Genomic DNA, 115343 nt, shown 5'->3' with positions numbered 1-115343 from the left:
CGCACGAATTTTATCCAAACCTTTAATGTCTTCTTCACCAATATTAAGTAATGCAACACGAGGATATTCAATATTAAGCACTGTTTTAGCTAAAATTTCACCCATTATCGCAAACTGAACTAACATATCACTATCACACTCAGCATTAGCTCCTAAATCCAATACTACTGTATTTTGATTGTTTAATGCTGGAACTATAGCAACGAGTGCAGGACGATCTATACCCGTCAATGAATGCAAAAGTAGTTTTGACAGCCCCATTAACGCACCAGTATTACCAGCACTTACACATGCTTGAGCTTTATTATCTTTAACTAGTTCAAGCGCAATTCTCATAGAAGATCCTTGACTATGACGAATTGCATAAGAAGGTTTCATATCATTAGCTATTACTGATGTCGATTCTATCAACATTAATCGACCTTCTTGTTGGTATTGAGTAATTAACTTTGCTTTTTCTTTAGGCAAAAAAAGATTGATTTCTGTTAGACACCCTACCAGAAAAATTGAAAGAGTTGGATAATTATTTAGTGCTTGTATTGCAGCAGGAACAACAATACGAGGACCGAAGTCCCCGCTCATAGCATCTAACGCAATGGTTAGATTATCCAAAATGTCACCTGAGGATTTCTAATTACTAAATAATTATTTAGAAATCACTTTACGACCACGATAATAACCATCAGCGGTTACGTGATGACGCAAATGTGTTTTACCTGATTCATCAACTGAGATATTAGCAACAGTTAATGCATCATGAGAACGACGCATACCACGTTTTGCACGAGTTTTACGATTCTGTTGAACAGCCATGGATTTACCCCTTATTCTTTAAACTAACTAAAATTGCAAATGGATTTGTTTTTTCATTCTCAGTAGGAATTTCACCAAATACCATATCTGCCTCTGACACTTCGCAGTGTTTACTATCATGTACCGGCGCAATTGGTAACGAGAGAATAATTTCGTCCTCAAGTAACGCTAATATATCTACTTCACCAAACTCGTTCATCAAAACGGGTTCATAATGTTCCGGTAGCGTCTCTGCTTGAGCATCGCTCTTAACAGGACTAAATTTATTCGTCACATGAACTTCAGTGACAAAAGGTTTAAAACAACGTTGACAAGTTTGTTCTAACGTTAATTTTGCATCAATATTGATAATGCAGAGTTTTTGTTCATCATAATAAAAAGACAAACTACACTCAATATCACTTTTTGGGCTATCAACCCTATTTACCGCTTGAAGTGGATAATATCCAATATAATCAAGTCGTTTTTGTGCCGATTTAATCGGGTCAATAGTAAATGGTAATTTATTTTGCATAAGATATGCATACTACCTTAAAAAATTTTTTTAGTGTAGTTAAAAACCACACAATGCCATAAGGCGCGCATATTACCTTTAAATCAAGGTTTCGTCAATGGGATCACACAATATAATTTGTTTGAGTTATTGATTATTACTTTAATATTCATTTTGTTAATGATTATTTTTTTCTTGTAAAGTTTTTTCAGAAAACACCCATATTTCAGTATAAAAGTAGTTATTTTGGTCTTTTCATTTATTATGATAATCGACACAAACTATCTTTCATAATCGCTCGAAAATCATCAAAAGTTCTGCTATCTAATAAACGTTTGGTAGACTTTTCTTTGACAAAATTTACAAACAAATTATATATTCGCATAGCATCTTCATATTCATCTTTGCTAATTGCTAATAAAAAAATAACATGTGCAACTTCATTTTTATCCCAAACAATACCTTGTGGTGCTAAAATAGTCGTAACTACAGTTTTTCTTGCCAACAATCCAACTGAATGAGGAATAGCAATATTTTCACCTAATAATGTAGAGACTATTTTTTCACGCTCAACAACTGATGGATAAAAATCGCTACCAACATATCCTGATTGTTCAAGCCTTACACAAATACTTTTAAAAATCTCTTTTTGTGTCACTGGTTTATCAATAATAATAAAAAACTTTTCATCAAAAAAACGTTCAATAATATAAGGCATTTTTCTATCAACCATTGCCAATCGCCCTAATTGTTCAAGCTGATAAGCTGTCGGAAATGGTGCTATTTTGACAATTTGTTTGTCTTTTTCGGTTAAGCGAACAGTTGATACAACAAAATCCTCTTCTATCTGTGTTAATTGCTCATACTCTCGATAGGAAAGTGTACGGTTAATTTGGATATGTGGAAAATCTCTCTTAATTTTTGATTCAACCATACGCAAAGTTGAGTTACTGAGCTCACTAACTAATAGAATTTGTGCAAATCTTTCATGCCCTGCACTATAATTTCGCTCCAATGCAACACCAATATGTAAGGCTAAATAACTGATTTCATCCTCTGTCATTTTTGATTCAGTGTACTTTTCTGTATTAGTTAATGCAGAAAGCGTAATATCATAAGCAAATGGATAATATTGTTTAATTTCATGCAATAAAGGATTGGTTGTTCTTATTTGATATTTTATCCTAGATAACATTGATGACGTATGAATCAGCATATCTTGGCGTAATTTAGTATCATCCCATAAATTATAGTGATATGTATCATTAATATAAGATAATATATGCTCAACTAACGCCAAACTTTTTGCTTGATTTGGGGATTCTGTTATTATTCGAGAAATAATTTGTACACACAGATAATTAAATTCCGCATCACAAAGTACACTGCCTAAAAAATATGAAAACTCTTCTGAAATTTCACGTGCAGCACTAATAACTGTTGTATTAATTTGATCAACTTGATATTCAAACAGCTCATAACCTTGAGTAATACGAGTGATAGATACAGCGCAACTGTAAAGCAAATATCCCTGTCCTTCAGCATTTAACTTTAGTTCAAAACGTTCAAGTTGGTTTTGTAAAATCTTTTCAAGATAATCTAAATCAATATCATTTAATATCGTCTGACGAAGCCTGTTTACGTTTATAGTATCTTCTGCCATATGACGTTGCCACAATATATCAGTTAAACACGCTCGAATTGATGACTCCTCGCCAACTAAGTACATCCCATAATAAGGGCGATTTTCAAGAGATAAATTGTACTTATCTAAATATTGTTTAACCTCGATAACATCATTTTGTAAAGTACTGCGACTTAAAAACCACTCATCAGCGATATCATCCAATTTCACAGAATTGGACTGTGTTAAAAAAGCAATCAATAAAGCCGAAATCCTTTCTTTACTAGTTCTTGGCACTTGCTCAAGTGCTTGAGTAATAGGCAATTGAGCATAACTGACAGGATCGGTTACTACAAGTTGATATCCTACATTTTTAGTATAATCAACCTGAGCACCATAACTACGTAGAACATCGTTAAGTGCTGAAACATCAGTACGAATTGTGCGAGTAGATACTGAAAAGCGATTAGCTAACTCTTGCTGAGGTAGTATCTCCTTTTTTATAGTATCAAATAAATACGCTAATCGCTGATAAGAGAAAAGCACTTTAGATGACATCATTTATCCTACTAGTTTTTGTGTGATAGCTAAAAGTTGTTTGACATCATTGGTTCGCGTTGCACCAGTCGCTTTGTCAATAATAGAACTATAGATGTGTGGAATAATTTTTTTTACACCTGCATCTAAGGCAATTTTTAAAATTGCTTCATAATTATCTAAATCAATTCCACCTGTCGGCTCAAGATAGAAATCGTACTCAGCACAACACTTAGCCACATACTCAAATTCATCTTTATGTTTTAGACCTCCCATAGGAAAATATTTTATTGAACTGCCGCCCATATCTTTCAGTAAAGCGATAGCTGTTTCCACTGGAATAACTCCTGCTGGCGAATTTGAGCTTAAAGGTCCAGTTGCAATATTAACTAAACCAACTTTACCTGTCGGCGAAACTAAACCATTAATAACAGTTTGTTTTTGCCCTAATAATGCTCTGCTAGTTGCAACACCAGTGAAAACTTGGTTAATATGCTGTGGTTGAAGTACCGCTGAAATTTCAGACACCATAATTGACTGATTTGGATCACCTGCACCAAGCCCCACAGAAATGGCATTATCGATAGCTGCTGCGTATTTTTGCATATCCGCAATCGCCGAATCATTATCTGGATAGTTTTTAGATAAGATACCAACAACTACATGATTTTGTGCCGCTTCATAAATCTCTTTTGCATTATCGATTGAATTTGCTAAAACATTTAAACAAACACGATCATTATAATAATTTGGAGTCAGTTGCATTATTTTGCTCCTTGAATAATATTTTTGATTTTGTTGTAAATAATATCGAGTTGGGCTGATGTTACACTACGCACATCGGCATCAACTTTACCTTCATTGGCTTTATATTCTCTGAAATACACTGCTATTTCGCCTTTTTTCATCAGGTCAACTATCTCAATTGCAGATTTACCTATTACACTTGCATCAAACGTTATTTCTGCACGCGCAATATCACGTCCTGCGCCATCCCAAACGACTCTGGCTGATACTCCATTAAGTGTATTTAGGCTTTCAATAAATGGCGTCATTTTAGTCACCATTTGCTGTCCTGTTTCAGTCTTTTTATCAGTAATATAAAGTTCAATAGCTTTTGTTAATCCTAAAATACCTTCTTTTCCTACTTTCATTGGTCGGCCAATACCTTGTGATTGTAGTTTTAACCATTCCACCGCCTGATGACGACCAATAACCAAACCACTAGTTGGCCCTTCGATTGCTTTAGCACCACTATAAACAACCAAATCTGCGCCTTGCTGATAATAAGTTTGTAAATCTTCTTCTGCCGCTGCATCAACAATTAATGGGACATTATGTTTTTTTGCAATTGCTGCTGTTTGTGCAACCGACAACATACTTTTTTGTACACAATGATGTGACTTAATATATAAAATTGCGGCAGTATCTGGATTAATTAGTGATTCAATATGCTCAGCCTTACACTCGTTGGCATAACCAGCTTCAACAATAATCCCTCCACCTAAAGAAACCATTGTGCCAATTGGTGCACCAAAATTAACATTATGACCTTTAGGAACAATGATTTCACGGGGGACATATTTGTCAGATGAATGTAAATTAAATAATAAATCGTGATCATCCTTAATAATTAATCCAGCAACAGCTTGGGCAATACCAGCAGAAGCACATGATACTACCACCGCATTTTCAACATTAAGCAATTTAGCAATATATTGGCCTGTTTTATCAACCAAATCTTTAATTTCAAAATATTCATTTAGCCCATGGGATACAGTATCGACCACTTCAGGCCTTGGCGTTGAAACACCTAAAATTGTCATTCGTCCTGATGCATTAATTACCTTTTTTAGGTTATATTTACTGTAAACATCTTTTTCAGTTTGAGATTCTGAGCTCATTTTTACTACCTTCTTCTGTTATTTCAATTCGTATCAAATGGTTTTTCTCATCAGCAACAATAGAGGCTAGAGGAACAAATTGCTCATCACTTTGTCTAACTTCACCTTCTGAATCTAATAATGAAACTGTTTGCTGTCTAATATCAAAAATAGTCAAATCTGCATCATAACCAACCGATAAAACACCTTTATTTTTAAGCCGCAAAACTTGTGCCACATTTTTCGTCACACTATCAATGATTCTTTTTCGACTATAACCAAGACAGATAAACTTTGTCATCACATTAGCCAGACTAAAAACTGGTCCCTGTAAACGGTTTTTAGAATAAATATCAGAGCTAATAGTATTAGGATAAATATCTAAGCATTTAGCTCGTTCTGCTACTGAAAAACTAAAACTTTCACCACCATGACCGACATCCAATATCACACCACGTTCAATTGCTCGTTTAATTGAACCACGCAGTTTATTTTGTTTATCAAAGATTTGATTGGGTTTACCATTAAAACAATGTGTAATAATGTCACCTTTTGTTAACAAATCAGCAATTTCATCAAGCTCTGGAGGATTATTGCCAACATGGATCATTAAAGGTAAACCACTCTTTTTTTGCATTTCTTTAGCTTTAATTAAGGGTAAAATGCCATTTCCACCTACTACACTACGGCTCATTCGCACTTTGATCCCAATAATAAAATCGGGATACTTAGCTAATGCCGCATCAAATAATGATAAATCAATATCTTGTAAATCGGCCAGTTCACTTTGCCTTAATAACCCGATTTTAGAAATATTTAAGAAAGAGTAAACATGTGTACTTGCTTGCTGAGCTAATTGATAAAACTCATCTACATCGATAGCTCCAATGCTACCAGCATCAACAACCGCGGTAACACCAGCTTTAACGCCGATCAAATCAGGCTCATCATGATAAATAGGTGAACGAGCAAAACAATGGGTGTGTGAATCAATCCATCCGGCACTGACATAGTGCTTATTTTGTAGATCTAAGACACGCTCAGATTGGTCTGTAATAGAACTAGCAATCGCAACAATCTTTCCATGATGAATAGCAATATCTGTTACTGATTCATCAATTTGTTTGGCATTTTTTATAATTAAATCATACATAATTTATTCCGAATCCCCTCTTTGCAATTTAATAAATTACAGAGGGGAATAACTAATATTATAAAATTGGAAATATACCACCAAAAATCATAGCACCTAAAATAGCTCCACCTGTGATTGGTTTTTTCCATACATAAAAAAGTAGCGCCCCCAATAATGAACCGGTACCAATAGGAATTGAAGCAACCATCGCAGATAAAATAATCATAGGACCAAGAAATCGTCCTGATGCATTACCTGCCCCCATCATGACATCAGCACCAAAAGTCGAACCACCACCACTATTGACAGTGAATTTACGGATAATAATAATAATTAAGCCTATAAGCACACCTAATATCAATCCAGTTGCTAACGCTGCAAAAAAATTTTCAACAGGTAAAGTATAGCCGCCAGCTAGCAGTAACGCAGGTACACCAAGCCCAATACCTGTTTGCAATGCACCACCGATATCTAAAATGCCGACCAAGGAACCTTCAATAACACGAGCAAATAAAAAACTAGCACCAAAAGCCGCAACAGCGCCATAATCGCCAGTGGTCATTCCTGATTTGAGCATAGCAACAAATGCAATTTCATTAAATGCACCAATACCGTACACATAGAATGTATGCGTTCCAGCAAAAATACCGGCAGATAATAGCCCACAAATGATAGGGAAAGACCAATCGGCATACCAAAAACTTTTATTGACCATTGTTTGTGTATTCATAATGTGTCCCTATATTATTTAAACCAATAAGATAAACCATCTCTAAACGAGTTAATCATCTTCAAATCAAAACCACGGAAATATCCACTCATAACAAATAAAATAATGACAGCAACTAACATGATTTTCATCACACGGTTCCAGCCACTATCATCTACACCTTTACCAATCAATATACCTAACACCAACCCAGGTACTGCATTGCCCATAATTAATTGTGCAAGCCCACCAAATAACGTTCCCCAAAATCCACTACGACGCCCTGCATCTAGAGCGGCTAACCAGAAAATAACGGGCATAACAGTTGCAACTAGCAAGTTAGCGGCAGGAACAAGAACCTTCGTTGCAGTAATTTTTAGCGAATCAGGAATAACCGAAGTAGTTGTATTTAAAAATAGCACCACAATCATCCCAATAAATGCACAAGCAAATGCCATTTTTTTAGGATCATGTAAGGTTTCTGCAAGATTACGATTTTTTATCATCAATAAAGCTCCACCCCAGTTAGGGATGATGCGATGATCGACGTCTTGAGTAAAAGAACCAGCAGCAACCGATGAAGCCCACGCATTAAAAAAGAACCCTAAACCAAATGAAAAGTGCGCTGCAGGATCACCTTCACAAGAATTAAGTTCACCTAATGTCCGAAACGCTCCCATCCCTTGATAAGTTGGTGCATGAAACATTCGAGCAGCTCCCGCACCAACCCCAAAACCACAAAGTCCACCGATAATAATAGACTTGAATGCAATAATTAAAATTTCCATAACTTCCCTTTTACGTTATGTTATTTTGATGTACATTTAATATCATTTAAATCAATAAAAATTAAGTTAACAGATACATCAAGCGTGATTTCATAAAATGTCTTTTTCCTTGGTAAAAAGATAAACAAAAAACGTTCTGTTGTTATCTTTTCTATTGCTGATACAACTTGAATGTCAATTGGTTCTATTCGCAACATAATATTATTAGTGTTTTTGAGTACTTCTTTCTGAACCTGACTTAAAGCTATAGCAAAAGCTCGCTGCTTAGAATCACCATGACCTTTTACTCTAACAAGTATCTGTTCTGTTTTTTTCATTCTTATTTACCGTTTATGAACGTGGATATTTTTTAAGAAATGCTTTTGCTACACGTTGTCCTAATTCTTCCGTGTCCATAAAACCAAAACCAAGAACTTTACAGCCGTCATTGATAGCTGTTTCACCTTCTTCAATTGATCGCATACCATGGCGTTGTGAATAGCCATATTTATTTTGTGCAGTAATAGCACCAGCTCCACCACTACCACAAAATGAAAGACCCAAATCGGCATTTTCTTTATTCATTACATCACCTAATTTCATATCTGCAGCCATACCAGGAATGACGATTGCACGACAACCTTCTACTGAATTAATTCCCTCCGCAATTTTTTGCCCTTTTCCCATTCTATCGCCGATAACAATGACTACTTCTGCCATAATATTTCTCCTATTAATTATTGTTTTTTACTTGTCTAGTAATCGTTTAATTTGCTTTAGCTACTTCATAATGAACTGCCAATAAATATGCTTCTTCTATCGGTAAATTATCAAATAAGTTTATTGTTTTTCTTGCCAGTTCTAAAGATTCTTCTGAAAGTTCATCAAATAACCCAGGGTCGACTTCAGGTAATGTTTCTAATGTTTTGGCCCTTTCAACCATAGCTTTTACATGTGAAAATAACATCGCTTTTTGAACATCATTTTGTATGATTTGATGCTGTACTAACCAACTATTAATGATCGTAATGGTTTGTTCAGTAACTAACTCTGGTTCTAAATTATCCTCGATCATTCGAAATTTTATTGGGTTCATAGCTAATACATATCTCTTATTGTTTTTTGAATTGGATAGAATAAGCGTAAATCAATCAAGGCTTAATGTGGATAGAGAATTTTTCCGTCTGCAAGAGGAAATTTATTATAAAGTTTGCTAAATACAGCAATAAGCAAGAATTGTTACTCTTGATACAACTATTTATTGATTAAATCTATGTTCAATTTTGTGATTTAGATCATAAAACCCGACCTTCACAAATACATTTAAAAATCCTGGATTCAAACATGAAGTGCAATTTTAAACACGGTGGAGTGAAGAAAGTAGAAAGGTGATTTATACTAGCACCTTCGCACCACCACAGTTAGGAGATTGCTATGTATTATAATCACCTTTCTAGGAAGGAAAGATACCAGATTTTCGTATTATTACAAGCCGGAAAGAATAAAAAAGAGATAGCCCAGCTACTCAATAGACATCTTTCGACAATAAGTCGAGAGATAAAAAGAAACTCAAAACCTAATCAAGCCTATCAAGCACATGATGCGGCAACCCTAGCTAGGAAAAGGCGAAAAAACAGCGGTAATGGTAAGCCAATAGCGTCTTCAGTATGGCGCCAAGTTGAAAAATACCTCATGCTTTATTACAGCCCAGAGCAGATTGCTGCACGTTTAAAGAAAGTCAGCGTCCAATCAATCTATAACTATCTTTATCAAAATAAAGCGCGCTATGAACAATTCAAACCTTATCTAAGGCGAAAAGGCAAAGCTTATCGGCATTGCAAGGCGCCGAGTATTAAAGAAGGAGACCGCCGATATAAACGGTCAATTAAACAACGTCCAAGTTATGTAGAAAGCCGGAAAACACGAGGACATTGGGAGGGAGATACGATTATTAGCCGTAAAGACAAGCAAGCATTGGTGACATTAGTTGAACGCAAAACAGGGCTAGTATTAATTGGGCGCCTCAATCAACGTACCGCCTCCGAAACGAGAGATATGATAATAAAATTGCTAACGCCGTTTAAAAAAATGGTTAAAAGCATCACCTTTGATAATGGAACCGAATTTAATTATCATCATGCTATTGAGCATTATTTAAATACTACCGTGTACTTTGCGGAGCCTTATAAAAGCTGGCAAAGAGGCACAAATGAAAACACCAATGGCTTAATACGTCAGTTTATACCTAAGTCAGCGGCCATTTCATTAGTTGACGACAAACAGATAAAGAAAATACAATATCTATTGAACACACGCCCAAGAAAACGGCATAAGTTTAAAAGCCCTGCCGATTTTTATTCTAAGGAGTTAAGAAGAATTGCACTTCATGGTGTAATCTAGGAATACAATTTCTATAATTTGATTAATTAGATAATACTGTCATTTATACATTGAGGATAATATTCAAACATTGTAAAAAATAGGTAAAAATTAAAAAATTAGTTTATTTTTCCAAAAACGCTCAGGTGTGCTATTGATTTTATTTGATTTTTTTAATATTTAAAAAATTAATCTTTTTATACTTAGCTATTTATATTATGAAGACTATGAGCAAATTGTGCAAAATTAACTTAAGCTTTAAAATCCACTTTAGACATCCACTCTGTAGAAAACAGCGCATAGCTTTCTTCTATTTTCTCTTGTGAAAGGTAAAGACGATTCATTACAACATACATGCCTATACTTTTTATATTTATGACTTTTAGTCATCATATAAAAAAATAGCACGCTATGCGTGCTATTTATGAATCAAATCTAATGAGACTATTGATTTTCTTCAGCTGAATTTAGTAACTCAGCTAAATTAGCTGTAGCTTCTTCAGCTGAAATTGTTGTTTGAATCTCATCAGTCGATGGCATTGCTCGTTTACGTAAACGTTCCTTATGGTAAGCATAACCTGTACCAGCTGGAATTAATCGACCAACAATTACGTTTTCTTTTAAGCCACGTAATTCGTCATTTTTACCAGCTACCGCTGCCTCTGTTAAGACGCGAGTCGTTTCTTGGAACGAAGCTGCAGAAATAAACGATTCAGTCGTTAATGATGCTTTGGTAATACCAAGTAGATCGTGTAAATAAACAATTGGTTCTTTACCTTGAGCCTCAAGTTCACGGTTGATAATCTTCAAGCGTGAAACTTCAAGTTGTTCGCCTTCAAGCAAGCGAGAGCCGCCAGGATGGATAACTGTTGCTTTACGTAACATCTGACGCACGATAACTTCAATGTGTTTATCGTTAATTTTTACACCTTGTAGACGATAAACTTCTTGAACCTCGTTTACAATATAGCGTGTTACAGCATTAACACCACGTAGACGTAAAATGTCATGAGCCGATTCAGGTCCATCAGAAATTACATCTCCACGACCAACTTGTTCACCTTCAAACACGTTAAGTTGACGCCATTTTGGAATCATTTCTTCATATGGTTCACTACCATCTAACGGAGTGATAATTAAACGACGTTTACCTTTTGTTTCTTTACCAAATGAAATGATACCATCAATTTCAGCTAAAATAGCAGGCTCTTTTGGTTTACGTGCTTCAAATAGGTCAGCAACGCGAGGTAAACCACCGGTGATATCTTTGGTACCAACAGATGCTTGTGGAATACGAGCAAGTGTGTCACCAATATTGATTTCTGCACCGTCCTCTAACTGTACTAGCGCTTTACCTGGTAAAAAGTATTGTGCAAGCATTTCTGTACCAGCAAGATAGATATCTTTGCCTTTAGCATCAACAATTTTAATTGCTGGACGTAAATCTTTACCCACACCAGTACGTTCTGCCACATCTAATATCACAATAGATGATAAACCAGTTAATTCGTCAGTTTGGCGAGTAATAGTTTGCCCATCAACCATATCAACAAAACGAACAAAACCTTTTGCTTCAGAAATAACTGGCATTGTATGCGGATCCCAGTTAGCAACAGTTTCACCCGCATCAACTGTTACACCATTACCTTTACTTAAAATCGAACCGTAAGGAACTTTATAGGTTTCTTTCATTCGACCTAATTCATCAATAATAGTTAATTCAGCATTACGCGAAGTAATAACCAATTTCTTATCTGGGTTAGTTACAAATTTAGCATTAGTTAATTTAATACTACCTTTGTTTTTAACTTGCACACTTGATTCAGCAGCAGCTCGCGATGCCGCACCACCAATATGGAACGTACGCATGGTTAACTGAGTACCTGGTTCACCAATTGATTGCGCAGCAATAACACCGATGGCTTCACCTTTATTAACCAAGTGACCTCGAGCCAAATCTCGTCCATAACATTTTGCACAAACACCAAAATCAGTATCACACGAAACGACTGAACGTACTTTAACACTATCTACCGATTCAGCTTCAAGTAAGTCACATTTAATTTCATCAAGTAAAGTATTACGTGGAATTAAGATATCTGCACTACCAGGTTTTAATACATCTTCAGCTGTGACTCGACCTAATACACGCTCACGAAGTGGTTCTTTAACATCACCACCTTCAATAACTGGTGTCATGACCACACCTTCTAAGGTGCCACAGTCGTCTTCGATTACCACTAGATCTTGTGCAACGTCAACTAAACGTCGAGTTAAGTAACCTGAGTTTGCTGTTTTTAATGCAGTATCGGCAAGACCTTTACGCGCACCATGAGTAGAAATAAAGTACTGAAGTACGTTTAATCCTTCACGGAAGTTCGCTGTGATAGGTGTTTCGATAATCGAACCATCTGGTTTTGCCATCAAACCACGCATACCAGCAAGCTGACGAATCTGTGCAGCAGAACCACGTGCACCTGAGTCGGCCATCATGTAAATACTATTGAAAGAAGATTGAACTTCTTCCTCACCTTCACGGTTAATGACTTTTTCAGTTGATAAGTTATCCATCATGGCTTTAGCAACACGTTCATTAGCTGCAGCCCAAATATCGATAACTTTATTATAACGTTCACCAGCAGTTACTAAACCTGATTGGAATTGCTCTTGGATTTCAGCAACTTCAATTTCAGCTTCATTGATGATTTGTGATTTTTTAGCTGGAATCTCCATATCATCAATACCAACAGATACCCCTGAACGTGCTGCATAAGCAAATCCAGTGTACATAATTTGGTCGGCTAAAATTACCGTATCTTTCATACCTAATTGGCGATAACAAATATTTAAAATCTTAGAGATCGCTTTTTTACCAAGAGGCTGATTAATAACAGAGAAATTCATTCCTTTTGGCATAATTAACCATAAAATTGCACGACCGACAGTTGTATCAACAATCGAAGTAGTATCTTCCCACTCACCTACACTATTTCGTTGACTTTCAGTAATACGAACTTTAACCTTAGCATGCAATTCAACTAGGCCTAAACGGTATAGCTTTTCAGCTTCTTTAGGACCAGTTAATACCATGCCTTCACCTTTGGCATTAACTTTATCACGAGTCATATAGTAAAGGCCTAAAACCACATCCTGAGAAGGAACGATAATAGGTTCTCCACTTGCCGGTGAAAGAATATTGTTGGTTGACATCATTAACGCACGTGCTTCTAACTGAGCTTCTAACGTTAATGGAACGTGAACCGCCATTTGGTCACCATCAAAGTCAGCATTAAATGCCGCACAAACTAGTGGGTGTAATTGAATCGCTTTACCTTCAATTAGGATAGGTTCAAATGCCTGAATACCTAATCTATGTAACGTTGGAGCACGGTTTAATAATACTGGATGTTCACGAATAACTTCATCTAAGATATCCCAAACAATTGCATCTTCACGCTCAACCATTTTCTTCGCAGCTTTAATGGTTGTTGCATAACCGCGACGTTCTAATTTCCCGTAAATAAATGGTTTGAATAATTCAAGTGCCATTTTCTTAGGTAAACCACACTGATGCAAATGCAAGTATGGACCTACAGTAATTACAGAACGACCCGAATAGTCAACACGTTTACCTAACAAGTTTTGACGGAAACGGCCTTGCTTACCTTTTATCATATCGGCAAGGGATTTTAATGGGCGTTTGTTAGAACCTGTAATCGCACGACCTCGGCGACCATTATCTAATAATGCGTCAACAGATTCTTGTAACATACGTTTTTCATTACGGACAATAATATCTGGTGCAGCTAAATCCAATAAACGTTTTAAACGGTTATTACGGTTAATAACTCTACGGTAAAGATCATTTAGATCTGATGTTGCAAAACGCCCACCATCTAGTGGAACCAATGGACGTAAATCTGGTGGCAACACAGGTAATACATTTAAGATCATCCATTCAGGTTTGTTTTCTGATTGAATAAATGCTTCAATAATCTTAATACGTTTAGTTAGTTTTTTACGCTTAGTTTCAGAATTAGTAGTTGCTAGCTCATCGCGTAGAGCTTCACATTCTGCTTGCACATCAATATTACGCAATAATTCTTGGATAGCTTCAGCACCCATACGAGCATCAAACTCATCACCAAACTCTTCTAACGCGTCAAGATATTGCTCTTCAGTTAAAATCTGACCTCGCTCTAAATTAGTCATGCCACCATCAAGAACCATAAATGACTCAAAATAAAGCACTCGTTCAATATCGCGAAGTGGCATATCAAGTAATAAGCCGATGCGAGAAGGTAATGATTTTAAAAACCAGATATGAGCAGTTGGAGATGCAAGTTCAATGTGCCCCATACGTTCACGACGTACTTTAGCTTGAGTTACTTCAACTCCACATTTTTCACAAATAACACCACGGTGTTTTAGACGTTTATATTTTCCACATAAACATTCATAATCTTTTACTGGTCCGAAAATACGTGCACAAAACAATCCATCACGTTCAGGTTTGAACGTACGATAATTGATTGTTTCAGGTTTTTTGACTTCACCAAAAGACCATGAGCGAATCATATCAGGAGAAGCAAGGCCTATCTTGATAGCATCAAAGTCTTCAGTTTTTGTTTGTGCTTTTAGAAACTTTAATAAGTCTTTCACAATTGACTCCTATGGAGTTAAACCAATTAGATAACTTATTATTACTAATAAGTTATCCCTATAAATAGAAATCATTTAAGTTAGCAAAAATTACTCTTCATCTAACTCTATATTTATACCTAGCGAACGAATCTCTTTTAATAGTACATTAAATGATTCTGGGATCGCAGGTTCCATACGATGATCACCATCTACAATATTTTTATACATCTTAGTTCGACCGTTTACGTCATCTGATTTAACAGTTAACATTTCTTGTAAGGTATAAGCTGCACCATATGCTTCAAGTGCCCACACTTCCATCTCACCAAAACGTTGACCACCAAATTGAGCTTTACCACCCAATGGTTGTTGAGTAACCAGACTGTATGAACCTGTAGAACGGGCATGCATTTTGTCATCAACTAAGTGATTCAATTTGAGCATATACATATAACCTACAGTAACTGGACGTTCAAATTTTTCACCAGTACGACCATCATACAAAGTAATTTGACCAGAAGTTGGTAAGTCACCCAGTTCAAGTAATGCCTTAATTTCTTGCTCTTTAGCACCATCAAATACAGGTGTTGCTAATGGCATACCATTACGTAAATTTTGTGCTAAAGTCATCACTTCTTGATCAGTGAATTGTGCAACATTAACTTTTTGCGCAGCACCTAAACCAAGATCATACGCTTTCTGAATAAACTCACGTAATTTAGCTAATTCCTGCTGCTCTTTTAGCATAGCATCGATCTTCTGACCAATACCTTTAGCAGCCATACCTAAATGAGTTTCTAAGATCTGTCCAATATTCATACGGGATGGAACACCTAGCGGATTCAATACGATATCAACTGGACGACCTTTTTCATCATATGGCATATCTTCAATTGGGTTAATTTTTGAAATAACCCCTTTGTTACCATGACGACCAGCCATCTTATCACCTGGCTGAATTTGACGTTTAACTGCCAAGTAAACTTTAACGATTTTAAGAACGCCAGGCTGTAGATCATCGCCTTGAGTAATCTTCATACGTTTAGCTTCAAGTTTTTTGTTAAACTCTGTTTTTATTTCGTCGTACTGTTCAGCCAACTGTTCTAATTGAGCTTGTTTATCTTCGTCTGCAATACCAATTGTTAGCCATTTTTGATGTGGTAAAGCATCTAATTTATCCGCTTTGATTCCACCTGAAATTAATACATCACGAATTCGAGCAAACAATGCAGCTTCTAAGATTTTAAGTTCTTCAGTTAAATCTTTTCTCGCCTGCTTGAGTTGCATCTCTTCGATTTCAATCGCACGCTTATCTTTTTCTACGCCATCGCGAGTAAATACTTGAACATCAATAACTGTACCCGAAACACCATTTGGCACACGCAATGAGGTATCTTTAACATCGGATGCCTTTTCACCAAAAATAGCTCGTAGTAATTTTTCTTCTGGTGTTAATTGAGTTTCACCTTTAGGTGTCACTTTACCAACCAGAATATCGCCACCTTTTACTTCAGCACCGATATATACAATACCTGACTCATCAAGTTTAGACAGTGCTGCTTCACCTACGTTTGGAATATCCGCCGTAATTTCTTCTGCACCTAATTTTGTATCACGAGAAATACAAGATAACTCTTGAATATGAATCGAGGTAAAACGGTCGTCTTGTACCACTTTTTCAGAAACTAAAATAGAATCCTCAAAGTTATAACCATTCCATGGCATAAATGCCACTCGCATATTTTGACCTAATGCTAATTCACCTAAATCAGTAGATGGTCCATCTGCCAGTACATCGCCACGTTCAACTTTTTCTCCCAATTCCACACATGGAATTTGGTTAATACAAGTATTTTGGTTAGACCGGGTATATTTAGTTAAGTTATAAATATCAATACCTGTTTCACCGGCGTATATTTCATCTGAATTAACATTAACCACAATACGTGATGCATCAACATATTGAACTATACCACCACGACGAGCAACCGCTGTTACACCCGAGTCAACAGCTACTGCACGTTCCATACCTGTCCCAACAAACGGCTTTTCAGCTTTTAAGGTTGGTACTGCTTGACGTTGCATGTTCGCACCCATTAAGGCACGGTTCGCATCATCATGTTCAAGGAACGGAATTAATGAAGCACCAACTGATACGATTTGTTGAGTTGATACATCCATATAATGAATTTGTTCAGGACTATATAAACCCGATTCACCACTTAAACGACAAGTTACTAAATCTTCTTTAAAACGACCATTTTCATCAAGATTTGAGTTTGCCTGAGCAATTACAAATTCACTTTCATCAATCGCTGATAAATAGTTAATTTCATCAGTTACAATACCATCAATAACACGACGATATGGTGTTTCTAAAAATCCATACTCATTGGTACGAGCATAAACTGCTAATGAATTAATCAAACCAATGTTTGGACCTTCAGGCGTTTCGATTGGACATACACGCCCATAGTGCGTTGGATGTACGTCACGCACTTCGAATCCTGCTCGTTCACGCGTTAAACCACCTGGTCCTAAAGCTGAAATACGACGTTTATGCGTAATTTCGGATAATGGGTTGTTTTGATCCATAAACTGAGATAACTGACTTGAACCAAAGAATTCACGAATCGCTGCTGAAATTGGTTTAGCATTAATCATATCTTGTGGCATTAGTGAATCAAGATCACCTAGAGATAAGCGTTCTTTCACTGCTCGTTCAACACGAACTAAACCAATACGGAATTGGTTTTCTGCCATTTCGCCAACACTACGAATACGTCTATTACCTAAATGGTCGATATCATCAACTTCACCGTGACCATTACGAATAGCGATTAATTTCTTCATTACGTCAACGATATCATCTTTCGTTAAAACGCTTTCGCCTTCAATGTCATCACGCCCTAATGAACGGTTAAACTTCATTCGACCAACAGCAGATAAATCATAGCGTTCGTCAGAGAAGAATAAATTATCAAATAACGCTTCAGCTGCTTCTTTTGTAGGTGGCTCACCCGGACGCATCATGCGATAAATTTCAACTAATGCTCCAAGACGGTCACGAGTTGAATCAACATTTAAGGTTTCAGAAATAAATGCACCATGATCTAAATCATTAGTGAATAATGTTTCTATCTTTTTATATCCAGCATTCGTTAATTGAAGTAATAGCTCTAATGAAATCGGTGTATTGGCAAAAGCAATTACCTCACCTGTTTCTTCATCAACATAATTTTTAGCAAGAACTTTATTAACAATATATTCAACTGGTACATCAATTTTGCTAACTTTATCTTTTTCTAACTCACGAATGTGACGAGCTGTAATACGTCGACCTTTTTCAGCGTAAACTTTACCTTTTGACTCAATATCAAATAGCGCTGTATCACCACGTAAACGCTCTGGAATAAGATCCATTTTTAACTTAGATTTGCTAACTTCAAAAATAGTTTTTTCGAAGAAAATATCTAAAATTTCTTCTGTTTCATAACCTAATGCACGTAAAATAATTGTTGCTGGAAGTTTACGACGACGGTCAATACGAGCAAAAAGATTATCTTTTGGATCAAATTCAAAATCAAGCCAAGAACCACGATAAGGAATAATCCGAGCATTATATAAAACTTTACCAGAAGAGTGCGTTTTACCTTTATCACTATCAAAGAACACACCTGGACTACGATGTAATTGCGATACGATTACACGCTCTGTACCGTTTATCACAAATGTACCATTGTCTGTCATTAAAGGAATTTCGCCCATATAGACGTCTTGCTCTTTAATATCTTTAACTGTTCCCTCTGGCGCATCTTTATCATAAATAACTAAACGTAATTTTACGCGCAACGGTGCTGAGTAAGTGATCCCTCTAATTTGACATTCTTTAACATCAAACACAGGTTCGCCCATCATAAAGCTCACGTACTGTAACTCAGCGTTACCACTATAACTTTTTATCGGAAATATTGAACGGAATGCAGCTTCTAAGCCATATTGTCCTTCTGGATCTTGCTCAATAAATTTCTGGAACGAATCAAGTTGAATAGAAAGAAGATACGGTATATCCAAGACTTGTGGACGCTTACCAAAATTCTTACGAATTCGTTTTTTCTCGGTATAAGAGTAAACCATTAGTTCCTCAACTTGCTTATCTGCTATTTTAGCATGATTAAATATTCATCAGGGTGTTATCGCCAACTGATACACCTGACACCTCATCGAAAATATCTATAAATATCAATTGATTAGGCTTAATAAATATACTATTTCTTTATTATTTTTTATTGATAATCTTCAAATAAAATTCTTTAACTTATTATAGCGCAAAAAGGCTGGAGGTATAAAACCCCCAGCCATTTATCGGAATATCGATAAACTTATTTAAGTTCGACAACTGCACCAGATTCTTCAAGTGCTTTCTTAAGTTCATCAGCATCGGCTTTGCTAACGCCTTCTTTAACTGTTGCTGGAGCTGATTCAACAAGGTCTTTAGCTTCTTTTAAGCCTAAACCAGTTGCACCACGAACTGCTTTGATAACAGCTACTTTATTAGCACCAACATCTTTTAAGATTACATCAAATTCAGTTTTCTCTTCTGCTGCTTCAGCTGGACCTGCTGCGGCTACGGCTACAGCTGCTGCTGCAGAAACGCCAAATTTTTCTTCCATCATTGATACAAGTTCAACAACATCCATAACAGACATTTCAGCAACTGCATCTAAAATTTGTTCTTTAGTGATAGACATAATATAGTTTCCCAAATTTACATTTTTTAATTAATAAAATTCACAATCAAACCGCCAATTAAGCAGCTTCTTTTTGATCGCGAACCGCTGCAAGAGTACGAACCAATTTGCCAGCTGCGGCTTCTTTCATGGTTGACATCAAGCGAGCTAATGCTTCTTCATATGTAGGTAATGTTGCTAAGCGATCAATATTCGCTGCAGTAATCAACTCACCTTCAAAGGCTGCGGCTTTAATCTCAAATTTTTCATTTTCTTTCGCAAACGCCTTAAAAAGGCGCGCTGCAGCACCTGGGTGCTCATTTGAAAATGCAATTAGAGTTGGACCAACAAACGTATCTTTTAAACACTCATATTGAGTGCCCTCAACAACACGGCGTAATAGCGTATTACGAACAACACGCATATAAACACCAGCTTCACGAGCAGATTTACGTAATGCAGTCATTTTTTCTACAGTTATGCCTCGAGAATCAGCAACAACTGCAGATAGCGCACCTTTGGCGATTTCATTGACTTCAGCAACAATTTCTTGTTTATTTTGAAGATTTAGTGCCATTGGTATTGCTCCTGGATTATACTAGGCAAAAGCCTAGACTTATTCAAGCTAGCTACAAATATAGCTAGCACAACCACGATGAGCAGAATCCTTCTATTATATCTTATCAGGTTCTGTCACCGTCTACGTAGGAAAATTAAGTAGTCACACAACAACCACACCTACGGTCTTGGACGGGGTCTGGTTAAGGCCAGACACCAACCGATTTCTCTATTTAATTATAAATAATAATTAAACAGTTGCATTTAATGTTGCTTGATCAATAGCAACACCAGCACCCATTGTAGTAGAAAGGCTAACTTTCTTAATAAATACACCTTTAGAAGAGGCTGGTTTTGCACGTTTCAACGCAACAAGTAATGCTTCTAAATTTTCTTTAAGCTTATCTGCATCAAAATCAGCTTTACCAATAGTAGTATGGATAATACCATTCTTATCATTACGGTAACGGATCTGACCAGCTTTAGCGTTTTTTACAGCTTCTGCAACGTTAGGAGTTACAGTTCCAACTTTAGGATTTGGCATTAAACCACGTGGTCCTAAAATTTGACCTAATTGACCAACAACGCGCATAGCGTCAGGTGATGCAATTACGACATCAAAATCCATTTCGCCCTTTTTGATTTGATCTGCAAGATCGTCCATACCCACTAATTCAGCACCAGCTTCTTTTGCAGCCTCTGCATTTGCCCCCTGAGTAAAGACAGCAACACGCACGCTACGTCCAGTACCATGAGGAAGAACGATTGCACCACGAACATTTTGATCTGATTTACGTGAATCAATACCTAAATTAACAGCGACATCAACACTTTCTGTAAATTTAGCTGTAGCTAATTCTTTTAATAAAGTAATTGCTTCATTGATTTCATATTGTTTAGTTGCGTTTACTTTTTCGCGGATAAGTTTAGCCTTCTTAGATAATTTAGCCATGAATTAACCCTCCACTTCCAAGCCCATTGAACGAGCTGTTCCCTCAATAGAACGCATCATCGTTTCAATGGTAGCACCATTCATATCTGCAGCTTTCAATTCAGCGATTTCGCGAATTTGTGCGCTCGTTACTTTACCTACTTTTTTCTTATTAGGTTCACCTGAACCAGATTTGATTTTAGCCGCTTTCTTTAACAAAACAGCAGCTGGAGGTGTTTTAGTTACGAATGTAAATGAACGGTCAGAATAGACTGTAATTACTACAGGAATTGGTAATCCTTTTTCCATGCTTTCTGTTTTTGCATTAAATGCTTTACAGAATTCCATGATATTCACACCATGTTGACCAAGTGCTGGACCAACTGGTGGGCTAGGATTTGCTGCACCAGCTGCAACTTGCAACTTGATGTAAGCTTGTACTTTTTTTGCCATTTTTAGTTTCCTTTGCTCGGGTGCAAACGCCTCTATTAATAATAATTATTAATAAATAGACAGCTCCCCTAAGTTAAATGAGGGCAGAATTATCCTATAACTTAAATGAAAATGCAAGATTTAATTTAAGAATAGATAAATCAAAAGCAAGGCAAATACCTTGCTTTAATCCTAAATAACATAAAAATTAAAGAACATCTACAGCGTTAAGCTCTTTAAATGCAAGTTCTAAACGGGCAACTAAAGAATCTTGTCCCTTACGTAACCATACGCGAGGATCGTAGTATTTTTTATTTGGAGCATCAACGCCTTCAGGGTTACCTAATTGCCCCTGTAAGTAAGCTTCATTTGCTTTGTAGTAATCTAAGATACCAGACCAGTTAGCCCATTGCGTATCTGTGTCAATATTCATTTTAATTACACCATAACTAACTGCTTCAGCTATTTCTTCTGGTGTAGAGCCTGATCCACCATGGAATACAAAGTTTAATGATTTAGCTGGTAGATTATATTTTTCAGATACATATTTTTGTGAGTTATCTAAAATTTTTGGCGTTAATTTAACATTACCTGGTTTATAAACTCCATGCACATTACCAAATGAAGCTGCAATAGTAAAACGAGGACTGATAGCACTTAAACGCTCATAAGCATAAGCTACATCTTCTGGTTGAGTATAAAGTGCTGAGCTATCCATATGACTATTATCAACACCATCTTCTTCACCACCAGTACATCCTAGCTCTAACTCTAAAGTCATTTTCATTGCTGACATACGAGCAAGATATTGACAACAAATATCAATATTATCTTTTAATGACTCTTCTGAAAGATCAATCATATGAGATGAAAATAATGGTTTACCTGTTTTAGCAAAATGAGTTTCACCTGCATCCAGTAAGCCATCAACCCATGGAAGTAATTTTTTAGCGCAGTGATCAGTATGAACAATAACAGGGACTCCATATTTTTCAGCCATAAGATGAACATGTTTTGCGCCAGAAATAGCACCCAACACAGCACATTCTTGACCTTCTAATTTTAGGCCTTTACCAGCAATAAATTGAGCTCCACCGTTAGAAAACTGAACAATAACAGGAGAACCTACTTTTGCGGCTGTTTCAATAACGGCATTGATAGTATTTGTGTCAACACAGTTAACCGCAGGTAATGCAAAGTTATTTTCGCGAGCGATTTGAAATACTTTTTGAACATCATCACCAGTGACAACACCAGGTTTAACAACATCAGAAATCTTAGTAACCATTTTATTACCTATAAATTTATTTATAAAAATCAAAGGATTAGTAATTATCTCATCCTTTTACTGAACTCAAATACTAGGCCTTTGCTCTAGCTTCTAGCATCGCAACAGCGGGGAGTTTTTTACCTTCAACAAACTCAAGAAAAGCTCCACCACCAGTTGAAATATAAGAGATTTTATCTTCAATACCAAATAGATCGATTGCAGCTAATGTATCTCCACCACCAGCAATTGAAAAACCCTCGCTATCGGCAATTGCTTTTGCTACAATTTCAGTACCACGGCGGAAATTAGGAAATTCAAAAACACCCACTGGACCATTCCATAAAATGGTTTTAGCATTTTTAATAATACTTGCTAATACTTCTGCTGATTTATCACCTAAATCAAGAATTTGTTCATTTTCTTTAACATCTTTAACTGATTTTTCAGTCGCTGTTGCTGTTTCACTAAATTCTGTTGCAACACGAACATCAGTTGGAACTGGGATTTCACAGTTAGCCATTAATTTTTTAGCTTCTGAAATTAAGTCTGCTTCATAAAGAGACTTACCTACATTATAACCTTCAGCGGCAATAAAAGTATTAGCAATACCGCCACCAACAATAATTTGGTCAGCAATTTTTGATAAAGAATCAAGTACGGTTAATTTTGTTGATACTTTAGAACCAGCAACGATAGCAACCATTGGTCTTTCTGGATTATCTAATGCTTTACCTAACGCATCAAGTTCAGCTGCTAACAATGGACCAGCACAAGCCACTGGAGCAAATTTACCAGCACCATGAGTCGAAGCTTGAGCTCGGTGAGCTGTACCAAATGCATCCATTACATAAATATCACAAAGAGCAGCGTATTTTTTAGACAAAGTTTCATCATCTTTACCTTCGCCTACATTGAAACGAACGTTTTCAAGTACAACTAACTCGCCTTCTTTTACATCTACACCATTAAGGTAATCTTTTACTAAACGAACAGGGAATGACACGTGTTCTTTTAAATAATCAACAACAGGTTGTAAAGAGAACTCTGGATTATATTCACCTTCTGTTGGACGGCCAATATGAGAGGTAACCATTACTTTAGCACCTTTTTTGATGGCTTCTTCAATAGTAGGTAGTGATGCTTTAATACGCGCATCGGAAGTTACCTTACCATTTTTGACCGGCACATTAAGATCTGAGCGAATAAATAAGCGTTTTCCTTTTAGATCAAGATCTTGCATTCTAATAATAGACATGATACTTCCCCTTGTAAAATATAAATAAAATAAAACTTACGCTATTCTAACATAAAAATTCTTTTTAGGTTATAGGGATTGCTGTGCAAATAATAAACATTAATAATAAATACAAAAACTACCAACATATTTTTTTATGTAACGCCATTGACAATAGGAAGAAATTAAGGCATATTTTGCCACCTTATTAATATGTAATTTTTATCTAAACTTGGGAGTTGACTTTGGCTAATATCAAATCAGCTAAGAAGCGTGCGGTTCAATCCGAAAAACGCCGTAAACATAATGCTAGTAACCGTTCAATGATGCGTACTTATATTAAGAAAGTTTACGCAGCTGTCGCAGCTGGTGATAAACAAACAGCTGAAGTGGCATACAAAGACATGCAAGCAGTTGTTGACCGTCAAGCGGCTCGTGGCTTAATTCACAAAAATAAAGCTGCACGTCATAAAGCAAATCTAATCAAACAAATTAAAGCGTTGGCTTAATACATTAATTTTTTGACTAACATAGTTAAAGAAATACGAAAAAAGTGGTGTAAGCCACTTTTTTTATTTATATACTAGTTTTATTTTATACAATATTATTAAAAAGAGAGTTTATTGTGGTTCAGCGTGATTATGTCAGAAAAAAGAGCCAATCAAAAAAAAATAAGTCACGAAGTAAGCCTAATTTTATGATATTTTTGGCTATTATAATTATTATTTTATTTTCTGCTATTCTCTATTTTGTTGCAAATAATACACCTAAAAAATCTGTTGAACAACCAAAAGCAAAAACTCAACCTCCTTCAATAACTTTACCTGAACAACCTCAAGAGCGTTGGACATACCTTAAAGAATTAGAAGCCCCTAATGCTAATTATGGCTCAACATCAAGTTCAATTGCTAGTGAAAGAGAGCAAATCTTAAATAGCTTTGTCAATAATGCACGCACTGTAACGCCTTCTCAAAAAGAAGCAACAACGAAAAACCAAACATCAAATGTAACATCACAATCACAGCCAACACAAGCTATTACAAACAAATGGCTATTACAATGTGGTGCATTTAAAGATAAATCTAATGCTGATAAACTAAAAGCTAAGCTCGCAATGACGGGGGTTAGTGGCAATATTTCTTCAGGCCAATTATATCGAGTCACAGTAGGACCTTATACCAGTAAAAAAGAAGCCGATATCACATTAAACTTATTAAATAGTAATGGGATTAATAACTGTGTTATTTCTAACTAGAATATAAAAAGCCGATGAGATCAATGACGCAAATACAGATTTTTATGAAAATGTTATGGAATCGTATCAACCATGACCGACTAACAACTTCTTCTGCGGGACTCGCTTATACCACCATCCTAGCACTAGTTCCACTTATTACCGTTATTTTTTCTTTACTCTCAGCTTTTCCTATGTTTGATGAAATTAGCCATTTATTGAAACAATTAATCTATAACAATCTTGTTCCAACGGCGAGTGACACCATTCAAAATTATTTAGAACAATTCATCTCCAATACAAAAAAAATGACCTTTGTTGGTATAATTGGTCTGATTGTCACATCACTGTTGCTTATCAACTCAATTAATACAGCACTTAATCATATTTGGCAAACTAAACGCAAACGTTCCTTTATATACAATCTAACCATGTATTGGACAATACTAACCTTAGGCCCAATTTTAATCGGCTCTAGTATAGCGGTTAGCTCTTATATTTTTTCATTGAAATGGCTATCTACAGCAACAACGGGTAATATACTACTTAATTGCTTACCGTTTATTATTTCTGTAGTTGGATTTTGGCTACTTTATAGCATTATCCCGACAGAGTCTGTACCTTTAAAAGAATCGATGATTGGAGCGTTTGTCGCTGCAGCATTATTTGAAATAGGTAAACGCGCATTTGCACTATATGTTACTTCGTTTCCAACATATCAACTCATTTACGGAGTAGTATCATCAATCCCCATTATGTTAGTTTGGATCTATTTTTCTTGGTGCATTGTCTTGTTTGGGGCCGAATTTGCAGCAACCTTAACTGACTATAACCGACAAAAAAAACATATTGTTAACAACCCTTCTTTACCAGAGTAATTAAATTATGATCGCCTTAATCCAACGAGTAAAAAAAGCTAGTGTGACAGTAGACAATAATATCATTGGACAAATTAATCAGGGATTACTGATTTTACTCGGAATTGAGCAAGACGATGACGAACAAAAAGCAATTCGTTTATGTGACAAAGTTTTAGGTTATCGTATTTTCAGCGATAATGAAGGAAAAATGAATTTAAATGTTAACCAAGCTAATGGCGAAGTATTAGTTGTTTCTCAATTTACCCTAGCTGCAGACACTAAAAAAGGAATGCGACCAAGCTTTACAAAAGGCGCTAAACCCGATGAAGCAAATAGGCTTTACCAGTTTTTTGTAGAACAATGCCAACAAAAAATAACAACTCAAACTGGCCAATTTGCAGCCGATATGCAAGTATCATTGATTAATGATGGTCCTGTAACATTTTGGTTACAAGTCTAGTTATATAACTAAAATTACATTCAGATCATATTTCACAAGTTTAACCAATTATTATTTAATATTTGGCATTGTAAGATCCAATTTAAATAGGTTATTGTTAAATAAATCTAGCAACAACCTAACAAAATTTGATTATAAGATGCGGCTAACCTTTATTAGTCATCAATCGTTAAATTTCGAGTAGTTAAATCAAATGGAGTTAACTGGTAAACATAATAGTTGAGCCAGTTACTGAATAATAGGTAAGCGTGGCTACGCCATGTGGCTTTTGGTGTTAAATGAGGATTATTATCAGGAAAATAGTTATATGGCATATCAGGATGAATGCCTGCATTTAAGTCTCGATAATATTCATTTGCCAACGTTGAAGAATCATATTCAGGATGACCTGTTACAAACACCATCCGCTTATCAGCTGTAGCCATTAAATAAGGACCAGTAATATCAGACTCAGCTAAAATAGTTAAATCGGTATATGTTTTTATTTTATCAATTGGAAAATCAGCATAACGAGAATGGGGAGCCCAAAAGGTATCATCAAAACCGCGTGTTAAAATCGCATTAGATTGCACAATATGATGCTGAAAAACACCCGATAACTTTTGCGTGCGAGTAAATTTTGGTAAATCATATAAGACATTCAAAGCAGCTTGAACACCCCAACAAACAAACATAGTTGAAGTAACATGATCCTTTGCCCAAGTAATAATTTCAGCTAACTTAGACCAATACACAACATCGGAAAAAGCCACTTTCCCTAGTGGGGCACCTGTTATAATTAACCCATCAAAATTTTGCTCACAAATATCATCAAAATCACAATAAAAACTATTTAAATGTTCAATAGGCGTATTTTTAGACTCTCGCTGATCAATACGTAATAACTGAATATCAACTTGTAAAGACGAATTAGAAAGTAAGCGTAAAAATTGGTTTTCTGTTTCAATTTTTTTAGGCATTAAATTTAAAAAAAGAAGCTTAAGAGGTCGAATTTCTTGGGTATTAGCACGAGATGAAGTCATAACAAATACATTCTCATTACGTAATACATCAACCGCAGGTAATGAGTCAGGAATACAAATAGGCATAACAAAAACTCCTAAATCGGTAAGTCATTTTTAAACATCAAATAGACGTCTAGAAATCCATATAGCTAAATATAGTATCTTTTAATTTATTTGTCGAGATTTTTTATCTAACAAAATCATCAGAATAATCAAATTACAAATTGACGAACATTCTAAAGAAATGTGTATTGCTTCATGCAAAAATCAAAATAACTCGAATAGAATTGTTGATTAAAAAGTACGAGTATCGGTACGCCAAGTATCTGCGGTAAGCGCTTCACCAAAATAGCTATTGATTAATTTTTGGGTAATATCACTCAGCGGTGAAGCTAATACTTCAGCGGTATTACCATATTCAACCAATTCGCCATTATGCATAACTAAAATTTCATCGCTGATATGTTTCATCATTCCAATATCTTGGGTAACATATACATAAGAGATATTTTGTTCAGCTTGTAACGTCAGCATTAAATTAACAATTTGCGAACGCATCGAAATATCAAGTGCAGCTAATGCTTCATCTAAAATTATTACTTTGGGTTTTAAAATCAATGCTCGAGCTAATGCCACACGCTGTTTTTGCCCCGCAGCCATCACTGAAGGATAATAAGAGGCATGTTCAGGTAACAATCCAACTTGCTTCAATACATCTCTAATTAACTTTTCACGTTCATGAGCATCATAATTAGCATTACACTTTAATGGTATTTCAAGCAATTGCCCAATACGTAATCTTGGATCAAATGAACTTTCTACATGCTGAAATATCATACGAATTAGTTGACAACGATAGCTATAATCGCCGTATTGAACTTTATTACCATCAATCCAGATATTTCCACTATCGGGCTTTATCATACCAACTAACATTTTTGCAAGTGTCGATTTGCCAGAACCATTTTGCCCGATAATTGCAAGTGTTTTACCTTCATTAAGAGAAAACGATAATGGCTTCACCGCATTAATGTATAAATGTCCCAGAAATCCTTTAGGAATTTTAAATTGCTTAGATAAGTTACGCACTCTTAATATTGGATTCATCGTATATTCCTATTATTTATGGCTACTCATCAGTATTTAACGGAAAATGACAGGCTACGAAATGATCTTTTATCGGTATCAATTCTGGCACCAAAATACATTTTTTCTGAGCATATGGACAACGAGGCCCTAATCGACAACCTATTGGTAGGTGTTCTAATGATGGGATCACTCCAGGCAAAGTATTTAAAGGACTTTTATGCGGCATCGCTTTACCAAAATCAGGAATTGCATAAATTAGCGCCTGAGTATAAGGATGATAAGGCGATTTAATTAAATCTTTACTATCAGCAACTTCAACTGTCTGTCCACAATATAAAACATTGATACGATCAGTCCATCTGGTAACCATTTGCAGATCATGACTAATAAATAAGATAGTGGTACCCACATTTTGATTCATACTAGCTAGCAACCTAAAAATTTGTGCTTCAGTAGTTGCTTCCATCGCATTTGTCGGCTCATCAGCAATAAGTAGCTTAGGCTGATTAGCTAACGCAATTGCAATCATGACTTTTTGACATTCACCTTCAGTCAATTCAAACGGATAAGATTTTAATATCTCCTTATGATTCTTAATTCCTACCCGATGCAATAACTCAATCGCTCGATGTTTACGCCAAAATAACCTTTGCCACCAATGCCCCTTAAATGTCCTTCTTGGAATTGCACTAATTAATTGTTGTCCTACTTTCATGGAAGGATCTAAGCAAGATTGTGGTTCTTGGAATATCATCGATATATTGGCACTAATGACTTTTCGGCGCTGTCTAGGAGTAAGTTTAAGTAAATCAATGCCATTAAAATAAAATCGATCAGCTGAAATCTTCCAATTATGATTAGTTACGCCTAAAATAGCTTTAGCGATAAGGCTTTTTCCAGATCCTGACTCACCAACTAAACCTCGAATTTCACCTTCTGACAACTTTAAATTTACACGATCAATTGCGCGCAAAAGACCATCTGGCGTAATAAACTCAATGGTTAAATTCCGAATATCTAATAATGCCATAATTAAGTTCCTGCTCGACGGCCATATAATCCAAAATTGAATAAATAAACCAAAATAATTGTAGCAGAAACCGCAATTCCCGGAGATAAAAAGGCTAAATAATTAGTTGCAATGATATCTTTCATCTGAAACATCATCATACCTAAATCTGGTCGAGAAACATCATTGGCAAAACCTAAAAAAGTTATGGTAGTAATAGTTAAAATAATCGAACCAAATAGCGAAACAATTTCAGTCAAATAAATAGGTAAAATATTAGGTAAAATATAATGATTAAAAATTGTAAAGGAAGATAATCCATCAAGTCTATAGGCCGTAATATACGTTTTATTCCATTCATTGATGGCACGCTGATGAATATTATAAATAAAGCGTGGCGTATAAGATAACCCTATTACCAATAAAACATTAGTAATGTCATCTTCTAATAATAAGCTAATCACAATCACACCAAGTAACGGTGGTACTACCATACAAAATTTAAAAACAAATAATATAAAAGGGCGTATAAATGATATAAAAAACATTAAGTAATTAATTAACCCACCAATGACAGCCACATAAAAAACCGCCTTTAATGTCATTGACATAGTTGAACGATAACCAATTAACAAATAATCAAAAATATCTTGTCCTTTAGCATTTGTACCTAATATATGATTAATATCACCATTAGACCACCAAGCAGGTGGTAATGAAGTTGGGTAAATAGGGGTTAAATGAGCATGAAAAAACCATTTGGTTGATAATGCCACAAATGAGATCGCTAATATGCCATAAAAGCCAACAATTAAGTAAAGATTGCTATGCAACCGATTAAAGCTTAAATTAACATTTTTAAGCAATCTTGCTTGCCTAGACATAATGTTCCTTATGACGTAAAGGATAAATAACTACCGCCGAAATTTCGCCCAATAACGTTAACAAACTGATGACAGTGCCACAGGCTAAAATGGCAATAGAAATAACAAAATAATTATGATGATGATAAGCAAGCATCACCCATTGTCCTAATCCTACTCGATTAAATAAAATTTCAATTACCATAGTTGAAAAAAGTAGTGTTGTCGTATTATAAGTCAGCTGTGGAATAGTTGCAGGAATGGAATTAGGTAATAAATGGCGGCGTAAAATTTTAAACGGTGATCGTTCACGAATAATCGCCATTTTAATAAAATTCTGTCGTGATGTATTTCTTACATTCTGGCTAACGAGTTGAATAGTCATAATGCTTGGTTGAATAGCTAAAATAATGATCGGCAAAAACAAATAGTGAAGTTGGCCCAATATCATATGCCATTTATCTGTTTTTGATGAAATTAAAAGATCCAATAACGAAGTTCCAGCTACTGATGGCGATACATTAAAATTCATCGTTATCGACCAAGTTGGCGATAACCAATACATAACAATAATAACAACCATAACTATAGGACAAGAATACAATAATAAAGATCCTAAACGGATAATATCATTTAACCAATTAATATTACTAAGCCCAAGAAAAATTCCCAATGGCAATCCAATCAGTAAAGCAACGAATAAAGCGAGAATACACAGTTCAAATGTAGCCAATAATGTATGAAGAAACGGCACCGTTTCTCCAGTTAACAATCTGAATTGACCTTGCAGCAACTGTTTAAAAAAATCACTGTATGCATCCAAAAAACTTAAATTATTAATGTTAAATGTTGAGTGAGGGCTAAAATAAACTAAACAAAAACTAATCTGAGCTAATACGCAGATAATAAACAAAAACGTTACTATTTTCTTAAAAATATAGATAATCATTATTTATCTTTATCGCTATTATAATTAATTAAAACACGGCGACATAACCACGCCACCGTGTATTAATCTATTTATTGATTATCCAGTATTACTGGTTTACTTGCTGCAGCATAAGCATGATCCTGAGCACTTAAACCGCCAGCATTACCTTTACCTTCAAAATGATAATCTGATTCTTCACGCGATTTTATTTCAACATCATAAGTCACATATTCTGGTGCAGGTGCTTTAGTCATTGCTGATGAGGAATAACCTATCGAGTGTGAATCATTAATTACAAGATCATTATTATTTTTCTCACTAACATTAAAATCCTCTTGAACACTTACAAATAACGGAGCTTTTGATACCTCATCAACACTAGCAGTTCTATTTACATCTTCCTCATTTTTAACAATAACAGGAAGTAAAAGCGATGGAATGACAGGTACCACATTATGTGGTTCATAATTAGCTATTTGACTGTAATCAACAACAACACGACCTAAAGCTAATTCCAATGATGCTGCAGCAAACGGCAATGGTATTGGAGACTGTTTTAGTTCTACATTACGAACACGGCGTTTATTACGTTGGCCATTCATTCGTAAATGTCTTGAAGTACGGCGCTGACGTTTCGGTTGAATTTCCGATACAATATTGCCCTCAGCCGATTCTGAGACAATAACAGGCAATAGTAAAGAAGGAATAATTACCCGTTCTTGTTCAGTCTGCACCGTGGCAGTAGCATTACTATTTTTCACACGAACACTTTTAGTTAATGCTCGTTGTTGACGTCTTGGCTTAGCCTCACGCAGTTTGGGTTGTACTACTTCCTCGACAACTTTATCTGCCTTAAAATTATTCTCAGAGTTTGCTAAATTAGTATTTGAATTACTATTTTGTTTAGCTCTGCGATTATTATTTCGACTTGATTCTTTAACCTCGTCAATATTACCTGCTGCAACAAAATTACCATTATTAGCAGCATTGTTGTTTCGGTGATTACGTTGACGTCGATTGTTTGAACGTTGATTATCCCGTCTTTTAGTTGGTCTTGTTTTAACTTCTGGCTGAGGTTCTACTTTTTCAGTAACAAACAGTTTACGTAATTTACCAAATAACCCACTAAACAGACCGCCTGATTTTTTAGTTTTTGACTCTACCTTTTCTTTTGGTGCTACACATGCTTCAACTTTAGGGCCTGATAATACAGCTTGTTCAACAATAACTTCAACAGCTTGTTGCTCTTCTTCCTCTTCCTCAAGTTCACGAATCAATTTTGGAAGATTATAACTCAGTACATCTGTTTCTTCGCCTCTACGCTTACGAATCACCTTATACAATGGGGTTTCCATCTCTTCATCGCCAGCAATCACAATTTTGACATCAGGATGCATACTTTCAATATTGGTGATAGCACGACGTTTTTCGTTGAGTAAGTAGCTTGCTATTGGCACAGGAACAATAACATCGATTTGTACTGTATTATCTTTCATTGCTTCTTCTTGAATCAATCGAAGAATAGATAAAGACAATGAGTTATTGTCCCGAACTGTACCTGTACCTTGACAACGAGGACAAATATGATGCGTTGCTTCACGTAATGAAGGACTTAAACGTTGGCGCGACATTTCAAGTAAACCAAAGCGTGAAATTCGCGTAGTTTGAATTCGTGCACGATCGGTTTTCATCGCTTCTTTTAAGCGATTTTCTACCTCACGCTGATTACGGACTGGTGTCATATCAATAAAATCGATAACAATCAAACCACCTAAATCACGTAAGCGTAGTTGACGAGCTATTTCTTCGGCTGCTTCAAGGTTAGTATTAAATGCTGTTTCTTCAATATCACTACCACGAATGGATTTAGCCGAGTTAATATCAATTGCTGTAAGCGCTTCTGTAGCATCAATAACGATTGAACCACCAGAAGGTAAGCGAACTTCTCGCTGGAATGCCGATTCAATCTGCCCCTCAATTTGGAAATGATTAAATAATGGCACATCACCCTCATAAAGCTTTAAGCGACTAATATACTCAACACGTCCCAAATCAGCTAAACGTTTTTTAGCAATCTCAAGTACTTTAGGATTATCAATTAAAATATCACCAACATCATCACGCAAATAATCACGAAACGCACGAGTAATGATATCACTTTCTTTATGAATCAAGCTTGGTGCAGGATGTTTTTTGGCTTCGTTTTGAATTGCTGTCCAATAGTTAACTAATGCATCTAAATCTTGTTGCAACTCCTCCTGGCTTTTACCAACACCCGCCGTTCGAGCTATAACACCCATGCCTCTTGGCTTTTCAATTGCATCAATAATACGCTTAAGATCTGCTCTTTCTTCACCTTCTATACGGCGCGAAACACCGCCAGCACGAGGATCATTAGGCATCAACACCAAATAGCTACCAGCTAAACTAATATAGGTGGTTAAAGCCGCACCTTTTTTGCCACGAATCTCTTTTTCTATTTGGATAAGGACTTCTTGACCTTCCTGCAGATGTTTAATACTACGACGACCAGAAATATTAGATGGGAAATAGCTTTCAGCAATCTCTTTTAAAGGTAAAAAACCATCACGCTCACCACCATACGAAACAAAAGCGGCTTCTAAACTTGGATTGATTTTAGTGATTTTACCTTTATAAATATTCGCTTTTTTTTGTTCATGTCCAAGGCTTTCGATATCTAAATCATACAATCGTTGACCATCAACAAGCGCAACTCGCAGCTCTTCTTGCTGGGTTGCATTGATTAGCATTCTTTTCATTATTCTACACTCTTGATTAATCTTAATTAACAGTAGGTAGAATCTTATTATTGATAAGTGATTATTTTAACAATGATGAATAATGGTACTTAACTAAATTTGGTATACAGCATTCATTATTTTATTTATGTTATTTTTGTTATTATTTTATGTGAACCTGATACCGCTTACACAACATCAATATCATACATTAAGTAACATGCTAAATTAAAAAGCACTAAATATTTAAAAAAACCTAATTGTATAATTTATTGACACTATTAATATGGCTAATTTGCAAACCTATGTTTCTTAACGGCTTTAGCAAATAAACTAAATCTTTATGCAATTGTTTAAAATAAACATATTATCTAATTATAATGATTCTACTTACGCTATTTTATTTTGAAAAACTGTAATGTCTAACGCCATTGCTGCATTACAAGGATAAAATTATCCGCCACTATTATTAACGTTTCAGTCAAGGATAGCAAGCAAATTAAACTGGCTATTTTACAAACAGTTAAGAATTCATTTTTAGTTATATTCAACTTGCTTTAACCACACAATAAATAACTTATTTAATTTGCTTAAATTTTTACTGAAACACATAGTTACCTGAAACTTTTTTACAAAATTTTTTCTTACTAATTATCCCATTAACTAAAAATAAAACACTGATGCAATTATGCATAACAAAACTTAATCAGTATAATTAAGATAAAATAACATTATAATTTAAATATGAGATATATCTGTTTATGAACTCTGCCAATAAAATTGCCTTACTTAATTTTACTACTCGTTGGATTGAGCAATTCAAATACGCACCACAAAGCGAAGAACTACATGCCATCCCCTCGCCTTGTATTTTAAAAACTGACCATCTCACGGTATTTTGGCATCCATTCTTATTAGAGCCGCCAAGAGATCTATCGATTGTTGAACAAGTTATTGGTATCATTTTACATCCCTCTGCTCACATTTTTTATGGTACACAATATGCTGGTAATATGACGGCTAAATTTACCGACACAGATTTAACCTTAATTCAAGCATGGAACGATGATGACTTTTCAACTTTAGAACAAAATTTAATAGCTCATTTATCCCAACAAAAAAGATTAAAACGAACACCAACCATTTTTATAGCTACGACGGATGACAGCACAAAAATAATTTCATTAAACAATTTAACGGGCGAAATAGTAAAAGAGAACTTAATAACAGGAGAACTAACGACATTAACTAATGATTTGATTTCATTTTTTAATCAACTTACAGTTTTTCAGTAACTATAAGAACGTTAAAAATGTTTACAAAAATCTATTTTATCGTATACCTATTTGAAATTGTAACTTACAAAATAATGTGTATATAATGCAGTAATAATAATCAATTAAATAGGTGGATTATGTTTGAAAATTTGACAGCGGCACCAGCCGATCCCATTTTAGGGCTAGCAGACCTTTATAATAAAGATGAACGCACCAATAAAATTAATTTAAGTGTCGGTATTTATAAAGATGAAACGACCAAAACCCCTATTTTAGAAAGTGTCAGAAAAGCAGGGCATTTGTTACTAAATGACGAAACCACAAAAAGTTACTTTCCTATTGACGGTCTCAAATCCTTCAATATTGCAACGCAAACTTTGCTTTTTGGTAGTGAAAATGAACGAGCAAGAACTGCACAAGCACCTGGAGGAACAGGGGCTTTACGCATTATGGCAGACTTTTTAGCTCGCAAAACCAAAATAAAACGAGTTTGGGTTAGTAATCCAACTTGGCCAAATCATCGTAGTGTATTCCAAATGGCAGGCCTTGAAGTACGCGAATACCATTATTACAGTGCACAAACGTACACTCTTGATTTTGATGCCATGATGAGTAGCTTAAACCAAGTTACTGCTGGCGAAGCGGTATTATTCCATGGATGCTGTCATAACCCAACGGGTATCGATCCAACCCCAGAACAATGGCAAGCTATATCGAATCTTGCCTTAAAAAATGGTTGGTTACCACTGTTTGATTTAGCTTATCAAGGCTTTGGACAAGGTATAGAAGAAGACGTTTATGGGTTACGGTTATTTGCCAATAATCATCCAGAACTACTTATTGCAAGTTCATATTCTAAAAATTTTGGTTTATATAACGAACGAGTGGGAGCATTTACATTAATTGCGGCAAATGCTGAAATTGCCGATCGAGCCTTTAGTCAAGTCAAAACAATTATTCGAGCTAATTACTCAAACCCTCCTGCCCATGGCGCTAAAATCGTCTCTTATATATTAAACAATGAAGAATTAAAAGAAGAGTGGATCGATGAATTAACAAGTATGCGTCAACGCATTCACCGCATGCGACAACTATTTGTAAAAACCTTACAAGACAAAGGTGCAAATCAAGATTTTAGTTTTATTGCCAAACAAAATGGCATGTTTTCGTTCAGTGGTTTGAACGAAGAACAAGTACTAAAATTACGTAATGATTATGGCATTTACATCGTAAACTCAGGACGTATCAACGTGGCTGGTATGACATTAGATAACATGTCCAGACTTTGCGAATCAATTGTTGAAGTACTATAGAAATTTTAATAATAAACAGTCATAACAATAGAAACGCTCAAATAAAGGGTGTTTCTATTTACTTCCCCCTTTAAATTAATATGTTTTTTACTATAAAAAACAGGTTTAGATTTGGCATACATATCCTTATTAATCAAAAATTATTCTAATGATTACTTACACCTCCTCCTTCTTATTAGTATTTTATTCCATTTGGTTATATCAATAGAAAAACAGATTATTAGACGATACTCCAATAATTACTAATAATTATTGAGTAAGATAGTAACAATTATTGAGGATAGTTTGGTGGCGTCACATATTTTAGATTTTTTAATTTTGGGCAATAACTTTGGTACTAACGAAATGAGAGCAATTTGGTCAGAGACAAATCGCTTGCAAAAACAGGTGGATGTCGAAGTTGCTTTAGCTAAAGCGGAAGGCGAGTTAGGCGTTATTCCAATTGAAGCAGCCAATTCAATCATATCCAAAGCCGATGCATCTAAATTATCAATTGAACAAATTGCCGAAGAAGCAGCTAAAGCCAAACATTCGTTAATGTCAACAATTAATGCACTGCAAAAACAAGTCGGTGATGCGGGTCAATATATTCATTACGGCGCAACCACACAAGATATCGTCGATACTGCAACTGTTTTACAATTAAAACAATCTTTTACTGTAATTGAACGCGATAGCAAACTAGTGGCACTAGAACTAAAACGTTTAGCTAAAAAGTATCGGTATTTACCCATGGTTGGACGAACCCATGGCATGCAAGCACTCCCCACAACCTTTGGTTTTAAACTTGCCGTATGGTTAGATGAATTTATTCGGCACTTACAACGTTTAAGTGAAATCAAACAGCGAGTATTAGTCGGTAATATTAGTGGTGCAATTTGTACTTATGCCTCAATGGGCAAGTTAGGACCACAAGTTGAAACGCGTGCTTTAACAATACTGGGACTAAATACCCCTAATATCGGTTGGCAAGCAGCTCGTGACCGTTTTTCTGAATATGCATCAGTCATTGCGCTAATTAGTGGCACATTAGGTAAAATGGGCAATGAATTTTACAACTTAATGCGTACCGAAATTAACGAAGTTGAAGAACCGTTCTCGGAAGGAAAAATAGGTTCAACTACCATGCCGCATAAACGCAACCCAGCGGCATTAGAAGGTTTAGCCAGTTTGACAGCTCCACTTTTAAAAAGTGTCGCATTAATTCACGAATCAATGAAAGTTGAACATGAACGCGATGCCATGAGTTGGCGAGCCGAATGGATCGCACTACCAGAAATTAACCTTTATATTTCAGCACAATTACAGACAGCCCTTGCCGTACTTAAAGGACTTAAAATCAATGCAGAAAAAATGTTGATCAATTTATCACTACAAAATGGTTTACTACTATCTGAAAAAGTGATGTTTGAAATCGGCAAACGATTAGGCAAACAAACTGCACATAATTTAGTTTACCAAAGCGCCATGAAAGCATTTGAACAAAATCGACCATTTAAAGATATATTATTAGAAGATCCACATTTAAATAAAGAATTCACCGAATCCGAACTTGATGCTTGGTTAGATCCAATTAGCTATATTGGCTCTGCACCTGAAAAAGTAGCACAAGTTATTCAATATGCTGAACAGTGTGGAGTATTAGCATGAGCTTTCGCTTAATCACTCATAAAGACATTCCTGCTTATCAGGCTCTATTGCATAATGCTTATCAATCCACCACTCAATTAGGCATTCATTTTGCCGCAGCAACAATCACGCAATCGCAAATTGCTGACCATATTAATTCCAATGCCGTGTATCTATTTGAAAAAGAAGGTGATCTACTATCAACCTTAAGTATTCGCTTTCCATGGGGTAATAACCCAGGACCTTATGGGTTACCGCATTTAGGTTGGTTTGCAACAGCGCCACAATATAAAGGCAAAGGTTATGGTAATGCATTATGGAATTTTGTTGAACAGCAAATTCTAATTAACCAACTAAAATTACCTGCTGTCACGTTAGGCACTGCTGCAAATCATCCATGGCTTGCCCAAACTTATATTAATAGAGGCTATAAAAAAATAGGGCAAGCTAATTTAACACTCGATCATACCACACTTTATTTTGAAAAAATCTTAAATCATAAAAACTATACCGAATGGAAAAAAAGGAGTAATAAACAATGAAAAAAATAAGCAAGTTACTGTCCGCTCTTTTATTAACTAGCCTAGCCTTAATTGGTTGTGATAATAAATCCAATCACCAAGTAACAGAGCAAAATGTCATTAAAGTGGGCTCCACAGGACAAAGCTATCCAAACGGTTATAAACAAGATGGCAATTTAGTCGGATTTGATGTTGAAGTTACTGAAGCAATTGCTAACGAATTAGGCTATAAAGTCGAATGGATCATTGCTGAATTTGGTGGCTTAATGGGGCAATTTGATTCAGGGCGTTTAGATACTATTGCCAATGCAGTTGCGGTTACAGATGCTCGTCAAGCCAAATATGATTTTTCCAATACCTATAGCCTTTACGGTAGCCAAGTTGTTACCCACAAAGATAACAACGATATTAAGCAATTATCTGATTTTAAAGGTAAAACCATTGCCGGTGTGCTAGGCTCAAATCATATAAATAATCTAAAAAAAGCCTTTCCTAACAACGAAATAACAATCAAGACCTATGAAACACGAGATGGTGCAATGTATGACACGGAGTATCGACGAGTTGATGGTTATGTCAATTCTAAGCCAATATTACTGGCTGAAATTAAGCGTAAAAACCTACCGTTTAAATTAGTGGGTGAGCCAATTACTATTGAGCAAGTTGCTTTTCCATTTAGTAAAGATGAAAAAGGCCAAGCACTACGTGAAAAATTCAATCAAGCCATCGAAAAGTTACGCACCAATGGCACATTGAAAAACCTTGCAATTAAATATTTTGGTGAAGATATTACCCTATGAATTTTAATGTAAACTATTTTTTAAGTGTGTTTCCGCAGATATTACCTTATCTGCCAGTTACACTTTTTATTACCATCATATCGATTATGTTTGCCATTATATTTGGACTTGCGATTGCACTATTACGTAGCAATAAAATAATCATTATCGATTCGTTTTTTGCACTGTTTATTTCACTGTTTCGAGGTATACCTTCTGTTGTTTTACTGTTTATTATTTATTACGGATTACCACAAATTTTTCCTGTTCTAAAACAAATGGGCGCTACAACAGCAGCTATTATCTGCTTCAGTTTAAAATATTCGTCCTATTTAGCTGAAATTTTCCGGGCAAGTTTAAAGTCCGTTGATCAAGGTCAGAAAGAGGCAGGAATAACCGTTGGTTTAAGTAAAATACAAGTTTATCGAGGTATTATACTACCACAAGCTATGGTCAATGCCCTACCAAACGCTGGTAATATGTTCATTTCATTACTTAAAGATTCGTCTGTTGCCTTTTTTGTTGGCGTACAAGAACTATTAGCATCGGGGAAAATGTTAACCGCTAACTCATTTCTCTACTTCGAAACCTATCTAGCTGTAGGTATTGATTACTGGCTAACTGTTGTTGCCTATTCTTGGATACAAAAACAATTAGAGCGAAAGCTCAATGTACCTTATCATCGTTAAGGAGTAAGGTTATGATTTCTGTTTCGCATTTATCTAAACGTTTTGCAAATAATGAAGTATTAAAAGACATCAACTTAAATATAAAACAAGGTGAAGTTGTTGCCATTATTGGCCCATCAGGCTCAGGAAAATCAACTCTGTTACGTTGTTTAAATTTACTAGAAAAACCAAATACAGGCACTATCAAAATAGGAACTGTATCACTTAATAGTAAGCATTATAGTATTAAAGAAGAAAGCAACTTACGAAAACAGTCCGCTATGGTTTTCCAACACTATAATTTATTTAAAAATAAAACAGCATTAGAAAATATAACTTATCCATTAATTGTTGGTCAAAAAATGGATAAAACCAAAGCAAAACAACAAGGATTATCATTATTAGAACGAGTCGGTATGTTGCCATACGCAACACAATATCCCATCACTTTATCGGGTGGTCAACAACAACGTGTTGCAATTGCAAGAGCTTTAGCTGTTAAACCAAATGTATTATTATTTGATGAACCGACTTCTGCACTCGATCCTGAGCGAGTACACGAAGTATTGCAAGTCATGCTACAGCTAGCAAAAGAACATATTACTATGATTATAGTAACGCATGAAATGGAGTTTGCTAAGTACGTTGCAGATCGAATTATCTTTATGGCAGAAGGAATGATTATCGAAGAGGGACCAGCAAAATCAGTCATCGATAATCCTCAAAATGAAATTACGCAACGATTTTTACGCCAGCTAACTGACGAAATTGATTTTGAAATTTAGTTAAAAACTATACCAACTAATGATAATAATTTAACATTTAAAGAGTAAATAAATAAGATAATAGAAATTGACGAAAATCTAAACCTTTTGCTAGTTTATGAATATCTGTTAATAATTGCTCTGTTTTAGCTTGATCTTTAATCGCTGAATACAATTTTAACGACATTTCAGTTTGGCTATATGGGTTTTTAGGAGAACCTTTGGGAATATCAATACGCTGACTTATCTTTTTACCATTTTTAAGAAAAATATCAATAATTACATAACGCCCATTATAAGCTTCTGGATGTGGCGTAAGATGCGTTTGATAACTTCGTTTCATCTTCTGCATTAATTGTTTTATTGCATTTGAAATAGGTTGTGATGAAAACTGCTCAAAACCAAGTGGCAATCCTAAAAGAGTTAATGCTAAAACATATTCAGCCGAAAAACGTCCTTGCTGCGCCAATGAAGGGGTTTTATATATCAATGCAGCATCACTATTTGGCGGTGCAAAATAAATAACAATATTATTAATATTATCAAATTCAAAGCTAAGATTTTGGTAAAGTAATTGACCCGCATCAGCAATATAAGCAGCAGCTGAACAATAAGAATAATTTTTAAACCATAATCCGGGATCCACAATCTTCCAAGTTTTACCCCAATGACTTAAATCAAAATGTGTATTACCTTGCCCATAAATAGCCAAAAAACCTAATTTATCATCTAAAAAATCCTGATCGGCATGTATACCAGCTCTTAACCATTCAACGGATTGTACAGCATGCTGTGCTGCTAATCCTGCATGTAAAAATTTGATCGGAGTACCCATTAACAAACGCATTCCTGATGCTTGTGTAGCTGCTAATGTTAATGCCTGTGATAAAAAAGGTTCATCATAGAGATAACAAATAGCAGCAGTGGCAGCAATTCCACCCAAAGTAATAGTTGCATGCCAACCTTTTTCATAATGCTGTGGATTAACACTTTTACCCAACAAAGCCATCACTTCAATACCAATAACATAAGCCGTTAAAAAACGTCGACTATCAATCTTTTGTTCAATACTATCTAATCGAACACTAGCAATAAGAGCGGATAAAATAACGGCTGAGGGGTGGCCTCTAACATCTGAATGTACATCATCATAATCTAAACAATGCGCTTGAAAGCCATTAAAAAGTGCTGCTTGCCTTGCCGTAGCTAACTTTTTTTGACCAATCAGCAAAGCTCTAGTATTTCCACCCTCATCTGCTATCCATGCTAGTAATTTATGAACATCATCTTCCTGACAAGCTTGTAAACTACAGGCAAAATAATCGGTTATCCCCTTGATAGCACAATCAATAACTTGAGGATCACTGATTATTGAAGTATTTTTTATTAAAATGCTTAATTGTTGACCTAAATTCATTTTATATTCTCAATAAATACAATAATTAATAAAAATAACCATTTAATAAAATAATTTGCTTTACCATAAGTAACATAGTAAAAAATAAATAAAAAGTTAAAGATTATATGGTTATATTTTTATAACACAAAGTCATAAGCATGAATCTATTTATATAATCATTCTTGGCAATTGTTTTATGTGCTAAGATATTGCCATCAATTGTATTTAACATCACAAAAAATAAGTCTAATTATGTCAATTTGTTATGTTGCTTTAGGGAGCAACCTTGAAGATCCGTTTGCACAAGCTAATCGTGCTATTGAATCATTACGCTGTTTGCCTAGCACAAAAGTGGTAGATATTTCACCATTTTACCGAAGTAAGCCCTTAGGGCCACAAGATCAAAATGATTATCTTAATGCAGTAATTAAACTGACGACAAGCTTATCACCTATAGCATTGCTTGATGAACTACAAGCAATTGAAAAAGCACAAGGACGCGTACGCAAAGATAATCGTTGGGGTGCTAGAACCCTAGATTTAGATATTTTACTTTATGATGACTTAGTCATTAATAATGAAAGACTTACTATCCCTCATTATCATATGAAAAATAGAGAATTTGTACTCTATCCACTATTTGATATCAGTCCTGAACTTATTTTCCCCGATAACGACAAATTGTACGATTTAGTAGCTAAATGCCCTGAAAATGGATTAAAAAAGTGGAATAATTAATTATCTTTATTAATAACATATAGTTGTATTATTTTTCCTATTTTTTAACTATAAAAATGATAAAAAAAATTTGCCAAAGGCTGAATTATTGCTATAGTTTAGCGCTTTCAAATAATCTTTACTTAAGGGGATTGCAGTGAAAAAGGAACAAAAAGTAAATACATCTTCTCTTAGCCTGCTTTCAATTGCTGGGCTTGAGCCTTATAAAGAGGCAAAAGACGAGGAGTACATGAACCCTAAGCAATTGAAACATTTCAAACTTATTTTAGAAGCTTGGCTAACTCAGCTACAAGGTGAAATGGGAAAAACAGTTACGCATATGCAAGATGAAGCAGCGAACTTTCCAGATCCGGCTGACCGAGCAACACAAGAAGAAGAATTCAGCCTTGAATTACGCGCTCGAGATAGAGAAAGAAGGCTCATCAAAAAAATTGAAAAAACGTTAAAGAAAATCGAATCAGACGATTTTGGTTATTGTGAATCTTGTGGTGTTGAAATTGGAATCCGCCGTTTAGAAGCAAGACCGACAGCCGATTTATGTATCGATTGTAAAACGCTTGCAGAACTTCGCGAAAAACAAATGGGTATGTGATCCCAGTTTTATCTATCATTCCAAATCAGACCTATGCATTATATCGGTCGTTTTGCCCCTTCGCCATCTGGACCATTACATTTCGGTTCGTTGGTAACGGCTCTTGGTAGTTATCTCCAAGCTAAATCTTGTCGTGGTAAATGGCTTGTCCGTATCGAAGATATCGACCCACCACGAGAAGTCAAAGGGGCATCATCACTTATATTAAAAACGCTTGAAGCGCTTAATTTATATTGGGATGATACAGTCTTGTATCAATCATCTTGCAGTGAGCGTTACCGCACTGTTTTAAAAACACTAATAGATAAACAACAAGCCTATTATTGTGACTGTACTAGACAACGAATTCAAAACCTAACAAATGGTATTTACGATAACTTTTGTCGTGAACGACATTTATCTATCAATAATAAGCAACAAGTTGCTATACGTTTAAAACAAAATCATCCTATTTTTCAATTTAAAGATCAGATTCGTGGCTTACAAACAGTTGAAAAAGCAAGTGCGCAAGAAGATTTTATTATTCACCGCAAAGACGGCTTATTTGCCTATAACTTAGTGGTAGTTTTAGACGATCATGAACAAGGAATTACCGAAATTGTTCGTGGCGCGGATCTTTTACCTGTTACTGCAAAACAAATCTCACTATATCAACTGCTTGGTTTTTCTGTGCCAAGTTACAGCCATTTACCACTAGTATTAGATAAAAATGGCAATAAACTATCAAAACAAAATCATGCTAGCCCGATTGATTTAAACAATTTTAAAGCGTTAACCGTCCAGGCTTTACAGTTTCTAGGGCAATGTGTGCCAGAAGATTGGCAAGACGCCACTCAAAAACAGTTACTAGATTGGGCTATACAACATTGGCAAATTGACAATGTCCCAAAACAAAACAGCCAATTATCCACCGATATAAGATAAATTAGGGGTGAGCCCTACACGATGATTATGTAACAAATGCTTTTCTGGTTTAATCATTAATGAAGCAAGAATTCTTGCTTTTAATTGTTGTTTCTGTTCTGAGCTTTCCAACAAATCACGTAAATCAACCGCCGCATCACCAAATAAGCAGTAATGTAATTTACCGATAGATGATACACGTAATCGATTGCAACTTTTACAAAAATCTTTTGAATAGGGCATAATCAAACCAATTTTTCCTTGATAGTCGCTGTGCACATAAATCTTAGCAGGACCTGATAATGTTTTTTTGGGTTGTAACTCCCAACCCTGCGCAATTAGTTGTTTTTCAATAAAACTACCAGACAAGTGATAACGATTGAATGTATCGTTGCTTTCGCCTGTTTCCATAAGTTCAATAAAGCGCAACTCTACTGGAATATCTTTAATCCATAACAAATAATTATTTAAATTATCATTCATATTTTTCATCAAAACAGTGTTAATTTTGACTTTTTTTATACCTACTTCTAACGATTTATCAACACACTGCAGTAATTCTTTAAGCTTATCTTGACCAGTAATTAATTTAAATAAATGGGGAGTAAAACTATCGATACTAATATTAATCGCATTTAAACCAGCTTGATGCCAATGGTGAATATTTTTTAATAAACGCGAACCATTGGTCGTAATAGCGAGTTCTTTCACGCTGGGATAGGAAGATATGAGCGATAAGATATCAATAAAATCGCGACGCAAAGTGGGCTCACCACCCGTTAACCGAATTTTACGCACACCAAGTTCAGTAAATGTTGCAACAACATGATTAATTTCATTGAGCGACAAAAATTTATGTTTCTTGTTAGGCTGATAACCACTTGGTAAACAGTACTGACACTGAAAATTACACAGCTCGGTAATCGACAAACGTAGATATTGAAATCGACGCTGATAATTATCAACTAATTGCATATATACATTAAACACCTTATCCAAATCGGGAAGCATAACCATTTCTGCGTTATACCGCGGCTAATCCACCATATGAAAATATCACTTAGGTAAAAAAGCTTCAGAGTTTGATTCAGTCTAGCATAGGCTTTATTTTTTGACTATGAGCAAAGTGATTTTTATAACGTGTCTTCTTATTGAACAATTAAAACAGTAACGCTTTCCTAAAATAACACCGCCAAAACAAGAAAATTTTTATAAAAAATCCTCAGATAGATAATTGATTTTATTTTTTCGTTTTAAATTAAAATGAAACACTTATTGGGCGGTGTTTCATTTTGTTAGTAGCGAATTTTGTTCTTTATTTTAGAAAAAAGCGCTTTTACTATCTAACTGCAATAGTGCGTATTTGCGATCTCCCTAGGCTTAGAGTCACATTATACTATGAACTGTTAATCGTATTTTATGCTTATATTAAACTCTTTTACACATTAAAAAGGCTCCATTAAAATATGGACAGATCAAACTTTTAGCACCCACTAACACTCAGAAAACCAATTTAGTTTTTCTCGTAATGCAACAACAGGCCCAATAATAATTAAACTAGGACTACAGGCTTGCAAAGATAATTGTGCTAAATCACATAACTGGCCTGATATTACTTTTTGTTTCGTTGTTGTGCCTTCTTCAACAATTACAATTGGCGTATTTGCATTCATACCGTATTTAATTAATTGTTTTTCGATGTTACTGGCTTGAGATAATCCCATATAAAAAACTAATGTTTGCTTTTCAGCGGCTAAACTCTTCCAGTCAAGGTGACTACCATCTTTCAAATGACCAGTAATTAAACGTACGCTATGAGCATAATCCCGATGCGTTAATGGGATCCCACTATATGCAGAACAACCTGAAGCTGCTGTAATTCCTGGTACTACAGAAAATGGAATATCGGCGTTAAATAATGTTTCGAGCTCTTCACCACCTCGACCAAAAATAAAAGGATCTCCACCTTTTAAACGTACAACACGCTTACCTTTTTTAGCTTGTTGTAAAAGAATCTGATTTATTTGTTCTTGAGGTACACAATGAAAACCTGCTCGTTTACCAACAAAAATACGTTGAGCATCGCGACGGGTTAGATTCATAATTTCATCCGATACTAATCTATCATAGACAATAATATCTGCTTGTTGGATTTGCTGTAATCCCTTTAAAGTCAACAAGCCCGCATCACCTGGACCAGCACCAACTAACACAACCTCACCACGGGAATCAAGTGATGTATCAAATAGCTCATTGGTGAGTTTTTCAACATGATCTGAATCGCTATTAGCAATCGCTTGAGCTAACCTATCATGAGAAAATAGCCTTTCCCAAAAACGACGACGTTCCGTCACTGTTTGATAGGTTGTTTTAACTTTATTACGTAAATAACCGGCATATTTAGCTAATTTGCCTAAATGTTGAGGTAAAATGGACTCTAGTTTTTCACGCAATAATCGAGCCAAAACAGGAGCATGCCCTTCTGAAGAGACAGCAACCATAATAGGGGAACGATCAATAATTGAGGGCATAATAAAACTCGCATCTTTTGGAGAATCAACCACATTACAAAAAATACGCCTTTTTTCCGTCTCAATACTCACTCTTTGATTAGTTTCCTGACAGTCTGTTGCCGCAATAACTAACCATTTATCATCCAGTAATTCAGCATTAAACTCCCCTTGAACTAAAACTAGTTGTTTTTGTTCATTCCAGCATATGAATTGCTCGTTAAATTCATGCGCATTGACAGTTAAGCGGGCACCAGCTTCAAGTAATAATCGAGCTTTACGTTCAGCAACTTCACCGCCACCGACTAATAAGCAATCACGGTTTTCTAGCTTACAAAATAAGGGGAAATAATCCATAACACCTCAAAATAAAACATTATCTGTTTAAAAATTTATTAACAACTAACCTTTAATAATAGAAATTTATTAATTATCCTATTGTTAATTGCTTTGTTATTTTTTTATCACTAATTATGATTAAAACCAAATGTAATCCTAATTAATTTAACGTCTTTGGGGGATTGCTTACCATGCTTTCCCCCTTATATTGGTTATTTTAACCACATTTCCTGAATTAAACAGTTATTAAGGTCGATCTTCTTTGGGTGTTGAATACCAGTATCCCAGTCCCATAAATAATGCGCCAGAAACAAGATTTCCTAATGAAACCCATAATAGATTATGACCAATTCCAGCTAATGTGTAAGCATCGCTATGATGACCAAACCACGAAAGTGAAAAAAGTGTCATGTTCGCAACGGAGTGTTCATAGCCACAAGCAATAAATGCTAACAAACACCACCAAATAGCGATAAACTTTGCCGAACCTTCAACTCGATTAGCCATCCAAATCGCTAAACAAACTAACCAGTTACATAAAATACCCCTAAAAAATAATGCCGAAGCTGAAGCAGATGTTTTTGCTAAAGCCGCTGCATGAACCAAACTAGTATCCGTCGATAATAGGGGTGTTGCAGCATAAAAATACAATGCAGCAACAAAAATTGAGCCTAATAAATTTCCTAACCATGTTTGTGGCAATACTGTCCACATTTGAGTATTAGTAATTTTTTTGCATTTTACTCCTAGGGTTAAAAACATGGTATGCCCTGTAAATAATTCAGAGCCTGCAATTACAACCAACGTTAAAGCAATACCAAACGTTGCCCCCATAAGTAAAGGTCTTATTGATGGATCAACAAGGTTTCCTAAAGTAAAAATCAAAATAATACCTATTCCTACATAAGCCCCAGCCATAGCAGAACTTAGCCAAAAACCAAATGGGTTCGTTTTTGCCAAACGAACAATACGCGCAGCATTTGCTGCACATTTATTAATTGTCTCTGTATACATAATTAATTTATCCTTTTAAAAATACATTTAGCGCGACTTTACTTGTACGATCCCATCGTCATTAACATCTACTTCATAATGAGGGATTGAATATTGTTCATCTTCCAAACAATAACCATCTTTTAAACGAAAGCGTTGCTTTTTAAGCGGACTTGCCACCCATAACTCATTTTCATGTTCTGCTATAATGCCTCGGGATAAAACACTTGCCTTAGCAAATGGATCAATATTACTAATCGCATAAAGCTCAGTATTATTATAAGGGCGAAAAATAGCCACATGATCATTACCAACAAGTGCACAAACTCCTGTGCCAGGTAAAATCTCATCAAGTTTACAAATAGTTATCCATTGACTCATATTATTCCCCTAACATTACTTTACGTTCTTCTGCTGTTGCTGGGCGATGCTGATCACGCTCAGGTACGATTTGGACATTCTCATCACGTTTGTTACTATTAATAAAATGAGAAAATCGAATTTGACCTTCTGTATTTTCAACAGCTTCCTTCCATTCACATACCATTAATTTACGTAAGCGTGTCATTTCACTTTCTAACTCAGCATTTATGCCTAATTTATCGTCAATAATAACACTACGTAAATAATCAATACCGCCATCTAAATTTTCAAGCCAGACTGACGTCCGTTGTAATTTATCTGCGGTACGAATATAAAACATAAGGAAACGATCAATATATCGGATTAGTGTATTTTTATCGAGATCAGCGGCAAGTAAATCAGCATGACGAGGCTTCATACCACCATTACCACACACATAAAGATTCCATCCTTTTTCAGTAGCAATAACACCGATATCTTTTCCTTGCGCTTCGGCACATTCACGTGTACAACCTGATACGCCTAGTTTAAATTTATGTGGTGCACGAATGCCTTTATAGCGGTTTTCTAGCTCAACACCCAAACCAACACTATCTCCGACACCGAATCGACACCAAGTACTACCTACACAGGTTTTTGCCATTCTTAATGCTTTGGCATAAGCATGACCACTCTCAAAACCAGCCTCAATAAGCTCCTTCCAAATAGCTGGAAGATCGTCTTTTTGAGCTCCAAATAAGCCAATGCGCTGTGAACCTGTAATTTTAGAATAGAGCTGATATTTTTTAGCTATTTGGCCAACAGCAATTAATCCTTCTGGAGTAATTTCACCACCAGCACTACGTGGAATTATCGAATAAGTACCATTTTTTTGAATATTACCTAAGAAAATATCATTACTATCTTGTAGAGGAATCAAATTATCTTTAAGAATATAATCATTCCAACATGAAGCTAATAAAGATCCGACGGTAGGTTTACAAATTTCACAGCCATAACCTTTACCATGTTTTTTAATCACTTGCTCAAAAGACGTTAAGCCCTCAACACGGATAAGATGATATAACTCCTGACGAGAGTATTTAAAATGTCCGCATAATGCATGGCTGACCTCAATGCCTTGTTTAGCTAACTCTAAATTAAGAATTTGTGTAACAAGTGGAATGCAGCCTCCACACCCAGTCCCAGCTTTAGTTTCAGCTTTTATTGCTGCAACCGTATGACAACCAGCATTAATGGCATTAACAATTTTTTCTTTAGTCACATCAAAACAAGAGCAGATTTGTGCTGAATCGGGAAGCGCATCAACCCCCATAGCTGGTTTTGCTCCTGCATGTGCAGGCAGTATCAGCGTATCTGGATGTTCAGGTAGATCCATATCATTAAGCATTAATTGCAATAAATTACTATAATCTGACGTATCGCCAACCAATACCGCACCCAAGAGTTTTTTATTATCATTCGAAACAACCAATTTTTTATAAACTGGCGTTGTTTCATCTAAATAAACATAACTATGACACCCTATTGTTTTTGCTTTAGCATCGCCAATGCTACCGACATCGACTCCCATCAGCTTTAGCTTAGCGCTCATATCGGCGCCTTCAAATTTATCTGTTTGTCCCATTAAATGCGCTAAGGCTATCTGAGCCATTTTGTAGCCCGGTGCAACTAAACCAAAAACCTTGTTTTGCCAACAAGCACATTCACCAATAGCATAAATATCAGGATCCGAAGTTTGGCAATAATCATTAATAACAATTCCCCCACGAGGACCAATTTCTAACTCGCATTCTTGAGCTAATTTATCATTTGCTCTAATGCCAGTTGAAAAAACAATAAAATCGACTTCAAGTGCAGAGCCATCCGCAAATTGCATGATTTTCCCAGCAGGTGTATGAATAATTTCTTGAGTATTTTTACTGGTGTGAACACCTACCCCCATCTCCTCAATTTTACGACGCAGTTGTTCTCCACCCTGAACATCCAACTGTTCGGCCATAAGCACTGGAGCAAACTCAACCACATGCGTTTCCATACCTAAGTTTTTTAAAGCTCCAGCTGCCTCAAGTCCAAGCAATCCACCACCCACAACAGCGCCTTTTTGACAACGCTTTGCACATTCTTGAATAGCATCAAGATCTTCAATCGTACGATAAACAAAACAATCCGAACCATCAGCACCTTTAATCGGTGGTACCCAAGGATAAGATCCTGTCGCAATAATCAATTTATCATAAGCAACAATTCGCCCTTGTTGAGAATGAATCTCCTTACGCTGACGATTAATTAAAATAGCCCGTTCATTAAGTAAGACTTTAATATTATTCTCTTCGTATAAACCTTCACGAACTAGAGAAAGCGCTTCTGCTGTGTGACCAGAAAAATAAGAAGAAAGATGTACCCGATCATAGGCAAGACGAGGTTCTTCACAAAAAATAGTAATATTGAATTGATTGGGCTGCATTTTATCAATTAACTCTTCAATAAAACGATGCCCAACCATCCCATTACCAATAATAACGAGGTTGGTTTTACTCATACATAACTCCAATTTTAATTTAATTAAATTGCTAAAAAATTTTAATTTAATAACATTGTATGAAACTGTGCATAGAATATAACTACCCTCAAGGATTACTACTTTAGTAGTACTTAAATATCAAACTTGCAAAAACGTACTTAAAATAATTGCTAATTTTAGCTAAATTAGTATAATTAGCCGACTAAATAAATTGAGTAATGATAATTGAATTACAATTCAAGAAAGCTGCCTTCACGTGAAACCTTAGCTCGAGCACAAAGATTTAATAATGACATCGTTGATGTTTCTGGTGTTGATCTGGTTTTGAGCTTAATAACAACGGCCGATCTAATTCGTGCTAATATCTATGCGCAATTAGATAAAGATTACGGCGTTTCTGAAGGTAAGTTTGCCTTATTGATGTCATTGTTTTCAGAAGGTGAAACCTGTGCCAGTGATCTTGCTTTGCGCATTGGCGTAACACCAGCGACAGTATCAGTAATGGTTAAACGAATGCTGGCAGCGCCAGAGCCTTTAATCTCGATGTCAAAAAGTGGTGATGATGGTCGTTCTCGATTAATCACTTTAACACATACAGGCGAAAAGCTGATTCAAAATGCATTACCCAATCACCTAAAATCAATTCGCGCTTTTGCACAAGTACTCAATTCGCAAGAACAAGAGTCTTTAATATTGATGTTACGTAAATTATTACGAAAATAACGGACTTTAATCATTAAAGTTCTTCATTTCACTTAAATAGTTAGCTGACTAAATAAATGGAAAATAAGCTATATATGAAAAAAAATGTCAAAATTCCTGTTATCTTTTTACTCCTGCTAATCTTTGGCTCATTTTTAATCTTTTTAGGATCAAGAAATGATGCGGTCTCGGTTGCCAAAAGCATCAAATCTGGTGTATTAACTGCCGATGAGATTAATATTGCCTTTCAAAATGTCGGAGGAAAAGTCACCAAGCGATTTGTAGAAGAATCACAAATAGTAAAAAAAGGTGATCCTTTAATGCAATTAGAAGATATTGATACCAAACTAGCTATCGATCGACTACAAGCTTTAGTTGATAGCCAAAAGGCGGCAGTAAACCAAGAACAAAAAAATATTGAAATCACTGAAAGTGAAACCAACCTTTCAGAATTATCAACTTGGCGAAAAATAGAAGAAGTGCAAGCCAATTTAGAAGCAGCAAAATCGACTCGAAACCTAGCTAATACTGAATTTGATCGCCAAACCCAATTACGTAAGTCGGGGGGAAACTCGCAGTCACAACTTGATAATGCTCGTAATGTTTTTATTAATGCAAAAATGCAAGTTATTCAAATTGAAAGTCAACTTTCTACCTTAATGATTGGTGCGACGCCTGAACAAATTAGCCAATTTGAGCAAACAAAAAATGCAACAGGAATGACAATACAATCAATCTTAATTGCACGACAAAAACTGCTAAACCGCCAAAATCAATTAACACAGCTTCAATCACAACTCGCGCAAGGCGAAGCTGAATTAAAACAACTACAGCTTAATTATGATCGACTAACATTAAGAGCACCCGAAGATGGAAAAGTATTAAAACTTATGTTTGAAGATGGCGAAATGGTACCAAACGGTGCGCCAGCAGTCTTATTAGAAACCGATCGTAAATATATCGACATTTATGTGAATGAAAAAATGGTTAATGATTATCAACCAGGCACAACGGTTACAGCAAATGTAATTGCACTTAACAAAGAAGTAAAAGGAAAAGTTCGCTTTGCCACCGCTGCACCATCATTTGCTGATTTACGCATGACACGAGAACGAGGTCAAGCTGATTTAACCTCTTATCAAGTTAGAATTTACATAGAATCAATTCCTAAACTATTAACTGGAATGACACTTGAGGTTGAAAAATGATGCAAAACATCATTAAATCCATGCTTGAAGAGCTTGACGCCATGTTGTCTGGCCATTTTATACCTTATTATAAAGTTTCGCTTGGCTTAGCTGCTATTGTTTCGCTTGTTTTTTCAATTGTATTAAGTCATGGAGCTGTGTTTGAAGGAAAAATTGCAGTTATTGATCTTGATGGTTCTCATTATTCGACTGAATTAATTAGCAAAGTCAATACATCGCCTTATATTGAAGTGACAGAAGTAATAAGATCGCCAGTAAATCCAATAACATTGGTTTCACACGACCGTAATTTAGGTGTTTTATATATTCCTAAAGGTCTAGAAAAAAGCTTAAAAAAAGGCGATCAAACAGTACGCCTAGGCTATTTTGCTGATGATACAAACGATGCACAAAATGCCAAAGTACTACAAAGCCTTAATGAATATATTCCAGAATTGGGGGCTGAACTTAGTGTTGGTAAAGTTGCAGCATTAGGACTTGGTAAAGAAGGCATTGAAGCAACTTTATCACCAATGCAACTTAAAACACGATATATGTTTAATCCAGCAAGCTCGTCCACCATATCGACGATTATATATTTTGTCTACTTTTTCTCGTCACTGACTTACGGCCTAACCTCATTAATGATTATTGGCCGCTTGAAAGTAACTGGCATGTGGGAACAAACAATAGAAAGAGGACTCTTACCTTTATTAGCAAAAACAATCCCTTATGCACTATTTTTTACAACAGCATTAACGCTTATCACAGCCATACTTGTTATATTTGGACAACTGCGTTTTGACGGTAACTATTTTGCTTTTGTACCGAGCATATTTATGACCGGATTAGCATTTGGTTGGCTAGGATTGTTACTGTCTTGGAAAACTAACAACCCAGGAGAAGGCGCTGGTCGAATGATTTTCTTAGTACCTCCAGGGTTTATCATGGGCGGTTCAACAATGGCTGTGGGAATAATGCCAATTTGGACTTACTATGTCAGCCATGCTTTCCCATTAGTTTGGTTATTTAAATTTTTCCGCGATTTTGCCATGCGAGGGCGTTCACTGATTGATATGTTAGCAACTTATGGGGCTTTCATCATCTATTTAACGATTATTGCTTTTGTCGTGATGATATTTGTTGAGCGAGCAAAAAAGACAGAAAAGAACTAATTTTTGTCAAAAACTTTCAGGTAACACCTACGTTTAAGTAAAAATTTGATACAACATCACATCTTTTTTACCCCCCTAGGTGAATTTTCACCTAGGGTGAAATTTATTATTGATACCTCCTTTTGTTTTGGAGTATCACAACAATAACTTTATAAAGCTGATGCTCACTAAAGCAACTTTTCCAATCACAAAATTTAGATAACAGTGCCCAATAAAATACTATTCACACAATAACTCAAATCACTTCCCCTATAAAAACTACCTTTAAGTTATCATCTAAACGATTCAAACCAAATTTCATCAAACTCTTCTTGATAACGCTGTAGTTTAAAATAAAGCGGAATACAAACTGCAATCACCGATAAAAAAGTACTCAAAACAATTATTGATAATATTTCCTTTAATTCAATATAATTAACAGCCAATAAAGCAACAATAGAATACAGGCAAAAAACAAGACTAAAAAAATAAACCGTTGGGAAAATCAATAATTCATCATTTTCTTCGATACGTTGGATGGTTCTATCCGATAATTGCATAATATAAATTTCATTACTTCCTTGCGCAGCAATCATTTGCCCCTTTTGTCCCTGATTTACCCCATCAGCAGCCAGTGCTAATGCAAGCCATGCATGGCTTTCGCTTAATTTACCTAAATTAAGATCTAATGGATAAACTTTATTTGGCGCAATTATAATTTCGCCATTAATATCAAAAAATGTCTCCTTTAAAATATTTAATGCAGAAGAAGATAAAGATGTCGTCCATAATTGATTAACTCGTTTCTTTTCAACCTGCTCGGCTTTAATTAAATAACCAATATCATCACTTAAATCAGTAAGTTCAGTTTTAAGAGGTCGAAACACTCTTAATTTGGATAGATTTAATGCTTTCTTAACATTAGAAAATAATAATGCACAGCAATATTCACTAAAAGATAATTGGTTCTTAACATCGTATACCAAATTAATCATTAAAATAGATTCATCATATTTTGTATCTATCCATTCATGGATGATTTCAGGCGAAGGTATGCAATCGGATAACACAATATCAGACTCGTTAATATTAATATGATTTGAATGACAATAATTGGCTAAAGTCATAACCGCAGCATCTGAACTTTGAGTCATATTTAATAGCACTTTGATTTTTGACAAGCTATTAATTTTAGCTTTCATTGGCATAATAATTTTCTCAAACACATAAAATAGTGGTGAGCTGCTCATTTCATGTATAACTGAAATCGGCATTACTTTATCGGGATTCATTGGTTGACTGCCTTCTAGCCCCATAACTTTTAAAGCAAGATTATCGATTTCTGTTAAATAACAATAATCAACTAACCCAATTGATTTTCTTGCCCATATCTGCCATCTTGCTAGTTTATTTTTAATATTTAAATTAAAAAATAGAGCTTTAATTAATTGTGAATGGTAATAACTATAAATAAACCCCGTTATAGATAAACTAAAAAATAGCGGTACGATAACAAGATAAAAGCCCCCTAATAATAAATTAGATAGCACACTATTTTCATTAATGAGTAACACTATAAATTCAAAAAAAATGGCGCTCAACACAAAAACCAATAAATAAACCCAGATAGAAAAATTCTTAGGTAGTGCTTTTTCTGGTATGTTAGGTACTCTCCATTTCATGCTTCACTCCCTACAACAGATAATGTTGAAATAAGCTCACAGCCGCAAGCGGCTTTACAACCATTAATGGCAACAGATCGATTATACATTTTCCAAGTCGGATGCCCGTCAACAATATTATTTACACCATGCCCCTTTATCGGACACGATACCTGATCGCCAACTAATGCAACTGGCTTACCGTCAAAAATAGCACCAGATGCACTTATCACACATCCTCCATGGGTATGCGGATCGCCTAATCGAATTACACCTTTCATAAAGTCATTCCTAAAATTAGCCTAAAATATTTTTACCTTTCCGCCCCAACCTCACAACGTATTTTGTCCCAACCTTGATAAGGTTCGGGTTTTAGATTTTTTATTGAATTTACCCGTAATTGATATTCTTTATTATCAATAAGGCTATCATAGGCACCAAATCTAGAGCTATCCCTAACCCTTTCATCAAAAAATGCCGCTGATGGGTAAAAAATTTGATAGTTGCTTAATCCATGTTCATAATCAATTCGATTATATCTATAAGAAGCCCCAAATATCACCTCATGATTTTTTAAGACAAAATAGCCGGTATTACCCGAAATAGTAATCGGTGTATTTGGTTTTCCCGGTTCATAATAAGTATCCTCAATTGGCGAATCATCCACCCCAATAAAATAATCAACTTCTTCTCCTGGTACTGCTGCCATTGGGGAAACCATCGCTTTTATAAAATGTCTGCCACCATCGACTGAAAAAACAAAATCGGACAGATCATTGGTGGGAATAGCAATATACTGTTTGCCAGGGTTATAGTAGTTAAATTTCGGTAAATGATAAGCTGTATAAAATCGTTTGGTAATTAAGGTATGAATATTATTTTTATCATCATGATACCAAATCAATCCACTGCAATTTTCGCCTTGTAACTCTAAATAACGATCGGCGTCATAACGATAAATCACCTGCCGCTTTTTACTGACATAATAAAAGGAATAATCTAGCAAATCACCATTTCTGGCAATACTATGGAATAATTGATAACCTTCTTTGGGTAATGGTTTAGGCCACATAAGTGGCATTGGCTCGGTGGAGGGGAATGGCGCAAAAGTCGATAAAATCACGACCAAAACCACGGGTACAACAAATAACATTATCAACAATTTGGTTATTTTCTGTTTCATGCCTTAATTCCTTATTTAGCTGTGCCTAACAAGTGTTGATAGACCTCTAACACGGTATGGTTATCGGGCAATTGAGTTCCTTTGGCATTATAATCGCAGCGCATTTTATCCCAACCAGTATAGTCACTTGGAATTGGGGGAATACTTTCAGGGATAATTTGGCTTCTGCCTAAAATAGCTTCTTGTTCAAGCTGTTCTTTTTTCGATAACATATACCAACCTTTGGTGCCAAATGGCGCTTCTGATGCATAAAGCTGACCATCTTTGCCTAAAATAAAAGCCTGATCATTCACCACATCGTATTGCGGTGAATCATGATTACCTAAATAATGCCCAACCCCTAAACGGATACTTCTAAATGAACGCCCTCCATCAATGGAAGTATATATTGCCGACACATCCGACAATGGGATTGAAAGATAGTTTTTTGCTGGATGCCGATAAGGCTCTGTATATAGATCCCAAGAATGAGCGTCTAAAAGGTAATAAACTTGTTCTTTATCATCAATAAAATAAGCTTGCCCTTCACATCGATAGCCTGTCAATAAAATATAACGGTTTTCATCAAAACGGTACACAATTTGCGAGGGAGGAACAATGGTGGGCTTTCGTATATTATTAACTGGCGAAAGTGCCAATATTCCCAAGATAAAGAACAGATAACTCACCAGTTGCCATCGCTCACGATATTGCTTAATTAGCATAATAATAAATAATGCTCCCCCTATAAGGGTCGATAGTACTGCTAACATCATTGGTTAACTTCTCCTTTCTGTATCTGGCACTGGCAGTGGCCATTGTTGTTCTGGATTAATATAGAAACCAAAAACTTTACCGCCCACCGTGACCGCTAGTTTAGCGACTTGTTTGGCAGCGACTTTCGTTATAATACTTCCGCCACCCACAAGCAAAGCCCTTTGGTAAATAGTTTCAACCTGCTTAAATTCATTTATTACACCATCTGGGACTTTTCCCTGTAAAAAGTTCATACTGTTTTTAATTTCTTTCGGTAAAATACCATCATTTTTATACTTTATTGTGTCTGAGTCTTCATTTTCTGGTGAGCGCCAATCGGCAAGATGAATTAATTGTTGCCACGTTCGGCGGTTTTCTTTACTGCAAATATTGACTTCGCCTAACGCAAGATCAAATGCCATGATATGAGAAGGGACTTGCTCGTTTAAGGTAATACCTGAATGATGGGAACTGTCTTCGGCTTGCTCTGTCTGTTTTTGGACATATTTATAAACCTTTTGTTTTAGTTCTTCACCAGACGGAAAACACCATACCTCGAATTTATGCGGATCATCTGTAAAACGAAAATGGGCAAATCCTGGCAACCATTCGGGATGCTCTTTTAATCTGTCTCGAGGCCATGGATAATAATAAACGCTATCAAGTGAATGATTAGAACTACCGATGCGTTTTTTGGGTCTATCTGGATAAGGATAATAAAATTCATATTTAGGATAAGGTTTATACTCGTCAGATTCTTTATACCACCTTTCATGTTCATCATATTTATTTTTATCTAAAAACAGATCATTATAATAAATCGCTTTAGCTAATTTTGTTTTCGCACTTTTTCCACATCCGGTATAAATAATTGGTTCAGGAACTTGTTCACCATTAATATTTAACTTTTCTCTAACTCGATATCTTGCATTACTCACCGATCCCGTTTCAGTCGGCGAATAAACACCATGCTCCTTATCTTTTTCTAATTGCGCAATAATTTTGTCATCTACTTTATAATAAATAATAATTTTATCTTTAATATTATCGTAATAGCCATAAACAAAGCTGCCGTTCTCAATGGGGTTATGTTGATTGACTAACGCGATTTCATCTTTAGTTAAATAAATATACATTTTATACATAAAAGAAAAGCTTTCTTGTTCGGCATCGTATTTTTTTATAATATCGATCTGTCTATCCTTTAACGCCTTTTTATCAAGGTATTCAGGCACGGCTATTTCAAAGGCTCCTTTTGGTCTAAAACAGATAAATTTAGTGGGATCTTCACCCACAGTCATACGATGACCAAATGCGCGTTGTTTTAAATTGTTACCACATTGATTAAATACGTGATTAGGTATACCTTGCCAGCCCATGCCCTCAACACTACGCAATGAAACCACTTGATCATTAGGACTAAAGTAGTTATACACTTTGCCAAAGTTATTTCGACAATAAAGCGGATTGGTAAAATCATAATCCTGCTTTGAAGTATTGAGCATACCGCCTTTAATAGTTTTAGCAGCAACTCCTTTTTCAATTAACGTTTCGGGATCTTCATATTTGATTTTTCTTAAATCTTGCCCATCTTTTATGGCTTGCACAAAATTAATAAAGGTTTGCTTACGCGCTTTGTTAGTTTGCACCCCCATGCCAGATTCTTTCGAATGTGATTCTAAAAAAGTGTAATCAAAAGCATACGGTGAGTGTGCAAGTATCACACAATCAGCCGGTAAATAACCTTTCTCAGCTAGCATCATATTAGCTAGCATGGTAATAATTGTCCCTTGACTATGCGCCACAATATTGATTGGTGCTTCCTTCAACTTTTTATCTTTTCTAATTTTAATAATTAAATCGGCTAAGCGACGAGCGGCAAACACCATATAGATGCGATGTGGGTTGTAATAAGCTTTAGCCCCTTTCTGCGATCCCAATCGGGCAACTAAATTCGTAAACGAGGTAAACCCTGGACCATACATATCGGGAATGCAGGTGGTTGCATCCGAAAAAGGACCACCATTGCGAGTAAAATGGTAATCAATCCAATTACCAAAATGATCATGATTTAATTTTGAAAAACCATAAATTTCAGCCAGTTCTTTAGTCTCTTGTTCAATCCAATAGGCATCATAAGGTAGTTCATCTGGCTTGCCCTTTTCTAATCTGGCTTTATAGGCTTCTTGTTCACTATAGTAAGTATCAACATCGACTGGTTTATAACCCCAATAAAATGGAATAACAGGCGAATTACCTTTATGTTTTTCTACTTTAGGTTTTAGTGGTGGTTTAATTTTTTCTGTTTCTTCCCACTCAGTTAGCATCTGCATTCTGGGTGAAAAGTCGTCATCATCAACTTTAGCCCATTGCCACTTGTTAGGCTTTAAATCACAACGCCCTAAGCGCTTATTTAATCCCTCACAAATCCCTTTATCTAAATTTGGGAATGCTTCGCCAACATCATTTACGCCATGAATCAAAATCACAATACATGGCAATGGCGCAGGCACGCAAACATTTTGGGTTAGCATGGCATCAGTAGAGTTTGAGGGTAAACCAATCACACCGTCAACCTCGGTGATACTATCATCTGAAGTATGTGTATTAGACATCGGTTAATCCTTGGTTAATATTTCTATTTTCAGTTGTTCTAATTCTGTCATTGGTAACATTTGTGTTTCACCATTTTCATCAGTCATCCCGTCTTGTGTGCTACCATCGCTAAAATGAATTCGATAAGGATGGTTTTTTAATACTTGCGATGATGAACCATTGAAATGTAATTTAAACTTACGTGAAAAGTCGCCTTTATTAAATGAAGGGGTCACTTCTTTAATACTTTCGGCACCAGAATAAGAGAGTAAAGCTGTTTTTTGTAAGATGCTAGTTGGTGCAATTAACTCTATCGTGCCATTTTTAATACGAATGCCAGCGCCACCACTAAGTAGTAATAACTCTTGTTGAGCATTGATTGTTACTTTACCGCCACTACTGGTTATAAACATATTTTTTTGTGCAGTGAGTTCTAATTCATCTGACTGCGCTTGAATTTCAACCCTGCCCGATGCGGCAATCAGCTTAATCCCCAATTTGTGCGCAAAAATAGAGACCATTTCACCAGCTGCCATTGATAGCTTTTTGAAAATATTCACGCTAGCGTTTTTACCAGCAGTAACAATAATATTTTCACTGGCTGCACTTTGGATGCTTTTTGATGAAGTTTGCGCTATGCCTTGATCACCATGAATAACAACCGTTGGTTGCTGTAATTGATTGGTTGCTGATTGCAATGCTTGTTGTTGGCTGATTTCGGCAGGTTCGGCACCGCTTGATTTTCCACACTCAATTAGCGCATAAGAAATATTTAAAGATTTTTCGATTTGTTTTATTGAATCTTGCATTTCAAGCTGTTGGCCAGCGGCTTTTTCTTGCTCTGTGGTGGTAACATAAACTCCTTTACCCGCTCGTATTGCCCCCCACTCATCGGTGCGCAGTTCAAAGCCTTCACCCCGATTAATTTTTTTATTATCAACTAAATGCCCTAGATTGAGTTGTGTTTTACCGTATTCGGTGGCAAGTTTGATATGCTCTTGCCCGCGCTTATCATCCATTCGCAACTTGTTATTGGCGGGTGTTCGAATTACATTACGGTGTTTGTTGATGAGCGAAACATGGTCTGGATGGGCACTGTCATGCATTGCATGGGCAATATAGGGACGGTCAGGATTGCCATTCGTAAAAGCAACGGCAACTTCGGTACCCTCAATAAGGGGAAAATGAAAGCCATAAGTATTTCCTGAATAAGGCTTGGCAAGCCTAACCCATAAACTTTCTTCGCCTTTTTTCCAGTTTTTTAAATCAAAGTTAAACTTAATACGATAGCGCCCTTGAGGGTCAATATAGCCATAGGTATCGTGATTAGGACTGGTCACTCTTGCCGGTAGTGTACCGCTTACTTGTGGCCACGGTAATGGCGCAGGACGATAAGGTTTAAGTACATTAAACGGTATGGCGGTAAAGTGGGTTTGGTATGATTCGGTTCGGTCACCATGACTACGGGTTGCAACAATAATAATGCCGTCTTTGATATCGTTAATTGGGCAGCCATCAATAATAAGAAGTTGCCCCGGCACTAACTGATAATCATTACATTTTCCATAAATGGTTAATTGTTCGGTAATATGTTGTTGATGGCGGATGTGGGCATACCATTTGCCACTTTCAACAATTTGAATATCTCCCTCTGTTTTATGATGCTCTTCATAACGATAGTCATCGCCTCGGGTTGTGATATCTTTTTGTTGACTATTGTCGGTGATGTGAAGGTTGTTATTTGCCGTGCGGTAGTTGTAATCATTAATACGCACCTGATTGGGTTTGGTTTTACTGCTAAACTGCAAATCCCATACGCTATGACGGCGACTATCATTTAAACCACTGGGCTGCTTAATTGCAATATTACCCGCCTTTTTTAATCCTTGTTCATAATCACTCATGACCATGACATCACAGCGATGTTTTGGATGCGTTTCAAAATAAAACCAGATACCAACATCAGCTAATAAACGCTGAATAAAGCTTAAATCACTTTCTTGCCACTGGGTAATAAACTCACGAGCAGGGTAAGTTTCATTTAACTCCATTCGAAAATCAATCCCGATAAAACCGTGATTACGCAACACCTCTTCAACGACTTCAACGACGCTTCTATTTTGAAAAATAGCACTTTGATGATGGTTAGCTAGCAATGCCACTTTAGATTCAAACACCACCCGATAGTGAGCTTGGTCTTCACTCATTGAGACAAAACTAAATTCAGTAATCACCCCATAGAGTGTGCGGGGTTTATCTTCAATATCCAGTGAGCTTATTTGGGTGAGTGTAAGTGGTAAGGGGTTGGGATGAAAAGTCAGTGATGCGGTTTGGCTGAGTACTGAATCGATGGATATCTGACGATTTGTGCTGGTAAAATCAATGCAATATTGCCAAGGCTGATTTAGCTGCTCTTTGCCTTCGAGTGATAAGACCGAAATTTCGGTTGTCATCTCAAGTCCATCTATCGAAAACGAATAACGATTCAACGGGGTGATTCTGGCAAGTGAATCAAGATGACTGGCTAATTGATCTATTATGCCCATAGCTTAATCCTTGTTTTATATTTATAATTTTGGTTATATAAAATAAATCATAAGGTAATCTATACCATTAAAATACGTATTTTTTTTGAACAGTCAAGAACTTTTTTATGCCATTAATAGAATGAGTTACTCAATTAAGTAATAGATTTAAAAGGTAATTTGTTGTGTTAATATGACGTATTAACCCTTTTAGATAAAAATATAAAATTTGGAGTAAAAATTAAGATACACAATTTAGCTACCGCAAGTGAATCTATTCCTGTACGTTCGACATACTCTTTTGCCGCATTGGGATCTGTAAAAGCACTATCTTTGTTATCGACAATAAGATCGTCTTCTTGCCCGCCAAGCCGCCCTAATTCGGCTTCAACACTGGCATTATATTTATGACTAAAAACAACCATTTTACTAACTATGTCAATGTTTTCTTCAAATGGGTGATACAAGGCATCAATCATAATCGAGCGAATTCCTGCCTCTATTTTTGTTTGAATATCACTGATATTTTTATGATGATCCAAATGTAACGCAAAAGGAAAATAGTGAATGCTTGCTGCTGTTTCACAAATACTGATTAAATATTGTATTCCTGCGTAACTATAAGTTGCTGGCTTTGCAGCAAGTATCACGGGAGATTGCATCTGTTTAGCGGTATCAATAACAACTTGGATGAAAAGCAAATAAGATTTTATATTTTTGTGATCGGAATCTATTTTTCAATAGTAACGCTCAACTAATAGATAATTTTCTATTTATTAATAATTAAAAGTAAAACCTGATCCAGATCACAAATAAACTTTTTTTATATTGCAAATAGAGGTTAGCATGTCAAAATGTTACCCGTAACTAGTTGGATGTACGAAGGATCAATAATGACTAAAAAAAATAAACAAGTTTTTGTATTAATGGGAGTATCTGGTTGTGGTAAATCAGCTGTTGCCAAACAAGTTGCTTACAATCTGGATGCTGCTTTTTTAGATGGTGATTTTTTACATCCAAAGGCTAATATTTTAAAAATGCGGAGCGGTACGCCATTAAACGATGAAGATCGAATGCCTTGGCTTAGCTTAATCAGTAATGCTGCCTTTGCCATGAGTAATGTCAACGATGTTTCAATTATTATTTGCTCGGCATTAAAACGAAAATATCGAGATATTATTCGCGGTGAGAATGAAAACGTACATTTTATTTATTTGAAAGGAAGTTTCGATGTAATCGCTGAAAGACTAGCTAAACGTAAAGGACACTACCAAAAAACAGGGATGCTTCAATCTCAATTCGATACTCTAGAAGAACCAACTACTGATGAAAAAGATGTCTACAACATCAATATTGAACAACCATTAGAAAAGGTTGTGCACGATACTGAAAAAGTAATACGCACAATATGTCATTGTTAAAAAAATAGAAAAAAAATAAGACGAGGTCAATGTGAATCCGACTATTCAGGCTATAACTCAACGAATTATTGAGCGTTCTAGGGTATCTCGTACCAATTATCTGCAAAAAATAGAACGTGCTATGCATAATAAAGTAACTCGATCTAGTTTACCATGTAGTAATTTAGCCCATGGTTTTGCTGCTTGTTGTAGCGATGATAAAAGTGATCTAAAAAACATTTTAAAAAGTAACATAGGGATTATTAGTTCTTATAATGACATGTTATCAGCTCATAAACCGTATGAGTTTTATCCTGAACAAATTCGAAAAGCACTTCACGAAGTTGGCGCAGTTGGGCAAATGGCTGGTGGAGTACCTGCCATGTGCGACGGTGTAACTCAAGGCGAGCCTGGAATGGAGCTATCATTAATGAGCCGTGATGTGATTGCAATGTCGGTTGCTGTCGGGCTTTCACATAATATGTTTGATGGTGCTCTATATCTTGGAATATGCGATAAAATTGTACCAGGTCTATTTATTGGCGCATTAACGTTTGGTCACTTACCTGCTATTTTTGTACCTGCAGGGCCAATGCCATCGGGCTTACCTAATAAAGAAAAAGTGCGTATCCGCCAGCTTTACTCAGAAGGTAAAGCTTCGCGTGAAGACTTACTTGAATCAGAATCGGCATCTTATCACACTAGTGGTACTTGTACTTTTTATGGTACAGCAAATAGTAACCAAATGGTTATTGAATTAATGGGACTACATTTGCCAGGGACGGCCTTTGTTCATCCTGAAACAGCATTACGTTATGAATTAACCAATGCTGCTGCTAAACAAATTACTCGCCTAACCAACCAATCAGGCAACTATATGCCTATTGGTAAAATGGTAGATGAAAAGGTGATTGTCAATGGTCTAGTTGCACTACTCGCAACTGGCGGTTCAACTAATTTAACAATGCATATTGTGGCAATGGCTAAAGCAGCCGGCATAATTATTAATTGGAATGATATTTCAGATCTATCAACAGCAGTACCACTACTTTGCCGAATTTACCCGAATGGTCCAGCCGATATAAACTACTTTCAAGCAGCTGGGGGGACATCTTTATTGGTTCGCGAACTATTATCTGGTGGTTTATTACATGAAGATGTTGAAACTGTAGTAGGACGTGGACTTAGTCGTTATACTCAAGAACCTATTTTAGAAAATGGAAAACTTACTTTCCGTGAAGGTCCAACAAAATCATTAGATGACAGCGTCATTGCGTCAATCAAAAAACCATTTAATTCTCATGGTGGATTAAAAGTGATGTCAGGAAATCTTGGTCGTGCAATTATGAAAACATCAGCCGTTGCACCTGAACATCAAATTATTGAAGCACCAGCAGTCATCTTTAATAGCCAATATGATTTAGATGCCGAATATAAAGCTGGCAAACTAGATAAAGACTGCGTAGTTGTTGTCCGTTATCAAGGACCAAAAGCAATTGGCATGCCAGAATTGCATAAACTAATAACACCGCTAGGTGTTCTGCAAGATAAAGGTTATAAAGTTGCGTTATTAACTGATGGTCGATTATCGGGGGCTTCAGGCAAAGTGCCCGCCGCAATTCATGTCACCCCTGAAGCTTATGATGGAGGTTTACTCAGTAAAGTTCAAGAAGGCGACATGATCCGTGTTAATGGTCAAACTGGCGAAATAACATTATTAGTAAGCGAGGCAGAATTAGCCAAACGTGAACCTTATTCTTTCGACTTAACGGATTCACATCTAGGTTATGGGCGTGAACTATTTACCGTTATCCGAGAAAATTTAACTTCCGCAGAAGAAGGCGCCGTTAGTTTTTAATTCATTTATTCTGCCGCAAATCAGCGGCAGCTCCCCCCAAATTATACTGAAACACCCCTATTTCCTGAAAGTTTTTAACAAAAACTCTCTGTAAACTTGTCATTTAAAATAAATATAGAAAATAATATAAACTATTTCTTGATAAAATTATCCACCAATAGATTTACTACATCGCCCATTTTCCCTTGCAAAGAAGCTTTTACACTGTAAAGCGCCATCCCCATAACCTGCGATGCTTGAATTTCAGGCGGCATAACTAATTCATTAGAGCTGGTTTTAACATCTAATAATGCAGGACCTTGATGTGATAAAAATGATTGCATTGCTTCATCAAGAGAATCAGAATTATCGACTCTTATCGCAAATAATCCCATCGACTCAGCAACTTTTGCAAAATTAGGATTCTGTAAATCGGTATAGTGATCAACTAAACCTTCTGATTTTTGTTCCAATTCAACAAAATTAAGTGAACTATTATTAAGCACAATAATTTTAATTGGCAAATTTTCTTGAATTGTAGTTAACAAATCGCCTAATAACATACTAATACCACCATCACCTGATAAAGTAATTACCTGACGATTAGGAAATGCTTTTTGCACACCTAACGCTTGCGGCATTGCATTTGCCATTGTGCCATGTTTCAAACTAATTACCGTACGTCTTTTTCCATTGGTATTAAAATGCCTACAAGCCCAAACCATAGCTGAGCCAACATCAGCACAAAGCACAGCATCTTGTGTCGCATATTTATCAACAAGCTCGGTTAAATATTGAGGATGAATCATTGTTTGAGAAGGTACAGCTTTCTTATTCAATTTATCCATTGCTTTTATATACAATTGGCGACATTTTTCTAAAAACTTAGAATCTTGTTTTTCATCAACTAAAGGAATTAAAGCGGCTAACGTTGGCTTACTACTACCAACAACCCCCACACTCACTGGATGACGCCGTCCAAGATGAGTTGCATCAATATCAACTTGAATAATAATCGCTTTATCAGGATAAAATTGTGACCACGCAAAATCAGCACCTAACATAATTAACACATCACACTCTTTAATCGCTGTTGTTCCTGACTCCATACCAAACATACCAGTCATACCAACGTTATAAGGATTATCATACTCAACAAAATCTTTACCCCTTGAGGTATGCACAATAGGTGATTTTAATTTTTCAGCAAAGGCAATAAGCTCATCGTGAGCCTCACACACTCCTTGCCCAGCAAAGATAGCTATTTTATGATTATTATTAAGTATTTCTGCGATTTGGTTCAGTTCTTCATTTGACGGACGAATAATAGGTTTAGGGTGATAAATCTTATGCCCACTATTATCTTCAACCTTAATTAAACTAATATTATAAGGTATCACTAAAACAGCTACACCTCGTTGATTAATTGCTGCTTGAACGGCTGCGGTTGTTATTTGTCTTGCTTGGGTTGGATCATTGATTTGCTGACAAAATACAGAACAATTTTTATAAATAGATTCAAAGTCAACTTCTTGCGGAAAATCGGTACCTTGTTGCGAAGTCACCAATTGGCTTGCCAATAAAACAACAGGTACTTTATTACGGTGTGCTTCATAAATACCGTTAATAAAATGCAAACTTCCTGGACCACAAGATCCAGCACAAGCTGTAATTTGGTCTGTTAAATAAGCTTCTGCCCCTGCAGCAAAAGCACCGACTTCCTCATGACGAACATGTACCCATTCAATATTACTTTTTTTGATAGAAGAAGTAATATGATTTAAAGTATCGCCAACAATACCATAACAATGTTTAACACCCGCTTCAGACAAAACATCAACTATAATTTGTGCAACAGATTTCTTTGATGACATATTCTCTCCTAAAGAGTTAACGATTAAATAGGTTTAGTTGCTTAAATTACACCTACTTTTCAATAATGCGAATATGTCATAAAGAAAATAGCAGAAAATGTTAAAAAACGAAAAATAACGTAAAAAAAATTAACAATAAAGTAATTATAGCCATATAAACTTTATTTAGAGATATTCCCTATTACAATAAATCAAGGTATTATGTACAAAATGTAATCTGTATCATAGAGCTACTTTTTGTGGAACATTTGTCATCTGAGGATGGTTTAGTATCATCAATCGCTAAATTCTTACCTAATTATTTTATTGAATATTACTCACTTATTACTGTCTGCATATTATTATTAATAGCAATTTTAATGTTTTCGTTTAGCAAACTAAGAATGGACATTATTGCATTGCTCACAATCACAGCAATCACCATCACAGGCGTATTAACACCAGCTGAAGCCCTCGCTGGATTTAGCGATCCTAATATTATCTTAATTGCCCTTCTATTTATTATTGGTGAAAGCTTGGTTAGAACAGGCATTTCATACAAAATGAGCGAATACATATTAAAAGTTGCAGGCAAAAACGATATTCGCATTATCACCTGTATCATGTTAGGCGTTGCTTTGCTTGGCTCAGTGATGAGCTCAACTGGCGTAGTTGCAATTTTTATACCCGTTGCCATTAGCATTGCTAACCATACCGGTATTCATGTAAAAAAATTAATGATGCCACTTTGTATTGCGGCATTAATAAGTGGCATGATGACACTGGTTGCCACCGCACCAAACCTTGTGGTAAACAGTGAATTAAACCGTGCCGCTTTGACTGAATTCAGTTTTTTCTCGATCACCCCAATTGGTATTGGTGTTTTAATTGTCGGGGTTATATATTGCATATTAACACGCAATTGGTTACTCACAGCAGAACAAGTTACCCCAACTAATACCCAACCACAAAGACGAAAAATCACCGATTTAATTCGAGACTATAAATTAATTGGCCGAGCCCATCGAGCACAAATACTAGCTGGCTCACCTTTTGTTGGGCGCACAATTGATGGCTTACATTTGCGTAGTGAACATGGTGTAAATGTTATTGGTATTGAACGTTGGCGCAAATTCCACAAAGTACTAATCCCCGTTAATGGCTCAACCGAATTTCGTGAAAATGATATTTTATTACTCGATATGTCACACTCCGAAGCCGATTATCGAACCTTTTTAAACACCAACAACCTTGAACCGAAAGTATTACGAGGTGAATATTTTTCAGAACAGGTTAAACAAGTCGGCATGGCCGAAGTTGCCCTGCTCCCAGAATCGACACTGTGTGGAAAAACACTTAATGAAATTGATTTTAGAGGAAAATATTTCCTGACTGTAATTGGTATTTGGCGTAATCATGCACCGGTTGAAACAAACAACTTATTCCAAGAACGTTTAGAAATGAGTGATACATTATTAGTTTGTGGTGACTGGGGTTCGATCCAAAAACTACAAACTCGAACCAATGACTTTGTTGTATTAGACTTTCCGGCAGATATCGACGACATTGCACCAGCAAGCTCACAAGCACCAGCGGCTTTAATTAACCTAGCCATTATGATTATTTTAATGGTGACAGGTATTGTGCCTAATGTGGTTGCGGCATTAGTCGCCTGCTTACTGATGGGGGCAACACGATGCATTGACATGGCCAATGCCTATAAATCCATACATTGGCCAACCTTAATTCTAATTATAGGTATGATGCCTTTTGCACTAGCACTCAATAAAACGGGGGGGATTTCGCTCATATCAGCTTGGCTTGAAGTCCACTTACGCTCTTTCGGCCCATACATGGTGCTAACATTTATTTTCTTATTATGCTCAACAATTGGATTATTTATATCCAATACTGCAACAGCAATTTTAATTGCGCCAATCGCTATTGATTTAGGACTAAAATTCGGTTACTCACCTTATCCATTTGCCATGACGGTGGCAATTGCCACATCAGCGTCATTTATTACGCCCGTATCCTCACCGATTAAAACCATGGTGGTGGCACCGGGAGGATACAGCTTTAGCGATTTTGTCAAAATTGGTGTACCATTAACGTTTTTAGTAATGGCGGTAGATATTGCTTTAGTACCGGTGTTTTTTCCGTTTTAAAGCCTAACTATGGTAATGATTGAAAATAATACTAATATAAAAGCATATTTTATTAAATTGAGAAACAGGGGAATTTAAAAATGATGAATTTTTTACAAACCATTATGGGACTTGCAGTTTTTGCTGCATTAATTATCGGACTGTTGACTTTCCTAGGCATATTTATTCTATTGCTATGCTACACAATTATAAAGCAAGTAAAATCAGATAAAAAAAGTGATAAAATAAGTGACGAAATATTAATACAACACTATAATATGTTTAAAAAATACAAAGATAGTGTTGCTCTTGCAGTTTTGTGCTACGGCATTCTTTATATGTATGGCATGAAATTAAATCAAAAAGCTTTTGATGCTTATAAACAATGTATGATTAAACGTAATTTACCTTTATAATTTTCACTCACCAATTTAAACTATAGTAATGGCAACAACAAAATAATCCGCCAAACCTCCTGTTTGGCGTGCTGCTCTTACTTATAATTGTCATTACATTCTGACACCATAAAGAAGATTCCCATATTTACTTTACGGTGTTGTGAGCATTTATTTTGATTTAAAACCATCAAGATATAGAATTCGATTGTATTGAAATTTTTGTTTTGCTTTTTTAAATTAAATCTGTTGGTTACAGCGTGCTAAGATTTTGTTTGGTGTAGTGGTTTTAGTCGTTTTAGCCTTTTGGTGGAATAAATAACAATAGTGGCAAGCAAGCTATGTGAATTGCCAGATCCCATTTAACAATCTCATGCTTAGCTGTGCAGAATGAAGCCTACTTATATTTACTCATATTATCCTGATACTCGCCTTTTCGAGATAATCTTCACTTTGCTCAGATATTCAAATTTGTTACAGAAAATATATCCGCCAGCGCTCGGTTTTAACTCATCCGCTATAATCCGTTCTTGACTAGCAGCCAAACATTCCTGTTGGCTTGGCCTTATGGAATTTCGCATAAAATTCGCCAAATCGGACGTTAGTACGAATGTTATTTATTCTATAAAAAAGTCCGAAACATTGTCGAGCTCAAATAACTGTATAGCTGTATAATTGAATTAAAAAACTCAATAAAATTAGTTAATATAATTTTTTGTTATTTATTGGCACACAGGCCTATCAACTTTCAAATTTGAAACCGCTTTATTCATTTGCTTAATCATATCCTTAGGGCTTTGAGCAATATAAACTTTTCCACCTGTTGCATTAGCAATACAGTCAATTTTGTGTTCACCAGCAATATCCACAATATTAATCTTTAATCGTGGTTTTTGTGCAGCTATATAATTTGCTAATGTACAAATATTTTTCCTTGTACAATTATCTTCACCATCGCTAATAATAAGAATATAATCCTCACGGTTTATGCCATCAAGCATTTTACTAGCTTTTTCTAAACCATTATATAAAGGTGTTCCTCCTCCTCCAGCTGCAGTCGGTGTTAAGTTTCTAATTCTATGCTTTAGTGATGGGCGATTTTTGTAATTATAAAACGGCGTAACATCTGCTGCAGGGCAATTAGTCAATGTTACCAGTGAAATACCAATATTCGGTTGTATCTTATCAATACTCGATGTAGCCACACTCTTACTACTTGATAAACGAGTTGGTAAACGGGTCATACGCTTTTCGTATTTGATTCTTTCTTCTTCTGACATATTACTACCATACGTCAAATATCGAAAATATTGCTCAACCGCTGATGGCGATTCATTTAATGTTACTGTCATCGATAATGAATTATCAAACACTATTGCCATTTTAGATGGATTAGGATCTTTATTCATCTCTTCTTTGGTTATACAGTTCGGTGGATTTTTTACCTTTGGCTTTAACGGTGGCTCAGGTACCGATGCTGTTTTAGGCTCTGATGTTGCAATTGGCTTAGATTCTTCAGGCACGGTATCTTTTGGCTCAGGAACAGGCTCAGGTGCCGGTTTAGGTTCAGGTTTCTTCACTATAACAGCTGGTGCAACAATAGCTATTGGCTCAGGAACAACCGGTTTAGGTTTACCAAAAGGACAAAATAAATACCACAGAATACCAAGTAAACCAACAAGTAATAAGGCTAATAGTAAAAAATGCCACCAACGCCAAAATGGTTTTGGTGGAATAACTGGGGCTATTACAGGTAAAACTGGTTCTTCAAAGGTGTTAATAATAACGGGCTCATCATTAATAACATAAATTAGATTACCTAAACTTTTAATTCTTGGAAGCCATGCTGAAACTAAATTTCGTTCTTCATCGTTTAATGGCATTAGTTTAATAGCATTTTCAATATCATTAATACGTGTTTGTAATGTCTTGGCTATTTTGTTTTTATGCGATTCATCGACAAGACTATCAAGTAATATAGGTTGCCCTTCAAGATCAGTGTACCATCCAATATATTCATTGTTATCAATCAATTTTGGTATTGCTAAAACCGAAAAAGTACGATCAGTTAAATGTGATTTTAATAATAATATTAAGGAATTATATTGTTCTAATAGAGAAATTTTCTCTAGATTATTATAATCAAAGACTATCCGCGTTATTCGTTGCATTATTGATTTAATTCCTTACATTCTCATATTATTACTCTAAATAATGTGCTAAATCTAACTTTTATAGATAAAAATATAAAAAACGATACATTCGATTTATTTAATTGTATCGTTTTATTTAAAATTGATTATTCACATATAGGTTTACTAATATTCATACTCGAAATAGCTTTATCCATTTGGTTAATTATCTGTTTTGGACTTTGAGCTATATAAACCTTACCTCCAGTTTTGTTTGCTACACAGTCAATTTTATGCTGCCCAGCGATATCAACAATATTTATTTTTAAACGAGGTTGTTGAGCGGCAATTTTGTTCGCTAAAGCACAAATATTAGCTTTAGTACAGTTATCTTCACCATCACTAATAACTAATATGTAATCATCACGGTTTACACCATCAAGCATTTTACTTGCTTGTTTTATGCCACTATATAAAGGTGTTGCGCTTTTATTTTCTAATGGTTGTAACCTACTTATTTTATTTTTTAACTTGCTTCTATTTTCATAATGATAAAATGGTGTAGTTTGTGCAACAGGACAAGCAGAAAGAGTTACTAGCGCAATATTAACGTCTGCTTGTATTTTATCAATGCTCGACAATGCTACTTTTTTACTTGTTGATAACCGATTTGGTAAGCGAGTCATTCGTTTTTCATATTCATCTATTTCTTGTTGTGTCATTGAATAAAAATCAGCATGCAAGTATTGATTTATGGATGCCTGAGTTTCCATTAAAGTCAATGACATCGATGCTGAATTGTCAAATATCATAACCATTTTTGGTGTATCTGTATTATTCGCAATTTCTTCACGAGTAATACAACTTTTAGGTGCTGGTATCGGTTCAGGCTCCGATTTTACAATAGGTTGTTGCTCTTCTTTTGGTGGGTCTGATTTCTTTTCTTCAACTGGCTGAGTAATTACAGGTTTTGTATCAGAAACCGTAGGTTTTGCTTTTCCATATGGGCAAAATAAATACCAAAGAATACCAAGCAAAGAAAGTAATAATAGAGCCAGAAGTAAAAAATGCCACCAACGCCAAAATGATTTTGGAAGAATAACTGGTGCTGGAGCAGGTAAAACAGGGTCTTCAAAGGTATTAACAATAACCGGTTCATCATTAATAACATAAATATGATTGCCTAAACTTTTAATTCTAGGTAACCATGATGAAATAAATGTCTGCTGCTCAGCTGTTATGGGTATTAGCTTAACAGTTTTTTCGATATCGTTAATACGATCTTGTAGCGTTTTTTCTATCTTAGCTTTAAGTGACTGATTACTAATTTCGTTCAATAAAACAGGTTGTCCTTCTAACTCGGTGTACCAACCAATATATTGATTGTCGTCAATCAATCTTGCTATTGCTAAGATAGAAAAAGTACGATCAGTTAAATATGGTTTAATCAATGCTAACAATGAATTATATTGATCTAATAAAGATATCTTTTCAGAATTATTACGATCACACATAACTCTTGTTATTCGTTGCATTGCCTATTTATTCCCTTTTATTTAACTTCAGTTTTTGTTTGAATATTGATTAAACAAGAATATATTTATATATTCAGTGCCTTTTGCAATTGTTGAAGTTTTTTATTTAACTTTTCTAACTCAACTTGTTTTTCAAGTTCAGAACTACCTGAATTGTTAACTTTTTTCAGTTGCTGTTCTATATCTCTGACTTGAGACTGTAGATCGTCACGGCCTTGAGCTTTTTGTTTAACTTCATCAGTTAGTTTAGTTAAATCAGTTTTTAATTTTTGCTGCTGTGCCTGTTTTTGTTTAATGCTTAATGAAGTGTCATTTTTTTGTTTTTCAATTACGGCATAAATTTCTTTAAACTGCTGATTAGCTCTTACTTCATTCTCTAGAATTTGCTTTTTTTGATCAATTCGAGTTTGGTAATTCCCTGAATAATTACAGCTGATTTTGTCCATAATACCAATGTTAGTATTAGTTGGATCACACTGTTCGGGCGTTGTTGAACAACCAACTAAAAAAATAAACGGGCTGAGTAATAGAAGATATTTTTTTTTCATAATTAGCTAACCTTAACCGCTGAACGTTGTTTTGTAACAAGATTAATTTGATTTTCAAGTACTGAAATTTGTTTATGTAATTGGCTTATTTGTTTATCAAGTTTTGATATATTCATACCTGATTGTCGTTCCTGAGATGATATTGAAATCCAATCATTTTCAACTTCTCTCATACGTTGTAATTTATCTTGTAAATAAGCAATATTAGCATCAATTTGAACTAAATCTTTTTGAGCCTGTTTTTTATTTAAGGTTTCTTTTTTAATTTGATTATTTAATACATTAAGTGTCGCTAAATTCTTATCTAATACAGCTTTAGCTGTTTCAGTTACAGCTTGTACTTCGTAAGTGTTTTGTTGAATATCTTGGATGTAAACATCGAGGCGCATTTCAGCATCCGCATATTCTGCTCGTTTGTTGTCAAGATAATAGTTTGCTCCCATCATAACACCACAGCCTACGGCTGCAGACGCAATACATACGCCTGTTTTCCCTCCTGCTAGCATACAGCCAATACCGCCCAAACCAGCACCAATAGCACAGGATTGCCACGCTGATTTACTAAAAAATTTAGCTGTATTACTTTTGGCCAATGCAGGATCGACATTTCTGGAGCTCACTCCGCCAGAACCTTGGCATCCTGTTAGAATAAGCGATACACACAAGGCAAGTGTTAGGATAATTTTATTCATCATTTATTTCCTTTTATTTCGGTACATGTTTGTAGCCAAACCGTTCGTTCGATTTTTCCCGATTCAATATATTGATTAATATGTTTGAAGTAAAGTTTTAAATAATCACTCATATTAGCTTTGCCACTATTTTCTAAAATAAATTGAGTTGATTTGGCTTGATCATTAATCGTATTTTTTTCGTAATTTGACGCAGTATTAACTATTGTGTCGGAATAATATTTCAATATAAAATCCCGTGCACTTTTAGATTCATCAACAACTTTTTTTAAATTATCTAGCTTCGCTTTTGAGCACATATTGTCATCTTCCAATGCGTCTGTTTCTTTTGGATCACAAACCTCATTGGTCATTGTTTTATATAAATTGTCATTATACTCAAATTTGCTGTTTAAATCTGAAACATTAGCGCACAAAAATGCGCCTAGCTGTAATGCCGATTGAATGGAACGATCCCGTTGTTCATCTCGAGCTTGATTAGCACTTCTTAAAAGCGTATTTAGTTTATTTAATTCTTTTTTTGTTTTTTCATCTTCAACTTGTTTGGTAATTTTTTCAAGCTCATTAACGACATTACCATTTTTTGTGCTGTCTGTTTCGTTACCTAACTGACTCCATTCTTTATCTAACTCTTTGATTTTGTCATTCGAATTCATCACTTCGGTTGTATAAACTAAACGAAATCCAACATCTTTACTTTTATACGCACCTTTATCATCATAAAAAGGTTTTTCGGTACGAAAAGCACTGGTAGTTGATGATTCTGGTGTTAAATAACTCCCACCACGGACAATCACTCCACCTTGTTGACCATGGTAGCGATCTAGTTTATTCATTCGAAACGAATCAAACATCATTTCGCTTGCATTACCTAAAATATCATAAAGATCTAGCGGGTTAGGTTCTAACCTACCAATCAGTTGTAATTTACCATTAGCAGATTTTGCGCCAGAAAACCATGCATAGCTTTCGAGATTACCTTTCATCGGAAATAGGGATTCACGAAACTCCGATTCTGTCACTTTTGACCCACCGCGAGCGGCATACTCCCATTCGGTATTATTAGGTAAACGAACATAACCATTAGGTAAATTACTTGATTTTATTTTTGATTGGTTTTCAATTAACCAACGATTATATTTATCCGTAAAGGCGATGACATCAAACCAGCTAATATCAGTAATGGGAAAAGAAAGATTTACTTTAGGAGTTGGACAAGTCTCGTTCATTACTGATTGATATTGCAATGCGGTAATCTCATATTTACCTATCAGGTAATACCGTTCTTTACCTTCATCAGAAAAACTACCAGCAATATAATTAGGTGTTGCATACTCGGCAAAACCGAGTTCTTTTTGGTTACTGCCTAAAATGATTTTAATATCATCTAACGGTTTATTAGTCGGGGTAAAAACCTTTTTCATCACTAAACTGCCATCACATGGCATAGGTAAAATCACGTCATCTTTTGTTGGTTTGGGATTATAAAATTTACTATCCCAGGGTTGAGCAAAACTTAATGATGGATGTAGATTAATTGCAGCCAATCCCCAACAAGCTAGTCGGACGTATCGAGTACAATTATGCTTCACGTAAGCTTTCTGCTGGTTGAATTTTGATAGCACGTCGCCCTCCTATAAGCACAATGCCTGCAGCAATAAATAAAGTGAGTAAAAAGGCTATGATAAGATGATAAAATTGTAATTGACTTACAACAGATTGTGAAACCAAATTTTTACCTAAAACTAAATTAAACGCATAATTACCTATTACAAAAAGAGTACAAGAGGCAACAAAAGCCAAACAGCTTAAAATCATAGCTTGGTTTATTAAATAAAGCATAATACCTTTAGAGCGAAAACCGATTAATCGCATAAAGGCAATATCTTTACGTTTGCGTTCAATATTTGATAAAAATGATCCTATAAATGATAAAACACACCCTAAAATTGCTGTAATTGCAATAACGCTAAAAATAAAATTAAGTACTCTATTAATCGCTTGCATGTTTTCAATTGCGTTAGCCTGTGTACGCGTTTCAATGTGTTTTTCTCTTAATTTAAATGCTAGTGGTGATACATTATCAAGTGAGTCTGCATAAATACGAGCTCGTGCGAACGAGGTATGTTCAGGTGGATTTAATTGTCCTGTTGAGGTTGGAAAAATGTCACTTTGATAACCATCATAATAATTTTCCATATCAATAAGTAATTCTAAAGTAACAAAAACCGCGGCACGGCTATAACGGTTTTCGGGAATAATGCCAACCACATCTAATTCAGTCATGCCTTTTTCTAGTTTTCCATCAAGCTGCCTAGTAATTATCATTTTGACTCGACTTCCTACTGTGACTTGCATTTTTTCGGCTGATAATGAACTTAATAAAATTTGTTTTTTATTATTAAGTAATGGCAAGTTTTTTGTTATTGGATCATCTTTGGCTGTAGGTATAATTTCGGCATTATTAACAAAATGGCTAGCATCTTTCATTAAATCAGCTTGCGTATTTAATGAACGAGTTAATGGTATAACAAAAGCTGTTTCCGGTTGTTTCTTTATCCACTCAAATACTTCATCTTTTAGTTGTAAATTACCAACTATTTTTACTTCTAAATTTTGTGGGTCATTAAGTAATTGCTCTCTAAGTTGAGAAACCACACCATATTTTAAACTAAATAGCAATAATAGCGGTGTAATTACTGATATTACTGAGGCAATAATACAAAATGAAACTTTTTTGTCATACCATAAGTCAGCTATAGACAAACGAGTTATAAGTAACCATTTTGATATTGCTTTAGTCATCTTTTATGCCTTATCTTGTAATGGTAGAAATTCCGAAGATTGTGAGGAGGTTAATTTAGCCGATAAAGTAAATAATCCTTTGTTAGCTATACGCTGCAGGTCGTGTGTTACAATCATGGCAGCTATATTATCCTGCTGAGCTTGTTCTATAATTAAATCAAAAAGTAAATTCGCATTATAGGGATCCAATGCCGAAGTCGGCTCATCGGCAAGTAATAACGCAGGTTTATGAATAATAGAGCGAATAAAGGAAGCTCGTTGCCTTTCACCAATTGATAACTGTTTAGGATATTTATTTAGTAAATGAATAATGTTGAGTTTTTGCACTAAATAATCAAAGCGATCATTATCCACTTTTTTCTGTAATAACTTTAACGATAATAAAATGTTGTCACGAACCGTTAAAAATGGCAGTAATCCACCTGTTTGTAACATAAAACCTAAATACTTAGCACGAATATCTGCCAATTGATCGATTTTATCTTGTTTGATGAGTGTTGCAATATCAATATCAAAACTATCTATAGCCAGATTATAACAACCAATTTCGTCTGGTTTTAGAATCATCCCCACCATTTCAAGTAAAGTACTTTTACCAGCACCACTGTCACCCTGAATAACGACCACCTCACCAGCTTTTACAGTCAGCTTTGGTAGGCAAACACTAAAAAAGGATTTGCCTGTTGAGCGTGAAATTGCAATTTGATTGATGGTTAACATATTTTCTAACAACACAACTTTATGGCAACATTTCTAATGGTATAGGATAAACATTCTCACGAGGGTCGCTACCTTCAGCTAATGAAATCCAACGATCTACATCTGCATTACATTTTTGATAATAACGAATTTTACTATTTAAATTACGAATAAATTTTTCTTGTTCAAGCCCACTCATACTTTTCCATGTATCTTGATCAAGCCCCGTTACATCGCTCTTATAAGGGATATTATCTAAATATTCACCAAGTAAACCCAAATCTGCAATTTTTGTGACAGAATCTGATTTTAATTTACTTGGATCTTGCCCCATTGCGGCAGCAACAGAGCGAAGTTGCGAAAACATATCATCGGCAGAAATCAATCCATCATTAGCTGCATTTGCAATTTTGCTAACAACATCACTCAGATCACTCAGTTGTGATTTTGTTAATAATATTCGTGGCTCTGCTGTTGGTATAGTTGGTTTGACAAAATCTTTATCGGCAATCCAAGCCTTAAAAACTGACGGTGCTTTAGTACCTTTTACATCCCCTAAATAAGCAAGTTGCATTGCCTTACTTAATAACAATGCATCTTTTAACATATCAGAGTTATCATCTTTTGCATTTATAGCATTGCCAACAGATGCTTCACCTTTATATGCTAGTTTGACTTGTTCAGATAGTGCTTGCGCTAATAAATCTACTTTTTTACCAAATTCATTAACATCACCAGCATTAACTGGGTAATAAAGTGATTTATGAATGAAATCGTTATAAGTTAAGTCTGAATATTGTGCTGCCGCTACTTGGTGATCTTTTGCACCACTTGGCGTTTTTAAATGTAGCGCATAAATGGCAACTCCTTTATGCTGAGCTTCAAGCCTTAATTGCGCTGCATCCATGCCAGTACTAGAAAGCTTATCATCACCCGGAATCGCACTAGCATCTGTTATTAAAATCATATAACGTGCGCCAAAACTATTCCAATTAATATCATTTAATGCTTGAGCAATGCCCGCATAAGAATCTTCCGCAAAATACGAGGTAGAAACAGAAGCTTGTTTAAGTGAAGCACTTAACTTTTTAAAGTCTTCTTTATCCTTAACTTTATTTGGATCGGCAAAAATCTTGGTAACAAATTCGAGCTTATCCGATGCTTTTAAGCTTGAGCGGAATGATATCAATCCGAATTTTACTTGTTCTTGTAGCTTTTCTTTTTCAATATGCTGATAAACTCGCGTTACCGCTTCTTTAGTTCTTGAAATATAAGGATCCATAGAAATAGTTGAATCAATAACAAACACAATAGCGGCTTTAAAAGGTACTACTTGATTTGCACTATCATCAGCAGTTTGAGCAGTGTTTTGCTTTGGGTTATTTTTTATCAATGATTCTTGTTTACTTACTGATGCGACCTCTAGCACTCGCTCATAAAACCCTCGCCCATTCATTACTTCTTCACCTTGCAAAATAGGTAATAAATAGAAATTACTTTTAAAATCTACAAACTCTTTAGGTTCTTGAGCAAGCACTTCTGGAGCTGCTTTATTCGCTTTTAGAGCTTCACGAATAGGTTTTAATAAAGTTTCAGGTTTATCGGCATCAACAATCGCAGTCAATGCAGCCTTATCCTTGAAAAATAGCAAAGGATCACGATCAACTGGATTAGTAAAAACTAATGTCATTTGCATATTCCAAGCAATAGTACATGAATCATTAATCCAACCAATAGTTTTTCCATAAGAATCTGGTCCTACATTAAGCCATTGCTGATTATTCTGATTTTTGCGCTCATAAACATAATAACGTGAAAATGCAGGTAAAGATTTACCAGTAGGATCAGTAATATTACTTTTTAATTCACATGTTGGCGTACTTAGTACACGCTGATATAGCGTTTTTTTACCTACCTGCTTAAGTGGCTCTGCGGCAAAACCAATTAATGGTAAACATGTTAAACCTATTGTGGAAATCAGTTTTGAGATAGCTAGTTTATTCATTCTTGCTCCTCACTATTTTTGTAGTTGGGTTAAACGATCTTTAACGAATGTATTCTTTGGATCGTTAGTCAAAGATGTTTCATACCAATAAATAGCCGTTTCTTTATCAGCTTCAAAACAATTATTCACTTCATAAAATTTTTCGTCATACTCTTTTGCATATAGCATAGCAATGTTAGCATTTGTTTGTGCTTGATTTGCATATAGACGCTGAGCTATATTACATTTTCCTGCTTTTTTAGCTTCAGTAATTATCTGAATAATTGCTCCCGTTTCAGGTTTAGTCTGTAAACATTGTTGAATAAATGTTAAATCATCAGTAGAAATGTTGTTTAAACTACATTGTTCACTAACTTCCACTGTTGGAGTGGGTTGCAATTGATTTTTGAAAAATAAAAAATACCACGCCGCAAGACCTAGTCCAATTAGTATCATACATCCAACAACAATAGAAACAATTAGTCCTAGGCGACTTTTTGATTTAACTGGTTTCTCAGGAGTTATTTCGGATTCTGGCTCCGTTTCAATAGGTTCGACTAATGTTTCCTTTTGAGAGGTAATATTAGATTTTTCAATTAATGGCGGTTCATCTTCAACAATAGGATCATTAACTTGCTCAGGATGTTCTATAACTTGTTCTTCATTAGATAAAGTTGTTTGTGCGTTTGATGCTGTTGAGGAAAAAACAGTTTCTGCAATACTAACAACACCACCATCAACATAACTTTGATTTTGCTTATCACGAATTTGTATAAGAAACCGAAGCTGACTTTCTTGTGTCACCAAAGAGTCGACCAACCATTCACCGACATATCCCGTTAATTTTTCATTTTCAACTGACATATTTTCAAGAGTATGCCAATTTTTTTCGGGGTTCCATTGATTCAAACCAGATAAGTAATAGCCATCCTGATTGCGTTGTACAAGTATATCAATTTGAGAACTACCACTCCATTTTTGAGCTAAAAACTTCGCAATACCGGGTTTATAACTATCTAATTCAATTCTTAATGCCATGATATCCTCTATTTTTATACTCAAATACGCGAGTATTATTCATCCGTTCTATTGAATAGGGAAACATTTTCAACTCAAATAATAGTTCCCTATTACTCTGTTTTTTATTTAATTTTAATTAATCTGCGATTGTTTGAAAAAATTAAGAATTTCACCCAATCGACTATTTTGTTCTTGACTAATTTCTCGTCCTGCATGGTGCCCCACATTTTCTTGTGCAAGCATTGCAAATGCAACAAACCAATCAAATATCGCATACTGAGAATAATTTTTAGTTTTATCGTCCAGTTTCGGTAATGAATGTGATGATTGGACATTCAATTCACTTAGCGGTGAAGAAAATATCGGTTTCCCCTGATTAACTTTACTCATTGGTATATCACTTCCCTGCCCTTGAATAAAACCAAGCCATGCAATAAAGTCGGCTAGTAAAGTGTGAATAGTACTAATTTGTCTAGATTCTAGATCATCACGCTTACTACCAGTATTTTCGTTATTCAAAATATGCTCGGTTAAACTTGCTTCAAGTTTCATTCGATTAGCTGCAGTAATAAGTTCTTCTACAATAAAAGAGAGTGATTTTTGATTGATACCAAAAAACTGCAAAATATGCTTATCTAATACGATATTCCTTAAATGCTCTAACCATGCCGAAAAAACAGTTTTGGCAAACTTTGATTCGGTTGGTAATGTGGCAACTTGTTTAGTTGTCAATGATGAATTCTCATCAGAAAATAACTCGAAATCAGCATTTAAACCAAAATCATTCGATAAATTATCTAACAAATTATCATTGCTATCTTGCTGTGTTTCATTTTCTATTGTGTTGGAATGATAAAGTGCTCTAATTGTTTGATCTGGCAATTCAAACACTTTAAGTAGTTCACCTAATAATAGCGCTTTACTTTGCAATTCTTTAACTGCATCAGCAATTACTTGCTTTTTCTTAACTAGCTCTTCATCACTATCCGCTTGATACCAAGTATCAAAACGCATATTAATAATGTAATCAATTTTCTCATTAAGTTGTTCAACAATACGTTGTTGTTTTACTTCCGTAATGGCAACTTGCTCCAAGTATTGGCTAATTCGGCCTATACCTCCATCATTAAGTTTTAACATGGCATCCCATGCTTCTTCTGGCTGGAACACATATTCTTTAATATCACTATTTTGCACAAATGTATTTTTTAATACATTCATTTTATCTTGATAATTTTCTCTATAATCAATCTCTTGGCTAGTGCTCGGTTCGACATTTAAAAATGGCACATCAAATCCTGGTTTTCGAACTAGAAAAATATTATTAAATTTGTGATTGTTCGACCAATTACTTAACCAATCATAACTACCAAAACGTTCTAAGATAGTTTGTTGTAACAAACCTCCTTTGCCCCAGCTATTTTTTAAATTATCTTCAGATAGTGTTAATGATGTGCCAATGCGTTTATCAAACATGGTTATTGCCCATAATAATCCCGGCTTTTTAGTAGCTCTTTTTTCAGCTGTTTCACCTTGGGTTTTATCAATCCAGCGCTCAAGTACTGGACCTACATCATTAACATCAGATTGTTTATCTGATGGTGTACAAACAACTAGCACATTCATTTCCTGGCTGTCAGTATATTTTTCAAAAAGATAAGCAACTTTACCACGCAATAAAAGCTGAGCAATTGGATTACCTTCTTTAACATCAGAAATCGATATCAAGTTTAGACGGCCTCGATATCCAGGGAAATCAAGTAAATCTACATTTTCAAATGTCGGTACTCTGGTTTTATTGACTAATGGAAAAATTAATTCGGCAGTTAAAAAAGCCAATTGAGCTAAAGATATAGTTGTTGGTGCGCCATTTAATGGCGTTATAGTGACAGATGAATCTTTGTCGGTATTTAATCGCTCAAGAATATCAACATTCATAATACTGTCAATTTGTGACTTAGTACCGTTATTATCTTTGATTAAGACAGAAAGCGGCGCATATACCGTTTCAGCATGACTAAAACTTGATAAGGTCGTCGCTAGTTGGGTATAGATTGTGGTGAGTTCAGAAATACCACCCCATAAAACAGAAATCAGTTCACCACGATCAGATACAGGCAAATAAGGAAGAAGGTGCGTTGCTTTTTCCCAATATCCCCCTTTCAAACCTTCAAGCGAGTTACCAAAGTTCTCAGATAAATAATCATAAAGATCAACAACATCATCTTCAATAATACCGCCAACATAGCTTATTTGTTTTTTATTTTCTAACCGTTGAATCAACTGATTTAGCTGTGAAAACTCAATTTTATTGGATACTTTTTGTTGGTCAAAATCTTTAAAATAGGCATTTATTAAGATTTTTACAATTTCTATCTCTTTAAATAATTTTAATTCTAACGGATAGTTAGCTATACCACCTTTAGCAATACGGCTAAAACGAGTAACAAGACCTGTCGCTTCTTTACCACTACCTACAGGATTCACATGATCAATAAAGTCTAAAACTTCGTTATCAACAACCGTTTCAAGCTTACCATTTTCACCCGCGGCTAGTGCTGAAATAAGGTAAGATTTACCTGCCTGTGATAATCCAAAAAAACCAACTGCAACAGACTTAGTTGATACATCACCCAATCGTTTTGCACTATTACGTAAACGACGTAAATCTAAAATTAAATTATCTGCTTCACTATCTAAACGTTTAGATGAATGGCGTGTTTGATCTACCCACTCAATAGCCTTTGCTGATGCTTGATAGACCTGTTCCCAAGATTTAGGAAGTTGTTCATTTAAGTTTTTCATCGTTTTATCATTCCACTATCAAGCCAATATTGCGTACTTATTAAACCAGAGTTAACCATTGTATTTAAACTTAGTTTAATATCCTGATTTTTATTACAGGCTCGTCCGTCAGAGGCTTTTACATCCTTAATATAAAAATTTTCGACCGTTTTTTGTTTGTTTTTTATACCGAGAGTAACTTCTAATACGACGCCTTCAGCACTTAATCGTTTGGCAACTTCACTATTTTCAATTGTTAAAATATAAATAGGTGATGCTGGCCACCTTTCAACTTCAAGTTGCCTAAAACCAAGTCTTGTGGTGCCTCTAATTTCAAATGAGAGATCAGGGAAATCATAATCAGGATTATCTAAATCAATATCTTGATAATAAACATTTTCTTTTTTAATCATATTAAGATTATCTAAAAGCCCAATGTATTTAACTGTTGAATATAAATCCATATTAGAAGATCTAAAATAGAAATTAGGCAATCGTAAATTTTTGCTTAAAAAACAAAGCATAGCACCCACAGCAGCCGTTGTTTTAGGATCATCAATGCGTTCTTGTTTATGGAAAGGATACCAACCACCAGTATGATAACCATGTAAGGGCAAAATTCGCCCAGCAGGCATAGATAAGCGTGATCGGAAATAACTTTGAATTCCCGGTAATCGAGAAGGGCGACCAGTTAATAAAAGCACATCACACTGATAACAACTAATAATTTCGGATAATGCATCAAACGTTTTACAGATGTTGTAATAATCACCACGAATAAACAAATAATGTATACGTTTAAGGTTAATATCGATACTTAAATCAAGTACCGAAAACTCAGGGTTATTTAATGCGCGCCTAATAGGTTCATTTATAAAATTAAGCACATTGTCAGTCATAGTGTTATGTTGTAATAATTCGCCAAAGGTAGAACGATAATCATGTTGCTCTGAATGTAATGGATCATAAAGTTCATACGCTTTTAATATTTGTAATCCAACTGGAGTAAATAGCTGTAAAGTAAGTTGTTGGCGCAATACCGCATCTTGGATAGATAGTTGTTGTGAACCAATAATAGTAGATAGAATTGGGTTTGGATCTGCTATTCCAGCTTGTTTTAGACCATTTGTTAAAGCAGTTAGAACTGTATCTTGAATGATATCAAGTAAAATATCATCACCTGCAACTTTGAATCCATCACGAAAACGTTGCGTTGGTACAATATAAGCATTACTACTGTTGGTTTGACCACTTACACCATAATCTAATTGGTAATCGTTAATCACTAAATCTGTTGTGCCACCACCAATATCAACTGTTGCAATAGTTAGCTTCTGTTTATTAGCTTTACCTGGACGTACCATTGAAGCAATAAATTCTTCACTGCGCCCATTATAATTATTTTGGGTCTCGTTAAAGAGGTAAACCACTTGCCCGCAAGTTGCCTCGTCCCATTGAATATACACTTCAGGGATATTTGGCCATACGCTTTTTAGTTGTTCTGGATTATTAAAATCAATATTTTTATCTGAACTATCCCAACCTAGGCTTTTCCAAACCAAACCTATTGCTTGATATACGCAACTTTTAAATATTGCTTGTTCTGGTTTTGGCATAGCTGGCGGAATAGTTAAAATAATAGATCTTAAATTACGTGGTGTTTTAGCATGCTCGAGTTTATTACGCTGAGCAACACTATTCATTTGCATTAATGCATGCATTAATACTTCACATAACATAAAAGTCATCAAAGAACTGCGTGAGTATTTTGGGTGGAAAACTGGCATTTTACGGTCATACTCTTCTTCAATATCATTACTTAAAATATGTAATGCTTCACCATATTCATTAATTAAACTTGAAAAAGGCTCAGCTGTAGCAAATGGTTCATGATCACTTTTTACATAATGAGAATTAAAACGCCAACCTTGCTCATATTTATCTTGATCCCATAAATAGCGTTTAGGGCTTGAAAGACCCGTTGCACCTTCATTACCCTCTCGCCGACTTGCAAGCCGACTTGCCTCTTGACCTACACGGACAATACTTGGCCAACGGAATGTATCTCGTCGACCGCTTTGTAATGAAAAATGTTCTTTACCGAAAAAAGTTTGGGCAAATTCTACTCGGCTTTCAAACGGTTCATTGTAAATATGCTCTGGTTGGGTTAAGTCTCGAATTTCAAGCTCATAACGATGATTTAAACTATCTTTATCTTGGGCATGATCTTCAATTAAAATGCCACAAGTTCGTGAATTACCCACATCTAAAATCATATCAACAGGAATTGATTTAACAACATCATCTTTATTGTTTGACACAATTTTAATTGTTGGCAATTGCAAGGAGTCGGCAAGTAAGTGGATGATATTTAGGTAATGCGCATAATAAGATTTATTTTTAATCTCTTTATTAATATCATCTTTATGTATCTTTAAACGTTCAGGTTGTGGCGCGAGTTCTTGAAAGAGATCAATTAACCAACTGGTTATCCATTTGAGTTCTAAATACCATGAAACGTGATCTGAGCGATGTGCTAAACTAAATACTGCACCAGTCATCACATCGTTTTCGGTTGGCGCAAGATAAGCAACATCTTGTAAGTTAGCAAATACTTTTGTATCAAAAGCAAAAGTGATTCGATGTGTATTACCATCAGGATCTTCACCTTCAGGAATACTAACGATTCGAACTCGGCTCCAGTTATGTGGCCCTTTATCAAAACGATTTGAAGGTATTGAACGTAACATAGGAACTGGTAACCAAATGCCATCGTATAGTTTTAAGGACTGTTCAACACTAATTTCCTGTGTTGGATTAACAGCAAATGTGGGATTATCTGGTGTAAAAAATTGACCACTTTCCACATCTTCAACCAACCTAATTAGCGCACCACTCTCAGAGGGATCAATAAAGCACCCATTAACTTTACTGCGCCATTCATTATCTTTCCAATCGATTTTAAGTGCAAAGTCAAGAAACTGAATACCGCTATTCATAATAAGTGTCACTTCTTGACCATAATTGCGTAATTCTGGAAGCATATACAACCTTTATTGTTTTTTCATTGTTATTGGGAATGAAGTCCCATTATTATAAATTCCCTGACAATTAGCATTATTATTTTTGTCTGGTGTACATTGAATCTTTGGTAATTGATATTTGGTATTGTCACTACAAACAGCCTCAGTGTTACCCGTTATATCTAAATTGGCATTTTTAATGTTTGTACCCACATTACCTGTACATTTGACACCATCACTACGTGTTACAGTGACTTCGCCATTCCCATCATTAAAGTTATAACTTAATTGTAATGGTTTACCAGTGGCTTTATCTTGAATACCACCATTTACAGACCATTGACCATCTAAGAATTTTGTCGATCCTTGTTTAATTGCATCAGCTGGCATAGCTAAATGATTAGTTTGATCAACAGCTGAATTAGAATCTGATTTATTATCTTTATCCGATGGCGAAGATGTCTGCTCAGCGCTATCTTTATCTTGTTTATCTTGTTCGCTTTGATCATTTTGGACATTTGTATCATCTTTTTTATCAGGATCTAAAGGGGTAGATTTGTCATCTTTATCATCCGTTTTTGTTGCATCTTGCTCGCTTTTATTATCTTTGACACCAGGCTCTGGAATATTATTACTATCATTTCCATTGTCTGTAGGTAAAGAATGATCAACTGAATCACCAGCCACGTTGCTATTGGTAGGAATATTATTTGCATTGTCTAAAATCGTACCATTTGGTATAGCGTTATTGGTGACACCTAATCGATTATCAACGACAACATTTTTTGGCTCTGGATCTTTTCTATCTTGTTTTTCATCTTTTTCTGGTTGGCTAATATTACTATTATCTAAAGATACATTCGGGCTAATCGATATTTCAGGTTTTAGCCAACAGCCGCGTAATAAAAACAATGCTAACAAAAGTAACAATAAAGGTAATAACCCTAACAACCATACCCACCAACGTTTCCACCATGGTCTATTATTAATTTGTGGAGTAACTACTTCTGTGATTGTTGGCGTTACTTTTTTTGCAGGCTCTAAACAATAGAATGGAGAATTTACTTGAGGCGTTTGTGGATAAACAAAACCCCAAAAAGTAATCACTGGTTTACCATTAACAATATAAACAAATTGATTACTAGGAAAGCGTATTGCCATCAAGTTAGGTTCTAGACTTTGTGAATTGTGTTTTGGATCATAAATAAGGCGGCTGAACAATAGCTGATCGCCTTTAATATTTGAGTTACTAGCTAGTTGCTCACCTAGAGCCACAACTTTTCGCTCAAATTCCTTTAAAAGCTTAAGGGCGGATTCTTGTTCGGATTCACTAGCCGATGTCCAAGGGACTATATCATATTGCCCATCTGGTTGATTTGAATCAAAAGGAATATACCAATCAATAATATTACCTTGGTCATTGCGTTGAGGAATGGCTAAATAATCGGCAAATTGTTTACCTAATTTAACTCTAAACGTTTCCCGAATTTGAGCTGCGACTAAATAAGCAGCTTTTCCATCATGCCCAAGCATTTTGAAATCTTTAATATCACCACTTCGAAGTAATGTATTTGCCATATATTTCTTTTCATTCCTTTATATCATTTTTATTTCTTATAATTTCTTTTTAAAATTATGACAAGTTTAACAGAAAACGCCATTATTGTAATTGATATCATCATGGATATTCTAAATTTTAAACATATCTTTTAATAGATTATGTCATAAATAGGATCACTAATACAAATTATAAAAAGTTAAATAATCAATTGAATTACAATAACTTTACTTATAATTACGATACAATTGATGAATTCAATTTTTATACTAAAACATATACTTTCCTGAAAGTTTTTTACAAAATTATTTTAAGAACTCATCATCTGTTAATACTCGTAATGGTTGCATATCGCTTTCACCTTTTATAACTAAAGAAGGATCGGAGCGTAAGCAAGTCCCACCATAATGTCCACCAACAGTAAAAGTACATAACTGTAGATAACGATCTTCGACTTTCGGTAAGCACCATAGTTCTTGATAAATATTTTCTTGTTTAGCAAATCGACCTACTGTTTTATCAAGGATCTGTTCTTGATTATTCACTAATTGAATATCACTACCACGGCGTCCAGCTATTGGTTTTATTGCATAACCTTTTTTAATTAGGCTTTCATTGAGTTCAAATGTAGACTCTAATAGGTAACGATGATTAGGAAATAAAGACCATAATACGGGTAAAATAGCTTTATTACTTGGAATAACCGTCCACAGTGGTTCGAAAACAGAGACTTCTGGTCGCAAAAGCACATCGAGCAATCTAACTGAATTTTCAGGATGCCATGTACGAATTGGTAATCCTGCAATTTGTGCCTCGCTTTCTTCTCGAAGTTGCTCTAATACCGTTTCCCAAGCCCATGTCTTCCAAACACAAGTTACTTGGCGATCTTCATCATCAACAAGTCGACCACGTTTATCCCATCTTAGTCCAGTAAGCCCTCGTAAAATTTTGCTATTAAATCCCGCTTGAGTAAGTGCTGTTTGCATAAATAATGCATGATAATTTTCTTCACTATCATTATCTTGCATAATATGAACAAAAGATTGAGCATCACTATGCTTCCAACAGTTAGCTAAAGAATTAAGTAAACCACTACTAGGATTGGTTCCTATATTCAGTCCAGCTTGAATAGCCCATTTTTGCAAAATATGACCTGCTTCAGTATGACAAGAAGCAGAATCAGCATTATATTCATAGACTTTAAAGCCTCGTTCATCCATACAAAAATCTAACCGCCCAGTAATCATTTGGTAACGGCGCTGCTGCCATGAAAGTCTTAATCTTGGCCATAATATTTCTGGGATATTAAAATTAAGTAATAAATTATCGTCCTTTAATACTTTATCTGTGGCATGCAAATACATTAAATGTAATTCATTGGTTGCGCGAATAAGCTCTTGTTCGGCACTTTCAGAAATAGTGAAATAGCGATAGTGATCATCATGACTAATAGCATGACCTGTCGCTGAAACATACGCACTTTCTAATGGATCTGATTCATTTAACCAATTTTTATCAAATTGACCTTGGTTTTCAATATGCGCGCTATGAATTTCAAGTAACGGTTTAGGAATTTTAGGTTGCGGTAAACTATATTCAGTCTTGTCAGTTTGAATCATCCACCCTAAGATTTTCGTATCATCAAACGAGTCATGTAGTTGGTAACCGTCACTGGTCACTGTCATTTTAAGTTCACGAGTCCATTGCTGCCCAATTGGTAAACGCTTATGTATGACATTTTGTTCTGCTATCCGTACTTTATCTTTAAATACTTCAGTAATGATAGCCACATGACCTGTACGGTCAAAAAAACCACCATCATCCCAAACAAGTAACGCACCAGCCTCGGGCTTTTTTTTGCTTCCGTTTGCAAAAGCTTGCAAAGGTAAAATCGCTTCATTAACAACTTTCCTTAGAAAACGTAGTGAAAAAATTTCATGCGCCATACCAACATCTGTAAAAACAATACCATAGTTTAAAAATAAAAATCGCCTTGCAAATTCAACGCATTGCCATTTATATCCCATATATTCATAACCAGAATAGCTACGAAAAGATGCATCATTAGGGTATTGTTTTTGATCTAAAGTTTCATAATCAGATGAATAAATGGCAACACCACCTGGCGCATACCCTAATAATGTACCAAAAGGTTCTTTATTATTGGATTTAGATGACATGTTATTTTAGCCTTATTAGTAAATAGCAAGATACGTTAATTACACTATGTTATAATTTCTATCATAGATCAAAATATATACTTTAAAAAGCAATGTTTATTATTCGTTACTTGAAGAATAGTAAATTGCCTATATATAGTGTTTATTCTTGGTAGTCGTAACGATACATCGAACCAAATAAACGAGAAAAATAAAATTATGCAAAAAACTAAATTAAATGAGTTATTAGAGTTCCCATGCTCTTTTACCTATAAAGTAATGGGAGAAGCAAAACCAGAGCTTGTAGACAAAGTGGTATCAGTGATTCAACGCCATGCTCCTGGCGATTATACGCCATCAATCAAACCTAGTAGTAAAGGTAATTATCATTCTGTATCAATTACCATTAATGCAACGCATATCGATCAGGTCGAAAATCTTTATAAAGAATTAGGCGAAATCGATATTGTAAGAATGGTTTTATAGTGTTTTACTTTTTGCTAAAAATTGAAAGTTTTATCAGTATAGATAAGGCTTTCTGCTATACGATAAAAAATTCAATAAAATCAACACCCTACCTGAATGATTTTTAGTGAATATTCATCTTTATTACAACAAAAGAATTAATTAGAAAATATTATAGAATCAATGTATTTTATTAAGATATTCAAATTAGTATTGTATAAGCAGTAACATAAATTCATTCAAGATGATAAAGCGCAAGATAGTGTTAACTGCCTTGCGCTTTTAATAAAAAACAAATTATCCTAAAATTTTCACTAATTCTTTTGTTACTTCAGTTACAGCTTGCGTTCCATCAATACGGAAATATTGTGTCCGCCCTTCTTTGGCTTCATGCTGATAATAACTAATTAGTGGTTTAGTCAAATCGTGATATTCAACAAGGCGTTTACGAACGATTTCTTCGTTATCATCTTTGCGAATAGTAAGTGGTTCACCAGTCACATCATCAACATTTTCAACCTTTGGTGGATTATGGCGAATGTGATAAACACGACCTGAAGGAGCATGAATTCGGCGCCCACTCATGCGATCAATAATCACTGCGTCTGGTACATCAAATTCAAGCACATAGTCAACCTTTATGCCAGCTGTTTTCATCGCATCTGCTTGTGGAACCGTGCGAGGGAAGCCATCTAGCAAAAAGCCATTAGCGCAATCGCTTTGTGCAATACGTTCTTTAACTAATGCAATAACAAGTTCATCGGTAACTAGTTTACCGGCATCCATTAACTCCTTAGCTTGTAAACCAAGTGGACTACCAGCTTTTACTGCTGCTCGCAACATATCACCAGTTGAAATTTGAGGAATACCATATTTTTGCATAATAAATTGTGCTTGTGTTCCCTTTCCTGCTCCTGGTGCTCCTAATAAAATAATTCGCATAAAATAACCTCTTATGGCTTTAATATAAATAAAGCTTCTATTCTGGTAAGTAATGAAATATCACCTTACTGCTGGATATCAAACCATCAGTTGGGCAAATATAGTTAACCGCTCCACAACCTTTGATCATTTGAGCTTTTTGCAAACAAGTCGGGCAAATATACTGTTCAAGATAATGTTGCTTACAATGAGGACAATTAAAATTCTGTGGTGAAACAACACTCATTTTATGATGACACTTTGGACAAAGGCCTTCTTTCCCAGAATCATTTATTAATTTTCCTGACATAAATTAATTTCGCCCTCTTACATGCTTCATTAATCGACGACGTTTACGTTGCTGTGATGCAGTTAAAGTATTTTTTCTACCTTCGAATGGGTTAGCCCCTTCTTTAAACTGAATTCGAATTGGTGACCCCATGATTTTTAGTGATCGTCTAAAATAGTTCATCAAATAACGTTTATAAGAATCTGGTAGATCTTCTACTTGATTACCATGAATCACAACAATTGGTGGATTATAACCACCAGCATGTGCATATTTTAGTTTAACACGTCGCCCTCGAACTAAAGGCGGCTGATGGTCATCTTGTGCCATTTGCATAATCTTGGTTAATAATGCGGTATTAACGCGACGTGTTGCACAATCATATGCTTCTTGAATCGAATCAAATAAGTTACCAACACCACTACCATGCAACGCAGAAATAAAGTGCACACGAGCAAAATCAATAAAATCTAATCTATCATCTAATGTCGTTTTAACTTGCTCTTTGATATCTTGTGATAAACCATCCCATTTATTAACGGCTATTACAAGTGAGCGCCCACTATTAATAATAAAACCAAGCAATGATAAGTCTTGATCGGATACACCTTCTCTGGCATCAATAACTAAAATAACTACATTAGCATCTTCAATTGCTTGTAACGTTTTAATAACTGAAAATTTTTCAACTGTTTCAGTAACTTTTCCTCGTTTACGTACACCAGCCGTATCAATCAAGATATACTCACGTTCATCTCGATTCATTGGTATATAGATACTGTCTCGAGTTGTCCCTGGCATATCATATACAACAACTCGCTCTTCACCTAAAATTCGATTAGTTAGTGTTGACTTACCAACATTTGGTCGGCCAACAATAGCAACTTTGATAGGTTGATTGATTAATGATTCTGTTTCATCAACAAAATCATCACATAATTCAGTTAGATCATCTAATTGTTGATTATCATCTGCGTTATTATCGAACTGGAAAATAGGATCTAATACAGTTTCAATTAATGAACTTACACCACGACCATGACTAGCTGCAATTGGATGAATTTCTCCCAATCCTAAACCATAAAAATCAGAAATCGCAGTATCGGCATCAATACCATCAATTTTATTGGCTACTAAAAAAGTAGCTTTATCGCGAGAACGGAGATGTTTTGCAATAGTATGATCGGCTGGCATTGTACCAGCTCTAGCATCAACTAAGAAAAGAACAATATCAGCTTCTTCTATTGCTTGCAGAGATTGCTCAGCCATAAAGCTTTCAACCCCATCTTCTGTTCCATCAATACCACCAGTATCAATCAAGATATATTCATGGCCCTTGATCTCAGCTCTTCCATATTTACGATCACGAGTTAATCCAGGAAAGTCAGCCACTAAGGCATCTCGAGTTCGTGTTAACCGATTAAATAGAGTCGACTTTCCAACATTTGGACGACCAACAAGCGCTACAACAGGTACCATGTTTCTTCTCTAGATTACTTTAATTCTTTGTAAAGGCGTAAATATCACCATTTTTAGCTTGGACAATTAACTTATTGCTTACAACTAATGGTTTAGATATTAATCCGCTACTACTCACTTGTGTTTTAGCAACAAGTTCACCACTTTCAGCATTTAACCAATATAGGTAACCTTCAAAATCACCAAACACGACATAATTTTGGTAGATGACAGGATCAGTTAACAAACGATGAGTAAAGTTTGACTGAGTCCAAAGTTCTCCGCCACCACTCTTAGCGATGGCTCGAACATTGTCATCCTGATCAATAACAAACAATCTATCGGTATCAACAGCAAAGCTATGAATAGATCCTAGTACTTTACGCCAAACAGTCTGACCATTACTTAAATCAAGCGCAACAACACTACCATTATAACCAACAGAATAAACTAAATTACCTTCAACTACCGGAGTAGAATCAACATCATTCAATTTTGCTATTTCTGTAGAGCCTGATGGCTGTGAAATGCGTTGCTGCCAAATTAATTGGCCATCATTAATATAGTAAGCATTTACTCGACCATTATCATCACCAACGATTGCTGCACCATGAGCGATAGTGGGTGTAGAGTTACCTCTTATTGATAATGTTGGAACTTCGAAGGAAACATCCCACAAATAATCACCAGTGTCACGATTAATACCTTGAAGAACACCATTAGCAGTATGAATTATTAATTTATTATCAGAAGATACCGGGCGAGCAAGTACTTCCCCTTTCACTGCTTTTTCCCAAACAACTTTACCGTTGAGACGATCTAACGCATAGACAATGGCACGTTCACTACCTACATAGACAAATTTATCATCAGCACTTACACCACCTGAAAATAGTGCAGTTTTACTACTGAAAAGTGTACTTTTAGATAAATTAGCATCCCATATAGTATTACCGCTTGATAAATCAATTGCCTTAACTTGTCCACTACGACTCGCTACATAGATAGCATTATCATAATTAATCGGACCTAATAATGAATAAATATGAGTATTACCAGCAGTACTATTTTTCCATACTTGTTGGATAGAAAATTGATTATCTACTTTCGGTGACGGTGCAATTTGTACAATCTCATCTTCTTTACCGAATAAAGAACACCCAGCTAGTGAAAAAACAAAAACACCAACAAAAAGATATTTTGATAACTTCATTGTATAGACCCTTATAGCAGGATAAATTAATTTTTACTTTCTTCAGATGCAGCTTGTTTCGCTTTAGCTTCTTGCTCTGCTTTTTCTTTGGCTGCCTGAGCCTCTTTTTCTGCCTTTTCTTTAGTAGCTAAAGCTTCTTGTTCAACTTGTTGTTTTGCTTTTAAATATTCAGCTTGGTTCAACTTCATTTTAATACTTTCTTCTAAATCTTTAGTTGGTGAAGAAGTCAAAGCAACATTATAAGCACTAACTGCGTCAGCATAACGAGTCATTTTTACAAGCACATCACCGCGGAGATCATTAATTACGGCACCCCAACTTTCATTAGTTACATTACTTAAAGATGTTAGACTTTCTTGATATTGACCTTGTTGATACTGTAAGCGTGCTATACGAATATTGGTAATCGCTTTAACTGGCTCTGAATCAGTTTTCTTTAATGCATCAACTAACAAAGATTGAGCTCCAGAATAATCTTTTAATACCTCAACATAAAATTTTGCTGCACGCAAATTAGCAAACACGCTATAAATAGTATCATTGTTTTTAGCAAAAGATACTAATTCATTAACAGAATCTGGTTTATTATCATCTAATTGAGCAATTAATTGTTCATACTTATCTGATGATGCTATCGCCTTTTCAACTTTATATGATTGCCAATAACGCCAGCCATAAAAGGCCAATAATCCAATCACAATAATGGCAACCATAATTTTCCATGTTTTAGCAAAAAAACCTTTTATCTCTTCAATTTGTTCTTCACTGGATAACTGATGACTCACGTTTTTCTCCTATTTCCTTTACTTAATAGACAAACAAGTTTGGACAATATCTGCTTGTGCCACTTCAAATTGTTCGCCTGTTTGTAAATTTTTAATCATTACTGTTTGATTAGCTAATTCATTTTCACCAATAATAACTGCTATCTTAGCACCTAATTTATCTGCTTTGGTAAATTGTTTCTTAAAATTACTGCTACCATAATTTGTCATGATTCGCCAATCAGGTAGACCATCACGCAATTGCTCTGCAACACTCTGAGCAACTGAAATAGTTTTTTCTTCACCAGAGGTGATCATATAAATATCAATCGAATTATCACCATTAAATGATGGATTAACCGCTTGAACTAATAAGACTAAACGTTCAACTCCCATTGCAAAACCAACTGCTGGTGTTGGTTTTCCCCCAAGTTGACCTACAAGGCCATCATATCGTCCACCACCGCAAACGGTTCCCTGTGCCCCTAGGCTGTTAGTTACCCATTCAAAAACTGTTCGATTATAGTAATCCAAACCGCGTACTAATCTTTGATTAATATTATATTCTATCCCAGCACTATCCAATAGTCGGCATAAGCTTTCGAAGTGAATTTTGGACTCCTCATCTAAATAATCAAACAATTTTGGAGCTTGATTCAGCAGCTCTTGAACTACTGGGTTTTTTGAATCAAGTATGCGCAACGGATTAGTATACATTCTACGTAAACAATCTTCATCCAATTTATCTTTATATTGTTCAAGAAAAGTAACTAATGCATTTCGATAGTTGACCCTAGCCTCAAGCGAACCAATTGAATTAAGTTCAAGAGAAGTATGCTGTTCGATACCAAGAGCTCTCCAAAAACGAGCCGTTAATAAAATCAGCTCGGCGTCAATATTAGGTCCTTCAAGTCCAAAGACTTCAACACCAAATTGATGAAATTGACGATAACGCCCTTTTTGTGGTTTTTCGTAACGAAATGCTGGTCCTAAATACCAAAGACGTTGTTCTTGATTGTAAAAAAGACCGTGTTCAATTCCTGCACGAACACAACCTGCAGTAATTTCTGGACGTAAAGTAATACTTTCATCATTACGGTCATTGAAAGTATACATCTCTTTTTCAACAATATCGGTAATTTCTCCGACCGCTCGCTTAAATAGTGCGGTATCTTCAACAATAGGTGTTCTAATTTCGTTGTAGCCATAACTGTTTAGTACACCTTTAACGATTTTTTCAATCTGTTGCCAACTTGCACTATCTGTTGGGAGTAAATCATTCATCCCTCGTATAGATTGGATCTTTTTCTCTGTCATTTATTTATTCGCTATCTAATAAAATTATAATTCAGTTGCTGCAATTCTGTTTTTCAATATTAATGCTTTAGCACGAATTCTTGCTTCTAATTCATCAATCATTTGTTCATTATCAATACGACCAATACGCACACCATCTTCATAAAAACCACTTTTGTTATGACCTCCAGCAACTCCTATAGTTGAAGCTAATGCCTCCCCAGGACCGTTAACCACACAACCAATAATTGATACATCCATTGGTGTAATAATATCTTCTAATCGTTGTTCTAATGTATTGACTGTGTTAATCACATCAAACTCTTGGCGAGAACAGGTTGGACACGCAATAAAATTAATACCACGAGACCGTATACGCAGCGATTTTAAAATATCAAATCCAACTTTCACTTCTTCTGTAGGATCAGCTGCTAAGGAAACTCGAAGTGTATCGCCAATGCCTTCTGATAGCAATAATCCCAATCCAATGGCCGATTTAATAGCACCGCTTCGAACACCGCCTGCTTCAGTTATACCTAGATGTAATGGTTGCTTTATTTGCTTAGCTAACAATCGATAAGCATCAACTGCAGTAAACACATCAGATGCTTTTACACTGACTTTAAACTGATCAAAATTAAGTCGATCAAGTATATCGACATGGCGCATCGCTGATTCAACTATCGCTTTTGGTGTAGGTTCACCATACTTTTCTTGAATATCTTTTTCTAAAGAACCAGAATTAACACCAATTCGTATCGGGATATTTTTATCTTTAGCACAATCAACAACAGCTCGAATTCTTGATTCATTACCTATGTTGCCAGGATTAATTCTTAAGCAATCAACGCCATATTCGGCAACTTTCAATGCAATACGATAATCAAAATGAATATCAGCAATGAGTGGAACTTTTGCCTGCTGCTTAATAAATTTAAAAGCTTCAGCTGCATCCATTGTAGGTATAGAAACACGCACAATATCTACACCAACACGTTCAAGAGCTTGAATTTGGGCTACTGTTTTTTCTACATCTGTGGTTCGAGTATTTGTCATTGATTGAACTGCAATCGGAGCTCCACTACCAATAGGAACATTGCCGACATAAATTCGGGTAGATTCTCGTCTAACAATTGGTGAATCTTGATGACTCATACATACTTAACCATTTTACAAAATAACTAGTAATGATCTTAACAAGATTTAAGACAAATGTCTGTATGAGAATAAGAAAATTTGCTAACTATTAACACGAGTAGCAGAGGCTGGAGAAATATAATGACTTACTTCAATAAGATTACTTGTATTATCTTTATTGGCATAATATAAAATTACACCAAGCACACAAAGAATTATAAATATCCCCCAAAAAATAAAAGGAGCTTTTCTAGTTCTTTTTGTTTTAAATGCTTGCGTTTGAACTTTCTTTTGTTGAGACTTAGATTGTTTAGTTAATTCATCGAAATATGGTTGATAGTGTTCTGATGATAAGCCAACAATTTCGGCATAAGAACGAATATAACCTTTTACAAAAACAAGTGGGGCGTTAGGTAATTGGTCATTTTCGATATCAACAATTACTGTCTTTCGCACATGAATTTTATTGGCAATATCATCTTGAGTTAATCCCATTTGTTCTCGTAAATCAACGAGCATCACTCCTAATGAAATATTATCCATCATACCCTCATTTAATACTAATCGTTAGCTAATTTAATCTTTACAAACAGTTACATATTTTTACAATTAATCAATTTTATTTGCATTAAACCATTGTGCTGGTTTTTCAATTTCATTTTGAGCTGCAACTAATTGTAATTCATATTCATCTTGTTTTAAGGTTTCAAGCATAACCGCATACACGGCCGAAGTAGTATGTTCTAAAGCTTCAACCAATGATTTCCCAAGTAAAACATTAGCTAAAAAAAGTCCACTTGTCATATCACCAACACCAACGGGTTGTCTTACACCAAAGTCAACTAGTGGTCGGTCAATATGCCATGCTTCGTTGCTAGTTACAAGCAACATTTCAAAGCGATCAATTTTATATCCAGCTCTGCTTAAATGTTTAACTAAAATCGCTTTAGGCCCTTTTTTACATAACTCTCGACAAGCTACAATTGCTTCATCAACATTATTAATACGTTGTTTTCCATTAAGCTCTTCAAGCTCCAAAATATTCGGTGCCATCATATCAGCCATAGGCAATGCTGTATTGCATAAAAACTCAGAAACACCTGGTGCAACAAAACATCCTTTTTCAGGATGTCCCATTACAGGATCGCAAAAGTAAATAGCATTAGGATTAACAGCTTTTACTTTTTTAACTATTTCAATAATCGCATTACCTTGTTCAGGTGATCCCATATAACCACTTAATACTGCATCACACCGTTTCAATTCATCAATTTCATTAATTCCATCAGCAATTTCGGTTAAATGCGATGCAGACATTACCGTTCCAGTCCATTGTCGATATTGAGTATGATTGGAAAATTGTACAGTGTTTAAAGGCCAAACATTTACGCCTATTCGACGCATAGGAAATACAGCCGCACTATTCCCTGCATGACCAAATACAACATGTGACTGAATCGATAAAATATTTTTCATGAAATTAACTCCAAATTAACAAGCAGTAATATTTTTTACCACGACGAAGTAAAGTATAACGATTATATAGTTTATCGCTATCAGTAAAATGATAATCAGTTGTAGTGTTACGTTCACCATTAACAGCAATAGCATTAGATTCAATCATCGTTCTAGCTTGTCCTCTTGATGGTGCAAATTCCGCATTAACAATTGCTTGTTGTAAATCAATACTTTCCTCAACAGCTAATGCTGGCATACCATCTTGAGCTAATTGTTCAAAGTCAGCTTCAGACAAGTCAGTTAATTTACCAGAAAATAGGCTTTCTGTAATACGTTTTGCTGCAATCAATCCTTCTTCACCATGAACTAAGCGTGTAACTTGCTCAGCAAGTACATATTGAGCTCGTGGTGCAACACCACTATTTTTATCTTCTTCTTCCAATGCATCAATTTCACTTAGAGGCATAAATGTGAAGAATTTTAAGAATCGATAAACATCAGCATCAGCAGTATTTATCCAGAATTGATAGAATTTATAAGGACTTGTCTTTTTCGGATCTAACCATACGGCACCACTTTCAGTTTTACCAAATTTGGTCCCATCGGATTTAGTGATTAACGGTACAGTCAAGCCATAAACTTGTTTTTGATGTAAACGGCGAGTTAAATCAATACCTGCAGTAATATTACCCCACTGATCAGACCCACCAATTTGTAAAACAACATCATGTGATTTATTCAAACAAGCAAAATCATAAGATTGTAACAAGCTATAAGAAAATTCAGTAAATGAAATACCCACCTCATCACGATCTATACGTTGTTTTACTGATTCTTTATTAATCATCGCATTAACTGAAAAATACTTACCAACATCACGTAAAAATGTCAGTACATTCATGCCACTAAACCAATCATAGTTATTAGCCACAATCGCTGAATTTTCACCACAATTAAAATCTAAAAATGGTGACACTTGTTGTTTGATCTTTTCACTCCACTCAATAACTGTTTCCTCAGTATTAAGTTTTCGTTCAACAGCTTTAAAACTTGGATCGCCAATTAATCCTGTTGCTCCCCCTACAAGCGCAACAGGTTTATGACCAGCTAACTGAAAACGTTTTAAACAAAGTAATGGAACTAAATGACCAAGATGCAAACTATCTGCTGTTGGATCAAAACCACAATAAAGCGCAATAGGATTTTGTTCAATTTGTTCTATTAGTGCTTTTTCATCAGTAAGCTGAGCAATCAGCCCACGTTCTTGTAGTTGTTTGATCACATTTTTTGTCATGATATTTTACCTATTAAATTTATTACATTTATATTCTAGTTTAAATAAGATTTATTCTAATTTATTTTGTTGTGATAACGTTTATACGCTTGTTTAAAATGATCTGCTACGATCTCGTTTGGCTTTTTATCAAAAAGACTAAAAATAATAATAGCTATAGAAGCAAATAAAAATCCAGGGATAAGCGAATACAAATTAAACCAATTAAAATTAATCCATAGCAACACAGTTACGGCACCAGTTATCATTCCAGCTAGTGCTCCATTACGTGTCATACGCGACCAAAAAACAGAAAATACGATTATAGGACCAAACGCCGCACCAAATCCAGCCCAAGCATGACTTACTAAATCAAGTACGCTATTATTTGGATTAATAGCTAATAAAATAGCAATAACTGAAACTAATAGCACCATTATACGACCAACCCATACCAGTTCCTTTTGTTTTGCTTTTGGTCTAAAAAACGCACGATAAAAATCTTCCGTTAGAGCACTTGAACAAACTAATAATTGACAACTTAATGTGCTCATTACCGCTGCTAAAATAGCGGCCAACAAAATACCAGCAATCCAAGGATTAAAGAGTAATTTCGACAATTCGATAAAAATACGTTCATGTTTACCATCATTAATCAAGTAAGATAAATCTGGATTATGAGCAAAAAAGGCGATACCAAAAAAACCAACCGTGATTGCGCCAGCTAAACACAAAATCATCCATGTCATACTAATCCGTCGAGCGTTTTTCATTACTTCATGTGAATCAGCAGCCATAAATCTGGCTAAAATATGAGGTTGCCCAAAATATCCAAGCCCCCAACCTAATAATGAAATAATGGCAATAAAATCCATATGAGCAAATAAATTGGTATAATCTGAATTGAGCGATTCAATATATATCAATGCATCAGAAAGCCCACCAGCATTCACCATAACCATAATTGGCGTTAGAATAAGTGCAAACATCATTAAACTAGCTTGAATAGTATCAGTCCAGCTTACTGCTAAAAAACCACCGATAAACGTATAGGCAATTGTTGCACCTGCACCCGCTAACATCGCCCAGCCATAGCTCATACCAAATGTACTCTCGAATAACTTTGCACCCGCAACTACACCAGAAGCACAATAAATAGTAAAAAATATTAGAATAATGATAGCTGAAATAATACGTAGAAGTGAGCTTTTATCATCAAATCGACGAGCAAAATAATCGGGTAAAGTTAGTGAATTATGATTGATTTCAGTAAAGACTCGTAATCGTCCTGCAATGAGTAGCCAATTTAAATAAGCACCAATAATCAATCCGATTGCAATCCAACTTTGTGAAATACCAAACAAAAAAACAGCACCAGGTAATCCCATTAATAGCCAACCACTCATATCTGATGCACCAGCTGAAAGCGCAGTCACAACACTACCGATACGACGCCCACCTAAAATATAATCACCAAAATTTTGCGTTGAGCGAAACGCAAAAAAACCTATGGCAATCATGCCTAAAATATATACAGCAAAGGTGACAATCATTGGTAAGGGCATATCTTTAAAAAACCTTATTTGATAAAATTAAGAAATAGTACTCTAGCTTATCATAAAATCACTATGCTAAAAAGTCAGTGAGTATGAATGTGAATACACAAATAATAAAAAACTAAGCAACATTAAAAATAAAAGTGTCTTACAATTATTAATCAGTATGTTTCATCGTTCCCATCTATATAAAAAATAAAGGCAACTTACAGATAAACAGTAAATAAAAGTATATAATATGCACCTTACTATTTTTTAATTAAATTATTTTGTGAAACAATCTACTCGTATTCAGATTCTAGAAAGATTAAAGGATCATATTAAAGATCCAACAACAGAGCTAGTGTATGAAACACCTTTCGAACTATTAATCGCAGTAGTACTTTCAGCCCAAGCGACTGATGTTAGTGTAAACAAAGCCACAAAACCGCTGTTTGCTATTGCGAATACTGCTGAACAAATTTTGGCTCTCGGTATTGATAAACTAAAAAGCTATATCCGTACCATTGGGCTTTATAACAGTAAAGCGGATAATATAATAAAAACGTGTCAAATTTTAGTAGATAAATATCAGGGTGAAGTTCCTGAAAGTTTTGATGCACTAATTGAATTACCGGGTGTTGGTCGTAAAACGGCAAATGTTGTGTTAAACACCGCTTTCGGTTGGCCTACCATTGCCGTTGATACACACATATTTAGAGTAAGCAACCGTACAGGTTTTGCACCAGGTAAAACGGTGGAGGTTGTTGAAGAAAAATTGCTGAAAGTCGTACCCAAAGAATATAAAATAAATTGTCACCACTGGCTAATATTACATGGCCGTTATACCTGTATTGCCAGAAAGCCTAGATGTGGATCCTGTGTTATAGAAGATTTGTGCGAATTTAAAGAAAAAATTTATCCAGAGTAGAAATCAATGCCAAATAAATTTAATTTAGACCAAGATGATATAAACTTGTTTAAAAATAGTATTGGTAACATCACCAAAAAACTAAAACAAGATACTGTCGTTCATAAACCACAAAAACGTTCACAAAAAGCAATAGAAACCCAAAAACAGCAATATGAAAAAATTAATGCTGAATTTTATTTTTCTGATGATTATCAGCCGCTATTGCAAGAAGACCCTATTCGCTATAGTCGAGAAAATGCAGATCCCTACGAAGTAAAAAAATTGCGTCGTGGATTTTATGAACCAGAATTCTTTTTAGACCTACATGGGTTAACTCAACAAGAGGCTAAAAAAGAAATTGCAGCTCTTATCGCAGCATGTTTACGTGAAAGAGCGCATTGTGCTTGTATCATGTATGGACATGGTAAAAACATCTTAAAAAAACAAACACCCATGTGGCTAGCTCAACATCCTCATGTTATCTGTTTTCATCAAGCGCCTAAAGAATTTGGTGGCAACGCAGCACTTCTCATTTTATTTGATATCGAGAACAAACTAATAAATAGTTAGCTTTTGAAAACTTAACTATCTAGATAATCATAAAAATAATTTTTTACTCTTCTTCCGTCAATTTTCATCTAAACCTTTGTGATGACATTAGCATGTAGATAAAAAACAAAAAATAAAATAACGTTAACTAAAGAATAATGTTTAAAAAATAGTTGTTAATAACATAAAACAAAAAAACCAGCTTAGCGATAACGTCAAGCTGGTAAACATTGGAAGCAATGTGAGCAATGTCATACTTTTTCAAAAGCCTCTAAAGCTCTAACAAAGTACAAAATAATGATAATGATTATCATTAACAAAATCAAGCATTTTTTTATTTTTCTAAGCTAAATAAAAATAAACGCACTATCCACTAATTTCATAATAAGAGGATTGATATTTAACAATATAAAAAATAAGCAGAATATTCCTATTCTGCTTTTATAAAAAATTGTACGCAATGGCTAATTTAGGCGAAATAAAATAGAGTATAATACTTATTATTTTTGATAAATAAATTCAACACCTTCTTCATCGCTTTCGTCCCAGTCATCAAAATCATCGTCATCATCAAAAGCCTCATCCATTGCTTGTTGATGGTAATCATCCCACATAAATTCCACTTTTTCAGGTGATGACTCTTCTTGTTCTGCTTCACGTGGATGCGTATTGATATATTCCATTAAGTCCCAACATAAAGCCTTTATACCTTCTTGATTAATGGCTGAAATAATATAATATTTATCTTGCCAATCAAGTGCCCTAGCTATTTCAGCTGCACGTTTAGCGCTCTCTTCAGGACCTAATACATCCATTTTATTAAATACCAACCAACGTGGTTTATTAGCTAATGTCTCGCTATATTGTTGAACCTCTTTGATTATCACTTTAGCATTTTCTATCGGATCTGATTCATCTACTGGTGCCATATCGATCAAATGAACTAAAACACGACAACGTTCAAGATGTTTTAAGAAACGAATACCAAGTCCTGCACCGTCTGATGCCCCCTCTATTAAACCAGGAATATCAGCAACAACAAAACTTTGTTCATTATCCATTCTTACTACACCTAAACTAGGCACTAAAGTAGTAAATGGATAATCGGCAACTTTTGGTTTAGCAGCTGAAACTGAGCGAATAAAAGTTGATTTACCAGCATTAGGTAAGCCCAACATCCCCACATCAGCAAGTAATAATAATTCTAATAATACATCGCGCTTTTCACCTGGAGTACCATCAGTTTTTTGCCTTGGAGCACGATTTACCGATGATTTAAAACGCGCATTTCCAAGCCCATGAAAACCGCCCTTGGCAACCAATACTTTTTGTTGGTGATGCGTTAAATCACCAATAATTTCACCAGTATATTTGTCGGTAATTCGTGTCCCCACCGGTACTTTAACGGTAATATCTCGGCCACGCTTACCCGTACAATCAGAACCCTGTCCATTTTGACCACGCTCAGCACGGTAATTTTTTTCAAACTGAAAATCAACTAGTGTATTTAAATTCTCATCAGCGATAAAAAAGACATCACCACCATCGCCACCGTCGCCACCATCAGGACCACCTTTAGGTATATACTTTTCTCGGCGAAAACCGACACAACCATTTCCACCATCTCCAGCTTCAACACGGATTGATGCTTCATCAACAAATTTCATTATTCTTCCCCTTTATTGCGGTTAATTAGCCAGCCTTTTCTTGGATGCCAAATATAATGCCCAATGGTCGCAAACATAGCACCCGCAACAACAGATACTGCACCAATATAACCTAAAATATTTAAATATTGCATAGCAAACTTTTCAGGCCAAATTAAAGCAAAAAAATCTGAAAAGATGAGCGAAAATAATGGCGTTAAAGTTGTTATTGCACTCACTTGTGCTGCTTGCCAGCGCTCCATAGCCATCACTAACGCACCATAAGCAATAATAGTATTTAAACCACAAAATATGATAGCAAACAGTTGAGTTGCATCAGCATTTATAATTTTACTTGGCGATGTAAAAGGCAACAAAAAAACAGTACAAATAAGGTAAATTAACCAAAGTAACTGTTCTGCACGTAATTTCTGTAATAGTACTTTTTGAGCAAGCGCATAGCAAGCCCATGATACCGAAGCCAGTAAACCAAGCCACACACCAATACCATACGAAGACATATTAGAAAACAGATCTACAATATTTTTATTAAAAAATAACGCAAGCCCAACTAATAATACTAAAATACCAATAATTTGAGTCGGCCTGAGTCTCTCTCTAAAAATAAAAGCACTTGAAATCATAAAAATCACAATGCCAGTTTGCCCAACAACCTGAGCAGTTGTAGCTGAAAGATACTGAACTGCATTAGCAAACAGTGCAAAATTACCCAACAACCCAAAACCTGCAATCATCAATAAAACAAAACGACGATGTTTTCTGAACATCATTAAATTAGGAAATTGCTTTTTGTAAGCCAACCAAATAGTAATACCAAGCGCTGAAATAGCCAATCTCGACCAAGCTAATGTTAATGGATCAACAACCACTAGCGCATATTTCATTGCAATTGGCACAATGCCCCACATCACTGCGGTTAACATGGCAAGTGCAAAACCTAATTTAACATTTTGCTGCTTTATCATATCACCATCAATTTTATATTAACTTCAAGAAATGAAAAAAGCCCCACAATAATTGTGAGGCTTCTATAACTTTTGAACCGTTTATGAACTAGCTGTTAGCAACTACACTAACATAACGACGATTCTTAGGTCCTTTAACTTCAAACTTTACTTGTCCATCAATTAAGGCAAATAGGGTATGATCACGACCACAACCTACATTAGTGCCTGGGTGGAATTGAGTTCCACGTTGACGAACTAAAATGTTACCAGCAAGAACTTCTTGACTACCATAACGTTTAACACCTAAACGTTTACTTTGGGAATCACGACCATTACGTGATGAACCACCAGCCTTCTTATGTGCCATTGTTCAATACTCCTATTAAGCGATTGCAGTGATCTTCACATCAGTGAACCACTGACGGTGACCTTGTTGTTTACGATAGTGTTTACGACGACGGAATTTAACAATTTTCACTTTATCGCCACGACCATGTTCAACAATTTCTGCTTTAATTGTTGCACCTTCAACAAACGGAGCACCAACTTTGATGTCTTCACCATTTGCTACCATTAAAACTTTATCGAAAACAACTTCTGCGCCTGTTTCGACTTCAATTTTTTCCAAGCGAACGACTTGTCCTTCGCTAACTCGGTGTTGTTTACCACCACTTTGGAAAACTGCGTACATACTTAACTCCGCAATAAAAAGCAGACGATTACTTGATTAAACATATATGTCTGCGTGATTAATCTTATAGGGCGTGAATTTTACGCAAATTTTATTCTTGTTGCAAGCGCTGTTTAACAAAAGATCGCAAAAAGTTACAAAAAAGATCAGATAGATACTCTTTTCAAGCTACAATAACCATAAATTACTATTTAGCTAAAATAAAATTACAAAATAATATTGAGTGTTTATATGTCGAAAATAAAAATTCGCCCCACCGAATCAATTATTAATCGTTTAACACTATTACTGTTCTGTTTAGGCGCTATTGCTTTAATCGCTTTATCGTTTTCAATCCAGGTAGCCAATGATACAAAAGGTGGGGCATATATGGTTAATCAATTAGGCCTACTAAGAATGAAGAACTACCAAATACTAACAATGGTTCCACTTAGTAAACAAGATTATGACCGTTTAAATATTTTTATTAATATTTCTTCATCACAAAAACATTTAACGCTTTTAAAACGCTACGATTTAATTAATGAATTTAATCAGTTAGAAACTGATTGGAATACTCGACTTATTACTAAAATACAGCAAGCACAAAAAATCGATGAAATAAGAATTGATATTGAAAACTATGTTGCTCGTATCAACCATTTAGTCGATAAGATTGATCAAAAAACCGAAAACAAAATTTATTATATTTCTCAATTACAACAGTTATTTATTATTATTATCGTAATTTTTTTAGCTGTTCAAATTTATTACTTACGTTACTACCTTCTTGCGCCATGGCAAAAACTAATCAGTATGGCTGAAGCAATTTCTAACCACAATTTTAAAGAGCGTTTTAATATTAAAGACAAAAAGAATGAATTTGATCTTTTAGGGCTAGCTTTTAACAAAATGTCCGAGCAAATTGAATCACAATATTTATTGTTAGAAAAACAAGTTGCAGAAAAAACAGCTAAATTACAACAAACCAATAAAATTGTTTCATTTCAATATCAAACAATTAAGCAACTACATACTTCAGAGCCATTGTGTGAACGTTTTCTAAAAATACTACACAAATTAGAAGATTTAGTACCATTAACTCAATTTAAAATCCGTTTTTATGAATCAAATGATCCTGAGCATTATCAACAAATCAGTTACGATAATGAGCAAAAATTACCTTATTGCCAAAATTCTAAATGCAAAGCTTGTTTAATCTCATCAAAATCTTATCAAAAAAATAACTTTCAACGCCATTGGCACCTTCAAGAAAACGGGGAAAAATATGGGATATTATTTGCTTTGCAGCCAAAAAATATCATATTAACCAATGAACAAGAAAACTTAATTGTGGGAGTTATCGAGCAAATGACTACTGCAATGAAGCTCGATAGACAAATTGAACAACAAAAACAATATTTATTAATAAAAGAACGCTCAGCAATGGCCAGAGAGCTGCATGATTCCATTGCTCAATCTCTATCTTGTTTAAAAATACACCTCAGCTGCTTACAAATGCAATCAGATTTAACATCACAAAGCAGTATTGATTTATTGGCAACAATGCGTAAAGAAGTCAATATAACCTACTCTCAACTAAGAGAACTAATTACCTCTTTTCGCTTACGCCTTAACCAAACGGGTTTTTATGCAAATTTAATGGAATTAATTGAGGAATTTAATCAAAAATTACAATTCAATATTCAGTTTGAATATTTATTGCCGCTGAATATTATCAATAGTAAATATGCATTTCATTTATTACAAATTATTCGTGAAGGACTAAATAACATATATAAACATGCTAAAGCCACACAGGTTATTGTCAGTTTAAAAATTGATGATCATCAAATTATTTCCGTCTGTATTGAGGATAATGGCATTGGTTTACAAAACAATATTAAACAGGATAATAGTTATGGTCTAATCATTATGCGTGATAGAGTTGAAATACTAAATGGTAATTTAACAATAAACAGTCCTCCCCACAAAGGGACACAAATTATGATAGCATTTAAGGTTAATAAAACCATTTCATTCAAAGCAATAGAAGAGTAAAAATGGAACAAATAAATTGCTCAATACTTCTTATTGATGATCATCCAATGTTAAGAAATGGCGTAAAACAGCTGATAAATACAGTCAACCATTTTGACATTGTGGGAGAAACTGGCTCTGGAATAGAAGGCGTTAAATTAGCCGAAGAGCTTGATCCTGATATTATTCTACTTGATATCAATATGCAAGATGTTAATGGATTAGAAATATTACGCTACTTGCGTGAAAAAAAAATATCGAGTCGCATTATTATGTTTACAGTATCAGATGCAAAAGAAGATATAATCACCGCACTAAAAACAGGTGCTGATGGCTATTTATTAAAAGATATGGAGCCTGAAGATTTTCTAAAATCACTACAAGAAATCTCGATAGGAAAGCTAATTATGGATAATGCTATTTCACATATTATCCTCAATTATATGCGTAATAACGAACAACTAGCTACAAAACAGATGCATGATGTCAGTTTATTGACACCAAGAGAAAATGAAATTTTTAATTTATTAGTACAAGGACTACCAAATAAGCTAATTGCAAAAGATTTAGGTATCGTTGAAAGCACAGTCAAAGTACATATCAAAAGTATATTCAAAAAACTTAATTTTAAATCAAGAATGGAAATGACAGTATGGTATTTACAAAGTAAGGAATAAACGTATACATTGAAAAATAAAATATATCTTGTTCAGCGATACACCAGATAAAATCATTTATTCAACAAAATAACAAACATCACAAAACGGAGTATAGCATTTAAAAAATATAGAAAACTACCATGATCTATTATAGAATTAGATTAAAAAACAGCCACTATTTATAATAATAAAAATACCAAATCTAAACTAGGAATATTTGAAATGCCAATATTGATAAATGCTTATTCTACAGTCACTCATCCACCAGCCATTAATTTTCCCTGCGAACGTCTATACCATCGCGGATTGGATGATTCTGAGTTGACGAAACACCTTGATGGTTTTATCGGTTATGTCATGCAAGCAGGAGATGGGCAGATGAATTCACGCCGTTATGCTTTGTATCGCCATATCCAACGAGTTAAACACCAATTTACCTTTGAGATTGAAGAAGATAATTTCAATGAATTTACCACTTGGGGCTGGCAGGCGAATGCAATTATATTTATGCCTGATGGAACTATTCGGAATCCTGACGGAGATGTATTACAAGATCCTGATGGTAACATTGATTTAGATGTAATCGTCCCTTATCCACTAGAAGCATTAAAGCGAAAAACAAAAACTGAACAGTATTTAGCCAAATTGGGGTTGCATACACCTACACATTTACCACCGGTTATTGCCGAATCGGAAGTAATACTTAGAACACCTGACGAAGTAGCTAAACGAGCCTTAGCAATAATGTTAACAGGTATTCAGGCTGAAAGTTTTAGAGAAAATGATCCAATTAATCCGATGGAATTTAAAGAACGTTGTCCAATGGGGTTTGAGGCTTTATCAAATAATGAGCGCGACTTTATTTATAGCGAACAGCCGACAGAGCAAGATGTGATAGAAATGTCTTGGAAATACGAAGCATTATTACCTTTACAATGGGCTATCAATTGGCAATCTGAGCTCCCTTTTGCTGATACTATCTGCGATGTTTCATCGTTAGTTGACCAAGGAATGCAACATAGTGGGCAAGATTTTTCAACCGTGGCCTTAAGACCAGTTAGTGAATTGTTAGATGCTTTAGATTTACACTACCGCTTACATTGGATAACCACAGATTTTCGAATGAAAGATAAGCAACCTCCCGCATCGATTATAAGTGATGTTATTCAAGAGCGTCATTATGCTTTAAATTGGTTAACCAATTTTGAAAATGCTGATTGGGATGATGTCGATACACCAACCTAATATTTTCATCTTCTCATTTGTTGACATCATATTTAATATGGTGTCAAAGTTCTAAATATTAACCATAATATCAAAGCTAATAAATAGTTTAAACTTTCGTTTTCTATCTTTTTAAATCGCTAAATATTTGCTGATTATGTCACATCACCATAAAAAGAATTAACACGATCCTTACCAAAATATTATACATAGCCCCCTCTATCATTTTTTTATTTTGATAATATTGTTGTTCATATTGTTCTAGCAATACCTAGTTCTTGGCTGAACAACCACGCATACAATAATAATAGATTTCAATATATTTAAATAGTGCTTTATTGGCTAGCATCCTCGGTCACTGCGAACGAGCATATTTTTAAGAAAGTAACGCCGAAACAAAGCTTGCTTTAATGTATTACAGACTAAATGACGGTCTAGGTAACGACTCGTTTGCCTAGCTTTTCGATATTATGAAAGTTAATATTCCCCCATAAAATCGTTCAGGTAGAGCATTGATTTTATTAAAGTTTTTTTAAATTTAATGTTTTTGTAAAATCAAACACTTATAGTTTGCTTTATGTTTTTATTACGATGTTTTTTTGGATTATTTACCACTCTTACAAATTGCTGACAACTGCAGCAGGATAGCAAAGAGACCATTTTATCCCAGCTAAAGCCAAAAATTGCTAAGAAAATCGCTCTATCTTCTTAGCTCATACATTGCTACTAAAACTATTTAAAGCAAAAGCTCAAAACGTCCGAAACTATACCGAATAAAAACAACCATTAAAGTTTACTTTTTTTAATAGATTGTCTGCTATTGAGAATATAATTCCCCCCAGCAGTCAAGGACTAAATCCGAAAGGCTAATTAGCAGCACAAAGTCCATTCCTACTAGCTCTCCCACCGAGCACATCACCGTCGTCCGAGTCAACACCGAATAAGTAATTATTTCCAGTATCACTTGTCCAGTAGTTGCGACTAGCAAAATCTGCGTTGGTATAACGGCTCATATCTCCCCACTCAGTAAAAAAGCCTACGCCAATTCGACGCTGGTAATGATTACCAGATGATGATGGGATGGCACCGACAGAACCTTGACACCAGTGACCTGACCACTTACCGGAACAAACCGCATTAGTTAAATCTTTTACCTGTGGAAAACGATAACCTAAATGGCTACACCAAGAAGCTTGTTTAGAAGCGTCAGTCGCTCGAAATCCACGATTAACGAACCATTGCTTCAACACAAACCCATACTTGACAACCACACTACCTTGACTATCTCTACCCACTAACTCGAATGTTTGAGGCAAGGTTGGCTTGCTAATTGGACTTGGGGAATCTGAGCTTTTTTGGTTATCACTTGCCCTAGGACCCGTTAACGTAACGCGCATTACCTCTACTGAATGATTGGATATCCAATTATCGCCTGCATTTGGTAACGTCCTTGTCACAGTAGCTGTTATTCCCCCATGTGTAACAGGAGTCCAAGTCAACTGACTACCTCCACCTATGTCTAAATCAAAGTACAAACCATCTGCACCTGTTGTCGGAAAATTTAATTCGTAAAATGTTGGATTAGTTGATTGAACTAGAAATCCTTTAGTTGGATTCCAAATATTAGCTGGACCAGCGTAATCACCTGCACCATAGGTTAGATTTGGTCTTACATGACAGATTTTAGGAGGTAAATTTGGGCTGATGTAGTACTCCACCGATTGACGGTGGAAATAATTTGTATCTGGTACACCGTACTGTGTTTTTAAAGACCCCTCTGTACTACTTAATATCACCTTATAAGGTGCTTTACAAATATCTAAAATATCATTACGACTAACAGCATTACCATTTTTATCGGAAAAATAAGCAGATAGATTTCCTTTTGCGGTTACGCCATTTATTCCCTGACCATCACCATCATCATCGCCCCAATAATGATAAGTGTTCACTATATCATTTAAACTGACTGAATCAACTGATGAGGGAATCAACATGTGAATATCACTTAAAGTACTTCCTTTAGGTAAAGTTATTGGATTTGTTACGCTTGATGTATTGGTTGATGGAGTAACTATTGTTCCATCCAATAGAGTGATATTCAATAAATCATCGGTTGTGATCGCTTTAGTTTTACCACCATCAAATGTTAAATATGGTGCACTACCTTCTATAACATTACTAGTATGCGCAGTTAATGCCTGCAAATTAGGCGAATACGGCAATAACAACAATGGCACTAATATCAACGTTTTTTTTGTAGATAATTGTATGGATAATTTCGATGCTAAAAATGAAGTAAGTGTAAAAACTCGTCTAACGTGGTTATTTAATAAATTTAAGACATAGGTTTGCCAGTGCTGGTGTCTGGTGTTGATAAGTATACTGCATAACATCCCTTTTGTAAAGTAATATATTGTTTTATTTTATTTTTTTAACGATCTATAATCTATAAAATATAGCTGAATTAATTCTAATTTTTAAAATTATAATGTTTAAAAAAAATTTGGCTACATTTTTAACTAAAAATTTTGTTAAGATTTATTAAGATACTTGATTTTGTTTTTGGATGTGCTGAGTTTTTATCTTGTGATAAAACACACTCGGCTCAATAAAACAGAGTATTATAAGAAAAATGAAAAATAGAAGAATTAAATTCCATTAACTCTTTTCCTTCATCAGGATGTGCCGTCACCTAAGCGAAATTAGCACGCCAAATAATAATGTTTGGTAAAGTATTGATATAAATGTTATTTCTTTCACAAAAAACCTGGATTCAAACATGAAGTGCAATTTTAAACACGGTGGAGTGAAGAAAGTAGAAAGGTGATTTATACTAGCACCTTCGCACCACCACAGTTTGGAGATTGCTATGTATTATAATCACCTTTC

General features: G+C 35.2%; 96 protein-coding genes, 1 pseudogene and 1 riboswitch (1 of these 98 running past the window's edge). Of the genes and pseudogenes, 28 read left to right on the top strand and 69 right to left on the bottom strand.

Going from position 1 to position 115343, the window contains the following annotated elements:
- The 12 genes from plsX to A9G44_RS04515 form a co-directional block, all read right to left on the bottom strand.
- A protein-coding gene (gene plsX / locus A9G44_RS04570) for a phosphate acyltransferase PlsX (RefSeq protein ID WP_081298000.1) crosses the window boundary here: on the bottom strand, positions 1 to 612 show its 5' portion. It extends 435 nt beyond the left edge of the window; only the first 612 of its 1047 coding nucleotides appear in the window; the start codon lies at positions 610 to 612; its stop codon lies off the left edge, out of view.
- Positions 613 to 645: 33 nt separating this feature from the next.
- Positions 646 to 813 (bottom strand): 50S ribosomal protein L32, encoded by a 168-nt coding sequence (rpmF, locus tag A9G44_RS04565; protein ID WP_025316508.1) that lies wholly within the window; start codon positions 811 to 813, stop codon positions 646 to 648.
- 4 nt (positions 814 to 817) lie between these two features.
- Positions 818 to 1327 carry a 23S rRNA accumulation protein YceD gene (yceD, locus tag A9G44_RS04560; RefSeq protein WP_065561382.1) on the bottom strand — a complete coding sequence of 170 codons (510 nt, stop codon included), beginning with the start codon at positions 1325 to 1327 and terminating at the stop codon, positions 818 to 820.
- 241 nt (positions 1328 to 1568) lie between these two features.
- Positions 1569 to 3488 (bottom strand): BglG family transcription antiterminator, encoded by a 1920-nt coding sequence (locus A9G44_RS04555; protein WP_065609400.1) that lies wholly within the window; start codon positions 3486 to 3488, stop codon positions 1569 to 1571.
- Positions 3489 to 3491: 3 nt separating this feature from the next.
- Positions 3492 to 4232, bottom strand: coding sequence for a 2-dehydro-3-deoxy-phosphogluconate aldolase (dagF, locus tag A9G44_RS04550; protein WP_065609398.1), 741 nt, complete (start codon positions 4230 to 4232; stop codon positions 3492 to 3494).
- Entirely contained in the window at positions 4232 to 5371 is a 1140-nt protein-coding gene (locus A9G44_RS04545) for a DgaE family pyridoxal phosphate-dependent ammonia lyase (RefSeq protein WP_034910441.1), read from the bottom strand. The genes dagF and A9G44_RS04545 overlap by 1 nt, the downstream gene beginning before the upstream one ends.
- Positions 5349 to 6503: an amidohydrolase/deacetylase family metallohydrolase gene (locus A9G44_RS04540; protein WP_065609396.1), complete on the bottom strand. Its 1155-nt coding sequence runs from the start codon at positions 6501 to 6503 to the stop codon at positions 5349 to 5351. The genes A9G44_RS04545 and A9G44_RS04540 overlap by 23 nt, the downstream gene beginning before the upstream one ends.
- 58 nt (positions 6504 to 6561) lie before the next feature.
- Positions 6562 to 7200 carry a DUF4310 family protein gene (locus A9G44_RS04535; RefSeq protein WP_065609434.1) on the bottom strand — a complete coding sequence of 213 codons (639 nt, stop codon included), beginning with the start codon at positions 7198 to 7200 and terminating at the stop codon, positions 6562 to 6564.
- A 29-nt stretch (positions 7201 to 7229) separates the two neighbouring features.
- Complete coding sequence (locus tag A9G44_RS04530; RefSeq protein ID WP_034910435.1) at positions 7230 to 7982, bottom strand: DUF4311 domain-containing protein; 753 nt, start codon at positions 7980 to 7982, stop codon at positions 7230 to 7232.
- Positions 7983 to 8002: 20 nt separating this feature from the next.
- Entirely contained in the window at positions 8003 to 8299 is a 297-nt protein-coding gene (locus A9G44_RS04525) for a DUF4312 family protein (RefSeq protein WP_065575124.1), read from the bottom strand.
- 13 nt (positions 8300 to 8312) lie between these two features.
- Positions 8313 to 8681, bottom strand: a complete 369-nt coding sequence (locus A9G44_RS04520; RefSeq protein WP_034910428.1) for an SFCGS family glycine-rich protein — start codon at positions 8679 to 8681, stop codon at positions 8313 to 8315.
- 46 nt (positions 8682 to 8727) lie between these two features.
- A complete protein-coding gene (locus tag A9G44_RS04515; RefSeq protein WP_051634154.1) occupies positions 8728 to 9057 on the bottom strand; it encodes a hypothetical protein in 330 nt (109 codons plus the stop codon).
- A 338-nt stretch (positions 9058 to 9395) separates the two neighbouring features.
- Between A9G44_RS04515 and A9G44_RS04510 the strand changes: the two genes are divergently transcribed.
- Complete coding sequence (locus tag A9G44_RS04510) at positions 9396 to 10361, top strand: IS30 family transposase (RefSeq protein WP_065609395.1); 966 nt, start codon at positions 9396 to 9398, stop codon at positions 10359 to 10361.
- Positions 10362 to 10784: 423 nt separating this feature from the next.
- Here A9G44_RS04510 and rpoC read toward each other — a convergent pair whose 3' ends face one another.
- The 8 genes from rpoC to pgk all read right to left on the bottom strand — a co-directional run bounded on the left by rpoC (position 10785) and on the right by pgk (position 24160).
- The gene (gene rpoC, locus A9G44_RS04505) at positions 10785 to 15002 is read right to left on the bottom strand and encodes a DNA-directed RNA polymerase subunit beta' (RefSeq protein WP_065609393.1); all 4218 of its coding nucleotides are present in this window, start codon (positions 15000 to 15002) and stop codon (positions 10785 to 10787) included.
- A 90-nt stretch (positions 15003 to 15092) separates the two neighbouring features.
- Positions 15093 to 19121: a DNA-directed RNA polymerase subunit beta gene (rpoB, locus tag A9G44_RS04500; RefSeq protein ID WP_065609391.1), complete on the bottom strand. Its 4029-nt coding sequence runs from the start codon at positions 19119 to 19121 to the stop codon at positions 15093 to 15095.
- Between the two features lie 245 nt (positions 19122 to 19366).
- Positions 19367 to 19735: a 50S ribosomal protein L7/L12 gene (rplL, locus tag A9G44_RS04495; RefSeq protein ID WP_034884317.1), complete on the bottom strand. Its 369-nt coding sequence runs from the start codon at positions 19733 to 19735 to the stop codon at positions 19367 to 19369.
- Between the two features lie 58 nt (positions 19736 to 19793).
- Positions 19794 to 20291: a 50S ribosomal protein L10 gene (gene rplJ, locus A9G44_RS04490; protein WP_034910420.1), complete on the bottom strand. Its 498-nt coding sequence runs from the start codon at positions 20289 to 20291 to the stop codon at positions 19794 to 19796.
- Positions 20292 to 20522: 231 nt separating this feature from the next.
- Positions 20523 to 21224: a 50S ribosomal protein L1 gene (gene rplA / locus A9G44_RS04485; protein WP_034910418.1), complete on the bottom strand. Its 702-nt coding sequence runs from the start codon at positions 21222 to 21224 to the stop codon at positions 20523 to 20525.
- Between the two features lie 3 nt (positions 21225 to 21227).
- Positions 21228 to 21656 (bottom strand): 50S ribosomal protein L11, encoded by a 429-nt coding sequence (gene rplK / locus A9G44_RS04480; RefSeq protein ID WP_034884321.1) that lies wholly within the window; start codon positions 21654 to 21656, stop codon positions 21228 to 21230.
- Positions 21657 to 21843: 187 nt separating this feature from the next.
- Positions 21844 to 22923, bottom strand: coding sequence for a class II fructose-bisphosphate aldolase (gene fbaA, locus A9G44_RS04475; RefSeq protein ID WP_034910416.1), 1080 nt, complete (start codon positions 22921 to 22923; stop codon positions 21844 to 21846).
- Between the two features lie 73 nt (positions 22924 to 22996).
- Positions 22997 to 24160, bottom strand: a complete 1164-nt coding sequence (pgk, locus tag A9G44_RS04470) for a phosphoglycerate kinase (protein WP_065575118.1) — start codon at positions 24158 to 24160, stop codon at positions 22997 to 22999.
- A 224-nt stretch (positions 24161 to 24384) separates the two neighbouring features.
- On the opposite strand from pgk, the gene rpsT reads away from it, so the two are divergent.
- From rpsT to dtd, 4 genes are all read left to right on the top strand, one after another.
- Positions 24385 to 24648 (top strand): 30S ribosomal protein S20, encoded by a 264-nt coding sequence (rpsT, locus tag A9G44_RS04465; protein WP_065609389.1) that lies wholly within the window; start codon positions 24385 to 24387, stop codon positions 24646 to 24648.
- A gap of 197 nt (positions 24649 to 24845) precedes the next feature.
- The gene (locus tag A9G44_RS04460) at positions 24846 to 25394 is read left to right on the top strand and encodes an SPOR domain-containing protein (RefSeq protein ID WP_179854802.1); all 549 of its coding nucleotides are present in this window, start codon (positions 24846 to 24848) and stop codon (positions 25392 to 25394) included.
- A gap of 23 nt (positions 25395 to 25417) precedes the next feature.
- Entirely contained in the window at positions 25418 to 26251 is an 834-nt protein-coding gene (locus A9G44_RS04455; RefSeq protein ID WP_218056521.1) for a virulence factor BrkB family protein, read from the top strand.
- 7 nt (positions 26252 to 26258) lie between these two features.
- The gene (dtd, locus tag A9G44_RS04450; RefSeq protein WP_065575114.1) at positions 26259 to 26693 is read left to right on the top strand and encodes a D-aminoacyl-tRNA deacylase; all 435 of its coding nucleotides are present in this window, start codon (positions 26259 to 26261) and stop codon (positions 26691 to 26693) included.
- 155 nt (positions 26694 to 26848) lie between these two features.
- Here dtd and metA read toward each other — a convergent pair whose 3' ends face one another.
- The 6 genes from metA to rne form a co-directional block, all read right to left on the bottom strand.
- Positions 26849 to 27781 carry a homoserine O-acetyltransferase MetA gene (gene metA, locus A9G44_RS04445; RefSeq protein WP_065575113.1) on the bottom strand — a complete coding sequence of 311 codons (933 nt, stop codon included), beginning with the start codon at positions 27779 to 27781 and terminating at the stop codon, positions 26849 to 26851.
- 210 nt (positions 27782 to 27991) lie between these two features.
- Positions 27992 to 28804 (bottom strand): peptide ABC transporter ATP-binding protein, encoded by an 813-nt coding sequence (locus A9G44_RS04440; protein WP_065609385.1) that lies wholly within the window; start codon positions 28802 to 28804, stop codon positions 27992 to 27994.
- A gap of 22 nt (positions 28805 to 28826) precedes the next feature.
- A complete protein-coding gene (locus tag A9G44_RS04435) occupies positions 28827 to 29816 on the bottom strand; it encodes a peptide ABC transporter ATP-binding protein (RefSeq protein ID WP_065609383.1) in 990 nt (329 codons plus the stop codon).
- Positions 29817 to 29818: 2 nt separating this feature from the next.
- Positions 29819 to 30679, bottom strand: a complete 861-nt coding sequence (locus A9G44_RS04430; RefSeq protein WP_034910389.1) for an ABC transporter permease subunit — start codon at positions 30677 to 30679, stop codon at positions 29819 to 29821.
- Positions 30672 to 31430 carry an ABC transporter permease subunit gene (locus A9G44_RS04425; protein ID WP_179854801.1) on the bottom strand — a complete coding sequence of 253 codons (759 nt, stop codon included), beginning with the start codon at positions 31428 to 31430 and terminating at the stop codon, positions 30672 to 30674. The genes A9G44_RS04430 and A9G44_RS04425 overlap by 8 nt, the downstream gene beginning before the upstream one ends.
- Before the next feature lie 248 nt (positions 31431 to 31678).
- Entirely contained in the window at positions 31679 to 34369 is a 2691-nt protein-coding gene (gene rne, locus A9G44_RS04420; protein ID WP_065609379.1) for a ribonuclease E, read from the bottom strand.
- A 740-nt stretch (positions 34370 to 35109) separates the two neighbouring features.
- On the opposite strand from rne, the gene syd reads away from it, so the two are divergent.
- The 7 genes from syd to A9G44_RS04385 all read left to right on the top strand — a co-directional run bounded on the left by syd (position 35110) and on the right by A9G44_RS04385 (position 41320).
- On the top strand, positions 35110 to 35643 hold the full coding sequence (syd, locus tag A9G44_RS04415) for a SecY-interacting protein (protein ID WP_065609377.1): 534 nt from the start codon (positions 35110 to 35112) through the stop codon (positions 35641 to 35643).
- A 119-nt stretch (positions 35644 to 35762) separates the two neighbouring features.
- Positions 35763 to 36938: an amino acid aminotransferase gene (locus A9G44_RS04410; RefSeq protein WP_065575107.1), complete on the top strand. Its 1176-nt coding sequence runs from the start codon at positions 35763 to 35765 to the stop codon at positions 36936 to 36938.
- A 288-nt stretch (positions 36939 to 37226) separates the two neighbouring features.
- Positions 37227 to 38588, top strand: a complete 1362-nt coding sequence (gene purB, locus A9G44_RS04405) for an adenylosuccinate lyase (protein ID WP_065609375.1) — start codon at positions 37227 to 37229, stop codon at positions 38586 to 38588.
- Positions 38585 to 39109: a GNAT family N-acetyltransferase gene (locus A9G44_RS04400; protein ID WP_081298254.1), complete on the top strand. Its 525-nt coding sequence runs from the start codon at positions 38585 to 38587 to the stop codon at positions 39107 to 39109. Before purB ends, A9G44_RS04400 begins: the two co-directional genes overlap by 4 nt.
- Positions 39106 to 39888 carry an amino acid ABC transporter substrate-binding protein gene (locus tag A9G44_RS04395; protein WP_065609373.1) on the top strand — a complete coding sequence of 261 codons (783 nt, stop codon included), beginning with the start codon at positions 39106 to 39108 and terminating at the stop codon, positions 39886 to 39888. Before A9G44_RS04400 ends, A9G44_RS04395 begins: the two co-directional genes overlap by 4 nt.
- Entirely contained in the window at positions 39885 to 40556 is a 672-nt protein-coding gene (locus A9G44_RS04390) for an amino acid ABC transporter permease (RefSeq protein WP_065609371.1), read from the top strand. Before A9G44_RS04395 ends, A9G44_RS04390 begins: the two co-directional genes overlap by 4 nt.
- 11 nt (positions 40557 to 40567) lie before the next feature.
- Positions 40568 to 41320 carry an amino acid ABC transporter ATP-binding protein gene (locus A9G44_RS04385; protein ID WP_065568694.1) on the top strand — a complete coding sequence of 251 codons (753 nt, stop codon included), beginning with the start codon at positions 40568 to 40570 and terminating at the stop codon, positions 41318 to 41320.
- Between the two features lie 37 nt (positions 41321 to 41357).
- Here A9G44_RS04385 and A9G44_RS04380 read toward each other — a convergent pair whose 3' ends face one another.
- Entirely contained in the window at positions 41358 to 42716 is a 1359-nt protein-coding gene (locus A9G44_RS04380; RefSeq protein WP_065609370.1) for an MmgE/PrpD family protein, read from the bottom strand.
- Positions 42717 to 42950: 234 nt separating this feature from the next.
- Between A9G44_RS04380 and folK the strand changes: the two genes are divergently transcribed.
- From folK to gluQRS, 3 genes are all read left to right on the top strand, one after another.
- A complete protein-coding gene (gene folK, locus A9G44_RS04375; RefSeq protein WP_034910368.1) occupies positions 42951 to 43436 on the top strand; it encodes a 2-amino-4-hydroxy-6-hydroxymethyldihydropteridine diphosphokinase in 486 nt (161 codons plus the stop codon).
- Positions 43437 to 43572: 136 nt separating this feature from the next.
- Positions 43573 to 44028 (top strand): RNA polymerase-binding protein DksA, encoded by a 456-nt coding sequence (gene dksA / locus A9G44_RS04370; protein WP_065606514.1) that lies wholly within the window; start codon positions 43573 to 43575, stop codon positions 44026 to 44028.
- 33 nt (positions 44029 to 44061) lie between these two features.
- Positions 44062 to 44952, top strand: a complete 891-nt coding sequence (gene gluQRS, locus A9G44_RS04365; RefSeq protein WP_065609368.1) for a tRNA glutamyl-Q(34) synthetase GluQRS — start codon at positions 44062 to 44064, stop codon at positions 44950 to 44952.
- On the opposite strand, the gene moaA is transcribed toward gluQRS, so the two are convergent.
- The 5 genes from moaA to nirB all read right to left on the bottom strand — a co-directional run bounded on the left by moaA (position 44932) and on the right by nirB (position 51678).
- Complete coding sequence (gene moaA, locus A9G44_RS04360) at positions 44932 to 45906, bottom strand: GTP 3',8-cyclase MoaA (RefSeq protein ID WP_065609366.1); 975 nt, start codon at positions 45904 to 45906, stop codon at positions 44932 to 44934. The two genes, gluQRS and moaA, sit on opposite strands and share 21 nt — an antisense overlap.
- Positions 45903 to 46024, bottom strand: a riboswitch (molybdenum cofactor riboswitch). (Overlaps the previous gene by 4 nt.)
- A 400-nt stretch (positions 46025 to 46424) precedes the next feature.
- Positions 46425 to 47798 carry a siroheme synthase CysG gene (gene cysG, locus A9G44_RS04355; protein ID WP_065609364.1) on the bottom strand — a complete coding sequence of 458 codons (1374 nt, stop codon included), beginning with the start codon at positions 47796 to 47798 and terminating at the stop codon, positions 46425 to 46427.
- A 228-nt stretch (positions 47799 to 48026) separates the two neighbouring features.
- A complete protein-coding gene (nirC, locus tag A9G44_RS04350) occupies positions 48027 to 48794 on the bottom strand; it encodes a nitrite transporter NirC (protein WP_034910359.1) in 768 nt (255 codons plus the stop codon).
- 27 nt (positions 48795 to 48821) lie between these two features.
- Positions 48822 to 49154 (bottom strand): nitrite reductase small subunit NirD, encoded by a 333-nt coding sequence (gene nirD, locus A9G44_RS04345; RefSeq protein ID WP_065574653.1) that lies wholly within the window; start codon positions 49152 to 49154, stop codon positions 48822 to 48824.
- A gap of 1 nt (position 49155) precedes the next feature.
- Positions 49156 to 51678, bottom strand: a complete 2523-nt coding sequence (gene nirB / locus A9G44_RS04340; RefSeq protein WP_065609362.1) for a nitrite reductase large subunit NirB — start codon at positions 51676 to 51678, stop codon at positions 49156 to 49158.
- A 207-nt stretch (positions 51679 to 51885) separates the two neighbouring features.
- Here nirB and A9G44_RS04335 point away from each other — a divergent pair, with 207 nt between their 5' ends.
- The 3 genes from A9G44_RS04335 to A9G44_RS04325 all read left to right on the top strand — a co-directional run bounded on the left by A9G44_RS04335 (position 51886) and on the right by A9G44_RS04325 (position 54724).
- On the top strand, positions 51886 to 52383 hold the full coding sequence (locus tag A9G44_RS04335) for a MarR family winged helix-turn-helix transcriptional regulator (protein ID WP_065609361.1): 498 nt from the start codon (positions 51886 to 51888) through the stop codon (positions 52381 to 52383).
- A 74-nt stretch (positions 52384 to 52457) separates the two neighbouring features.
- Positions 52458 to 53570, top strand: coding sequence for an HlyD family secretion protein (locus A9G44_RS04330; protein ID WP_081297640.1), 1113 nt, complete (start codon positions 52458 to 52460; stop codon positions 53568 to 53570).
- Positions 53567 to 54724 (top strand): ABC transporter permease, encoded by a 1158-nt coding sequence (locus tag A9G44_RS04325; RefSeq protein ID WP_218055832.1) that lies wholly within the window; start codon positions 53567 to 53569, stop codon positions 54722 to 54724. Before A9G44_RS04330 ends, A9G44_RS04325 begins: the two co-directional genes overlap by 4 nt.
- A 272-nt stretch (positions 54725 to 54996) precedes the next feature.
- Here the strand turns inward: A9G44_RS04325 and A9G44_RS04320 are convergent, their stop codons facing one another.
- The 7 genes and pseudogenes from A9G44_RS04320 to A9G44_RS04290 all read right to left on the bottom strand — a co-directional run.
- On the bottom strand, positions 54997 to 56385 hold the full coding sequence (locus A9G44_RS04320; RefSeq protein ID WP_065609360.1) for a hypothetical protein: 1389 nt from the start codon (positions 56383 to 56385) through the stop codon (positions 54997 to 54999).
- The gene (locus A9G44_RS04315; protein ID WP_065589662.1) at positions 56382 to 56645 is read right to left on the bottom strand and encodes a PAAR domain-containing protein; all 264 of its coding nucleotides are present in this window, start codon (positions 56643 to 56645) and stop codon (positions 56382 to 56384) included. Before A9G44_RS04315 ends, A9G44_RS04320 begins: the two co-directional genes overlap by 4 nt.
- A 32-nt stretch (positions 56646 to 56677) precedes the next feature.
- A complete protein-coding gene (locus A9G44_RS04310) occupies positions 56678 to 57547 on the bottom strand; it encodes a T6SS immunity protein Tli3 family protein (protein ID WP_065609359.1) in 870 nt (289 codons plus the stop codon).
- Positions 57548 to 57558: 11 nt separating this feature from the next.
- Positions 57559 to 58302 carry a T6SS immunity protein Tli3 family protein gene (locus A9G44_RS04305; protein ID WP_065609357.1) on the bottom strand — a complete coding sequence of 248 codons (744 nt, stop codon included), beginning with the start codon at positions 58300 to 58302 and terminating at the stop codon, positions 57559 to 57561.
- Between the two features lie 3 nt (positions 58303 to 58305).
- Complete coding sequence (locus tag A9G44_RS04300) at positions 58306 to 60897, bottom strand: T6SS effector phospholipase Tle3 domain-containing protein (RefSeq protein WP_065609355.1); 2592 nt, start codon at positions 60895 to 60897, stop codon at positions 58306 to 58308.
- A 3-nt stretch (positions 60898 to 60900) separates the two neighbouring features.
- The gene (locus A9G44_RS04295) at positions 60901 to 63423 is read right to left on the bottom strand and encodes a type VI secretion system Vgr family protein (RefSeq protein WP_081298253.1); all 2523 of its coding nucleotides are present in this window, start codon (positions 63421 to 63423) and stop codon (positions 60901 to 60903) included.
- A gap of 236 nt (positions 63424 to 63659) precedes the next feature.
- A pseudogene (locus A9G44_RS04290) lies at positions 63660 to 64094 on the bottom strand (class II fructose-bisphosphate aldolase); the annotation flags it as partial.
- Between the two features lie 201 nt (positions 64095 to 64295).
- On the opposite strand from A9G44_RS04290, the gene gntK reads away from it, so the two are divergent.
- Both gntK and edd read left to right on the top strand, forming a co-directional pair.
- Positions 64296 to 64823, top strand: coding sequence for a gluconokinase (gntK, locus tag A9G44_RS04285; protein ID WP_065609350.1), 528 nt, complete (start codon positions 64296 to 64298; stop codon positions 64821 to 64823).
- A gap of 31 nt (positions 64824 to 64854) precedes the next feature.
- Positions 64855 to 66660: a phosphogluconate dehydratase gene (gene edd, locus A9G44_RS04280; protein WP_065609348.1), complete on the top strand. Its 1806-nt coding sequence runs from the start codon at positions 64855 to 64857 to the stop codon at positions 66658 to 66660.
- A gap of 131 nt (positions 66661 to 66791) precedes the next feature.
- Here the strand turns inward: edd and A9G44_RS04275 are convergent, their stop codons facing one another.
- Entirely contained in the window at positions 66792 to 68513 is a 1722-nt protein-coding gene (locus A9G44_RS04275; protein WP_065609346.1) for a thiamine pyrophosphate-dependent enzyme, read from the bottom strand.
- Between the two features lie 305 nt (positions 68514 to 68818).
- Between A9G44_RS04275 and A9G44_RS04270 the strand changes: the two genes are divergently transcribed.
- Both A9G44_RS04270 and A9G44_RS04265 read left to right on the top strand, forming a co-directional pair.
- Entirely contained in the window at positions 68819 to 70660 is a 1842-nt protein-coding gene (locus A9G44_RS04270; RefSeq protein ID WP_442902924.1) for an SLC13 family permease, read from the top strand.
- 80 nt (positions 70661 to 70740) lie between these two features.
- Positions 70741 to 71055, top strand: coding sequence for a hypothetical protein (locus tag A9G44_RS04265; RefSeq protein WP_065609344.1), 315 nt, complete (start codon positions 70741 to 70743; stop codon positions 71053 to 71055).
- Between the two features lie 701 nt (positions 71056 to 71756).
- Here A9G44_RS04265 and A9G44_RS04260 read toward each other — a convergent pair.
- From A9G44_RS04260 to gss, 13 genes are all read right to left on the bottom strand, one after another.
- On the bottom strand, positions 71757 to 73205 hold the full coding sequence (locus A9G44_RS04260) for a VWA domain-containing protein (protein ID WP_065609342.1): 1449 nt from the start codon (positions 73203 to 73205) through the stop codon (positions 71757 to 71759).
- 128 nt (positions 73206 to 73333) lie between these two features.
- Positions 73334 to 74701 carry a VWA domain-containing protein gene (locus tag A9G44_RS04255; RefSeq protein ID WP_081298251.1) on the bottom strand — a complete coding sequence of 456 codons (1368 nt, stop codon included), beginning with the start codon at positions 74699 to 74701 and terminating at the stop codon, positions 73334 to 73336.
- A gap of 65 nt (positions 74702 to 74766) precedes the next feature.
- The gene (locus A9G44_RS04250) at positions 74767 to 75249 is read right to left on the bottom strand and encodes a hypothetical protein (RefSeq protein ID WP_065609338.1); all 483 of its coding nucleotides are present in this window, start codon (positions 75247 to 75249) and stop codon (positions 74767 to 74769) included.
- Positions 75250 to 75251: 2 nt separating this feature from the next.
- Positions 75252 to 75941, bottom strand: coding sequence for a hypothetical protein (locus A9G44_RS04245; protein ID WP_065609336.1), 690 nt, complete (start codon positions 75939 to 75941; stop codon positions 75252 to 75254).
- A complete protein-coding gene (locus A9G44_RS04240; protein WP_218837531.1) occupies positions 75941 to 77566 on the bottom strand; it encodes an SUMF1/EgtB/PvdO family nonheme iron enzyme in 1626 nt (541 codons plus the stop codon). Before A9G44_RS04240 ends, A9G44_RS04245 begins: the two co-directional genes overlap by 1 nt.
- Complete coding sequence (locus A9G44_RS04235; RefSeq protein ID WP_065609334.1) at positions 77523 to 78746, bottom strand: ABC transporter permease; 1224 nt, start codon at positions 78744 to 78746, stop codon at positions 77523 to 77525. The genes A9G44_RS04240 and A9G44_RS04235 overlap by 44 nt, the downstream gene beginning before the upstream one ends.
- 3 nt (positions 78747 to 78749) lie before the next feature.
- Positions 78750 to 79466, bottom strand: coding sequence for an ABC transporter ATP-binding protein (locus A9G44_RS04230; RefSeq protein WP_065609333.1), 717 nt, complete (start codon positions 79464 to 79466; stop codon positions 78750 to 78752).
- Positions 79467 to 79485: 19 nt separating this feature from the next.
- Positions 79486 to 81450, bottom strand: a complete 1965-nt coding sequence (locus tag A9G44_RS04225) for a vWA domain-containing protein (RefSeq protein WP_065609331.1) — start codon at positions 81448 to 81450, stop codon at positions 79486 to 79488.
- Between the two features lie 12 nt (positions 81451 to 81462).
- Positions 81463 to 82467, bottom strand: coding sequence for a hypothetical protein (locus A9G44_RS04220; protein ID WP_065609329.1), 1005 nt, complete (start codon positions 82465 to 82467; stop codon positions 81463 to 81465).
- Between the two features lie 114 nt (positions 82468 to 82581).
- On the bottom strand, positions 82582 to 85254 hold the full coding sequence (locus A9G44_RS04215; protein ID WP_065609327.1) for a putative virulence factor: 2673 nt from the start codon (positions 85252 to 85254) through the stop codon (positions 82582 to 82584).
- Positions 85251 to 88277 carry a virulence factor SrfB gene (locus tag A9G44_RS04210; protein ID WP_065609325.1) on the bottom strand — a complete coding sequence of 1009 codons (3027 nt, stop codon included), beginning with the start codon at positions 88275 to 88277 and terminating at the stop codon, positions 85251 to 85253. The genes A9G44_RS04215 and A9G44_RS04210 overlap by 4 nt, the downstream gene beginning before the upstream one ends.
- Positions 88278 to 88286: 9 nt before the next feature.
- Positions 88287 to 89834, bottom strand: coding sequence for an SrfA family protein (locus A9G44_RS04205; RefSeq protein ID WP_065609324.1), 1548 nt, complete (start codon positions 89832 to 89834; stop codon positions 88287 to 88289).
- Positions 89835 to 90119: 285 nt separating this feature from the next.
- Complete coding sequence (gene gss / locus A9G44_RS04200) at positions 90120 to 91994, bottom strand: bifunctional glutathionylspermidine amidase/synthase (protein ID WP_034913310.1); 1875 nt, start codon at positions 91992 to 91994, stop codon at positions 90120 to 90122.
- A 198-nt stretch (positions 91995 to 92192) separates the two neighbouring features.
- Here gss and ybeD point away from each other — a divergent pair, with 198 nt between their 5' ends.
- Positions 92193 to 92459, top strand: coding sequence for a DUF493 family protein YbeD (gene ybeD, locus A9G44_RS04195; protein ID WP_034913328.1), 267 nt, complete (start codon positions 92193 to 92195; stop codon positions 92457 to 92459).
- A gap of 276 nt (positions 92460 to 92735) precedes the next feature.
- Here ybeD and adk read toward each other — a convergent pair whose 3' ends face one another.
- The 11 genes from adk to putP form a co-directional block, all read right to left on the bottom strand.
- Positions 92736 to 93380, bottom strand: a complete 645-nt coding sequence (adk, locus tag A9G44_RS04190; protein ID WP_065574343.1) for an adenylate kinase — start codon at positions 93378 to 93380, stop codon at positions 92736 to 92738.
- Between the two features lie 37 nt (positions 93381 to 93417).
- Complete coding sequence (locus A9G44_RS04185) at positions 93418 to 93669, bottom strand: YfgJ family double zinc ribbon protein (protein ID WP_081297592.1); 252 nt, start codon at positions 93667 to 93669, stop codon at positions 93418 to 93420.
- Between the two features lie 3 nt (positions 93670 to 93672).
- Entirely contained in the window at positions 93673 to 95127 is a 1455-nt protein-coding gene (gene der, locus A9G44_RS04180) for a ribosome biogenesis GTPase Der (RefSeq protein ID WP_065609323.1), read from the bottom strand.
- A 19-nt stretch (positions 95128 to 95146) separates the two neighbouring features.
- Positions 95147 to 96319: an outer membrane protein assembly factor BamB gene (bamB, locus tag A9G44_RS04175; RefSeq protein WP_065609322.1), complete on the bottom strand. Its 1173-nt coding sequence runs from the start codon at positions 96317 to 96319 to the stop codon at positions 95147 to 95149.
- A 26-nt stretch (positions 96320 to 96345) separates the two neighbouring features.
- Positions 96346 to 97104 (bottom strand): YfgM family protein, encoded by a 759-nt coding sequence (locus tag A9G44_RS04170; RefSeq protein ID WP_034913298.1) that lies wholly within the window; start codon positions 97102 to 97104, stop codon positions 96346 to 96348.
- An 18-nt stretch (positions 97105 to 97122) separates the two neighbouring features.
- Positions 97123 to 98400, bottom strand: a complete 1278-nt coding sequence (gene hisS, locus A9G44_RS04165) for a histidine--tRNA ligase (RefSeq protein WP_065609320.1) — start codon at positions 98398 to 98400, stop codon at positions 97123 to 97125.
- A gap of 24 nt (positions 98401 to 98424) precedes the next feature.
- Positions 98425 to 99534 carry a flavodoxin-dependent (E)-4-hydroxy-3-methylbut-2-enyl-diphosphate synthase gene (gene ispG / locus A9G44_RS04160; protein WP_065609318.1) on the bottom strand — a complete coding sequence of 370 codons (1110 nt, stop codon included), beginning with the start codon at positions 99532 to 99534 and terminating at the stop codon, positions 98425 to 98427.
- Positions 99535 to 99618: 84 nt separating this feature from the next.
- Entirely contained in the window at positions 99619 to 100062 is a 444-nt protein-coding gene (locus A9G44_RS04155; protein WP_080702351.1) for a helix-turn-helix domain-containing protein, read from the bottom strand.
- A gap of 63 nt (positions 100063 to 100125) precedes the next feature.
- Positions 100126 to 100992 (bottom strand): pyridoxal kinase PdxY, encoded by an 867-nt coding sequence (gene pdxY / locus A9G44_RS04150; protein WP_034913287.1) that lies wholly within the window; start codon positions 100990 to 100992, stop codon positions 100126 to 100128.
- Between the two features lie 4 nt (positions 100993 to 100996).
- Positions 100997 to 102268: a tyrosine--tRNA ligase gene (gene tyrS / locus A9G44_RS04145; RefSeq protein WP_218837530.1), complete on the bottom strand. Its 1272-nt coding sequence runs from the start codon at positions 102266 to 102268 to the stop codon at positions 100997 to 100999.
- A 56-nt stretch (positions 102269 to 102324) separates the two neighbouring features.
- Entirely contained in the window at positions 102325 to 103812 is a 1488-nt protein-coding gene (gene putP, locus A9G44_RS04140; RefSeq protein ID WP_155266132.1) for a sodium/proline symporter PutP, read from the bottom strand.
- Positions 103813 to 104074: 262 nt separating this feature from the next.
- Here putP and nth point away from each other — a divergent pair, with 262 nt between their 5' ends.
- Together nth and smrB are read left to right on the top strand one after the other, a co-directional pair.
- A complete protein-coding gene (gene nth, locus A9G44_RS04135) occupies positions 104075 to 104713 on the top strand; it encodes an endonuclease III (RefSeq protein WP_034913279.1) in 639 nt (212 codons plus the stop codon).
- A gap of 6 nt (positions 104714 to 104719) precedes the next feature.
- The gene (smrB, locus tag A9G44_RS04130; RefSeq protein WP_065561077.1) at positions 104720 to 105265 is read left to right on the top strand and encodes an endonuclease SmrB; all 546 of its coding nucleotides are present in this window, start codon (positions 104720 to 104722) and stop codon (positions 105263 to 105265) included.
- Between the two features lie 479 nt (positions 105266 to 105744).
- On the opposite strand, the gene cgtA is transcribed toward smrB, so the two are convergent.
- From cgtA to rplU, 4 genes are all read right to left on the bottom strand, one after another.
- Positions 105745 to 106911 (bottom strand): Obg family GTPase CgtA, encoded by a 1167-nt coding sequence (gene cgtA / locus A9G44_RS04125; protein ID WP_065609314.1) that lies wholly within the window; start codon positions 106909 to 106911, stop codon positions 105745 to 105747.
- The gene (locus tag A9G44_RS04120) at positions 106911 to 107876 is read right to left on the bottom strand and encodes a DMT family transporter (RefSeq protein WP_065609309.1); all 966 of its coding nucleotides are present in this window, start codon (positions 107874 to 107876) and stop codon (positions 106911 to 106913) included. The genes cgtA and A9G44_RS04120 overlap by 1 nt, the downstream gene beginning before the upstream one ends.
- Before the next feature lie 88 nt (positions 107877 to 107964).
- A complete protein-coding gene (rpmA, locus tag A9G44_RS04115; RefSeq protein ID WP_034915250.1) occupies positions 107965 to 108225 on the bottom strand; it encodes a 50S ribosomal protein L27 in 261 nt (86 codons plus the stop codon).
- A gap of 15 nt (positions 108226 to 108240) precedes the next feature.
- The gene (gene rplU, locus A9G44_RS04110; protein ID WP_025314436.1) at positions 108241 to 108549 is read right to left on the bottom strand and encodes a 50S ribosomal protein L21; all 309 of its coding nucleotides are present in this window, start codon (positions 108547 to 108549) and stop codon (positions 108241 to 108243) included.
- A gap of 231 nt (positions 108550 to 108780) precedes the next feature.
- Here rplU and narX point away from each other — a divergent pair, with 231 nt between their 5' ends.
- The 3 genes from narX (at position 108781) to A9G44_RS04095 (ending at position 112472) form a co-directional block, all read left to right on the top strand.
- On the top strand, positions 108781 to 110589 hold the full coding sequence (narX, locus tag A9G44_RS04105; RefSeq protein ID WP_065609307.1) for a nitrate/nitrite two-component system sensor histidine kinase NarX: 1809 nt from the start codon (positions 108781 to 108783) through the stop codon (positions 110587 to 110589).
- Between the two features lie 2 nt (positions 110590 to 110591).
- Positions 110592 to 111245 (top strand): two-component system response regulator NarL, encoded by a 654-nt coding sequence (gene narL, locus A9G44_RS04100; RefSeq protein ID WP_034915258.1) that lies wholly within the window; start codon positions 110592 to 110594, stop codon positions 111243 to 111245.
- A gap of 204 nt (positions 111246 to 111449) precedes the next feature.
- A complete protein-coding gene (locus tag A9G44_RS04095) occupies positions 111450 to 112472 on the top strand; it encodes a DUF4272 domain-containing protein (RefSeq protein WP_065609306.1) in 1023 nt (340 codons plus the stop codon).
- 845 nt (positions 112473 to 113317) lie between these two features.
- Here the strand turns inward: A9G44_RS04095 and A9G44_RS04090 are convergent.
- Positions 113318 to 114847, bottom strand: a complete 1530-nt coding sequence (locus A9G44_RS04090) for a hypothetical protein (protein ID WP_179854800.1) — start codon at positions 114845 to 114847, stop codon at positions 113318 to 113320.
- Positions 114848 to 115343 lie beyond the last annotated feature (496 nt).

Origin of the sequence: Gilliamella sp. Occ4-3 (assembly GCF_001690675.1) — a bacterium.
Classification (GTDB): Bacteria; Pseudomonadota; Gammaproteobacteria; order Enterobacterales; family Orbaceae; genus Gilliamella; species Gilliamella bombi.
This window is presented reverse-complemented; position numbering and strand designations above follow the sequence as displayed.

What these genes read in the sequence shown, in the direction of transcription:
- A9G44_RS04555 (WP_065609400.1), bottom strand. Translation starts at nt 3,488, where the DNA reads ATGTCATCTAAAGTGCTTTTCTCTTATCAGCGATTAGCGTATTTATTT.
- moaA (WP_065609366.1), bottom strand. Translation starts at nt 45,906, where the DNA reads ATGCAATTAGTTGATAATTATCAGCGTCGATTTCAATATCTACGTTTG.
- A9G44_RS04330 (WP_081297640.1), top strand. Translation starts at nt 52,458, where the DNA reads ATGAAAAAAAATGTCAAAATTCCTGTTATCTTTTTACTCCTGCTAATC.
- der (WP_065609323.1), bottom strand. Translation starts at nt 95,127, where the DNA reads ATGGTACCTGTTGTAGCGCTTGTTGGTCGTCCAAATGTTGGAAAGTCG.
- ybeD (WP_034913328.1), top strand. Translation starts at nt 92,193, where the DNA reads ATGCAAAAAACTAAATTAAATGAGTTATTAGAGTTCCCATGCTCTTTT.
- nirC (WP_034910359.1), bottom strand. Translation starts at nt 48,794, where the DNA reads ATGTATACAGAGACAATTAATAAATGTGCAGCAAATGCTGCGCGTATT.
- rplU (WP_025314436.1), bottom strand. Translation starts at nt 108,549, where the DNA reads ATGTACGCAGTTTTCCAAAGTGGTGGTAAACAACACCGAGTTAGCGAA.
- narX (WP_065609307.1), top strand. Translation starts at nt 108,781, where the DNA reads ATGTCGAAAATAAAAATTCGCCCCACCGAATCAATTATTAATCGTTTA.
- A9G44_RS04520 (WP_034910428.1), bottom strand. Translation starts at nt 8,681, where the DNA reads ATGGCAGAAGTAGTCATTGTTATCGGCGATAGAATGGGAAAAGGGCAA.
- smrB (WP_065561077.1), top strand. Translation starts at nt 104,720, where the DNA reads ATGCCAAATAAATTTAATTTAGACCAAGATGATATAAACTTGTTTAAA.
- A9G44_RS04225 (WP_065609331.1), bottom strand. Translation starts at nt 81,450, where the DNA reads ATGAATAAACTAGCTATCTCAAAACTGATTTCCACAATAGGTTTAACA.
- A9G44_RS04455 (WP_218056521.1), top strand. Translation starts at nt 25,418, where the DNA reads ATGACGCAAATACAGATTTTTATGAAAATGTTATGGAATCGTATCAAC.
- A9G44_RS04120 (WP_065609309.1), bottom strand. Translation starts at nt 107,876, where the DNA reads ATGATAAAGCAGCAAAATGTTAAATTAGGTTTTGCACTTGCCATGTTA.
- gss (WP_034913310.1), bottom strand. Translation starts at nt 91,994, where the DNA reads ATGTCATCTAAATCCAATAATAAAGAACCTTTTGGTACATTATTAGGG.
- A9G44_RS04260 (WP_065609342.1), bottom strand. Translation starts at nt 73,205, where the DNA reads ATGCAACGAATAACGCGGATAGTCTTTGATTATAATAATCTAGAGAAA.
- gluQRS (WP_065609368.1), top strand. Translation starts at nt 44,062, where the DNA reads ATGCATTATATCGGTCGTTTTGCCCCTTCGCCATCTGGACCATTACAT.
- folK (WP_034910368.1), top strand. Translation starts at nt 42,951, where the DNA reads ATGTCAATTTGTTATGTTGCTTTAGGGAGCAACCTTGAAGATCCGTTT.
- A9G44_RS04295 (WP_081298253.1), bottom strand. Translation starts at nt 63,423, where the DNA reads ATGGGCATAATAGATCAATTAGCCAGTCATCTTGATTCACTTGCCAGA.
- A9G44_RS04515 (WP_051634154.1), bottom strand. Translation starts at nt 9,057, where the DNA reads ATGAACCCAATAAAATTTCGAATGATCGAGGATAATTTAGAACCAGAG.
- rplJ (WP_034910420.1), bottom strand. Translation starts at nt 20,291, where the DNA reads ATGGCACTAAATCTTCAAAATAAACAAGAAATTGTTGCTGAAGTCAAT.
- putP (WP_155266132.1), bottom strand. Translation starts at nt 103,812, where the DNA reads ATGCCCTTACCAATGATTGTCACCTTTGCTGTATATATTTTAGGCATG.
- A9G44_RS04230 (WP_065609333.1), bottom strand. Translation starts at nt 79,466, where the DNA reads ATGTTAACCATCAATCAAATTGCAATTTCACGCTCAACAGGCAAATCC.
- A9G44_RS04410 (WP_065575107.1), top strand. Translation starts at nt 35,763, where the DNA reads ATGTTTGAAAATTTGACAGCGGCACCAGCCGATCCCATTTTAGGGCTA.
- A9G44_RS04255 (WP_081298251.1), bottom strand. Translation starts at nt 74,701, where the DNA reads ATGCAACGAATAACAAGAGTTATGTGTGATCGTAATAATTCTGAAAAG.
- pdxY (WP_034913287.1), bottom strand. Translation starts at nt 100,992, where the DNA reads ATGAAAAATATTTTATCGATTCAGTCACATGTTGTATTTGGTCATGCA.
- narL (WP_034915258.1), top strand. Translation starts at nt 110,592, where the DNA reads ATGGAACAAATAAATTGCTCAATACTTCTTATTGATGATCATCCAATG.
- A9G44_RS04385 (WP_065568694.1), top strand. Translation starts at nt 40,568, where the DNA reads ATGATTTCTGTTTCGCATTTATCTAAACGTTTTGCAAATAATGAAGTA.
- A9G44_RS04235 (WP_065609334.1), bottom strand. Translation starts at nt 78,746, where the DNA reads ATGACTAAAGCAATATCAAAATGGTTACTTATAACTCGTTTGTCTATA.
- rplL (WP_034884317.1), bottom strand. Translation starts at nt 19,735, where the DNA reads ATGTCTATCACTAAAGAACAAATTTTAGATGCAGTTGCTGAAATGTCT.
- cgtA (WP_065609314.1), bottom strand. Translation starts at nt 106,911, where the DNA reads ATGAAATTTGTTGATGAAGCATCAATCCGTGTTGAAGCTGGAGATGGT.
- A9G44_RS04245 (WP_065609336.1), bottom strand. Translation starts at nt 75,941, where the DNA reads ATGAATAAAATTATCCTAACACTTGCCTTGTGTGTATCGCTTATTCTA.
- A9G44_RS04300 (WP_065609355.1), bottom strand. Translation starts at nt 60,897, where the DNA reads ATGTCTAATACACATACTTCAGATGATAGTATCACCGAGGTTGACGGT.
- dtd (WP_065575114.1), top strand. Translation starts at nt 26,259, where the DNA reads ATGATCGCCTTAATCCAACGAGTAAAAAAAGCTAGTGTGACAGTAGAC.
- A9G44_RS04440 (WP_065609385.1), bottom strand. Translation starts at nt 28,804, where the DNA reads ATGAATCCAATATTAAGAGTGCGTAACTTATCTAAGCAATTTAAAATT.
- A9G44_RS04215 (WP_065609327.1), bottom strand. Translation starts at nt 85,254, where the DNA reads ATGAAAAACTTAAATGAACAACTTCCTAAATCTTGGGAACAGGTCTAT.
- A9G44_RS04530 (WP_034910435.1), bottom strand. Translation starts at nt 7,982, where the DNA reads ATGGAAATTTTAATTATTGCATTCAAGTCTATTATTATCGGTGGACTT.
- A9G44_RS04540 (WP_065609396.1), bottom strand. Translation starts at nt 6,503, where the DNA reads ATGTATGATTTAATTATAAAAAATGCCAAACAAATTGATGAATCAGTA.
- A9G44_RS04435 (WP_065609383.1), bottom strand. Translation starts at nt 29,816, where the DNA reads ATGGCATTATTAGATATTCGGAATTTAACCATTGAGTTTATTACGCCA.
- syd (WP_065609377.1), top strand. Translation starts at nt 35,110, where the DNA reads ATGAACTCTGCCAATAAAATTGCCTTACTTAATTTTACTACTCGTTGG.
- gntK (WP_065609350.1), top strand. Translation starts at nt 64,296, where the DNA reads ATGACTAAAAAAAATAAACAAGTTTTTGTATTAATGGGAGTATCTGGT.
- A9G44_RS04305 (WP_065609357.1), bottom strand. Translation starts at nt 58,302, where the DNA reads ATGATGTTAGCAGTACTATCGACCCTTATAGGGGGAGCATTATTTATT.
- adk (WP_065574343.1), bottom strand. Translation starts at nt 93,380, where the DNA reads ATGCGAATTATTTTATTAGGAGCACCAGGAGCAGGAAAGGGAACACAA.
- A9G44_RS04090 (WP_179854800.1), bottom strand. Translation starts at nt 114,847, where the DNA reads ATGTTATGCAGTATACTTATCAACACCAGACACCAGCACTGGCAAACC.
- A9G44_RS04390 (WP_065609371.1), top strand. Translation starts at nt 39,885, where the DNA reads ATGAATTTTAATGTAAACTATTTTTTAAGTGTGTTTCCGCAGATATTA.
- rpmA (WP_034915250.1), bottom strand. Translation starts at nt 108,225, where the DNA reads ATGGCACATAAGAAGGCTGGTGGTTCATCACGTAATGGTCGTGATTCC.
- ispG (WP_065609318.1), bottom strand. Translation starts at nt 99,534, where the DNA reads ATGAGTCATCAAGATTCACCAATTGTTAGACGAGAATCTACCCGAATT.
- A9G44_RS04380 (WP_065609370.1), bottom strand. Translation starts at nt 42,716, where the DNA reads ATGAATTTAGGTCAACAATTAAGCATTTTAATAAAAAATACTTCAATA.
- A9G44_RS04250 (WP_065609338.1), bottom strand. Translation starts at nt 75,249, where the DNA reads ATGAAAAAAAAATATCTTCTATTACTCAGCCCGTTTATTTTTTTAGTT.
- cysG (WP_065609364.1), bottom strand. Translation starts at nt 47,798, where the DNA reads ATGGATTATTTCCCCTTATTTTGTAAGCTAGAAAACCGTGATTGCTTA.
- A9G44_RS04320 (WP_065609360.1), bottom strand. Translation starts at nt 56,385, where the DNA reads ATGAAATGGAGAGTACCTAACATACCAGAAAAAGCACTACCTAAGAAT.
- A9G44_RS04205 (WP_065609324.1), bottom strand. Translation starts at nt 89,834, where the DNA reads ATGGCAAATACATTACTTCGAAGTGGTGATATTAAAGATTTCAAAATG.
- A9G44_RS04310 (WP_065609359.1), bottom strand. Translation starts at nt 57,547, where the DNA reads ATGAAACAGAAAATAACCAAATTGTTGATAATGTTATTTGTTGTACCC.
- hisS (WP_065609320.1), bottom strand. Translation starts at nt 98,400, where the DNA reads ATGACAGAGAAAAAGATCCAATCTATACGAGGGATGAATGATTTACTC.
- rplK (WP_034884321.1), bottom strand. Translation starts at nt 21,656, where the DNA reads ATGGCAAAAAAAGTACAAGCTTACATCAAGTTGCAAGTTGCAGCTGGT.
- bamB (WP_065609322.1), bottom strand. Translation starts at nt 96,319, where the DNA reads ATGAAGTTATCAAAATATCTTTTTGTTGGTGTTTTTGTTTTTTCACTA.
- fbaA (WP_034910416.1), bottom strand. Translation starts at nt 22,923, where the DNA reads ATGGTTACTAAGATTTCTGATGTTGTTAAACCTGGTGTTGTCACTGGT.
- rne (WP_065609379.1), bottom strand. Translation starts at nt 34,369, where the DNA reads ATGAAAAGAATGCTAATCAATGCAACCCAGCAAGAAGAGCTGCGAGTT.
- A9G44_RS04220 (WP_065609329.1), bottom strand. Translation starts at nt 82,467, where the DNA reads ATGGCATTAAGAATTGAATTAGATAGTTATAAACCCGGTATTGCGAAG.
- A9G44_RS04400 (WP_081298254.1), top strand. Translation starts at nt 38,585, where the DNA reads ATGAGCTTTCGCTTAATCACTCATAAAGACATTCCTGCTTATCAGGCT.
- yceD (WP_065561382.1), bottom strand. Translation starts at nt 1,327, where the DNA reads ATGCAAAATAAATTACCATTTACTATTGACCCGATTAAATCGGCACAA.
- A9G44_RS04155 (WP_080702351.1), bottom strand. Translation starts at nt 100,062, where the DNA reads ATGATGGATAATATTTCATTAGGAGTGATGCTCGTTGATTTACGAGAA.
- tyrS (WP_218837530.1), bottom strand. Translation starts at nt 102,268, where the DNA reads ATGACAAAAAATGTGATCAAACAACTACAAGAACGTGGGCTGATTGCT.
- rplA (WP_034910418.1), bottom strand. Translation starts at nt 21,224, where the DNA reads ATGGCTAAATTATCTAAGAAGGCTAAACTTATCCGCGAAAAAGTAAAC.
- A9G44_RS04315 (WP_065589662.1), bottom strand. Translation starts at nt 56,645, where the DNA reads ATGAAAGGTGTAATTCGATTAGGCGATCCGCATACCCATGGAGGATGT.
- A9G44_RS04430 (WP_034910389.1), bottom strand. Translation starts at nt 30,679, where the DNA reads ATGTCTAGGCAAGCAAGATTGCTTAAAAATGTTAATTTAAGCTTTAAT.
- A9G44_RS04275 (WP_065609346.1), bottom strand. Translation starts at nt 68,513, where the DNA reads ATGTCATCAAAGAAATCTGTTGCACAAATTATAGTTGATGTTTTGTCT.
- A9G44_RS04325 (WP_218055832.1), top strand. Translation starts at nt 53,567, where the DNA reads ATGATGCAAAACATCATTAAATCCATGCTTGAAGAGCTTGACGCCATG.
- dagF (WP_065609398.1), bottom strand. Translation starts at nt 4,232, where the DNA reads ATGCAACTGACTCCAAATTATTATAATGATCGTGTTTGTTTAAATGTT.
- nirB (WP_065609362.1), bottom strand. Translation starts at nt 51,678, where the DNA reads ATGAGTAAAACCAACCTCGTTATTATTGGTAATGGGATGGTTGGGCAT.
- metA (WP_065575113.1), bottom strand. Translation starts at nt 27,781, where the DNA reads ATGCCTATTTGTATTCCTGACTCATTACCTGCGGTTGATGTATTACGT.
- A9G44_RS04545 (WP_034910441.1), bottom strand. Translation starts at nt 5,371, where the DNA reads ATGAGCTCAGAATCTCAAACTGAAAAAGATGTTTACAGTAAATATAAC.
- A9G44_RS04395 (WP_065609373.1), top strand. Translation starts at nt 39,106, where the DNA reads ATGAAAAAAATAAGCAAGTTACTGTCCGCTCTTTTATTAACTAGCCTA.
- A9G44_RS04210 (WP_065609325.1), bottom strand. Translation starts at nt 88,277, where the DNA reads ATGCTTCCAGAATTACGCAATTATGGTCAAGAAGTGACACTTATTATG.
- A9G44_RS04185 (WP_081297592.1), bottom strand. Translation starts at nt 93,669, where the DNA reads ATGTCAGGAAAATTAATAAATGATTCTGGGAAAGAAGGCCTTTGTCCA.
- rpmF (WP_025316508.1), bottom strand. Translation starts at nt 813, where the DNA reads ATGGCTGTTCAACAGAATCGTAAAACTCGTGCAAAACGTGGTATGCGT.
- pgk (WP_065575118.1), bottom strand. Translation starts at nt 24,160, where the DNA reads ATGTCTATTATTAGAATGCAAGATCTTGATCTAAAAGGAAAACGCTTA.
- rpoB (WP_065609391.1), bottom strand. Translation starts at nt 19,121, where the DNA reads ATGGTTTACTCTTATACCGAGAAAAAACGAATTCGTAAGAATTTTGGT.
- A9G44_RS04265 (WP_065609344.1), top strand. Translation starts at nt 70,741, where the DNA reads ATGATGAATTTTTTACAAACCATTATGGGACTTGCAGTTTTTGCTGCA.
- A9G44_RS04095 (WP_065609306.1), top strand. Translation starts at nt 111,450, where the DNA reads ATGCCAATATTGATAAATGCTTATTCTACAGTCACTCATCCACCAGCC.
- A9G44_RS04525 (WP_065575124.1), bottom strand. Translation starts at nt 8,299, where the DNA reads ATGAAAAAAACAGAACAGATACTTGTTAGAGTAAAAGGTCATGGTGAT.
- A9G44_RS04535 (WP_065609434.1), bottom strand. Translation starts at nt 7,200, where the DNA reads ATGGTCAATAAAAGTTTTTGGTATGCCGATTGGTCTTTCCCTATCATT.
- A9G44_RS04510 (WP_065609395.1), top strand. Translation starts at nt 9,396, where the DNA reads ATGTATTATAATCACCTTTCTAGGAAGGAAAGATACCAGATTTTCGTA.
- nirD (WP_065574653.1), bottom strand. Translation starts at nt 49,154, where the DNA reads ATGAGTCAATGGATAACTATTTGTAAACTTGATGAGATTTTACCTGGC.